The 84,363-nt window shown below is 72.7% G+C and carries 86 protein-coding genes, 5 tRNA genes and 1 riboswitch (1 of these 92 running past the window's edge); of the genes, 36 read left to right on the forward strand and 55 right to left on the reverse strand.

The window, feature by feature from the left end:
* Positions 1–482, forward strand: the 3' end of a protein-coding gene (locus ACIBEA_RS33590; RefSeq protein WP_399266978.1) for an IucA/IucC family protein. Its footprint begins 1,300 nt before the window's first position; 482 of the gene's 1,782 nt are visible here — the last part of the coding sequence; the start codon falls outside the window, past its left edge; it ends in the stop codon at positions 480–482.
* A 117-nt stretch (positions 483–599) separates the two neighbouring features.
* Here the strand turns inward: ACIBEA_RS33590 and ACIBEA_RS33595 are convergent, their stop codons facing one another.
* Entirely contained in the window at positions 600–2,195 is a 1,596-nt protein-coding gene (locus ACIBEA_RS33595) for a beta-N-acetylhexosaminidase (RefSeq protein WP_399266979.1), read from the reverse strand.
* 42 nt (positions 2,196–2,237) lie between these two features.
* Between ACIBEA_RS33595 and ACIBEA_RS33600 the strand changes: the two genes are divergently transcribed.
* The 3 genes from ACIBEA_RS33600 to glmS all read left to right on the forward strand — a co-directional run bounded on the left by ACIBEA_RS33600 (position 2,238) and on the right by glmS (position 5,435).
* Positions 2,238–3,167, forward strand: coding sequence for a DUF4429 domain-containing protein (locus tag ACIBEA_RS33600; RefSeq protein ID WP_399266980.1), 930 nt, complete (start codon positions 2,238–2,240; stop codon positions 3,165–3,167).
* A gap of 107 nt (positions 3,168–3,274) precedes the next feature.
* A complete protein-coding gene (locus ACIBEA_RS33605; RefSeq protein WP_354382483.1) occupies positions 3,275–3,550 on the forward strand; it encodes a hypothetical protein in 276 nt (91 codons plus the stop codon).
* A 67-nt stretch (positions 3,551–3,617) separates the two neighbouring features.
* A complete protein-coding gene (gene glmS, locus ACIBEA_RS33610; RefSeq protein WP_399266981.1) occupies positions 3,618–5,435 on the forward strand; it encodes a glutamine--fructose-6-phosphate transaminase (isomerizing) in 1,818 nt (605 codons plus the stop codon).
* Between the two features lie 73 nt (positions 5,436–5,508).
* Here glmS and ACIBEA_RS33615 read toward each other — a convergent pair whose 3' ends face one another.
* Positions 5,509–6,075: a GPR1/FUN34/YaaH family transporter gene (locus ACIBEA_RS33615; protein ID WP_385772682.1), complete on the reverse strand. Its 567-nt coding sequence runs from the start codon at positions 6,073–6,075 to the stop codon at positions 5,509–5,511.
* 168 nt (positions 6,076–6,243) lie between these two features.
* The gene (locus ACIBEA_RS33620) at positions 6,244–6,774 is read right to left on the reverse strand and encodes a universal stress protein (protein ID WP_399266982.1); all 531 of its coding nucleotides are present in this window, start codon (positions 6,772–6,774) and stop codon (positions 6,244–6,246) included.
* Positions 6,775–7,189: 415 nt separating this feature from the next.
* On the opposite strand from ACIBEA_RS33620, the gene ACIBEA_RS33625 reads away from it, so the two are divergent.
* From ACIBEA_RS33625 to ACIBEA_RS33640, 4 genes are all read left to right on the forward strand, one after another.
* Entirely contained in the window at positions 7,190–7,510 is a 321-nt protein-coding gene (locus tag ACIBEA_RS33625; protein ID WP_354382487.1) for a hypothetical protein, read from the forward strand.
* 376 nt (positions 7,511–7,886) lie between these two features.
* Positions 7,887–9,059, forward strand: coding sequence for a helix-turn-helix domain-containing protein (locus ACIBEA_RS33630; RefSeq protein ID WP_354382488.1), 1,173 nt, complete (start codon positions 7,887–7,889; stop codon positions 9,057–9,059).
* A gap of 155 nt (positions 9,060–9,214) precedes the next feature.
* Positions 9,215–9,817: an oligoribonuclease gene (gene orn / locus ACIBEA_RS33635; RefSeq protein ID WP_385772676.1), complete on the forward strand. Its 603-nt coding sequence runs from the start codon at positions 9,215–9,217 to the stop codon at positions 9,815–9,817.
* Positions 9,818–9,922: 105 nt separating this feature from the next.
* Positions 9,923–9,995 (forward strand) — tRNA-His (locus ACIBEA_RS33640).
* Here the strand turns inward: ACIBEA_RS33640 and ACIBEA_RS33645 are convergent.
* The gene (locus tag ACIBEA_RS33645) at positions 9,987–10,874 is read right to left on the reverse strand and encodes an NAD(P)H-binding protein (protein WP_399266983.1); all 888 of its coding nucleotides are present in this window, start codon (positions 10,872–10,874) and stop codon (positions 9,987–9,989) included. The genes ACIBEA_RS33640 and ACIBEA_RS33645 overlap by 9 nt on opposite strands.
* A 141-nt stretch (positions 10,875–11,015) precedes the next feature.
* Between ACIBEA_RS33645 and ACIBEA_RS33650 the strand changes: the two genes are divergently transcribed.
* The gene (locus ACIBEA_RS33650) at positions 11,016–11,546 is read left to right on the forward strand and encodes a MarR family winged helix-turn-helix transcriptional regulator (RefSeq protein ID WP_399266984.1); all 531 of its coding nucleotides are present in this window, start codon (positions 11,016–11,018) and stop codon (positions 11,544–11,546) included.
* Positions 11,547–11,555: 9 nt separating this feature from the next.
* On the opposite strand, the gene ACIBEA_RS33655 is transcribed toward ACIBEA_RS33650, so the two are convergent.
* The 6 genes from ACIBEA_RS33655 to ACIBEA_RS33680 all read right to left on the reverse strand — a co-directional run bounded on the left by ACIBEA_RS33655 (position 11,556) and on the right by ACIBEA_RS33680 (position 15,823).
* A complete protein-coding gene (locus ACIBEA_RS33655) occupies positions 11,556–11,858 on the reverse strand; it encodes a hypothetical protein (protein ID WP_399266985.1) in 303 nt (100 codons plus the stop codon).
* A 66-nt stretch (positions 11,859–11,924) separates the two neighbouring features.
* A complete protein-coding gene (locus ACIBEA_RS33660) occupies positions 11,925–12,638 on the reverse strand; it encodes an NADPH-dependent F420 reductase (protein ID WP_399266986.1) in 714 nt (237 codons plus the stop codon).
* A gap of 97 nt (positions 12,639–12,735) precedes the next feature.
* Entirely contained in the window at positions 12,736–13,371 is a 636-nt protein-coding gene (locus ACIBEA_RS33665) for a disulfide bond formation protein B (protein ID WP_399266987.1), read from the reverse strand.
* An 11-nt stretch (positions 13,372–13,382) separates the two neighbouring features.
* Complete coding sequence (locus ACIBEA_RS33670; RefSeq protein WP_399266988.1) at positions 13,383–13,547, reverse strand: DUF5993 family protein; 165 nt, start codon at positions 13,545–13,547, stop codon at positions 13,383–13,385.
* Between the two features lie 124 nt (positions 13,548–13,671).
* Positions 13,672–15,072 carry a sensor histidine kinase gene (locus tag ACIBEA_RS33675; protein WP_399266989.1) on the reverse strand — a complete coding sequence of 467 codons (1,401 nt, stop codon included), beginning with the start codon at positions 15,070–15,072 and terminating at the stop codon, positions 13,672–13,674.
* 61 nt (positions 15,073–15,133) lie between these two features.
* On the reverse strand, positions 15,134–15,823 hold the full coding sequence (locus ACIBEA_RS33680; RefSeq protein WP_385772660.1) for a response regulator transcription factor: 690 nt from the start codon (positions 15,821–15,823) through the stop codon (positions 15,134–15,136).
* A gap of 79 nt (positions 15,824–15,902) precedes the next feature.
* Between ACIBEA_RS33680 and ACIBEA_RS33685 the strand changes: the two genes are divergently transcribed.
* Positions 15,903–16,439, forward strand: a complete 537-nt coding sequence (locus ACIBEA_RS33685; protein ID WP_399266990.1) for a hypothetical protein — start codon at positions 15,903–15,905, stop codon at positions 16,437–16,439.
* 13 nt (positions 16,440–16,452) lie between these two features.
* Here ACIBEA_RS33685 and ACIBEA_RS33690 read toward each other — a convergent pair whose 3' ends face one another.
* Together ACIBEA_RS33690 and ACIBEA_RS33695 are read right to left on the reverse strand one after the other, a co-directional pair.
* A complete protein-coding gene (locus ACIBEA_RS33690; RefSeq protein WP_399266991.1) occupies positions 16,453–17,361 on the reverse strand; it encodes a spermidine synthase in 909 nt (302 codons plus the stop codon).
* Positions 17,362–17,408: 47 nt separating this feature from the next.
* On the reverse strand, positions 17,409–17,831 hold the full coding sequence (locus ACIBEA_RS33695; protein ID WP_399266992.1) for a hypothetical protein: 423 nt from the start codon (positions 17,829–17,831) through the stop codon (positions 17,409–17,411).
* Positions 17,832–18,089: 258 nt separating this feature from the next.
* Here ACIBEA_RS33695 and ACIBEA_RS33700 point away from each other — a divergent pair, with 258 nt between their 5' ends.
* Positions 18,090–19,433: a tetratricopeptide repeat protein gene (locus tag ACIBEA_RS33700; protein ID WP_399266993.1), complete on the forward strand. Its 1,344-nt coding sequence runs from the start codon at positions 18,090–18,092 to the stop codon at positions 19,431–19,433.
* A 30-nt stretch (positions 19,434–19,463) separates the two neighbouring features.
* Here ACIBEA_RS33700 and ACIBEA_RS33705 read toward each other — a convergent pair whose 3' ends face one another.
* The gene (locus ACIBEA_RS33705) at positions 19,464–20,060 is read right to left on the reverse strand and encodes a histidine phosphatase family protein (protein WP_399266994.1); all 597 of its coding nucleotides are present in this window, start codon (positions 20,058–20,060) and stop codon (positions 19,464–19,466) included.
* Positions 20,061–20,214: 154 nt separating this feature from the next.
* Here ACIBEA_RS33705 and ACIBEA_RS33710 point away from each other — a divergent pair, with 154 nt between their 5' ends.
* From ACIBEA_RS33710 to ACIBEA_RS33740, 7 genes are all read left to right on the forward strand, one after another.
* Positions 20,215–21,135, forward strand: a complete 921-nt coding sequence (locus ACIBEA_RS33710; protein ID WP_399266995.1) for a phosphatase PAP2 family protein — start codon at positions 20,215–20,217, stop codon at positions 21,133–21,135.
* A complete protein-coding gene (locus ACIBEA_RS33715) occupies positions 21,074–22,240 on the forward strand; it encodes a hypothetical protein (protein ID WP_399266996.1) in 1,167 nt (388 codons plus the stop codon). Before ACIBEA_RS33710 ends, ACIBEA_RS33715 begins: the two co-directional genes overlap by 62 nt.
* A complete protein-coding gene (locus ACIBEA_RS33720; protein ID WP_399266997.1) occupies positions 22,228–23,817 on the forward strand; it encodes a hypothetical protein in 1,590 nt (529 codons plus the stop codon). Before ACIBEA_RS33715 ends, ACIBEA_RS33720 begins: the two co-directional genes overlap by 13 nt.
* Entirely contained in the window at positions 23,814–25,169 is a 1,356-nt protein-coding gene (locus ACIBEA_RS33725; RefSeq protein WP_399266998.1) for an AAA domain-containing protein, read from the forward strand. The genes ACIBEA_RS33720 and ACIBEA_RS33725 overlap by 4 nt, the downstream gene beginning before the upstream one ends.
* A 133-nt stretch (positions 25,170–25,302) precedes the next feature.
* A complete protein-coding gene (locus ACIBEA_RS33730) occupies positions 25,303–25,647 on the forward strand; it encodes a hypothetical protein (RefSeq protein WP_399266999.1) in 345 nt (114 codons plus the stop codon).
* A 121-nt stretch (positions 25,648–25,768) separates the two neighbouring features.
* Complete coding sequence (locus tag ACIBEA_RS33735) at positions 25,769–26,419, forward strand: bifunctional DNA primase/polymerase (protein ID WP_399267000.1); 651 nt, start codon at positions 25,769–25,771, stop codon at positions 26,417–26,419.
* Positions 26,410–26,483, forward strand: a tRNA-Lys gene (locus ACIBEA_RS33740). Before ACIBEA_RS33735 ends, ACIBEA_RS33740 begins: the two co-directional genes overlap by 10 nt.
* A gap of 58 nt (positions 26,484–26,541) precedes the next feature.
* Here ACIBEA_RS33740 and ACIBEA_RS33745 read toward each other — a convergent pair.
* Entirely contained in the window at positions 26,542–27,807 is a 1,266-nt protein-coding gene (locus ACIBEA_RS33745; protein WP_399267001.1) for a M6 family metalloprotease domain-containing protein, read from the reverse strand.
* A gap of 326 nt (positions 27,808–28,133) precedes the next feature.
* On the opposite strand from ACIBEA_RS33745, the gene ACIBEA_RS33750 reads away from it, so the two are divergent.
* Positions 28,134–30,038, forward strand: a complete 1,905-nt coding sequence (locus ACIBEA_RS33750; RefSeq protein WP_399267002.1) for a putative bifunctional diguanylate cyclase/phosphodiesterase — start codon at positions 28,134–28,136, stop codon at positions 30,036–30,038.
* Positions 30,039–30,149: 111 nt separating this feature from the next.
* Here ACIBEA_RS33750 and ACIBEA_RS33755 read toward each other — a convergent pair whose 3' ends face one another.
* Positions 30,150–31,862 carry a glycosyl hydrolase family 18 protein gene (locus ACIBEA_RS33755; RefSeq protein WP_399267003.1) on the reverse strand — a complete coding sequence of 571 codons (1,713 nt, stop codon included), beginning with the start codon at positions 31,860–31,862 and terminating at the stop codon, positions 30,150–30,152.
* Positions 31,863–32,125: 263 nt separating this feature from the next.
* Positions 32,126–33,232 (reverse strand): LLM class flavin-dependent oxidoreductase, encoded by a 1,107-nt coding sequence (locus ACIBEA_RS33760; RefSeq protein WP_399267004.1) that lies wholly within the window; start codon positions 33,230–33,232, stop codon positions 32,126–32,128.
* Positions 33,233–33,519: 287 nt separating this feature from the next.
* On the opposite strand from ACIBEA_RS33760, the gene ACIBEA_RS33765 reads away from it, so the two are divergent.
* A complete protein-coding gene (locus ACIBEA_RS33765; protein ID WP_399267005.1) occupies positions 33,520–34,278 on the forward strand; it encodes an IclR family transcriptional regulator in 759 nt (252 codons plus the stop codon).
* A gap of 111 nt (positions 34,279–34,389) precedes the next feature.
* Here the strand turns inward: ACIBEA_RS33765 and ACIBEA_RS33770 are convergent.
* The 5 genes from ACIBEA_RS33770 to ACIBEA_RS33790 all read right to left on the reverse strand — a co-directional run bounded on the left by ACIBEA_RS33770 (position 34,390) and on the right by ACIBEA_RS33790 (position 40,533).
* Positions 34,390–34,463: transfer RNA gene (locus ACIBEA_RS33770), tRNA-Lys, on the reverse strand.
* 66 nt (positions 34,464–34,529) lie between these two features.
* Positions 34,530–36,239 carry an AMP-binding protein gene (locus ACIBEA_RS33775; protein WP_399267006.1) on the reverse strand — a complete coding sequence of 570 codons (1,710 nt, stop codon included), beginning with the start codon at positions 36,237–36,239 and terminating at the stop codon, positions 34,530–34,532.
* Positions 36,240–36,265: 26 nt separating this feature from the next.
* Positions 36,266–36,859: a lytic polysaccharide monooxygenase gene (locus ACIBEA_RS33780; RefSeq protein WP_399267051.1), complete on the reverse strand. Its 594-nt coding sequence runs from the start codon at positions 36,857–36,859 to the stop codon at positions 36,266–36,268.
* Between the two features lie 240 nt (positions 36,860–37,099).
* Entirely contained in the window at positions 37,100–39,187 is a 2,088-nt protein-coding gene (locus tag ACIBEA_RS33785) for an SPFH domain-containing protein (protein WP_399267007.1), read from the reverse strand.
* A gap of 11 nt (positions 39,188–39,198) precedes the next feature.
* The gene (locus ACIBEA_RS33790) at positions 39,199–40,533 is read right to left on the reverse strand and encodes a peptidoglycan-binding protein (RefSeq protein ID WP_399267052.1); all 1,335 of its coding nucleotides are present in this window, start codon (positions 40,531–40,533) and stop codon (positions 39,199–39,201) included.
* Positions 40,534–40,746: 213 nt separating this feature from the next.
* On the opposite strand from ACIBEA_RS33790, the gene ACIBEA_RS33795 reads away from it, so the two are divergent.
* Positions 40,747–40,820 (forward strand) — tRNA-Lys (locus ACIBEA_RS33795).
* A gap of 180 nt (positions 40,821–41,000) precedes the next feature.
* On the opposite strand, the gene ACIBEA_RS33800 is transcribed toward ACIBEA_RS33795, so the two are convergent.
* From ACIBEA_RS33800 to ACIBEA_RS33860, 13 genes are all read right to left on the reverse strand, one after another.
* Positions 41,001–41,738, reverse strand: coding sequence for a class F sortase (locus ACIBEA_RS33800; RefSeq protein WP_399267008.1), 738 nt, complete (start codon positions 41,736–41,738; stop codon positions 41,001–41,003).
* 10 nt (positions 41,739–41,748) lie between these two features.
* A complete protein-coding gene (locus ACIBEA_RS33805) occupies positions 41,749–42,354 on the reverse strand; it encodes a hypothetical protein (protein ID WP_399267009.1) in 606 nt (201 codons plus the stop codon).
* Between the two features lie 110 nt (positions 42,355–42,464).
* Positions 42,465–43,244 (reverse strand): HAD-IIA family hydrolase, encoded by a 780-nt coding sequence (locus ACIBEA_RS33810; protein ID WP_385772631.1) that lies wholly within the window; start codon positions 43,242–43,244, stop codon positions 42,465–42,467.
* A 157-nt stretch (positions 43,245–43,401) separates the two neighbouring features.
* The gene (locus tag ACIBEA_RS33815) at positions 43,402–44,931 is read right to left on the reverse strand and encodes an alkaline phosphatase family protein (RefSeq protein ID WP_399267010.1); all 1,530 of its coding nucleotides are present in this window, start codon (positions 44,929–44,931) and stop codon (positions 43,402–43,404) included.
* A 149-nt stretch (positions 44,932–45,080) separates the two neighbouring features.
* Positions 45,081–46,151 carry a 2-aminoethylphosphonate ABC transporter substrate-binding protein gene (locus ACIBEA_RS33820; RefSeq protein WP_399267053.1) on the reverse strand — a complete coding sequence of 357 codons (1,071 nt, stop codon included), beginning with the start codon at positions 46,149–46,151 and terminating at the stop codon, positions 45,081–45,083.
* Between the two features lie 50 nt (positions 46,152–46,201).
* Complete coding sequence (locus ACIBEA_RS33825) at positions 46,202–46,999, reverse strand: ABC transporter permease (protein WP_399267011.1); 798 nt, start codon at positions 46,997–46,999, stop codon at positions 46,202–46,204.
* Positions 46,986–47,960 carry a 2-aminoethylphosphonate ABC transporter permease subunit gene (locus ACIBEA_RS33830; protein WP_399267012.1) on the reverse strand — a complete coding sequence of 325 codons (975 nt, stop codon included), beginning with the start codon at positions 47,958–47,960 and terminating at the stop codon, positions 46,986–46,988. Before ACIBEA_RS33830 ends, ACIBEA_RS33825 begins: the two co-directional genes overlap by 14 nt.
* Entirely contained in the window at positions 47,953–49,002 is a 1,050-nt protein-coding gene (locus ACIBEA_RS33835) for an ABC transporter ATP-binding protein (protein ID WP_399267013.1), read from the reverse strand. The genes ACIBEA_RS33830 and ACIBEA_RS33835 overlap by 8 nt, the downstream gene beginning before the upstream one ends.
* Positions 48,999–49,670 carry a phosphonatase-like hydrolase gene (locus tag ACIBEA_RS33840; RefSeq protein WP_399267054.1) on the reverse strand — a complete coding sequence of 224 codons (672 nt, stop codon included), beginning with the start codon at positions 49,668–49,670 and terminating at the stop codon, positions 48,999–49,001. Before ACIBEA_RS33840 ends, ACIBEA_RS33835 begins: the two co-directional genes overlap by 4 nt.
* Before the next feature lie 98 nt (positions 49,671–49,768).
* On the reverse strand, positions 49,769–50,890 hold the full coding sequence (locus ACIBEA_RS33845; RefSeq protein WP_399267014.1) for a TIGR03364 family FAD-dependent oxidoreductase: 1,122 nt from the start codon (positions 50,888–50,890) through the stop codon (positions 49,769–49,771).
* Between the two features lie 148 nt (positions 50,891–51,038).
* On the reverse strand, positions 51,039–51,797 hold the full coding sequence (locus ACIBEA_RS33850; protein ID WP_399267015.1) for a GntR family transcriptional regulator: 759 nt from the start codon (positions 51,795–51,797) through the stop codon (positions 51,039–51,041).
* Between the two features lie 42 nt (positions 51,798–51,839).
* Positions 51,840–52,658 (reverse strand): hypothetical protein, encoded by an 819-nt coding sequence (locus ACIBEA_RS33855; RefSeq protein ID WP_399267016.1) that lies wholly within the window; start codon positions 52,656–52,658, stop codon positions 51,840–51,842.
* Between the two features lie 143 nt (positions 52,659–52,801).
* Positions 52,802–53,983, reverse strand: coding sequence for an ROK family protein (locus ACIBEA_RS33860; RefSeq protein WP_399267017.1), 1,182 nt, complete (start codon positions 53,981–53,983; stop codon positions 52,802–52,804).
* Between the two features lie 56 nt (positions 53,984–54,039).
* Between ACIBEA_RS33860 and ACIBEA_RS33865 the strand changes: the two genes are divergently transcribed.
* Together ACIBEA_RS33865 and ACIBEA_RS33870 are read left to right on the forward strand one after the other, a co-directional pair.
* Positions 54,040–55,188, forward strand: coding sequence for a Gfo/Idh/MocA family oxidoreductase (locus ACIBEA_RS33865; RefSeq protein WP_399267018.1), 1,149 nt, complete (start codon positions 54,040–54,042; stop codon positions 55,186–55,188).
* 82 nt (positions 55,189–55,270) lie between these two features.
* Positions 55,271–56,329, forward strand: a complete 1,059-nt coding sequence (locus ACIBEA_RS33870) for an ALF repeat-containing protein (protein WP_399267019.1) — start codon at positions 55,271–55,273, stop codon at positions 56,327–56,329.
* 150 nt (positions 56,330–56,479) lie between these two features.
* Here ACIBEA_RS33870 and ACIBEA_RS33875 read toward each other — a convergent pair whose 3' ends face one another.
* The 6 genes from ACIBEA_RS33875 to ACIBEA_RS33900 form a co-directional block, all read right to left on the reverse strand.
* On the reverse strand, positions 56,480–57,337 hold the full coding sequence (locus tag ACIBEA_RS33875) for a fumarylacetoacetate hydrolase family protein (protein WP_399267020.1): 858 nt from the start codon (positions 57,335–57,337) through the stop codon (positions 56,480–56,482).
* A 122-nt stretch (positions 57,338–57,459) separates the two neighbouring features.
* On the reverse strand, positions 57,460–58,119 hold the full coding sequence (locus tag ACIBEA_RS33880; protein WP_399267055.1) for a YidC/Oxa1 family membrane protein insertase: 660 nt from the start codon (positions 58,117–58,119) through the stop codon (positions 57,460–57,462).
* 132 nt (positions 58,120–58,251) lie between these two features.
* Positions 58,252–58,563 carry a DUF6412 domain-containing protein gene (locus ACIBEA_RS33885; RefSeq protein ID WP_399267021.1) on the reverse strand — a complete coding sequence of 104 codons (312 nt, stop codon included), beginning with the start codon at positions 58,561–58,563 and terminating at the stop codon, positions 58,252–58,254.
* Between the two features lie 53 nt (positions 58,564–58,616).
* The gene (locus ACIBEA_RS33890) at positions 58,617–60,104 is read right to left on the reverse strand and encodes a sodium:solute symporter (RefSeq protein WP_399267056.1); all 1,488 of its coding nucleotides are present in this window, start codon (positions 60,102–60,104) and stop codon (positions 58,617–58,619) included.
* 38 nt (positions 60,105–60,142) lie between these two features.
* Positions 60,143–60,343 carry a DUF3311 domain-containing protein gene (locus ACIBEA_RS33895; RefSeq protein ID WP_399267022.1) on the reverse strand — a complete coding sequence of 67 codons (201 nt, stop codon included), beginning with the start codon at positions 60,341–60,343 and terminating at the stop codon, positions 60,143–60,145.
* 50 nt (positions 60,344–60,393) lie between these two features.
* Complete coding sequence (locus ACIBEA_RS33900; protein WP_399267023.1) at positions 60,394–61,257, reverse strand: class E sortase; 864 nt, start codon at positions 61,255–61,257, stop codon at positions 60,394–60,396.
* Between the two features lie 47 nt (positions 61,258–61,304).
* Here ACIBEA_RS33900 and ACIBEA_RS33905 point away from each other — a divergent pair, with 47 nt between their 5' ends.
* Entirely contained in the window at positions 61,305–62,309 is a 1,005-nt protein-coding gene (locus tag ACIBEA_RS33905; protein ID WP_399267024.1) for a tetratricopeptide repeat protein, read from the forward strand.
* A gap of 18 nt (positions 62,310–62,327) precedes the next feature.
* On the opposite strand, the gene ACIBEA_RS33910 is transcribed toward ACIBEA_RS33905, so the two are convergent.
* Positions 62,328–63,359 carry a hypothetical protein gene (locus ACIBEA_RS33910; protein WP_399267025.1) on the reverse strand — a complete coding sequence of 344 codons (1,032 nt, stop codon included), beginning with the start codon at positions 63,357–63,359 and terminating at the stop codon, positions 62,328–62,330.
* Positions 63,360–63,449: 90 nt separating this feature from the next.
* Complete coding sequence (locus tag ACIBEA_RS33915) at positions 63,450–64,007, reverse strand: GNAT family N-acetyltransferase (protein WP_399267026.1); 558 nt, start codon at positions 64,005–64,007, stop codon at positions 63,450–63,452.
* Between the two features lie 207 nt (positions 64,008–64,214).
* Here ACIBEA_RS33915 and ACIBEA_RS33920 point away from each other — a divergent pair, with 207 nt between their 5' ends.
* Both ACIBEA_RS33920 and ACIBEA_RS33925 read left to right on the forward strand, forming a co-directional pair.
* On the forward strand, positions 64,215–64,379 hold the full coding sequence (locus ACIBEA_RS33920) for a hypothetical protein (RefSeq protein WP_354382538.1): 165 nt from the start codon (positions 64,215–64,217) through the stop codon (positions 64,377–64,379).
* Positions 64,380–64,435: 56 nt separating this feature from the next.
* Positions 64,436–64,735 carry a hypothetical protein gene (locus ACIBEA_RS33925; RefSeq protein WP_399267027.1) on the forward strand — a complete coding sequence of 100 codons (300 nt, stop codon included), beginning with the start codon at positions 64,436–64,438 and terminating at the stop codon, positions 64,733–64,735.
* A gap of 94 nt (positions 64,736–64,829) precedes the next feature.
* Here ACIBEA_RS33925 and ACIBEA_RS33930 read toward each other — a convergent pair whose 3' ends face one another.
* The 5 genes from ACIBEA_RS33930 to ACIBEA_RS33950 all read right to left on the reverse strand — a co-directional run bounded on the left by ACIBEA_RS33930 (position 64,830) and on the right by ACIBEA_RS33950 (position 69,777).
* Positions 64,830–66,209, reverse strand: coding sequence for a DUF445 domain-containing protein (locus ACIBEA_RS33930; protein ID WP_399267028.1), 1,380 nt, complete (start codon positions 66,207–66,209; stop codon positions 64,830–64,832).
* A gap of 111 nt (positions 66,210–66,320) precedes the next feature.
* Positions 66,321–67,004, reverse strand: a complete 684-nt coding sequence (locus tag ACIBEA_RS33935) for a DUF1707 domain-containing protein (RefSeq protein WP_399267029.1) — start codon at positions 67,002–67,004, stop codon at positions 66,321–66,323.
* A gap of 76 nt (positions 67,005–67,080) precedes the next feature.
* Complete coding sequence (locus ACIBEA_RS33940; protein WP_399267030.1) at positions 67,081–68,046, reverse strand: ATP-binding cassette domain-containing protein; 966 nt, start codon at positions 68,044–68,046, stop codon at positions 67,081–67,083.
* A gap of 50 nt (positions 68,047–68,096) precedes the next feature.
* On the reverse strand, positions 68,097–68,861 hold the full coding sequence (locus tag ACIBEA_RS33945) for an ABC transporter permease (RefSeq protein WP_399267057.1): 765 nt from the start codon (positions 68,859–68,861) through the stop codon (positions 68,097–68,099).
* Between the two features lie 82 nt (positions 68,862–68,943).
* Entirely contained in the window at positions 68,944–69,777 is an 834-nt protein-coding gene (locus ACIBEA_RS33950; protein ID WP_399267031.1) for an ABC transporter permease, read from the reverse strand.
* Positions 69,778–69,933: 156 nt separating this feature from the next.
* Here ACIBEA_RS33950 and ACIBEA_RS33955 point away from each other — a divergent pair, with 156 nt between their 5' ends.
* Positions 69,934–72,606: a transglycosylase domain-containing protein gene (locus ACIBEA_RS33955; RefSeq protein ID WP_399267032.1), complete on the forward strand. Its 2,673-nt coding sequence runs from the start codon at positions 69,934–69,936 to the stop codon at positions 72,604–72,606.
* Here ACIBEA_RS33955 and ACIBEA_RS33960 read toward each other — a convergent pair.
* The 3 genes from ACIBEA_RS33960 to ACIBEA_RS33970 form a co-directional block, all read right to left on the reverse strand.
* Positions 72,600–72,920 (reverse strand): multidrug efflux SMR transporter, encoded by a 321-nt coding sequence (locus ACIBEA_RS33960; RefSeq protein ID WP_328298869.1) that lies wholly within the window; start codon positions 72,918–72,920, stop codon positions 72,600–72,602. The genes ACIBEA_RS33955 and ACIBEA_RS33960 overlap by 7 nt on opposite strands.
* Before the next feature lie 31 nt (positions 72,921–72,951).
* Positions 72,952–73,022: riboswitch (guanidine-III (ykkC-III) riboswitch) on the reverse strand.
* A gap of 62 nt (positions 73,023–73,084) precedes the next feature.
* Positions 73,085–73,429, reverse strand: a complete 345-nt coding sequence (locus ACIBEA_RS33965) for a co-chaperone GroES (RefSeq protein WP_354382545.1) — start codon at positions 73,427–73,429, stop codon at positions 73,085–73,087.
* Positions 73,430–73,451: 22 nt separating this feature from the next.
* On the reverse strand, positions 73,452–73,772 hold the full coding sequence (locus ACIBEA_RS33970) for a DUF3618 domain-containing protein (RefSeq protein WP_399267033.1): 321 nt from the start codon (positions 73,770–73,772) through the stop codon (positions 73,452–73,454).
* Between the two features lie 112 nt (positions 73,773–73,884).
* Here ACIBEA_RS33970 and bcp point away from each other — a divergent pair, with 112 nt between their 5' ends.
* From bcp to ACIBEA_RS33990, 4 genes are all read left to right on the forward strand, one after another.
* Positions 73,885–74,352: a thioredoxin-dependent thiol peroxidase gene (bcp, locus tag ACIBEA_RS33975; protein ID WP_399267034.1), complete on the forward strand. Its 468-nt coding sequence runs from the start codon at positions 73,885–73,887 to the stop codon at positions 74,350–74,352.
* A gap of 149 nt (positions 74,353–74,501) precedes the next feature.
* Positions 74,502–75,152, forward strand: a complete 651-nt coding sequence (locus ACIBEA_RS33980; protein WP_399267035.1) for an HNH endonuclease — start codon at positions 74,502–74,504, stop codon at positions 75,150–75,152.
* Positions 75,153–75,679: 527 nt separating this feature from the next.
* The gene (locus tag ACIBEA_RS33985; protein ID WP_399267036.1) at positions 75,680–75,814 is read left to right on the forward strand and encodes an HNH endonuclease; all 135 of its coding nucleotides are present in this window, start codon (positions 75,680–75,682) and stop codon (positions 75,812–75,814) included.
* Between the two features lie 47 nt (positions 75,815–75,861).
* Positions 75,862–75,936 (forward strand) — tRNA-Leu (locus ACIBEA_RS33990).
* Positions 75,937–75,986: 50 nt separating this feature from the next.
* On the opposite strand, the gene rdgB is transcribed toward ACIBEA_RS33990, so the two are convergent.
* The 4 genes from rdgB to ACIBEA_RS34010 form a co-directional block, all read right to left on the reverse strand.
* Entirely contained in the window at positions 75,987–76,619 is a 633-nt protein-coding gene (gene rdgB, locus ACIBEA_RS33995) for an RdgB/HAM1 family non-canonical purine NTP pyrophosphatase (protein WP_399267037.1), read from the reverse strand.
* Positions 76,620–76,661: 42 nt separating this feature from the next.
* Positions 76,662–77,048 carry a hypothetical protein gene (locus tag ACIBEA_RS34000; RefSeq protein WP_399267038.1) on the reverse strand — a complete coding sequence of 129 codons (387 nt, stop codon included), beginning with the start codon at positions 77,046–77,048 and terminating at the stop codon, positions 76,662–76,664.
* Positions 77,049–77,172: 124 nt separating this feature from the next.
* On the reverse strand, positions 77,173–77,898 hold the full coding sequence (gene rph, locus ACIBEA_RS34005) for a ribonuclease PH (protein ID WP_399267039.1): 726 nt from the start codon (positions 77,896–77,898) through the stop codon (positions 77,173–77,175).
* Between the two features lie 130 nt (positions 77,899–78,028).
* Positions 78,029–78,307 carry a glucose PTS transporter subunit EIIB gene (locus tag ACIBEA_RS34010; RefSeq protein WP_399267040.1) on the reverse strand — a complete coding sequence of 93 codons (279 nt, stop codon included), beginning with the start codon at positions 78,305–78,307 and terminating at the stop codon, positions 78,029–78,031.
* A gap of 207 nt (positions 78,308–78,514) precedes the next feature.
* Here ACIBEA_RS34010 and ACIBEA_RS34015 point away from each other — a divergent pair, with 207 nt between their 5' ends.
* From ACIBEA_RS34015 to ACIBEA_RS34025, 3 genes are all read left to right on the forward strand, one after another.
* The gene (locus ACIBEA_RS34015; RefSeq protein WP_399267041.1) at positions 78,515–79,813 is read left to right on the forward strand and encodes a PTS transporter subunit EIIC; all 1,299 of its coding nucleotides are present in this window, start codon (positions 78,515–78,517) and stop codon (positions 79,811–79,813) included.
* A gap of 288 nt (positions 79,814–80,101) precedes the next feature.
* Positions 80,102–81,349 carry a PTS transporter subunit EIIC gene (locus ACIBEA_RS34020; protein WP_399267042.1) on the forward strand — a complete coding sequence of 416 codons (1,248 nt, stop codon included), beginning with the start codon at positions 80,102–80,104 and terminating at the stop codon, positions 81,347–81,349.
* Positions 81,350–81,467: 118 nt separating this feature from the next.
* Complete coding sequence (locus tag ACIBEA_RS34025) at positions 81,468–82,367, forward strand: hypothetical protein (RefSeq protein ID WP_399267043.1); 900 nt, start codon at positions 81,468–81,470, stop codon at positions 82,365–82,367.
* Positions 82,368–82,378: 11 nt separating this feature from the next.
* Here the strand turns inward: ACIBEA_RS34025 and ACIBEA_RS34030 are convergent, their stop codons facing one another.
* Positions 82,379–83,131, reverse strand: a complete 753-nt coding sequence (locus ACIBEA_RS34030) for an MBL fold metallo-hydrolase (protein WP_399267044.1) — start codon at positions 83,129–83,131, stop codon at positions 82,379–82,381.
* A 238-nt stretch (positions 83,132–83,369) separates the two neighbouring features.
* Here ACIBEA_RS34030 and ACIBEA_RS34035 point away from each other — a divergent pair, with 238 nt between their 5' ends.
* A complete protein-coding gene (locus ACIBEA_RS34035; protein WP_399267045.1) occupies positions 83,370–83,801 on the forward strand; it encodes a hypothetical protein in 432 nt (143 codons plus the stop codon).
* Positions 83,798–84,184: a DUF488 domain-containing protein gene (locus ACIBEA_RS34040; protein WP_399267046.1), complete on the forward strand. Its 387-nt coding sequence runs from the start codon at positions 83,798–83,800 to the stop codon at positions 84,182–84,184. The genes ACIBEA_RS34035 and ACIBEA_RS34040 overlap by 4 nt, the downstream gene beginning before the upstream one ends.
* The last annotated feature ends 179 nt before the right edge of the window (positions 84,185–84,363 follow it).

Consider the following 84,363-nt stretch of genomic DNA (forward strand, 5'->3'; position numbering starts at 1 on the left):
CGTACATGCCGCACGGCGAGAACACCATCCTCGTCATCGAGGGCGGCGTGGTGAAGCGGGCGATCTTCAAGGACATCGCCGAGGAGATCGTGGTCATGGACCCGGACGCGGTGCTGCCGCCCGCGGTCGAGCGGGTCCGGGCGGACATCCCGGAGGACATGAAGCTCCTGTCGATCTTCACGGACGTCTTCGACTGCTTCTTCCGCTTCCTGGGCTCGATCCTGGACGCGGAGGGTATCTGCGAGGAGTCCACCTTCTGGCGGGCGGTCGCCGACTGCGGGCACGACTACCAGGAGTCGATGCCGCAGCTCGCGGAGCGCTTCGAGCGCTACGACCTCTTCGCCGAGGAGTTCCAGCTGTCCTGCCTGAACCGGCTCCAGCTGCGCAACAACAAGCAGATGGTCGACCTCGCCGACCCGGCCGCCGCGCTCCAGCTGATCGGCACCCTCAAGAACCCCGTCGCGCCCTTCGCGCGGCGGTGACCGCGGGCCGGGCGCGCTGTCCGATACGGTCCCTCGCACAGCGCGCCCGGCTCGTCCGGCCCCCGGCCCCGGCCCCCGGCCCCCGGTGCCGAACCCGTCCCCGCCCGGTCCCAGGGGTCAGGACCAGGGGACGTCCGGGGCCCGGTAGAAGGTCACGCCCTGCTCGTCGAGGCGCGGCCCCTGCTCGGCCAGCCGCTGCCGGTACGCCGTCCAGTCGTGCGCGCCCTTGGGCGCCCAGCCCAGCTCCGCGAGGCCCAGCACCCGCGGGAAGGCCATGAACTCCAGGTCGGCGCGGGTCGCGATGGTCTCGGTCCACAGCGGGGCCTCCACCCCCAGCACCGCGGACTCCGGCACTCCGGCCGCGCCCAGGTAGCTGCCCGGGTCCCAGTCGTAGGCCTTCTTCACCGGCACGAAGCCGGCCCAGGTCAGCCCCGGCCTCGTGGTGAGGTCGTACTTCATGTCGAGGTACAGCCGGTCCGCCGGGGACAGGATCAGCGGGTGCCCGCTCTTCGCGGCGTCCGCCACCCTCCCTTTCTCCGCGGCCGAGGTGGTCGCGGTCCCCCAGTACTGGAGCACCGTGCCGTCCGCCGGGCGGGCCGCCGACAGCTGGTGCCAGGCCACGGCCGTCTTCCCGTACTTCGCCACCGTCTTCTGCGCCTGGTCCATGAAGGTCGCGTAGTCCGCCGCGCTGGTGCTGTGCGCCTCGTCGCCGCCGATGTGCAGGTACGGACCGGGGGTCAGCTCCGCGAGCTCGCCGAGCACCTCGTCGATGAACCGGTACGTCACCTCCTTCTTCTGCTCGGTCATGCACAGGGAGCTGAAGCCGACCCTGATCCCCGTGTAGCGCTTGGGGGCCTTGCCGTCGCAGTTCAGCTCCGCGTAGGAGGCCAGGGCCGCGTTCGTGTGCCCGGGCATGTCGATCTCGGGCACCACCTCGACGTGCCGCTCGGCCGCGTACGTCACCAGGGAGCGGTACTCCTCCTTGCTCCAGTACCCGCCGGGCCCGGTGCCGACCTCGGTGCCGCCCCCGTACTCCGCCAGGCGCGGCCAGGAGTCGAGGGCGATCCGCCAGCCCTGGTCGTCGCTCAGGTGCACGTGCAGCTTGTTGACCTTGTACTGGGCGAGCTGGTCGACGTACCGCTTGGCCTGGCCGACGGGGAAGAAGTGGCGGGCGACGTCGAGCATCGCGCCGCGGTAGGCGAAACGCGGCCGGTCGGTGATCGTGCCGCCCTGGACGATCCCGCCGCCCGCCGCCGGCACGAGCTGGCGCAGGGTCTGCACCGCGTAGAAGAGCCCGGCGGGGGTGCGTGCGGTGAGGACCACGGCGTGCTCGTCCGAGGTGAGCTTGTACCCCTCGTCCCCCAGGTCCGCGGCGTCCTCGTCGATCCGCAGCAGGATCCCGTTCGCCTGGTCGCCGTCCACCACCATCAGCGAGTACCCGCTGCTGGCGCGCAGTTGCTCGGCGAGCCGCTCGGCGGCCTCGCGGGTTTCCGTGGAGGAGGCCGAGCCGGCGCGGATCACCGTGCCCGGCTCCAGCCGGTAGCCGGTCCCCGGGGCGGCGGCCCTGGCCTGCTCGGGGGCCGGGAGCAGTCGTTGGAAGGCGGGGAGCACGGGCGCCGGGGCCCCCGGTTTCCCGTCGTCCCCGTGGGCGGCGGTGCAGGAGACCGCCGCCATGAGGACCAGCAGGGCGGCGAAGGTGCGCGGGACTCTCATGAGGCCAGGTATAGGCGTCCCGTGCGGTGCGAGAATCCCTGGATGGCGGAAATCATCCAGAAGGACGGCAATTGGACCTTCGACGGGGAAGCGGTCCGCATCGTTCCGGGCCGCGACAAGGGGGTGGGGCTGCTCCGGCAGACCCTCGGTGAGGTGGTCGTCCCGCTGCGCGCGCTGGCGGGGATCTCCTACGAACCGGGTCGAAAGACGGGGCGGTTGCGGCTGCGCCTGCGGGACGGGGCCGATCCGCTGCTCCAGGTCACGGGCGGACGGCTGCCGGAGGGCTCCGATCCGTACGTGCTGACGGTGGAGGCGAACCGCAGCGGCGTCGCGGAGTACTTCGTGGACGAGGTGCGCAACTCCCTGCTGCTGGAGCAGGTGGATCCGGGGCCGGTGGACGCGTACCTGCTGGCCGGGCCCGCGGTGCCGATCACGGTCGGCGCGGGGGACGGGACCGTCTCCTTCGACGGGGACCGGGTGTCGTTGGAGTGGAACTGGAAGACGGAGCAGGCCAAGAGTTCCTTCGGCGCGCGGGACTTCCGGGTGGGCGCGCTGGGGTCGGTGGAGTGGTTCCCGGCGACGGGGCTGGAGAACGGCTGGCTCCGCTTCGGCCTGACGGGGGCGCCGTCCGCGCCCGCCGCGAAGTACGACCCGTACGCGGTCGAGCTGTTCGGCTTCAAGAAGGACCCGCTGATGGCACTGGTCGCGGCAGCCGTGCTGGTGCGGATGCCGCACCCGGCGGCGCCGCGGGACGCCGTACCGGCCGGCGCGCGGCCGAAGGAGCTGTCCGGAGTCGGACCCACCGACTCCGGCTCCGGTGCGGGCCCGGCTCCGGCTCCGGCTCCGGCTCCGGCCGAGGACCACGACGTGCTGCTGCGGCGGCTGCGCGAGCTGGCCGAGCTGCACCAGGCGGGGGTGCTCACCGCGGAGGAGTTCGCGGCGACGAAGCAGGCCGTTTTGCGTCGTTTCTGACCGATCACGACCGGATTATTTGCTTCCGCTGGTCCATACCAGCAGGATCCTGCCCGATTTCGGGCAGGATCTTTGCATTCCCGGAGATCACCGGCCAGTATCTACGGGTGTCCGACCGCCGCACGTCGCATGACGACCTCGTCGACCACCTGGTGCGCAGCACCGCGCTCCAGCGCGGAGAAGCCGCCCGGGTGGTGCTCGACGTCCTCGCGTACTTCGACGAGACGACCGAGGAATTCGTCCGGCGCCGCCACCGCGAGCTGCAGTCCGGCGGCGCGGTGAACGCGGACATCTTCGAGCGCATCGCGGGCGAACTGCCGCACCGCGCCGTGGCGCCGCCGGAGCTCTCGCTGCGGCAGCTGCGCCGCATCGTCTACGGCTGAACCGGCCGGGCGGCCACCGGGCCGCCGCCGGGCACGAACACCGAACTTCAGGAGGGGCAAGAACCGTATGTGCGGAATTGTGGGTTACATCGGCAAGCGTGACGTGGCACCGCTGCTGCTGGAGGGGCTGGCACGCCTGGAGTACCGCGGTTACGACTCGGCCGGCATGGTCGTCAACACCCCGAAGTCCCCCGCGCTGAAGATGGTCAAGGCCAAGGGCCGGGTCCGCGACCTGGAAGCGAAGGTCCCCAAGCGCTTCACCGGCACCACCGGCATCGCGCACACCCGCTGGGCCACCCACGGCGCCCCGAGCGACCACAACTCCCACCCGCACCTGGACCCCGAGAACAAGGTCGCCGTCGTCCACAACGGCATCGTCGACAACGCCTCGGAGCTGCGCGCCAAGCTGGAGGCCGACGGGGTCGTCTTCGCCTCCGAGACCGACACCGAGGTGATCGTCCACCTGATCGCCCGCGCCCAGGCGAACACCCTGGAGGAGAAGGTCCGCGAGGCGCTCAAGGTCATCGAGGGCACCTACGGCATCGCCGTGATGCACTCCGACTTCGCCGACCGCATCGTCGTCGCCCGCAACGGCTCGCCGGTCATCCTCGGCATCGGCGAGAAGGAGATGCTCGTCGCCTCCGACGTCGCCGCGCTGATCGCCCACACCCGCCAGGTCGTCACCCTCAACGACGGCGAGATGGCGACCCTCAAGGCCGACGACTTCCGCACCTACACGACGAGCGGTACGACGACGACCGCCACGCCCGAGACCGTGGAGTGGGAGGCCGCCTCCTACGACATGGGCGGCCACGACACCTACATGCACAAGGAGATCACCGAGCAGGTCGACGCGGTCGACCGCGTGCTGCGCGGCCGGATCGACGACCGGTTCAACACCGTCCACCTGGGCGGCCTGAACCTGGACCCGCGCGAGGCGCGCGGCATCCGCCGGGTCAAGATCCTGGGCTGCGGCACCTCGTACCACGCGGGCCTCATCGGCGCGGGCCTCATCGAGAGCCTGGCCCGGATCCCCGCGGACGCCGAGCCCGCGTCCGAATTCCGCTACCGCAACCCGGTCGTGGACCCCGACACCCTCTACATCGCGGTGTCGCAGTCGGGTGAGACGTACGACGTGCTCGCGGCGGTGCAGGAGCTCAAGCGCAAGGGCGCCCGCGTCCTCGGCGTGGTCAACGTGGTCGGCTCGGCCATCGCCCGCGAGGCCGACGGCGGCGTGTACGTGCACGCCGGCCCGGAGGTCTGCGTCGTCTCCACCAAGTGCTTCACCAACACGGTGGTCGCCTTCGCGCTGCTCGCCGTGCACCTCGGCCGCATCCGCGACCTGTCCGTCACCGACGGCAAGCGGATCATCGAGGGCCTGCGCAAGCTGCCCGCGCAGATCCAGGAGATCCTCGACGGCGAGGAGGACATCAAGCAGCTGGCCGCCGAGTACGCCGAGGCCAAGTCGATGATGTTCATCGGCCGGGTCCGCGGTTACCCGGTCGCGCTGGAGGCCTCGCTCAAGCTCAAGGAGATCTCCTACATCCACGCCGAGGCCTACCCGGCCTCCGAGCTCAAGCACGGCCCGCTCGCCCTGATCGAGCCCGCGATGCCCACCGTCGCGATCGTGCCGGACGACGACCTGCTGGAGAAGAACCGCGCGGCCCTGGAGGAGATCAAGGCCCGCAGCGGCCGGATCCTCGCGGTGGCCCACCGCGCGCAGGAGAAGGCCGACCACACCATCGTGGTGCCGAAGAACGAGGACGAGCTGGACCCGATCCTGATGGGGATCCCGCTCCAGCTGCTGGCCTACCACACGGCCCTGTCCCTGGGCCGGGACATCGACAAGCCGCGCAACCTGGCCAAGTCGGTCACCGTCGAGTAGTCGACCCCGCCACCGAGGGTGGCGGGCAGCGAACTGCCCCCCGTGCGCACGGCGCACGGGGGGCAGTCGTGGTTCAGCTCGCGGCGACGGCTCCGCCGGAGCGCCGGCCGAGCGCCATCGGCCACTTGGCGAGGGCCGCCGTGGCTCCGTACCAGCCCAACAGTCCGGAGACCGCCGCGACCCAGCCCGCCGCCTTGGCCAGCGAGCCGCTGTCCGCGAAGGCCGATATCGCCAGCAGCACCAGCGAGAGGAACAGCAGGGCGTACATGCCCTGGCCGAACAGTCCGCCCGAGGCACCGACCGTGAGGGTCAGCGCGAGCAGGGCGAACAGCACCAGAAACGTTCCGCCTGCGTCGGCCGACACCTTGTCGCCCGCGCCACTGGCCCAGGTGAACCAGAAGACGCCGAGCCCGGCGAAGGCAGTGCCGTTGAAGCCGTTGCCGCCCCGGTACTCGAGGATCCCGAGGACGAACAGGGCGAGGCCGCCGAGGTACGTGGCGAGCGAGACGGAATCGGCCGCCGACACTCCGTCGATGATGCCGGTGTGGCCGATTCCGAACGCGAGAAGGGTCAGACCCAGGGCCAGGTGCCCCAGGGTCGAGGTCGTGGCAGTGCTTCCCGCAGAGACATCATTGTCCACGGCGGGCTCCCTTCGATCTGCAGTTTTATGCTGTGTCCCAGCGACTTTTATGTACCCTTCACAACCGCTCAATCCACCACGCGACGGGTCACGGCTGGGTCACGGAGCGAACACAACCGGTCACGCGATGATCGGCGGAGCGATCCGCGTGACGCGTCACGGGACGGCTCACGGAATGACGACGACCGGCCGCTGGGCGCGCTTCGCGAGGCGTCCGGCCACCGAGCCGAAGATGCGTCCGACGAAGCCCTGCGTGGAGCCGACCACGATGGCGTCGGCCGAGTACTCGCGGCCGACCTCCTCCAGCTCGTGGCAGATGTCCCCACCGCGCTCCACCAGGATCCACGGGATCTCGGTCAGGTAGTCGGCACAGGCGAGTTCCAGCCCGAGCACCTCGGTGCGGTGGTCCGGGACGTCCACGAAGACCGGTGGCTCACAGCCCGCCCACACGGTGGTGGGCAGCCGATTGGCCACATGGACGATGATCAGGCCGGAGCCGGAGCGGCGGGCCATCCCGATCGCATAGGCGAGCGCGCGCTCGCTGGACGTCGAGCCGTCGAATCCCACCACGACCCCGTGCCGGAAGGCCGGGTCGCAGGCGAGACGTGTCTGTTCCACCGCGCGCAGGTCGCTCGACACGGAGTCGGCGACGGGCTTGCGCTTGCGGTCCGCGGGTTCGGAGAATTCGTGACCGGCCATGGGCGTCTCGGCGAAAGGTCCTCGGGATCAGGGTCGCGCGGAATCGGCGACTCAGGGTGACGGGGGTCTGTCCGGGAAACCATCTTCCCAAGCCCTTACCCCCCAGGGTACGGCGACACTCCTGCCGTGCACAGGGCTTGCCGCCCCTTGCCGCCCTTGGAGAGCGTCGAAGGGAGCATGCCGGAGCGAGGGCTCCTTGGCAATGGCCGCTGCCCCCTACAGGCAGTGACGAGCCACCCGTGCGCGCAGTGACCGAGCCGCGCCGCCCGGCGTTGGACAAGGGTCCGACCGTCCAGGAAGAGCCCGCAGGGAGTACGCCGTGCCCGGTCATCCGGTCCACCCCGTCCAGCCAGCTCCGCCGACACAGTCCGCCCCGCCCCTCCCGCATTCCCGCCACGCGGCCGTTCACTCGTCCGTGCACCCGGCTCGCCGGCCCGGCGACGACCCCGCGGGTGACGTGGTGCGCTGGGCCGCCTTCAGCTGCCTGCTCGTCCCCGTGGTCCTCGTCGTCTACGGGACCTCCTTCGACGGCGCCGCCGTCGCGACCCTGGGGCTGGTGACGGTCACCGCGGTGTGCCGGGTGATGCTGCGCCACTCGGAGAAGACCCAACGGGCCGCGGCCCGGGTTCCGGTAGCGCTCCCTCCGGGGGCCGTACCCCGCGGCCGGCACTCCCGCCCCGGGGCCGGAACACACCGCGGATGCCATGGTTCCGGCGGGATCTCCACCCACGAATGACTTATTCGCACACTCGCGCCCGCATGTTTTCAGCCAACTTCGCTTCCGGACTCGACCTTTGCCGGAAGCCCCGGCCAATCCCCCTACCACCAGGGACGACAGAGTCGCGGGAGCGCCCAGACCCTACGTGTACTGGCCAGCAGCGGACGGCGCACTTCCCACCCGCCTGGCGGAGTGGAAGGGTTCCTGATCGAATGCTTTTCGCCAAGTTGCCAAGTCGACATAGCGCTGCGTGGTGAACTTGTCACGCCGACACCACGGGACGCAGTAGATTCGATCATGTATTTACGGCGGGGGATCCACGTGCAAGGCCGAGGGGAAACGTGCAGGTGCGACCAGACCAAGGAGTCGCGACACCCAAGGGGGGCTTAGCGCCATGAGCCAGGATTCCACCGCCGTCGTCGCGGACGCCGGCCGGAAGCTCGCAGGGCGCCGCCGCAGGGAAATTGTTGCGGTGCTGCTCTTCAGCGGCGGTCCGATCTTCGAGAGTTCCATTCCACTCTCCGTGTTCGGCATTGACCGGCAGGACGCGGGAGTTCCACGCTATCGACTGCTCGTGTGCGCCGGGGAGGACGGTCCGCTGCGGACCACCGGCGGGCTCGAACTGACCGCGCCGTACGGGTTGGAGGCGATCGCCCGGGCAGGCACGGTCGTCGTCCCGGCCTGGCGCTCCATCACTTCGCCGCCACCGCCGGAGGCGCTCGACGCACTGCGTCAGGCGCACGAGGAGGGGGCCCGGATCGTCGGGCTGTGCACGGGAGCCTTCGTGCTCGCCGCTGCCGGTCTGCTCGACGGCCGACCCGCGACGACGCACTGGATGTACGCGCCGACGCTGGCCAAGCGGTACCCGTCCGTCCATGTCGATCCGCGCGAACTCTTCGTGGACGACGGCGACGTGCTGACGTCCGCGGGCACCGCGGCCGGAATCGACCTGTGCCTCCACATCGTGCGCACGGACCACGGCAGTGAGGCGGCCGGGGCACTGGCCCGCCGACTCGTCGTGCCGCCGCGCCGCACCGGGGGCCAGGAGCGCTATCTCGACCGGTCGCTGCCGGAGGAGATCGGCGCCGATCCGCTCGCCGAGGTCGTCGCCTGGGCACTGGAACACCTCCACGAGCAGTTCGACGTGGAGACGCTGGCGGCGCGCGCCTACATGAGCAGGCGCACCTTCGACCGGCGGTTCCGTTCGCTGACCGGCAGCGCGCCGCTGCAGTGGCTGATCACCCAGCGGGTGCTCCAGGCACAGCGGCTGCTGGAGACCTCCGACTATTCGGTCGACGAGGTCGCCGGGCGCTGCGGCTTCCGCTCGCCGGTCGCGCTGCGCGGGCACTTCCGGCGGCAGCTGGGGTCCTCCCCCGCCGCCTACCGCTCGGCCTACCGGGCGCGCCGGCCGCAGGTCGACGTGCCGCAGGTGTCGCAGCTCTCGGACGGGCCGGTTCCGCACCAGCGCACGCCGCAGCCCCAGCGGGCCGCGGCCGCCCTGGCGGCCACCGGACCGTCGGTGACCGAGCTGTACTCCCCCGGCCGGGTCCTGCGCGAGCACGCGTAGTCCCCGCCCGGGCGTACACCGCCGAACGGCAGGTCCCTCCGACCCTTGATCAGGGCCGGGGGGACCTGCGCGTTCCGGCGGGGGCGCACACCGGCGCGCACCCGCGCCCCCCCGGGAGGCCCGTAGAGGGGGAAGCTCCGCATAAGGTGGGACGCATGAACGATCGCATGGTGTGGATCGACTGCGAGATGACCGGGCTCTCGTTGGCGGACGACGCACTTATCGAGGTGGCCGCACTGGTCACCGACTCGGAGCTCAATGTGCTCGGCGAAGGCGTGGACATCGTGATCCGCCCGCCGGACGCCGCCCTGGAGACCATGCCCGACGTGGTGCGCGAGATGCACACCTCGTCCGGCCTGCTCGACGAACTGGCGGCCGGGACCACCCTGGCGGACGCCGAGGCCCAGGTCCTGGCCTACGTACGGGAGCACGTCAAGGAGCCGGGCAAGGCCCCGCTGTGCGGGAACTCGGTTGGCACCGACCGCGGCTTCCTGCTGCGCGACATGGCCACGCTGGAGGCCTACATGCACTACCGGATCGTGGACGTGTCCTCGATCAAGGAGCTGGCGCGTCGCTGGTACCCGCGGGCCTACTTCAACAGCCCGCCCAAGAGCGGCAACCACCGGGCGCTCGCGGACATCAAGGAGTCCATCGCCGAGCTGCGCTACTACCGCGAAGCGGTCTTCGTCCCGCAGCCCGGACCGGACTCGGACACCGCGCGCACCATCGCCGCGAAGCACGTCGTGCCCGCCGAATAGCGGCCCAGCGGGCGGGTGCCCACGGGCCGGCGAAAAGGTGGGAGCGAGCACCCTCTCGGACCCTGTACCCTTTTAATCGGCCGGTCGGGATTCCCGCCGGGCATGGTGGGTGTAGCTCAGTTGGTAGAGCACCTGGTTGTGGTCCAGGTGGCCGCGGGTTCAAGTCCCGTCACTCACCCTGTTGAAGGGCCCCGGTACGCGCGAGCGGACCGGGGCCCTTCGCGTTGGCGCGACCGCCGAACTCCTCCCGGTGGTCCTCGACCCAGTCGGTGAAGGAACGGGCCGGGTGTCCGGTGAGGAGCTCCACGGAGCCGGATATCTGCGCGGGGACCCCGACCCCGGCGGCCCAGTGGGCCAGGAGCGCGTCGGCGTACGGCCCGGGGAGGTACGCGGCGACCGAGTCCTTCCACGCCTGCGGGGTGACCTCCTCGTGGGCCACGGGCCGCCCCAGCACCTCGGCGAGCACCTCCAGCTGGTCCAGGAAGGTCAGCGACCGCGGCCCCGTCAGGATGTGGGCGCGGCCACCGAGCCCCGGGTCGGCGAGGACGGCGAAGGCGGCCTCGGCGAGGTCCGCCTCATGGACGGGATCGCTGTGCGAGCCGGGGTGGGGCAGCAGCACCGCCGCCCCGGAGCGGATGGACCGGGCCCAGCTGCGGGTATTGCTCGCGAAGGAGCCGGGGCGGAGCAGCGTGGTGCGCAGCGGCGCGGCCAGCAGGGCCTGCTCCACGGCGAGGTGGGACGCGGCCAGGGCGTTCTCGCGGGCACCGGGATCCAGGACGCTGGAGGAGGACAGCAGCACGACGTGCTCCACTCCGGCGCGGACGGCTTCCTCGACGAAGGCGTCGACCTGCTCGGCGGCGGCGTACAGGAACACCGAGCGGACGCCTTCGAGGGCGGCCGGGAAGGTCCCGGGGTCGGTCAGATCGCAGTGCACGGCACCCGGGGCCGCACCCGTGGGCTCGCGGGAGGCGAGCCGGAACGCGACGCCGCGCTCGGTGAGGAGGCCGGCGAGACCTCGGGCGACGGCTCCGCGACCTCCGGTGATGAGGACGGTCATTTCAGTGGGTCCTTCCTTGCGGGTTGATCCGCCGGGTGATGCGCGTTCGGCGGTGCGCCCCGTTACGATGAACACGTGGCACAGATTCTGTGCGACACATCCTCTGCGTCACACAGTTAAATTTGGAGCACGGAGATGCCGATGTCAACCGATTCACTTCCTTCGGGTGATTCCCCGGCCTGGAGCCGCGCCGAGCTGCTCGCGCGCGTCGTCACCGAGAGCCAGCGGCACTACGCCGACTACTCCCTCTTCAGCCAGGCCATGGCCGACCACGTCGGCCTGCACCCCACCGACCTGCAGTGCATCGCGCTCCTCGACATCGAGCCCGGCCCCGTCAGCACCGGCGACATCGCCCGCCTCACCGGCCTGACCTCGGGCTCGGCCACCCGCCTCGTGGACCGCATGGTCAAGGCGGGCATCGTCGAGCGGCAGGCCGATCCGCACGACCGCCGCCGCTCCCTCGTCGCCCTCGCCCCCGAGGCCCGCGCACGCATCGGCGCGGCCTGGGAGACCCCGGGCCGCGCCTTCGGCGAGGTACTGGCGAGCTATTCGGACGCGGAGCTCCACGTCATCGCGGACTACCTGCACCGCGCCGCCGAGGTCGGCCGCGCCCAGGCCCACCGCCTCGCCTCGGGCGCGGCCGACGCACCGACCGACGCACCGACCGACTGAGGGCGACCGTCAGCCACTCGTCGCCTTCAGCGCTTCCAACCCCTTCGCCAGGTCGTCGCGGTTCATCACGGGAGAGATCTCGACCTCCGCGTTGAACTGCATGAAGAGGTCCTCGCCCACGGGCGGCAGCTGCGAGCTGTCCTGCATGTCGAAGACGAGCCAACAGGTCCGCACCCCCTCCGACAGCCCGAAGTAGGCGGCCTCCGGCTTCAGGGTGTCCATCATCCTGCCCACCGCCGCGGGCAGGGCGCCGCTCTTGATGCCCTCGTTGGCGGCGGTGGTGTCGAAATGGGCGCGGAGCATGACTCTCATGCGTGACTCCTTCCGTCACGCCCACACTCGGCGCGCCCACCCGCCTCGGCAACACATCCGCACCCGTCAGTGGCCCTCGCCACCGCCGCCCGCGGCGCCCGCGCCCTGGATGTGGAAGTTGAATTCGGCGTGCCCCAGGGAGCCCATCAGCCGCAGCCAGATCGGCAGCAGCATCTCGGTGCCCCGCGCGGTCTCGATCCCGCCGAGGTCGAGGACGGCGTCCTGCGGCCAGCCGAAGGAGTACAGCAGCTCCCGCACCTCCTTCTTCGCCTCCGCGTCGTCCCCGGAGACGAAGACGTGGTGTTCACCGGCGACCCGGCCCGGGTCGACCATCACCGCGCACTGCATGGTGTTGAGGGTCTTGACCACGCGCAGCCCCGGGTGGGCGCGCTGGATCTGCTCGCCGAGGCTGTCGCTGTCGACCGGGTCCAGGCCGGGCGGGAACCCGCGGGAGAAGTCGAGCGGGTTGGCGATGTCGATCAGCACCTTCCCCTCCAGGTCGGCGGGGTCCACCGTGGCCAGTGCCAGCAGGCTGGCCCGGCCGCCGGTCGCGTTGACGAGCAGGTCGGCCCCTTCCGCGGCCCGCGCGAAGGAGGCCAGCCCCACCTCGGGGTGGGCCGCCTGCCAGTCGGCGTAGGACGGGGCCGCGGGGTCGTCGCTCGCGTGGGCGAGCGTGGCGGCCGGGTCCCGGGTGCCGATCACCACGTCGTGGCCGACGGAGACGAGCTTCCCCGCGAGCGTCCGGCCGACGACCCCGGTACCGAGGACTGCGTAGCGCATTTCGGACTTCCCTTCGTGGAAGGCGAGTTGAGGTCTCAACGACCCTGAAGGTAAGGGCTGACCGGGCCGCGGCACCAACAGAATGCGGCCCCGTCCGTCAGTCGAGGATCCCGATGTCGTAGAGCAGCCGGTACTTCGTCGGGTCGTCGGGGAGGAACCAGTGGAACCCCTCCTCGAAGAAGACGGCCACCACGTTCACCGCGATCACCGCGCCGAGGAACCACAGCGCGAACAGCCCCACCGTCCGGTACGGCCCGTCCTCCGGCACCGCCCGGTCCGCCGTCGCGTGCGCGAAGGCGAGGACGATGCCGATCGCGACCACCGAGGCCTGGAAGAGCACCCACGCCCAGACGTACAGGTGCAGGCCGAGGACCTCGCTCCCGAACCCCTTGTCCCCCGGCAGGATGTGCAGCATCGTCTGCCGCCAGGAGGCGAAGGAGCCGGCGATCACCGCGACCAGGGCCAGCCCCCAGCCCATCATGTAGTCCCGCCCGGTCACCGCCCCCGTGCCGATGCCCGTCCGGATGATGTACGCGGCCCCCATCGCGGCCAGCAGCATGAACATCCGCTGCACGATGCAGAGCGGGCACGGGTACTCCCAGAGCCCGAACTGGAAGAAGAGGCCCCCGCAGACGACCCCCGTCCAGCCGATGGCGAAAACGCAGGCGAACCAGTACTGGACCCGTCCCAGCAGCCCGCCCTCCAGCGGGGCCTCGGGCATGATGCTGCGCATCGCGGCCACGGTCAGTAGCTCAGGGTCAGGGCGAGGCTGCTGGTGATGTGGTGCGCCATCAGCAGGATCACGGCGAGCAGCATGACCCACCAGGCCGCGAGCACGATCGTCCGGGACGAGTCCCGGCACATCGCGATCATCGTGGCGAGGAGGCCGCCGAAGATTAGGGTGTCCATGCGCCGGACCGTACCGATCGCACGCCGCGCCCTTCACGAGGCGCGCCCCCGCCCGCCTGCGGTTACGTCACTTGCGCCGCCTCCGTGACCACCCCCCGGCCCGGCGGCGTCGGCGGCCCCGACCTCACCTGCTCCGCTTGCGCCGACCGCCCCGGCGGCCGCGCGCCCCGGCCGACCCGCCGCGGGTCCGCCCGTCCAGCGCGATCCACACCCGCACCTCGGTCCCCCCGAGCACCGAGCGCCCCAGCCGGACGTCCCCGCCGGTCGATTCCGCGACCCGGCGCACGATGTCCAGGCCCAGGCCCGTGGACCCGTCCCGGCCCCCGTCGTTCCCGCGCCGCAGTGCCGCGTCCGGGTCGGCGATCCCCGGCCCCGCGTCCGAGACCAGCACGATCACCGCGTCCGTCGCGTCGTGCACGTCCACCGCGAAGGGGGTGCCCTCGGGGGTGTGCCGGAAGACGTTGCCGAGCATCGCGTCCAGCGCGGCCGTCAGTTCCGGCCGGGCCACGGGGATCCGCACCACCCGGTCCACGCCCGCCAGCCGCACCTCGCGGCCCTCGTCCTCGGCCAGCGCCGACCAGAAGTCCATCCGCTCCCGGATCACCTCCGAGGCGTCGCACCCGCCGCCCGAGAAACCCTGCGCGGCGGTCGGCCGCTGCTCGCGCGCGGTCCGGATGATGGTGTCCACCTCACGCTCCAGCTGTTCGACGGCGGCCCGGGTCTGCTCGGCCGCCGGACCGTCCCCGAGCGAGGCCGCGTTGAGCCGCAGCACCGTCAGCGGCGTGCGCAGCCGGTGCGAGAGGTCGGCGGCCAGCTCCCGCTCGCTGGCGAGGAGTTCCACGACCTGGTCCGCCATGGAGTTGAACGCGACGGCGGCCGAGCGGAGTTCCTTCGGTCCGTCCTCGGGCACCCGCGCGCCCAGCTTCCCCTCGCCGAGCCGGTGCGCGGCGTCCGCGAGGCGTTCGGCCGGGCGCACCAGGCGCGCGCCGAGCCGGTCCGCGACCGCCACCGAGCCCACGATCAGGGCGAGTCCGACGCCCGCGAGGACCAGCCAGGCCGTGGTGACCCCGTTGCTGACCTCGCTCTCGGGCACGTAGATCTCGATCACCGCGATGTCGCCGGAGGAGAGGGCGGTCGGCTGGAGCAGCGCCGAACCGCCGCCCGCCACCGACGTCGTCATCCCGCGCCCGTAGCCACGGGTCTCGGCGACCGCCTGCGCTCCCGCCCAGCCCGCGCCGCTCTCCCCGGGTCCGCCGAGGTCCACCGCGGCGGCGCCGGCGACGGCCGGGACGTGCACGGCCATCCGGCGGGCCGCGCCCATCTGCGTGGACTCGACGGCCTTGCGCAGCTGGAGCGGGTCGGTGGTGATGGAGAGGGTGGGGCCGATGGTGGCGGCCTGCCGTTCGGCGTTGGAGAAGGCCCGGTCGCTGGCCATCTCCCGGACGACCAGCCCGAGCGGGACGGCGAAGGCCGCGACGACCATGGTGGTGACCGCGAGACACACCTTGACGAGCGCCCACCTCATCGCGGGCCGCCCGCACGGTCGGGGCTCACACCGTCGGCGGGGCTCACACCGTCGGCGGGGCTCACAGGGGCGGCTCCAGCTTGACGCCCACACCCCTCAGCGTGTGCAGGTAGCGCGGGCTGGCCGCCGTCTCGCCGAGCTTGCGGCGCAGCCAGGACAGGTGGACGTCGATGGTCTGGTCGTCGCCGTAGGACTGCTGCCAGACCTCGGCCAGCAGCTCCCGCCGGGCCACGACCACCCCGGGCCGCCCGGCGAGGAAGGTCAGCAGGTCGAACTCGCGCCGGGTCAGGTCCAGTACGGCCCCGTCCAGCTCGGCCTGGCGGCGCAGCGGGTCGATGGCCAGCCCGCCCACCCGCAGCACCCGCGAGGGCGGTTCGGCGCCGGTGGCGGCGCGCGAGCGGCGCAGGACGGCGGCCATCCGGGCAGAGAGGTGCTCGACGGAGAAGGGCTTGATGAGGTAGTCGTCGGCCCCGTCGTTGAGCAGCCGGACGATCTCCGCCTCGTCGTCGCGCGCGGTCGCGATGATCACCGGTACGTCGGTGATCCCGCGCAGCATCTTCAGCGCCTCCGAACCGTCCAGGTCGGGCAGCCCGAGGTCCAGGATCACCACGTCGAAGCGGTGGTGCGCGACCTCGCGCAGGGCCTCCAGGGCGGTGCCGACGCTCCGCACGGTGTGGGAGGCCTCGGTCAGGTGCCGGATGAGGGCGGAACGTACGAACTGGTCGTCCTCGACCACGAGCACACTTGCCATGAGCGGCACCGTACGCCATTCGAGGGACCCCCGGAGCCCGCGGGCCGCCACTCGATCGGGTGGTGCAGTATGGCCCCTGATGCATCGAGGACTTGTCCACGCACTGGCCTGGACGCTGGCGACCGGAGCAGCGGTGACGCTCTCGTGGTGGGGCGTGCACACCGTCATGTCCGGTACGGCCTACGATCCTCCGCGCGCCGTGCCGCTGACCGCGCTGCCGCGCTCCTCCTCGACCGGGGACGCCCGTACGCCCGCCCCCGCGTCCGCCGCCCCGTCCTCCCCCGCTCCGTCGCCGAGCGCGTCCGCGTCCACCGCGGCCCCGTCACCCAGCGCCCGGACGTCCTCGCCGCCGCCGCGGGAGCAGCCGTACGGCCGGCCCGCGGGCGAGGACGGCGGGAGCGTGCGCAGCTACGCGGTCACGGGCGGCCGGGTCGTCTTCGACCTCGGTGGCACCGCGGGCCAGTTGGTCTCCGCGACCCCGGACGCGGGGTGGCGGATGCAGGTGTGGAAGCAGTCGGAGTGGATCCGGGTGAACTTCACCCGGGACAACCGGGCGGTGTCCGTCTTCTGCACCTGGAACGGGCACCCGCCGCTGGTCGAGGTCGTCGACGGCTGAGGGGGGATCGCGCTCAGCGGAAGACGGACGGCGGCGGCACCGGCGAGGCCACCGCGGCCGCGTCGGCCACCGGCGCGGCTCCGCCCGCGAAGGCGGCCAGTTCGCGTCCGTGCTCGACCCGCCCCGGATGCGGGTCGCTCGCGACCCGCCGGGTGAATTCGGCCACCGGGAGCTCCCGGTCGGCGGCCACGAGCACCGCGTTGCCGAAGCGCTTGCCCCGCCAGACCACCGGGTCCGCGGCCATCGCCAGCTGCCCGAACCGGGAGGCGGCGGTGGCGATCTGCCCCCGCAGGTGCGCGAGCGGCGGACCGTCCGCGAGGTTGGCGACGTACCACCCCGTGGGGTTCAGCACCCGGCGCACGTCGTCCAGGAACTCGGTGCTGGTCAGGTGCGCGGGGGTGCGCGCGCCGCTGAACACGTCGGCGATCACCAGGTCCGCCCAGCCGTCCGGGACCTTGCCCAACCCGGCCCGCGCGTCGGTGGTCCGGACCCGGACCCGCGCCTGTGGGTCCAGCGGGAGGTGGGCCCGTACGAAGGCCACCAGGCCCGCGTCGATCTCCACGACCTGCTGGGTGGAGCGGGGGCGGGTGGCCGCGGTGTAGCGGGCCAGGGTGAAGGCTCCGCCGCCCAGGTGCAGCACGTTGAGGGGCTGGCGGGCGGGCGCGACCAGGTCGATGAGGTGCCCGATCCGGCGCTGGTAGGAGAAGTCCAGGTACCGCGGGTCGTCCAGGTCCACGTGGGACTGCGGGGCGCCGTCGATCAGCAGGGTCCAGGCGTTGGCGCGTTCGCGGTCCGGTGCCAGCTCCGCCGTGCCGCCGTCGACCGGTCCGACGAGGGGCCCGGCGGCCGCCGCGCGTCCGCCTCCGCTCGCACTGCCGCTCCCGCTGCCGCCCCGTTCGCCGCGCTGCCTACCCTTTGCCATGCCGCCATTATGGCGTCGTCCCAGCTCACGAGCCCGTCACCGCTGCCTCAGCGACAGTTGTCCGCGGCCTCGATCAGCCGGGCCGCCTCGCCGAGGGCGGCGCGCAGCACCTCCGGATCGGTGACCGGACCGGTGCTGTCCGGGGGCAGCAGCCAGCCGGTGCCGCCCGCCGTGGGGGACTCCCCGAAGAGTCGGATCCCGCGCCCGTTGGTCTGCGTACAGGCGCTGCCCGGCATGTCCCAGCCGTCGGCGGTGCCGGGCGGCACCAGGAACCCGAGGGTGTCGCCGGAGTCGTCGTGCAGGACCGGGCCCACTCCGCTGTCCCGGGCGGCGGCGCGGCGGATGATGTCCACCGCCTCCAGCCCCTGTCGTGCGGGCACGGTCACCAGGTCCGGGGCCGGGGCTCCCGCCAGGGTTCCGGTCGGGGCCGTGCCCGGCCCGGTCGCGGTGTTCGTGCCACTGGTCTCCATGCCGCCCTCCAACAAGGGAACCCCTCCTCGATGCGCGTGCCGGCCGGGAGTCTCCTCCCGGTCCGCATGGTTCAACGCACGGAGTCGTCAACGGGTGCGGCGACAGGACGCCGCAAAGGATGGCAGTTCATGGCGGATCGCGGGTGAGATATCCGTTTTGTAGGCAAACACCGTGTGGGTCGACCCTCCCTGGCGGTACGTTCGTGCGCGCCGGGCCCCAGATCGCCGGCAGCGTTCCTCGCCAGAGAGGCCACGTCCATGGCGGCGTCCCCCCACTCACCCAACTCGTCGTTCCGGCGCCTCCGGGGACAGCGTTCCCCCGCTGAGTTCGCGAGCATGGTGCGCAGGGCGGCGAAAGAGATCGGAGAAACGGTTTCCTGCGACGCCCGCTACATCGGTCGGGTCGAGTCGGGGGAGATCCGCTGTCCCAACTACGCCTACGAGCGCGTGTTCCTGCACATGTTCCCCGGGCGGACGCTCGCCGATCTCGGCTTCTCCCCCCGCGAGGCGGTACGCGGCCGGTCCGCGCACAGGATCCCCTCACCCCGGATCCCCTCACCACCCCTGTCCCTGTTCCCAGGCTTCACGCATTCCTCCAAGGAGAGCGACGTGCTGCGTCGCGCATTCATGGCGGGTGGCTCCGCGACCGTCGCGGTGGCCGCGACGCTCAACCTCACCCTCCTCGGCGACAACCGCCGGGTCCCCGCGCGGGCCGGCGAGTCCGAGGCCGCGGCGGTCGAGGACGCCGTACGCCAGATCCGCCTGCTGGACGACCGGCACGGCGCGGACGCCCTCTACCGCAAGGCCGCCGAACCGCTGCGCACCGCCTACGCGCTGCTGGACGCCGGCGCCACCCGCCAGTCCACCGAGGACCGGCTGCACGCGGGCGCCGGCGAGCTGGCCATCTCGGTGGGCTGGCTGGCCCACGACTCGGGCCGCTTCGAGGACGCCCGTTCGCACTACGCGGAGGCCCTCGCCACCGCCCGGGTCTCCGGCGACGCGGCCCTGGAAGCACACGCCTTCAGCAATGCCGCGTTCCTCGCCGGGGACTGCGGGCGGCCCCGCGAATCCGTCCGGGCGGCCCAGGCCGGCGCCCGGGCGGCCCGCAGCCTCGGCTCCGCCCGGCTGCTGTCCCTGCTGGCCCTGCGCGAGGCGGGCGGCTGGGCCGGGATGGCGGACCGCAGGTCCTGCGAGGACGCGCTGACCCGAGCCCACACCCACTTCTCGCGCGGGCCGGCCGCGGCCGACCCCGAGTGGATGTCGTTCTTCGGCGAGGCGGAGCTGGAGTTCCTGGAGGCCCGCTGTTGGGCGGCGCTGGGCGAGTACTCCCGCGCCGCCCGGCACGCGCGGCGGGCCGCCGACCTCCAGGACCCGCACTTCGCCCGCAACGTCGCCCTCTACACCTCCGAGCTGGCCGACGACCTGGCCCGCGCGGGCGCCCCGGACGAGGCGGCCTGGGCGGGCCACCGGGTCCTGGACCTGCTGGCCGAGGTGCAGTCGACCCGGGTCGAGTCGATGCTGTCCGGGACGGCCCGCGCGCTGGTCCCGCACCAGCGCTCACCGCGCGTCGGCGCCTTCCTGACCCGGCACGCCTCGACCTGACCGCGGGGGCCGACCCCGGCGGTCACAGCACTACGTGTCCAGGTGCCCGGTGTCGTTCCAGCGCTCCAGCGCCGGTGCTCCGTAGGCCCAGCCGAGGACGGACAGCGAGGTCGGGTCCAGTTTGATCCGGGCGCCGAAGGAGATGTCCAGGCCGAGCCAGCGGGCGGCGAGGGCGCGCAGGATGTGGCCGTGGGCGAAGATCAGCACGTCGCGTTCGGACGAGCGGGCCCAGGTGACCACCTCGTCCGCCCGCGCGGAGACGTCGGCGATCGTCTCGCCGCCGCGCGCCCCGTCGCGCCAGATGAGCCAACCGGGCTGGACCGCGTGGATCTCGGCCGGGGTCATGCCCTCGTAGTCGCCGTAGTCCCACTCCATGAGGGTGTCCCAGGGCGTCGCCTGGAGCCCGAAGCCCGCCAGGTCGCAGCTCTCGCTCGCGCGGATCAGCGGGCTGGTGCGGACCTCGATCCCCGGCAGGCCCGCCCAGGGGTCGCGGACCAGGCGCTCGCCGAGCAGCTTCGCGCCCCGCTTCCCCTCTTCCAGCAGCGGGACGTCCGTACGTCCCGTGTGCTTGCCGGACAAGGACCAGGCGGTCTGTCCGTGACGGGCCAGCAGGATGCGGGGGGCCATGTTGTTTTCTCCCGGTCCGTGAGGTTTCACCGGCGTTGTCAGCTTCGCCAGCGTTGTCGCGCGTATGCCGTGGATCATATGGTCTGTCTTCAGGCCATCATCCATCACACGAACGCCAGGCAACCTCCCGGCGCTCATCCGCGTCTTACACCGTATGACTAATTGGCGACGGCCCACTCGATGGTGGGCCGAACTGCTGCTCCTGGGCCTCGTGTACGGCGCCTATTCGGGCGGCCGGCTCCTGGCCCGGGGCGACGTGCAGCTCGCCGTCGACCACGGCCTCGCGATCCTGCGTTTCGAGCGCGCCCTGTCCATCGACTTCGAGAGCCCCCTCAACCGGCTCTTCAGCACCCACGCGTGGCTCGGCATACCCGCCGACTTCGTCTACGCCTCGCTGCACTACCTGGTCACCCCGGCCGTACTCATCTGGGTCTACCACCGGCGCCCCGAGCGCTACCGCACGGCCCGGACCTGGCTGGTCTCCTCCACCCTGCTCGGGCTCGTCGGCTTCGCCCTGGTGCCCACCTGCCCGCCGCGGCTGCTCCACCTCGCCCACGGGTTCACCGACACCATGGCCCAGTACAGCGCGTACGGCTGGTGGGGCGCCGAGGCCAGCGCGCCGCGCGGGCTCGGCTCCTTCACCAACCAGTACGCGGCGATGCCGAGCCTGCACGTCGGCTGGGCGCTGTGGTGCGGGGTGCTGCTGTGGCGCTACGGGCGCCACCCGCTGCTGCGGGTGCTGGGCGCGGCGTACCCGCTGCTGACCACCCTCGTCGTGATGGGCACCGCCAACCACTACTTCCTCGACGCCGCCGCCGGAGCGGGCGTCATGGGCATCGGGTTCCTGATCGCGCTGGGCGTGGAGCGGCTCGCCGGACGCCGGTCCGCTGCCATCGCCGCCACTCCCGCCGCTCCTGCCACTCCCGCCGTACCGGGCGCGGCCACCACTGCGCCGGGAGCCGGTTTCCGCCGTAAGTCCACGATTGTCAGTGGCGGATGGGAGACTTCCGCGGGTGAGCTCCTTCCCGCCCAGCGGCCCCCCGCAGCCGACGACGCTCCGGCAACGGCTCGCTGATCTGCGCGGCCCCGCCGTGCCGCCACGCCCGCTCGACGCCCGGGCGCTGGCGGCCCTCGCCGCCAACCCCGGCTGCGGCAGACGGGCGCTGTTGGACGGTGCCGGGGTGGACAAGACCGCGCTGGCCTCGGCGCTCGGCTCGCCGGCCGCCTTCGGGCAGTCGCAGTTCGCGATGATCCGCGGCAACTCCTTCGAGGCCAAGGTCAAGGGCGACGGCGGCGCCGAGCTGCTGCGCCTGGTGCACGCGCACCTGGGCGCCGGGGCCGAAGCGCCGACCCGGGGCGCCCTCGTCCCCGACCTGACCGCGGCCGGCCCCGAGGGCCGCGCCGCGCGGACCGCGCTGGCGCTGCGCGAGGCGACGGCGGCGGCCGCCTGGACCCTGCTCGACCATCCGATGCTCGCGCTGGAGGTCGCCGGCTCCCCGGCCTACCTGGAGCCCGACGCCGTCGTGGTGCATCCCGACGGACGCTGGACCGTCGTCGAGATCAAATCCTTCCCGATGATCGACGGGACGGCGGACGCGGCGAAGGCCGGCGCCGCGGCCCGCCAGTCCGCGGTCTACGTGCTGGCCCTGGAGCGGATCGCCGCCGTGCTGACGGGCGCCACCGTCGCGCACGCGGCCCTGCTGGTCTGCCCCAAGGACTTCTCCAACCTGCCCACCGCGGCGGTCCTCGACATCCGCAAGCAGCGCTCGGTGACGGCGCGCCAGCTGGCCCGGCTCACCCGGATCGAGGAGCTGGCCGCGGAGCTGCCCGAGGGGCTGAGTTTCGACCCGGCCCGGCCCGCCGACGAGCTGACCGAGGCGGTCGAGGCGGTCGACGCCGCCTACGCCCCCGAGTGCCTGGCCTCCTGCGAGCTGGCCTTCCACTGCCGGGAGCGGTCCCGCGCGGCCGATGCGGCGGGCGCGCTCGGCCGGTCCGTCCGGGGCGAGCTGGGCGCGCTGACCACGGTCGGCGCGGCGCTGGCGGCCGCCGCCGGAGCGGGCGCGCCCGGCGATCCGACCGCCGAGGCGCTGTACCGGGCGGCCCGGCTGCGCGCCGAGGCCCTGGAATTCTCCGCCGTCCGCTCGGACCCGCTTCCGGAGGCCGTCGCATGCCCCTGCTGAGCACACTGGCCCGGCTCCAGGCCGTCCGCGCGGGGCGCGCGCAGCCCCTGGCCACCGTCCGGCACCGGCACCTGGGCGCCCGCCCGCTGGTGTTCGTCCCGCTGACCACGGCGGGCGAGGCGGGGGCCCCGCTGGGCGCGCTGGTGGGCACCGACCGGGAGCAGCCGCGGCTGCTCGTCGTGACGCAGCCGCGCGACCGGGACCTGCGCTGGCGGTTCCTCGCCGCGCTGGCGGACGAGGTGGTGCCGTACCTCGACGCGTACGCGGACGAGGTCGAGGCGGCCGAGCGGACCGAGACGGACCCGACGACCGGCAAGAAGGTCAAGGTGGCCGCCGAGCTGTGCGCGGACGCGCCGCAGCTGATCGTGCCGAGCCGGGCGGGCGTCGAGTACGTCCGGCTGCTGGGGCGCTCGATGCGGTTCCGGCGGACGGCCGAGGAGGATCCGGACGCCCCCTACCCCGCACCGCCGCTGGTGCCGCTGCTCGGCCGCTGGTTCACCCATCTCGCGGAGCGCTCCCGGGTGCCGGGCTCCTCGATGCTGCTGTCCGCGACGGAGCTGCTGGCCCGGCACTGGGCGAGCGGTCAGAGCAATCTGGAGGACCAGCACCTGGGCGCGGTGCTGGCCTGGCTGGACCCGCCGGCGGGGGAATCGGGCGCGGCGGCCGCGCTGCGCGCGGAGCTGGGCCGGGACCGGCACGGGCAGCTGCTCGTCCCCCCGGCGGGGCCCGCCACCGACCCGGCCTTCGACAACCGGCTGCTGGCCCCCGCCATGAGCCGCTTCGACGCGGCCCGCGGCGCCGATCCGCGCGTCGAGGAGACGGTGGAGCGGGCCGGCCGCGAGGTGCACCGGCTGGTCGAGTCGCAGCTGCGACCGACCTGGGACGCGGTGTGGCGGTCCCTGGACCTGCTGCACGGGCTGCCCGAGGGCGCGTACGTCGAACAGCGCTGGACCCGTGACCGCTGGTCCTTCACCGGCCACCGGGACCGGGTCCGGGCGGGCGAGCCTCCGCAGCCCCGCCGTGACGACGCGGTGACGGCGGCGCAGAAGTTGGCCACCCGCGAGACCGAGCAGGTCCGGGTGGAAGCCCAGGAGGCGCTGGACGACCCGCTGGTGATGGCGGGGCGGCGGCTCGCGGGCGAGGCCTTCGCCGGCGAGGTCACCGAGGTGGTCATGGAGTGGACGCAGTCCAAGCGGCCCAGTCCCCGCCCGCTGGTGACGGTGGCGACGGAGGACCGGCCGCAGCTGCCCGAGGACGGCGGCCGGGCGAAGGTGTACCGCGCGCTGGACGGGCGCCCGCAGTCGGCCGAGTTCGTGGGCTACGCCGGGCCCAAGGAGGACGGGCTGCTGGTGCTGCGGCTGCTGGACAAGATGGGCCGCGGCAAGGAGCCGGACCCCGGCTCGGTGCCGGGCAAGGGCGACCGGGTGTGCTGGACGCTCTTCGAGCACGACGCGCGGGGCGGGCCGAAGCTGCCCGACCCGGAGAACACGCCGTGGACGCACGGCGGACCGCCCGGCTCCGCGGGCTCCGCCACGGCGCCGCAGCCCGACGCCGTGACCGACGAGGACATCCTGTGACCACGATCCTGTCCGCGCCCGCGTCGGATGCCGACCCGGGCGCCGCCGCCGCGCGGGCCACCGAGGCGATCCTGCACGACACCCTGCACGGCGCCGAGCGGGGCGTGGTCGTCGATTCCCCGCCCGGGGCCGGGAAGTCCACCCTGGTGGTGCGGGCGGCCCGGGAGCTCGCCACGGCGGGGCGCCGGATGATGATCGTGGCGCAGACCAACGCGCAGGTGGACGACCTGGTGCTGCGGCTCGCCGAGAAGGACCCGCGGCTGCGGGTGGGGCGGCTGCACAGCAGTGACGGCGACGCCTACGACAAGGCGCTGCTGGACCTGGAGTCGGTGACGCTCTCGGCGAAGGCGGGCGACCTGGCCGAGCTACCGGTCGTCATCTCGACGGCGGCGAAGTGGGCCCACACCCAGAACGTGGAGCCGTGGGAGCACGCGATCGTGGACGAGGCGTACCAGATGCGCTCCGACGCACTGCTGGCCGTGGCCGGCCTGTTCGAACGGGCGCTGTTCGTGGGCGATCCGGGCCAGCTCGACCCCTTCAGCGTGGTCGGCGCCGAGCAGTGGGCGGGCCTGTCCTACGACCCGTCCGCCTCGGCGGTCTCCACCCTCCTCGCGCACAACCCGCAGCTGCCGCAGCACCGACTGCCGGTGTCCTGGCGGCTCCCGGCGTCGGCCGCGCCGCTGGTCTCCCGCGCGTTCTACCCGTACGCCCGCTTCCGCAGCGGTACGGACCACGGGGAGCGGCGGCTCTCGTACGGCGTGCCCTCGGACGGGTCGGGTCCGGACCGGGTCCTCGACGAGGCCGCCGAGTCCGGGTGGGGTCTGCTGGAGCTGCCGGCCCGACACACCCCGCGCACCGACCCGGAGGCGGTGGGGGCGCTGGCCCTGGTGGTCCGGCGGGCGCTGGACCGGGGCGCGGTGACCACGGACGAGCGCGGCCCGGGTCCGGCGCCGCTGACCGCGGACCGGATCGCGGTCGGCACGGCCCACCGCGACCAGGCCGCGGCGATCCGCGCGGCCCTGGCCGGGTTGGGGGTCACCGGGGTGACGGTGGACACCGCGAACCGGCTCCAGGGCCGCGAGTACGACCTCACGGTGGTCCTGCACCCGCTGTCGGGCCGCCCGGACGCGACGGCCTTCCACCTGGAGACGGGCCGGCTGTGCGTCCTGGCCTCCCGCCACCGGCACGCCTGCGTGGTGGTGGCCCGCGCGGGCATAGCGCGCCTCCTGGACGACCACCCCTCGACGGAGCCGGTCCAGCTGGGCGTGACCATGAAGTTCCCGGACGGGTGGGAGGCCAACCACTCGGTCCTGGCGCACCTCTCGGAGCACCGGGTCGCCTGGAAGCCGTAGCCACGGCGCACGACACGCGGGAGAGGTCGTACATGCGTTCCAGCGTCGCGGGGCCCCTTGGGGCGGGCTTGCGCGGCGCTGGACAATGGACGGTGGCCCGGAAGGAATTCGTCCACGAAGCAGGAGGACACGCATGGCAGAGCCCGAGCGCACCGAGCGGAGGCTGCGGCCCGCCCCGCTGCTCTTCGAGCCCTCGGACGCGGCCACGGATCCGGAGCACTTCTTCGATCTCGAATCCATCGACGACCCGCGCGAGCTGCTGGCCCGCGCCACCGAACTCGCGCTCGCCTTCCGGGCGGCGCAGGACCGGGCGGTCGAGTTCCAGGCCATGGCGGCCGCCCAGCTGGCGGACCCGCGCCGGTTCGACCGGCTCTCGCCGGCGGCCATCGGCGAGTCCGCGCAGTGGTCCGAGGACTACGCCGAGAAGATGATCGACTTCGGCGAGGGCCTGCTGCGGGGCGGTACGGAGAGCCGCTGACGCAGCGTCCGCACACCTGTTCCGGCATATGCGCAGCGCAAGATACCCCAGCACGCCCCGCACTGTCCGGGTTTCCCGTAACTCCGCGGAACCGGGGCGCTACGGCCGGTAGACCTGCCGCATGACCACGATGACGACGGCTACCGGCTGCCCCGCCCTCCACGGACCCGCGACCCACGTCACCCCGCAGGGCGCCGCGTGGCTCGCCTCCGCCTCGCCCTACCCGCGCAGCACCCTCGCGCTGTGGCAGGACCGACCCACGGCCCCCGCGGTGCTGCCGTGCGGCACCGCCTTCGACGTCGTCAACGTCCCCGCGGTCTTCGGGCGCCGGATGCTGGACCTGCTGTGGGCCGAGGGGCCGGGCTGCGGGCCGGTGGCCGTGCACCGCGGCCGGATGCTGCTGTTCGCGGCCCCCGGCACGGCCCAGCGGCTGCCCGCGCTGCTCGACTGGGAGGAGTGGGGCGAGGCCCATGGCGCGGCCCCGGGGCGGCCGCCCGCACCGCTCTGCCACGGCCGGGGCGACGCCGTGACCGTACCGGCGCTGACCGCCGCGCCCGGGGCCGCGCCGGGCCACTCGCGCTGGGTGGTGGCGCCGGACGCCCGGCTGCCGTGGCTGCCGGGGCCGGAGGCCCTGCTGTGGGCCTGCGTCCGGGCCGCCCGCACCGCCGGCGGCACCGCCACCGCCACCGCGGGCGCACCGGACCTGCGGATATCGATTTTTCCTTCCGCCGGTCCGGATGCTAATGTCTACGACGTCAGCACGCGCCGCTAGCTCAGTTGGTTAGAGCAGCTGACTCTTAATCAGCGGGTCCGGGGTTCGAGTCCCTGGCGGCGCACAGACGGAAGAAGGCCCCCACGCGAGTGGGGGCCTTCTTCGTGTTCCACCGTCCCGTACTAGCTGGTGATCTTCACCGTGTACGCGCCGGACTGGGTGCGGTCGGCCACCTCGATGGTGATCCGCTCCCCCGGCACCGTGAAGGTCTCCCCGACCTCCAGCGGCGCGTCCGCGAGCGGCGGGTAGACCGAGCGCCCCCAGCAGGCGTCGGTGTCCGGGTGGCCGTCCAGCACCTCGATCGGACCGCCGCCGGAGGCGGGCTCGTTGCGCACCCGGTAGACCAGGACGCCCTCGGTACAGGTGGTCCCGTCGTTGCCCGCGGAGCCCCGGGCCTCGATGGCGATCGCGCTGCCGGGGCCCGTACGGACCACCGCGAGCCGGGTGCCGACCGATCCGCCCCGCTGCGGGGCCTGGCCCAGCGGCTGGAGGGTGTGCAGCGAGGTGCCGCCGCGCACGCAGTCGACCTGACCGGGGCCTAGCCAGCCCAGCTTCCACTTGTGCCAGGCGAACAGGTCCGGGGCCATCCCGAACTGGCTGCCCATCACGTCCCAGTCCCCGACGTAGGTGTCCCAGTCCCCCTTGCCGTCGGTCGGCCGGTGGTAGAGGTCGGGCAGGTCGAAGACGTGCCCGGTCTCGTGCGCCAGGACGTTGCGGTCCGGGGGGTGCTTCTCGAAGACGGTGACGATCCGCCGCAGGTCGGTGCCGTCGGCGCGCAGCGGCCGGTCGAAGTTGACGACCTTGGTGGCGTCGGAGTCCACCCCGGGCGCGTCCGGGTCGGCGACGAAGTACACGATGTCGTACTTGCTGAAGTCGACCGCCGGGTCGGCGGTGGCGACCGCGTCGCGCAGGTACGCCGCACGGGACTCGGGGGCCCAGTCGCGCTGTATCCCGTAGGCGGTGGAGGGCTTGGGCATCCGCATCCACTGCCGCTGGGGGTGCGGGACGAGCCGGAAGCGGCCGTAGGAGGCCCGCTCGAAGAAGTCGCTGGTGGCCGGGAAGTAGTCACCGGTCAGCTGCTCGGGGGTGGTGAGCGGCCGGGAGTCCGGGAAGGACAGGAAGACCATCAGGGCGTTGAGGGAACGTTCCGGCTTGGGATAGGCGCCGTTCCAGGTGTCCAGGCCCAGCGAGTGGTGCGCCTGCGTGCGGGTCAGCTCGCACGGCCCGGACCCGGGATCGGCCACCGCCGGACCCGCCACGAGCGAGATCGCGGCGATGGCCGCGAGGGAGGTGAGGGCGGCCGCGGCACTGCGCACGCGGTAGCGCTCCACTCCCCCGGGTGTCTGCTGCAGCGGCACATCGACCTCCGGTGGTGGATTTCGTAACATCCCACCCACCTTGCGGCGATTGTCTTACTAATGTCCTGTTCCGGTGCCCCACACGAGTGAGCGATCCGGCATCCCGGTGACCCCGACGCTTTACGCGCATATCCAGCTGTGCCTACAGAACGTCACGAGCGATCAGCCGAGGTCAGGCGCGGACTCCGCGCGCTCACAGCTGTGCAGAAACGATCGAGCGACGAAGGCCCGACACACCGTCAGCACGCCGACCCGGCGGGCCCCGCACGGCGCCGCCGCTGGATAGGGCCTCCCGGCAACCTCTATGATCGGCACACTTTCCTGCGCGGAGACCACGAGCACTGCGGGAGCCAACGGTGAGCGGAACCTCAGAAGGAACCGGTTCGGCGGCCGACAGCATCCGCCAGACCGCTACGGAGCGTCACGCGGCCGTACCGGCCGCGTCGACCGCGCCCTCGGGCACCTCCGGCCTGGCCGCGGCGGGACGGACCGCGGTGCGCGGGTCCGAACCACGCGAGTCCGAACCGCGCGAGTCCGAACTGCGCGACTACCGGGCCGCGTTCAACGCGGCCCACCTCGCGATGGCCGTCGTCGACCGGGACGGCTTCGTCGTCAGCGCCAACGCGGCCCTCGCCGGGCTGCTGGGCACCGAGCCGCACGCCCTCGACGGGCAGAACGCGGCCGACCTGGTGGACCTGGCCGCCGAGGGCCGCACCTGGCAGGCCTACCGCGAGGTGCTGCGCGGCCGGCGGGCCCGGCTGCGCTGCACCCGCCGGCTCAAACACCCCGACGGGCACTCCCTGTGGACCGAGATCACGCTGGGGCCGGTGCCCGGGACCGGCGACGTCCTGCTCTCGGTCGCCGACATCAGCGACCGGCGCGACCTGCAGGCCCGGCTGCGGCACCTGCAGATGCACGACCCGGTCACCCGGCTGCCCAACCGGGCGCTCTTCTTCGAACGGTTGTCGGCCGCCCTGGAGACCCCGTCCTACGAGCGGGGCGGGACCGGCCGGATCGGCTTGTGCTACCTCGACCTCGACGGGTTCAAGGCGGTCAACGACACCCTGGGCCACCGGGTGGGCGACCGACTGCTGACCGCGGTCGCGGCCCGGCTCACCCACTGCGCGGACCAGTCCGGCTACGGGCGCACGGGCGGCCACCTGGTCGCGCGGCTCGGCGGCGACGAGTTCGCGCTGCTCGTGGAGGACTCCACCGGCACCGAACAGCTCGCGGACCTGGCCCGGTCCGCGCTGGCGGCCGTACAGGAGCCCTTCGACCTGGCCGGGCAGCGGCTGTCGGTCTCCGCGTCCATCGGCGTGGTGGAGCGGGTGACGGCCGGCACCTCGGCGACGGCCCTCATGCAGGCGGCCGACACGACGCTCTACTGGGCGAAGGAGGACGGCAAGGCCCGCTGGACGCTCTTCGACCCCGAGCGCAACGCCCACCGGATGACCCGCCAGGCCCTGTCGTCGACGCTGCGGCCGGCCGTGGAGCGGGACGAGTTCGTGCTGGAGTACCAGCCGCTGGTGGACCTGGAGAGCGGGGTGGTGCGGGGGGTGGAGGCCCTGGTGCGCTGGAACCACCCGCAGTTCGGGACGCTCACGCCGAATCGGTTCATCGGGATCGCCGAAGAGGACGGCTCCATCGTCCAGTTGGGGCAGTGGGTGCTGCGGACCGCCTGCCGCCAGGCGCGTCGCTGGCAGATCGAACACCCCAGTGACGCACCGGTCTTCGTCTCCGTGAACGTCGCGGTGCGCCAGGTGTGGGACTCGGACCTGGTCGGCGACGTCGCGGAGATCCTGGCGGAGACCGGGCTCGCGCCGCAGCTGCTCCAGCTGGAGCTGACCGAGTCGGCGGTGATGGGCTCGGCGGGCCGGCCGCTCCAGGCCCTGCAGGCGCTCAGCGACATGGGTGTGCGGATCGCCATCGACGACTTCGGCACGGGCTACTCGAACCTGGCCTACCTGTCCCGGCTGCCGGTCTCGGTGCTGAAGCTGGACGGCTCCTTCGTGCGCGGCTTCCGCTACGAGGAGGGGGCCCACCCGAACCCGGCCGACGAGACCATCGTCGAGGCCCTGGTGCAGCTCGCGCACCGGCTGGGTCTGACGGTGACCGCCGAGTGCGTGGAGACCGCCGGCCAGGCGGCCCGGCTGCGCCGGGTGGGCTGCGACACCGGCCAGGGCTGGCTGTACTCCCGCGCGGTGGCCCCGGAGCGGATCGCCGAGATGATCAGCGCCCGCCCGCAGGACCTCGCCCGCTGAACCGCCGGGCGGACCGCTTGGCGAACCGTTTGGCGAACCGCCCGGCGAACACCGCCGCCCCCGACCCTGGCGGGGTCGGGGGCGGCGCTCGCTCGGCGCGGGGTGGGGGGATCAGCAGGCGCCGAGGTCCTTCCAGACACCCCAGGCACCGGTGGTGCCGGGCACCTCGTTCTGCGTCCACCACTGGGCCTGCCACTTGTGGCCGCCGTAGGAGACCTGCTGGCCGCCGGTGTAGATGGTGCCGCCGACGTAGGCCGCGACCGCTCCGCAACCCGCGGGCGGGGTGGTGGGAGGCGTGGTCGGCGGGGTGGTCGGGGGCGTGGTCGGCGGGGTCGTGGGAGGCGTCGTCGGCGGGGTGGTCGGCGGCTGGGTGGTGCCACCGAGGGCGTCCGAGATCTGGTTCAGCAGGGTGGTCTTGTCGTCCAGGCCGAGCAGGGAATACATCATCGCGCCGGCCAGGCCGCGCTGCTTGCCGTAGTCGACCCGGGCCTGGATGGACTTCTGGTTCAGGCCGGTGAAGAACTCGCCGTCCTTGTAGAACCAGGACGCCTTGGCCTGGTCGTCCCAGAAGGTGGTGGCCGGGTTGTCGACGATCCCGCCCAGCTCCTTGTAGTTGGCGATGCCCGCCTGCTGGCTGGTGGGCCGGGCGGCCGAGGGGCCGGTAGCGGTCTGGGCGAGGCCGTTGGTGGTGCCGGCCGGGACGCCCTTCCAACCGCGGTAGTAGAACTCGTAGCCCAGGGTCAGCTTGTTGGCGGGGAAGCCGCCCGCGATGCCGTAGGCCGCGTTGCCGTCGATCCAGGAGTCGATGGCGTTCTTGATGCCGTACTTCTGGGTGCCCGGCGCGATCGGGTCGGTCGGGTCGGCGGCCGAGTTCAGCAGCGGGGACTGGTGGTAGGTCGGCCCGTCGCCGTCCCAGGCGCCGTGCATGTCGTAGGTCATGATGTTCGCGTAGTCGAGGTACGCGCCGATCTTGTCCGTCTCGATGTACTTGATCTTGTCCTGGCCCGCCGGGAGGGCCGAGGTCAGCAGGTACTTCTTGCCGCCGTTGGCGGTGCCGTAGGCATCGAGCTGCTCACGGAACTCCTTCAGCAGGAGCGTGTAGTTGGCCTTGTCCTCGGGGCCGGTGTGGTTGCCCAGGTGACCGCCGGTGGAACCGGGGTACTCCCAGTCGATGTCGATGCCGTCGAAGATCCCGGCCGCGCTGCCGGCGCCGCCGTAACCGCCTTCGACCGGCAGGTTGCCCTTGATGTACTGGTCGATGCAGGAGGAGACGAACTTCTTCCGGCTGGCGTCGGTGAGCGCCGCGTCGTGGAAGTACTTGGAGTAGGTCCAGCCGCCGATCGATATGTTGATCTTGAGGTGCGGGTACTTCGCCTTCAACTGCTTGAACTGGTTCATCACGCCGACGATCGGCTGGTCCCACTTGTCGGCGGCGCCGCTGACGCTGTCGGCCGCGCTGAAGGACTTCTGGTAGTCGGCGTAGGAGTCCCCGGCGCCGTCACCGGCGTTGGGGTTGTTGTCGTCGCCCGCCGCCTTGTTCGCCTCGAAACACGTGAGGTTGGTGGGGTGGATGTTCCCGAACGAGTAGTTCAGGACGTCCAGCTTGCCGGCGATCCCCCGAGTGTCGAGCTGCTTCGGGTAGAAGGCGTTCCCGTACACGCTCCACTGGTCGTAGTAGGCGATCTTGACGCCACCACCGGCCGCCGCGGCGGTCGTCGAGGAGTCCGCGGCCTGCGCGGTGCCGAGGCCGGCGAAGGTGGCGAGCACCCCGGCGGCGAGGGCGGCCGTGGTGGCCGCCGCTACGAGGGGTTTACGGATGTGCATGGGGGGCCTCCGGAGGCGGGGGGAGGTTCGGGGGGAGGTCGCAACGCTGTGGGTGAGAGAAGTGATAGCGATCACTTCAACTCCGCGTCAATGGTTTGGACCAAACAAGGACTAGACCACTCGGGCGGCAAATGCCCTTGTCAGAGACCTGACCGCCCAACAGAAACCGCCCGTCACCCCGGTGACGAGCGGTTTAAGGCCCCCTTGGGCCACCTTCCTGCAAGGTTTTGGCAACAAACCAACCAAACCCCGATCGAGCGCACTCAGGCAGGTCCGGCGCCCTCCCCGGGCATGCCGTACGCATCTGCGACGAGCCCGTACGAACGCAACCGGGCCGCCCCGCTGTGCCCGGTCGCGGTCAGCATCAGCTCGTCCGCACCCGTCCGCTTCACCAGGGCGTCCAGCCCCTCGCGCACCGCGTCCGGGGTGCCGTACACGACGTTCGCGAGCCAGCTGTCGACGAACTCCCGCTCCAGGGAGCCGAAGTCGTACGCCGCCGCCTCCTCGGGCGTGGGCACCAGGCCGGGCCGGCCGCTGCGCAGCCGCAGCATCGACAGGGCGCCCGTGAGCACCTGCGCCCGGGCGGCCTCCTCGGTGTCGGCGGCCAGCGCCGACACCCCGATCAGCGCGTACGGCTCGGCCAGCACCGCCGAGGGCCTGAAGCTCTGCCGGTACAGGTCCAGCGCGGGGATCGTGCCCGCCGCGGAGAAGTGGTGGGCGTAGGCGAAGGGCAGCCCGAGCTGCCCGGCGAGGGCCGCGCTGAAGCCGGAGGAGCCCAGCAGCCAGAGCGGCGGCCGCGCGGTCGGACCCTGCACCGGCCCGGGCACGGCGTGCACCCGGGCGTAGGGGTGCCCGTCGGGGAAGTCGTCGTCGAGGAAGCGGGTCAGCTCCGCGAGCTGGCGCGGGAAGTCCTCGGCCCCCTCGTCGAGCCGGCCGCCGCCGCGCAGCGCCGTCGCGGTGCGCCCGTCGGTGCCGGGCGCACGGCCGAGGCCCAGGTCGATCCGCCCCGGCGCGAGCGCCTCCAGGGTGCCGAACTGCTCGGCGATCGCGAGCGGAGCGTGGTTGGGCAGCATGACCCCGCCGGAGCCGAGCCGGATGCGGGAGGTATGGGCGGCCAGGTGCGCCAGGATCACCGCCGGGGAGGAGCTGGCGACCCCGGGCATGGAGTGGTGTTCGGCCACCCAGTGGCGGTGGTAGCCGCGCGCTTCGGCCAGCCGGGCGATGTCCACGCTGGTCCGCAGCGAGGCGTGCGCGCTGCTGCCCGCGCCGACGGTGACCAGATCCAGTACGGACAGCGGTACCGGCGCCGAGCCGTGGACGCTCCCGTGGATCGCGTCCGCCGCGCCCACCGCGTCCCCCGTGTCAGCCATCTTCGCTCCTCTGTCGTCCCTCGGCGGCCTCGTCCGGCCACGCGTCGTGTTCGCGCCACGGCCGTGATCGGTCCGTGCCGCGGCCGTACGAAGGGATCGAACAGCGCCCGCGCCCGGGGCATTCCCGGCACACCGGGACAGGGTGGTTGACCTTGGCATATGCCACCGGAGTAGCCACTGACGGAAGGGCATGATTGAGCCATCAAGTTCTTCAACAGGCGCCCCGTGCGGGCTTCTTCGTGGCTATCGTGTGAGAGCAAGCGGTAACAACCTGCTAGGGGGAAACCGTGGCGCTGAAGCCCGAGCCGACCGCGCCGTTCCACTCGGTGCAGTACGCACTGCGCGTACTCGAAACCATCGCACGGCACTCCGGCGGTGTGACGGACGTACAGATCGCCCGTGAGACGGGGCTGCCCGCGGCCCACCTCACCCCCATGCTCCTCATGCTGCGCCGCGAGGGGTACGTGCTCCAGGTGTCCGACGGCGCCTACGCGATAGGCGACTCGCTCGTCCTGCTCGGCTCCGGCGTCGACCGGCAGCAGGCCCTGCAGGACAAGCTCCAGGAGACCCTGGACCGGCTGCGCGACTCGGTGGGGGCGGCGGTCTACATCAGCCGGTACGTGGACGGCGAGGTCAGGATCACGCAGTTCGCGGACAGCCCCCGCACCCCCAAGGTGCACGAGTGGGTCGACTTCCGCTCCGCCGCGCACGCGAGCGCGGTCGGCAAGTGCCTGCTGACGCAGCTGGACCAGAACGGCCGCCGCGACCACCTGTCGCGCCACAAGATCGCCCGGCTGACGTCGAAGACGATCACGAACGAGCAGATCCTCTTCTCGAAGCTGGACAGCCAGCCGGCCACGGTGCCGATGCTCGACCTGCAGGAATACGCGGTGGGCACGGTGTGCGCGGCGGTTCCGATCACCGCCGGATCGGCCGTGGGCTGCCTGGCGCTGTCGATGCCGGTGGAACACGCGCACCGACTGCGGGCCGCGGCCGAGGCGCTGAACCGCAAGGCCGCGCCGCTGCTGCTGTCGCTCACCCTGTAGGGCTGGGCCGGGCACCCGCAGGAGCGGGGAGCGGGGCCGGGGCCGGGGCCGACGGGGCCGAAAAACACTTCGGGCGGTTCCCGGTGAACCGGAAACCGCCCGAAGTAAAGGTGCGCCGCCAGGGACTCGAACCCCGGACCCGCTGATTAAGAGTCAGCTGCTCTAACCAACTGAGCTAGCGGCGCCTGACAAAGAAAATATTACCTGGTCCCCGGGGGTGCTCGCGACCACCATTTCTCCGACCGCCCCGGTCAGCGGTCCAGCAGTTCCGCGCGGGCCTGGGCCGCGTAGGACGCCAGGAGCGCGGACACGTCCGCCGCCGCCAGCGGCCGGTAGCCCGCCTCCCCGGCCGGACGCCACCAGACCGGGTCCGGCCCGGGGGCACCTCCCAGCGATAGCTGGGGGAAGAAGCCGGCCCGGCGCAGGCCCACCCGGTGCACCTTGTTCGTCGCGGTCACGGGCATGGCCGCCACCACCCGCACGTAGCGCGGCGCCATCTTCGTCCCCAGGTCCGGCTGCGCGGCGAGGAAGGTCTCGAAGGCTCCCGGATCGAAGACGGCCCCCGGCCGCAGCGCGAGGGCGGCCATCACCTGGTCCCCGGCCACCTCGTCCGGCACCGCGTAGACCGCGACGGCCGCCGCGTCCTCCCACCGGGCCAGGATGTTCTCGATCATCGCGGCGGCCAGGTTCTCGCTGTCGACCCGCAGCCGGTCGTCCGTGCGCCCGGCGAAGTAGAGGAAGCCGGCCCGGTCGCGGAAGAAGAGGTCTCCGGTCCAGTACCAGCCGTCCCGGGTGCGGGCCGCCTCCGCGTCGGGATTGCGCCAGTACCCCTCGAAGAGGCTGCGGCCCCGGTTGACCAGCTCTCCTATGGCCTCGGCGCCGTTCGTCAGGCGGCCCCCGGCGTCGAGGTCCGCGGGCGGGCACTCGGTGCCCGTCGCCGGGTCGATCACCGCCAGGTCGTCCCCCGCGCCGGCCCGGCCCAGGGCGCCCGCGGGGGTGTCCGGGGTGCGCTGCACGGAGGCGCCGCCCTCCGTGGCGCCGTAGCCCTCGACGAGGCGGACCCCGAACCGCTCGGCGAAGCGGGCCGCGTCCACCGCCCCGGCCTCGGTGCCGAAGCCGAGGCGCAGCGGATTGTCCCGGTCGTCGGGGCGCGGCTCGGTGGCCAGGAGGTACTGGACGGCCCGCCCGACGTAGGTGAAGTACGTCGCCCCGTACGCCCGTACGTCGTCCAGGAACGCGGAGGCCGAGAAGCGGCGGCGCAGCGCCACCGAGGCGCCCCCGGCCAGCGCCGGGAGCCAGTCGGCGATGACGGCGTTGCCGTGGAACATCGGCATGCAGATGTAGTGGACGTCGTCGGGCGTGACCGAGAACTGCCGCACCAGCGCCGCACCGGCGGCGGCGAGCCGCCCCTGGGTGCAGATCGCCGCCTTGGGGGCGCCGGTGGACCCGGAGGTGAAGTAGAGGAGCAGTCGGTCGCCGGGCTCCGGGCCGGCGGGCCGGAGCACGGCGTCCCCCGGCCCGGCGCCGGCGTAGGGGGCGAGCAGGGCGGCGTACTCCCCGTCGTCGTCGGTCACCAGGATCCGCACGCCGGGCAGGTCGAGGCCGTCGAGCAACGGCAGGTGGGCCCGTTCGGTGACCAGGATCCGGCAGTCGGTGTGCAGGACGTCGCGGGCCAGCTCGGGGCCGCGCCGCGTGGGGTTGATCCCGGCGACGGCGGCCCCGGCCAGGGCCGCCGCGCCGAGCCAGAACGGGAACTCGGGGGTGTTGTCGAGCAGCACCCCCACGTGCGGCGGCTCCCCCGGAGGGAGCAGGTCGACGAGCAGCGCCGCGCGCGCGGCGCTCTCGGCGGCGCTCCGATGGTGGCTGAGGACGGCGTCGCCGTACCTCAGCCCGGGCCGGTGATCGCCCCACTGGCGCGCCACGAGCTCCGCGACGGTCCCTGGTGTCGTCGTCCTCCGCATGCCGCCGGAGGGTAGCTGACGCTGCGTCAGAACTGAACGTCGGAGCAGGAGTAGAAGGCGTTGGGCGTGTCGTTGACCGTCCACACCGCCAGGATCATGTGCCGGCCCGTCTTGCCGCTGGGCAGCGTGCCGTGGTGGATGGTGGTCATGGCGGGTCGGGCGCCGTTGTAGGCGACCGTGAGGAAGGGCTGCGGGTCGAGCGAGGCCCTGGTGAGCGGCTTGGTCGGGTCCCATCCGTTCTTGGTGACGTAGTAGCGGAAGTCGGTGGTGGAGTGGTTCGCCGTGAACTGCCACCGGAAGTCGTAGGGCGCGCCGCTGGTGATCTTCGTCGTCGGCCAGGCACCGCCGCGCGGGTCGTCGAGCTGCGCGAACTCGGTGTGGTTGCCGGAACATATCCGGCCGTCGGCGGGACCGGCCGCCGGGAAGCCCTTGAGGCCCTCGACGCTCTGCGGTTCCCACTGGATGGGTCCGCAGTCTGCGACGGTCTTGTTGGCGCAGAGCTTCTGGCGGCTGATGGGCGTGTCGGTGTACCCGTGACTGCTCGCGGTGGGGGCGCTGAGGACGGATACGCCGACGATCATGCCGAGGCCGATCGCGGCGGAGCCGATCCGTCTGGGCATGGGGATGGACATGCGGGACTTACGCATGATGCTCCTAGAACGTGGGGGGAGTTCGGTGAGCGTGCGCACGCGGGGGACTGCGGTACCGGAATTCAGGTCTAGACCAAGTTCCAGATTATTGACGGGAGTTGGCCATGTCCAGACCAATCGGCGAACGGGCGTCCCGCAATGTGGGCGGACGCGCGCGAGGGGCGGCCGGTGGCTCCGGCCGCCCCTCGCCCGTCCACCCGGCCCTGCGGGCTACTCGGGGCGGCCCGTGTAGAAGGCCACGGTGAGGTCCTTGACGAGCGCCTTGCGCTCGTAGTCGTCCAGCTCGACGAGCCCGCGCGAGGTCAGCCGGTTGACGGTGTCGTCCACCGCGTCCACCACCGACGTCAGCACGCTGTCCCGGTGCTGCGCGTCGAGCGCGGCGATCCGGCGCCGGCGCATCGCCGCGGCGACCTCCGGGGCGTACTCGATCCGGGTCGGCTGGGCCGAGTACACCTCGATGCCCACCGCCTCCGTCTCGTCCGCCAGCATCCGGGTCAGCGCGTCCCCGACCGCCTCCGCGTCGCGCAGGGTCGGGGCGTCCTCGTGGAAGGCGTCGGCCGGCAGTTGCGAGAGCACCCGGGCCATGGCGGACTCGACCTGCTCGGCGAGGTAGTCGATGTGGTCCTCGACGGCCAGCGTGGCGCGGGCGGTGTCCTTGATCTGCCAGACCACCTGCACGACGACCTGGAGGGCCAGACCGCCCGAGTCCACGGCGGGCAGCGGGTCGCTGCGCCAGTGCCGCAGCCGTACGTCGACCCGGCGGCGCAGCAGCAGCGGGCTGGCCCACAACAGGCCGGTCCGGCGGACCGTGCCGCGGTAGCGGCCGAAGAGGGTCAGCACCAGCGCGTGCCCGGTACGACCGCGCCCCAGCCCGCCGAGGGCGAACAGGGCGACGATCCCGAGGAAGGCCAACGGGGGCCACTGGTAGGCGCGCAGCCCTTGGTACGCCCGGGGCGTCACGCCGAAGCCCGCCACCAGCGCGGCGGGCAGCGCCCCGGCCCGCCAGAGCACGGCCGCGCACCCCGCGAGGGCGAGGCCGCCGACGAGCAGGCCGACCGAGCCGGGCAGGACCGGGCCGCGGCGCTCGCGCAGCCGTTCGTCACCGCGCGGGACCCGGCGGCCGGGGGCGGCGGGGGCCGCCGGGCGCGGCCGCGGGCCGGCCGAGGGGCGCAGCACCCCGGTCGCCCCGTCCCGGAAGGGCAGACCGGCCGGTACCTCGGTGGCCGCGGAGCCCGGGACCGGGAGGCTCACCCGGGGCAGGTCCTGGGTGTCCTCCTCCATCCCCCGGGCCACGGCCTGCGCGACCACGTGCGCGACCCCGGGCCCGGGCACCCCGCGCCCACCTCCGGGCGTGGGAGCGGGCGGCCACACACCGCCGCCGTGCGGGCGGGCCGCACCGGGGGCGGGGGCGGTTCCGGGCGCGGGGCCGCTCTCGGGGGCTCCGGCGGTCCCCGGCGCGGGGCCGGTCCCGGGCCCGGGGGCCGGTTCCGCTCCGGGTCCGGGAACGGCGCCCGACGCGCGGGCGGGGGCGGCGTCGGCCGCGGGGGTACGGAGGGTGGGGAGGGTGGGGAGGGCGTGGTCCGCTTCCGGGGCGGGGGGTGCGTCCGCCGCGGGGGTGGGGAACGCGGCGATGTCCAGCCCGTGCGCGGGGGCCGCGGCGACGGCGGTGGCGGAGCCGCATCCCGACCCGGAGCCATGGCCCGCACCGGCTCCGGCCATGGCCGGCTCCGGGGCCGGGTCGGCCTCGACCGCCGCCGCCGGCACCTCCGCTTCCGTTCCGGTTTCGCCGCGCGCGGCGGGGACCTCGTGCCGGGTCGGGTCCCCGGCGGCCACGACCGCCTCGAGCCACGTCCACCCGGTGTCACCGGCGTCCGCGTCCTCGGCCGCGTCCTCCGGCGCGTGCGCCTCCTCGGCCGTGGGCTCGGGCCCGACCGCCTCCCACAGGGGCCGGTCCTCCTCCGGGTCCGGTCCGAGCTCGGGGCCCTGCTCCTGCGCCTGCGGGTGCGGCCGCGCCGCGTACCCGTACGGCTTCGCCGCCGGCTCCGGACGCGGCTCGTCCGCGAAGGAGTGGGCCTCGGCGCGGGGCGCGTCCGGGACCGCCGGCGGGCCGGCGAGGGTGTGCAGGCCCGCCCGGGGCGCCACCGGGGGCATCGTCCAGCGCCCCTGGGACCGGGTCGCTTCCGTACGCGGGGCCGGAGCCGGAGCCCGCTCCTGGGCCCGGACGGTCAGGGGTGCGGGCGGCGGCACCGGGGGGATCCGCATGGTGCCCGTCGTGGACGTCGTACGCGTGGGGTACATGGTTTCCTCCGTCATGCGAACAGCCGGCGCCAGGTTTCCGGGCCCGGGTAGCCGTCGGCCGAGGCGCCGCGCCAGCCCTGCGCGCGCTGGAACGCCTCGACGGCACGGCGGTCGGCCTCGCCCCACCGGGGACCCGGACCGGTCGAGTAGTACTTGCCGAAGCCCTTCTTCATCAGTTGCCGCCCCAGCGTCGTGACCGCCGGCCCGAACGCCCCGGGGCGCAGCGCCGCGGCCCCCGGGTACGTCGGCACCTGTAGCGACGGCGGGCCCGCCGCCCCGGTCGTCGTGGGCGGGATGTCCTTGCCCTTCTTCTGGACCAGGAGCTTCCAGGTCTGCGGACCGGGCAGGCCGTCCGCTTCCTCGCCCGTCCAGCCCTGGGCCCGCTGGAAGGCTTCGGTGGCCAGTCGGTCGGAGTCGGTCCACTGCGGGCCGGCCCCCTGCGGGTAGAACCGTGCGCCGCCGCGCTCGCCGAGCATCCGGCCGAGCTGGGTGACGTACGCGTTGTTCGCGCCCGGCCCGAACTTCTCCGCCCCCGGATAGGGCGCGTCGACCGTCGGCTTGGGGACGGGCAGCGTCACGGGCGTCGCCGGGGGCACCGGCGTCACCGCGGGCGCCCCCGTGAGCCCGTTGTAGCGGTAGGGCAGGTACTTGGTCGCGTTGTTCCAGTACCCGTAGGGGGTCGCCAGCTTCCGGGTGTAGGGGCGCGTCTGCTCGTAGGCGATGTAGTGCGTGCGGCTCTCGTCCACCCAGCCGCCGAAGAGGGTGACGTGCGAGCCCTGGTTGGGGTCGGCCGGGTTGTGGAAGAGCAGCATGTCCCCCGGCAGGAGCTCGTCCTTGGTGATCCGGGTGGCGAACTTGTCGAGGCTCCCGGTCCATTCGTTGGTGCCGAGGTTCCAGACCATGGAGACGTAGCCGGAGCAGTCCTGGCGGTAGCCGTCGGTCCAGTAGAGGGACATGCTGTACGGGACCTGCGCGTCCAGCCACAGCTTCGCCCGGTTGATGATCGTCGCGCGGTCGATCTGCCGCCGCACCGTCGGTGCGTGCGGCGGGGCCGCCGGGGCGGGGCCGTGCAGCGGGGCCCGCGGGCCCTGCGGGCTGCCGGGCGCGAGCGGACCCGGCACCGGTTCGGGGTTGGCGACCGCCACCGCGGCGCCACCCCCACCGCCGAGCACCACGCCCGCGGCCGTGGCCAGCACCAGCGCGCGCCGGGCTCCGCGCGCGGCCGGGTGCCCGCCGTCCCGGAGCGGTATGGCCCGTGCGCGGGCCAGGGAGCGGCGGCGCTGTGCGCAGCCCGGGCACGCGCAGTCGCGCTCGGGGTCGTACTCCGTGAAGAGCGGCATCGGCATCGGTGTCGGAGGCTGCGTCGTCATGCGGTTCCGTCCACTCCCCTGTTTCGTCCACTGGGCGGCCGGGGGCGTATCTGGCGGGGCATCAGGTACGGCGCGGCCAGAACACATCGTGCACGATAAACACCCTAAACATGGGCTAATCGGACAAGGCGGGCGTGTGTTGTCACGAGCACCGTCCCGTGTGGGGTAAAGTTCTCTTTGTCAGAACAAGCGCCGCTAGCTCAGTTGGTTAGAGCAGCTGACTCTTAATCAGCGGGTCCGGGGTTCGAGTCCCTGGCGGCGCACAGACACGAAGAAGCCCCTCGCTCACGCGGGGGGCTTCTTCGCTGTGTCCTGCGGCCCTACAGTGGCGGGCGGACCTCCCGCATCGGTCCCCCGGCTTCCTCCCGCAGCCCGGGCGGGCCCACGCGGTCGAGGACGGGCCCGGCCGCGGCCCGGGCGACGGACACGCGGCCGGGCCCGTGTCAGCCGCCCGCCGCGGTGGGCGAGGGCGAGCCGGCCGGTGATCCGGCCGCGGGCGATCCGGCCGGATCGGACTGCTCGGCCGTCTTCATCGTGGCCGTCAGGTACGCCGACACGACCACGTTCGCCGTGTACGTCTTCGCCGCCTTGTCATAGGAGCCCCCGCAGGTCACCAGCCGCAGTTCGGCCCGGCCCGGCACCTTCGGCCCGTAGGCCTTGTGCGCGTCGAAGGCGGCCCGCTCGTAGACCTGGATGTCGTCGATGGTGAACTCGGCGGTCATCCCGTCCGTACGCAGCACCCGCACCTTGCCGCCCGCCTGCGCCGAGCTGAGCCCGTAGAAGACGGCGGGCTTGGACTCGGTGTCCACGTGACCGACCAGCAGCGCGGCGCCCGCGGCGCCCGGCTGGACCCCGCCCGACCACCAGCCCACCGTGCCCGACTTGTCGTACGGCGGCGGTTCGATCGCCCCCTCGGCGTCCAGGCCCCGGACCATCACCGGGGCCTGGATGCCTATGGAGGGCACGTCCACGCGCTGCGGCGGACCGGCCGCGGCCGGCGCGGGGAGCGGGGCGTGCGCGGCGGGCAGGCCGGGGGCGGCCATCAGGCCGGGCTGGGCGTACGGGCCCCCGGGCACCCCGGTGATCTCGCGGCCCCACAGCCACAGCCCCAGCACCAGCACGGTCCAGGCGGCGGCGGTCAGCAGCCGGCCGCTGCCCGACGCCTTCGGCTCCGCGCTCACCGCGGCGGCCTCACTGCCCGCTGCGGCGGCGGCGCAGGGCCAGCGCGCGGCCCGCGACGGCGAGGGTCGCCGCGGCGGCCAGCACCGCGCCGATCACCGTGTGCGGCAGGCCGGGGCCGCCCGTCCCGTGGTCCTTCTTGGCGGTGGTGGCGTTCGCGGGGGGCGCGGCGGCCAGCTCGGCCGCCATCCCGCCGCCGCCCGCGTGGACCGGCCAGATCGGGGTGGAGTGGTGCGAGGGCCGGTGTTCGACTTCCAGGGAGCCGCTGACCCTGCCGTCCCGGTCGCACTGGACGCGGATCTCGTGCCGGCCGGACCAGGCGTCGGAGCGGATGTGGGCGTCGCCCCACAACTCCCGCTCGCCGCCGCCGTGACCCCGGCCGAGGCGGACCTCGGAGACGAAGGCCGAGGACGTGGCGGACGCCGAGTCGCTGTCACAGCCGCGGACGCGCAGCTTGACCTGCGCCCCCGGGTGGGCCGGGTCGGGATTGGCCGAGACGCTGCCGCGGTCGTCCCCGTTGGCGAGGGCGATGGGCGCTGCCACGGTGGTCACGGCGGAGAGTGCCGTCAGGGCGACGGCCACCCCGGCGACACGGAGAGCGATCAGATCACTGCGCATGGTGAACCTCCTCAACAAGGAGGTTCACGTGCGGCGCGCCGCTCCGCATCCGGAGCGGCGCGCGCTTGGCCCGTACGTGTCAGAGGTACGACGGTCGGGCGAAGGGGGGTTTAGATGAGGTCGACCAGGTCCGCGATCGAGGGGACGGTCTTGGTGGGGCGGTACGGGAACTGCTCGGTGTCCGCTTCGGAGGTCAGGCCGGTCAGCACGAGGAAGGTCTGCATGCCCGCTTCGAGGCCGGCGAGGACGTCGGTGTCCATCCGGTCGCCGATCATCGCGCTGGTCTCGGAGTGCGCGCCGATGGCGTTGAGGCCGGTGCGCATCATCAGCGGGTTCGGCTTGCCGGCGAAGTACGGCTTCTTGCCGGTGGCCTTGGTGATCAGCGCGGCGACGGCGCCCGTGGCGGGCAGCGGGCCCTCGGCGGAGGGGCCGGTCTCGTCCGGGTTGGTGCAGATGAAGCGGGCGCCCGCGTTGATCAGGCGGACGGCCTTGGTCATGGCCTCGAAGCTGTAGGTGCGGGTCTCGCCGAGCACCACGTAGTCGGGCTCGTGGTCGGTCAGGATGTAGCCGATGTCGTGCAGGGCGGTGGTGAGTCCGGCCTCGCCGATGACGTACGCCGTGCCGCCGGGGCGCTGGTCGTCGAGGAACTTCGCGGTGGCCAGCGCCGAGGTCCAGATGTTCTCGACGGGGACGTCGAGGCCCATCCGCTGGAGGCGGGCCTGGAGGTCGCGCGGGGTGTAGATGGAGTTGTTGGTCAGGACCAGGAAGGGCTTGCCCGACTCGCGCAGCCGCTTGATGAAGGCATCGGCGCCCGGGATCGGAATGCCCTCGTGAATGAGGACCCCGTCCATGTCGGTGAGCCAGGATTCGATCGGCTTGCGCTCTGCCACTGGACTGTTCTCCGCTCTCGGTGGCCTCTGTTCCGGCCGGGCCCGCTGACCGCTGCTCGTGGTCTCTACCACCCTACGCGGGCCGGGCCGCGGGCGCGTGAGGCGTCCACGACCCGGCCACCTGGGGCAACGGCGGCTCCGGAGGGCCGGCCGAGGCTCAGCCGAGGGTCACGTTGTCGACGGTCCAGTACCAGTTGTTGGTGCCGCTGTAGCGGAAGCGGACCTGGACGTCGGTGGCGCCCGCCGGGACCTGGAGGGTGATGGCCTCGCCCTTGGCGACGGCGTCGGCGGTGTAGTTCTTGACGACCGAGGGGGCGGCGCCGTTGTAGGACACGAGGACCTGGGCGCTCTGGCCGGCCTCGTGGCGGTAGTGCGTCTGGAAGGCGAGCGTCCTCGTCGTGCCGCCGGTCACCGGCCACTTGGGGGTGACGAGGGTGGAGTCGAAGGTGCCGGTGTGGCTCTTGTCGTCCCACTCGTCGGAGTCGGCGACGGCGAAGACGTCACGGGAGCGGACGTTCAGCTCGCGCCACTGGTCGCGCTGGGACTGGCTCCAGAACTCGTCGGTGGCGAAGGCCCATCCGGCCCACTCGGTGACACCGCCCGTGCCCATCTTGGAGTTGTCGACGCTCCAGCCCGCGGGCGGGGTGTGCGTGAAGCCCTTCACCCCCGCCGGGATGCCCGTTTCGTCGACCCGGGCCTGGAGTGCGGGGCGCAGGGTGTCGAAGGGGTCGCTGTCCGGGGTGTCCAGCGGTACGCCGTCCAATCCGGCGGTGGGGACGCCGACCTGCTGGAGCGCGGTGGCCGCGACGTCGACGAGGCGTACGTCGCCACGGACCGAACCGGCGGCGATGCCGGCCCCCTTGGCGATGACGAAGGTGCCGCGCTCCTGGATGCTGGAGCCGCCGTGGCCGCCGGCGTCGGTGTGCCCGTGGTCGGTGGTGACCAGGACCTTCCAGTTCTCCTGGGCGTACGTCGGGCGGGCCGCGACGGCGGTGAGGAGCTGGCCGACGAGCTTGTCCACGCGGCCGATGGTGTTCAGGTACTCCTGGCTGGCGGCGCCGGAGCTGTGGCCGGCGTGGTCGATCTCGCCGAAGTAGACGAAGGCGGCGTCCGGGTTCTGGTCGCGCAGTTCGGCCGAGGCCGCGGCGGCGATCTTCGGGTCCTCGCTGCCGTAGCCGTCGCGGTCGCCCTTGAGGGAGAGGCGCTTGTCCACCGTGGGCGAGAAGATCGGGCCGTTCTGATCGGTGGAGGTGATGGGCTCCCAGTCGGCCGCCGCGTAGGTGTGGAGCGCCGGCTTGGCGTTCTCGATGCGGGTGAGGAAGTCCGGGTACGCCGTGTAGTTCTTGCCGGTGAAGGAGTTGTCCTTCACGCCGTGCTTGTCGGGCCAGACGCCCGTGGCGATCGTGGACCAACCGGGACCGGAGGAGGTCGCGGCCATCGGGTTCGCGTACAGGGTGCTGCGCGCGGTGAGGCCCTGTGCCATCAGGCCGTTGAGGTTCGGGGCGTCGGCGACCTTGACGCGGTCGAGGACGGTGCCGTCGATCCCGATGACCAGGACCTTGTTGACGGCGGCGACCGGGGCGGCGGCCGGGGCGGGGGCGGCCGGCGCGGTCTGGGCGGCGGCGGCGATCAGGGCCGCGGCGGTGGCCGCCACGGCGAGGGCGCGTCCGGGCAGGACAGGGGACACGTACTCCTCCAGGGAGTAAGCGAAGGGGAGGGACCGGGGGTTGGTGCGTGTTCCTGCGCGGGTCCGGTCCATCACACTGGACCAGACCCGTTATGCAAACGTCACTCTTCAGGGAGCGGGTGACGGGCGGGTGACCGACCGGCTTCCGGTCAGCTGCCAGTGGCCGACTTCCACGCGTCCACGTACGCGGACAGGTTCTTGTCGATGTCGGCCCAGTCCGGCTCGAAGACCTCGACCCCGGTCATGACCTTGGTCAGTTCGACCGCGTTGGCGTCGGTGGGCTTGACGTCGGCGCGGGCCGGGAAGCCGCCGCCGACCTCGCTGACCAGCTTCTGGGCGTCCTCGGTGAGCAAGTAATCGAGGAGCTTCTTGCCGTTCTCGGTGTGCGGGGCCTTGGCCATCAGGCCCGCCGCGTAGGGCAGTGCGAAGGTGGTGGGCTTGCCGCCGTCCTTGGCCGGGAACCAGATGCCCAGGTTCGGCATGGACTTGGACTGGGCGAAGTTCATCTGGACGTCGCCGTTGGCGACGAGGATCTCGCCCTTGTCGGTCTTCGGCGCGAGCTTGCTGGTGGAGGAGGACGGGCCGACGTTGTTGGCCTGGAGCTTCTTCAGGTACTCCAGCGCCGGCTCCTTGCCGCCGAAGTCGTGCATCGACTTGATGAGCACGGCCGTGCCGTCGCCCGCGACGCCGGGGGTGGAGTACTGGAGCTTGCCCTTGTACTTGCCGTCGAGCAGCTGCTCCCAGGTCGTGGGGGCCTCGGGCAGCTCCTTCTTGTTGTAGACGAAGCCGAAGTAGTTGTTGACGACCGAGGTCCACTTGCCGTCGGCGGCCTTGTTCGCGCCGTTGACCCGTTCCGAACCCTGGGGCTTGTACGACTGGAGCAGCCCCTTGCCGTCGGCCTGCTGGATGAAGGGCGGCAACGTGATCAGGACGTCGGCCTGCGTGTTGGACTTCTCGCGGACGGCGCGCTGCACCATCTCGCCGGAGCCGCCCTCGACGTACTTCACGGTGATGCCGGTCTTCTTGGTGAAGTCGGCGAAGACCTTGTCGTACCAGCCGTCGCCCTTCTCCCCCTTGAGCCCGTCGGCGCTGTAGACGGTGACGACCTTCTCGCCGCTCCCGGAGTCGGCGGCGGAGGAGCCGCCGCAGGCGGTGAGGGTGGCGCCGACGGCCAGGCAGCCGGTCAGGGCGACGAGCGGGCGCAGCAGGCTGTGGGGCATGCGGGACACGCGGGACATGGGGTTCCTTCGGGGTTCGGGAGGGATACCGCTCAGCGGTAGGAGGCTCTGGTGCGGACGCGGCCGACGGCCAGCAGCACCAGCAGGGTGGCGGCCATCAGCACCACGGCGACGGCGGAACCGCCGAAGAGCGAGCCGCGGTCGGTGGCGGTGAAGATCCGGACGGGCAGGGGCACCCAGTCCGGCGGGTAGAGCATCATCGTGGCGCTCAACTCGCCCATGGACAGGGCGAAGCAGAGTCCGGCGGCCGCGGTGAGCGAGGGCAGCAACAGGGGCAGCCTCACCCGCCACAGCACGTACGAGGGTCGGGCGCCGAGGCTGGCCGCCGCCTGCTCGTAGGCCGGGTCCAGACGTACGATCGCGGCCGAGACCGACTGGTGGGCGAACGCCGTGACAAGGAGGGTGTGCGCCAGGATGACGATGCCGCTCGTGCCGTTGAGCAGGACCGGCGGGCGACTGAAGGCCACGAGCACGGCGAGGCCCACGACCACGGACGGCACGGCGACCGGCAGGACGAACAGGGCGTCCAGCACCCGCTTCCCGCGCTTCTTCAGCCCGGCGGCGGCCAGCGCCGCCCAGGTGCCGACGGTGAGCGCGAGCAGGCTGGCGACCAGGGCGGTGACCAGGCTGGTGGTGAGCGCCTGGAGGGATTCCCCGCGGACCGCGGCCGCGTAGTTCCCGGTGGTCGGGCCGGAGGGGAAGGCCCCGGACCAGTGGGTGGCGAAGGAGGCCGCCACCACCACGAGCAGGGGCAGGGCGAAGAGCGGCAGGAAGAGGACGGCGAATCCGGCCCAGGCGGCCCAGCGGCCGGACTTGCTATGCACCAGCACGCTTGCTCACCACCCGGTAGAGGCCGTAGAGGCCGACGGAGATCGCGATGTTGACGACGGCGACCACGCAGGCGGCCGGGTAGTCGGATTCGAGGATGGCCTTGCCGTAGATCAGCATCGGCAGCGTGGTGACGCCCTTGGCCCCGGTGAACAGCACGATCCCGAATTCGTTGAGGCACATGACCAGCACCAGGCTGCCGCCCGCCCCGAGCGCGGGCAGGGCCTCGGGGAGGATCACCCGCCGGACGATCCGGCCGGGCCTCGCGCCGAGCGAGGAGGCCACCTCCACCTGTGCGGTGTCCAGTTGGGAGAAGGCGGCGAGCAGCGGACGCATCACGAAGGGCGTGAAGTAGGTGATCTCCGCGAGGAGGACGCCCCAGGGGGTGGTGAGGAAGTGGAAGGGCCCCTCCGCCGCGCCGGTGACGTCCGTCCAGACCCCGTTGGCCACGCCCACGCTGCCGTAGAGGAAGAGCAGCGCGAGGGTGATGAGGAAGGAGGGGAAGGAGAGGAAGACGTCGACGAAGCGGGCGACGGCCTTCGCACCGGGGAAGGGCACGAAGGCGATGACCAGGGCGAGCGCGAAGCCGAGGACCAGGCAGCCGACGGTGGCACCGACGGCCAGCCAGACGGTGGTGCCGAGGGCCTCGCGGAAGGCGGTGGAGGCGAAGACCTTCCCGTAGGCGTCGAAGGCACCGCCGCCCGTGTCGGGGGTGAAGGACTGCTGGACGACCAGCGCGAGGGGGTAGAGGAAGACCAGGGCGAGCACGACCACGGGCGGCAGGGCCCACACCCAGCGGGGCGGGGTCCGCGCGCCGGCTCCGGCCGGCCGCGCCCGGCGGCCCGCGGCGGGCACCGACGCCGACTCCGACTCCGACTCCGACAGCGACGGAGGTGCGGGGGCGGGGGGTGCGGGTGCGGGGGCGGGCGCGGGCGCGGGGGCGGGCGCGGGGGCCTCAGCCATCGGAGACTCCCGCCGAGAGCAGGACCGCGTCGCGGGGTTCGAAGTGCAGGGTGACGTGGTCGCCGAGGGCCGGGGTCTCGCGCAGCTCCGGCAGGTCCGCCTTGATCCGGTGCCCGTCCACGTCGACGTACAGCCGGTGCGTCGAGCCCCGCCACTGCACCTCGGTGATCCTGCCGCTCAGGGCGTTGGGCCCGTCGCCCAGGGCCAGCAGGTGCGGGCGCACGCACAGGGTGGCGCTCGCGCCGGGGGCCGCCCGGCCCGGGTCGAGCTCCAGGGTCCGCCCGGCGAAGAGCGCACCGCCGTCGGCGACGGTCACCGGGAGGAGGTTGGCGTTGCCGACGAAGGCGGCGGTGAACTCGGTGCGCGGGGCGCGGTACAGCTCCTGCGGGGTGCCGCAGTCCTGGAGCCGCGCCCGGTCCATGACCGCGATCCGGTCGGCGAGGGTGAGCGCCTCGACCTGGTCGTGGGTGACGTACAGGATGGACACGTCGGGCAGTTCGCGGTGCAGCCGGGCCAGTTCGGCGAGCATCCCGGAGCGCAGCTGCGCGTCGAGCGCCGAGAGCGGCTCGTCGAGCAGCAGCACCCCGGGGCGGATCGCCAGCGCGCGGGCGATGGCCACGCGCTGCTGCTGGCCGCCGGACAGCTCGCGCGGGTAGCGCTTGGCGTAGGCCGCCATGCCCGTCATCTCCAGGGCCTCGGTGACCCGCCCCGGGATCTGCGCCTTGGGTGCCTTCTGCGCCTTGAGGCCGAAGGCGACGTTGTCCTCGACCCGCATGTGCGGGAAGAGCGCGTACTGCTGGACGACCATGCCGATCCCGCGCCGGTGCGGCGGGAGCGCCGTGACGTCCCGGTCCCCGATGAACACCCGGCCCGAGCGGGGACGTACGAAACCCGCGACCGCCCGCAGCGCCGTGGTCTTGCCCGAACCGGAGGGGCCGAGCAGCGCCATGACCTCGCCGGGCTCGACGCTCAGGTCGAGCGAGTCCAGGACGGTGGTGCCCGCGTAGGCGACCGAGACCGCGTCGAAGCGGATGCCGCTCACGCGGCGGGCTCCGGGTCGAAGGGGCCGAGCAGGGCGGGGAGTTCGGCGATGGATCCGAGGACGTGGGTCGCGCCGTGCGCGGTGAGGGCCGCGCGGTCGTGCGCCCCGGTCAGCACGCCGGCCACGATCCCGGCACCCGCCCGGCACCCGCTGAGCATGTCGTAGGCCGTGTCGCCGACGACGACCGCCTCGCGCACGTCGGCCACCGCGCCCGTGCGCAGGAAGGCGGCCAGCACCATGTCCGGGTACGGGCGCCCGCGCCCGCCCGCGTCGGCCGGGCACAGGGTGAGGTCGGCGAGGTCCTGCCAGCCGAGGGCGGCGAGGATCGCGTCCTGGGTGACGCGGGCGAAGCCGGTGGTCAGGACGACGGTGCGACCTTGGCCGCGGAGGGTGTCGATGGCCTCGCGGGCACCGGGGAGCGGGGCGACGAGGCCGCCGTCGACCAGGGCGCCGTAGGCCGCCTCGAAGGCGACGTTGGCGCGCTGGGCGAGCTCCTCCGAGCCGAAGAGGTGGCGGAAGACGGAGATCTTCGACTCGCCCATGGTGTCGCGGACGTACTGGAGCTTCTCGGCGTGGTCGGCGGAGCCGGGCTCGACGCCGAGCTGCTCGGCGGCGCGCTCGAAGGCCCGCTCGACGAGGCCCCCGTCGGCGACGGTGGTGCCGGCCATGTCGAGGACGACGAGGCCGTGGCGGAAGGTGGTCGCGTTGGTGTTGATGGTGGTGATGGTGGTGGTGTTGGTGGTGTTGTTGTTGTCAGCCATGTCGGTTACCAGCCCAGTTCGTTCGCGGTGGTCTCGGCTATGGCGGGCGAGCAGGTCATGCCCCGGCCGCCGGGTCCGGTCACCAGCCACACGCCGTCCCGCACCTGCTCGCGGTGGACGACCCGGGTGGTGTCGGTGCACTGCGCGTACACGCCCGCCCAGCGGTGCCGGATCTTCGGGAGCGGGCGGCCCAGGAAGGACTCGACGACCCCGGTGAGGTGGTCGTAGGGCTCTTCGAGGGTGTCGAACGCGAAGGGGTGCTCGTACTCGTGGGTGTCGCCGATGGTGAGGCCGCCGTCGCACCGCTGGACCATCAACAGCTGCATCTTGTGCGCGGCGGCCACGGGCGCCTGCGCCTGCTCGGCGTTGAGCTCGTCGAGGGCCTCGCTCCGGTACGCCGGGTAGTAGCGGAAGCTGTCGGCGTCGGCGACCGAGGTGGTCAGCGGCTCGCCGAGCGGCTCGGTCTGCATCATCTGGAGCCGGACCCGGCGCACGGGCAGGTCCGGGGCCAACTCGCGGACCAGGCCGGAGAGCCAGGCTCCGGTGGCCAGGACGACGACGTCGCCGCGGTGGACGTCACCGTGGTCGTCGCGGACGGCGCCGGGGCCGGTGACCTCGCGGACCTCGCGTCCGGGGAGGAAGGTGTAGCGGCCGGAGGCCCGCAGCGCCGCGCGCAGGTGGAGCTGCGCGGTGCGCGGCTCGACGGCCGCGTCCCGCTCACACCACAGGGCCGCCTCGAAGGCGCCGCGCAGGGCCGGGTTGATCGCACGCGCTTCGGCCGCACCGAGGAGCGCGTATCCGCGGGCGGCGGCGTCCGCGCGGGCCACGGCCGCCTCGGCGACCGCGTGTTCACGGGCGTTGCGGACGGGGGTGAGGGATCCGATGGCGCGGAAGCCCAGGCCGGGGACCCGCTCCCCGATCCGCTCCCAGAGCTCGCGGGCCCGCAGCGCCGTGTCCAGCTCCGCACCGCCGGCCCGCCCGCTGACCCAGATCTGGCCGAAATTGCGCAGTGAGGCACCCCGCGCCTCGGCCTCGCGCTCGATCTGGACGACCTCGTGGCCGCGTTCGACTGCTTGCCAGGCGTGCATGGTGCCGACCACGCCGCCTCCGATGACTATGACTCTCACCCGGCCCACGGTGTCCGGGACCCATGGACCGGGAGGATCCATCAGGCGACCGATCGGTGAACAGCCCTCGACGCTTGGACCAGACCCGTTACCGTTCCGTGATAAGCAAGCATCCCTTTGGTCCGGTTATCGGGTTGCTCGTCCTCGACTATTCGGGGCGCAGGTGCGTCGTGAAGCTGAACCGGTCGCCACGGTAGAGCGAACGCACCCGCTCCAGGGGCCGCCCGTCCTGATCGCGCGAGAACCGGTGGATCAGCAGCATCGGCAGCGCGGGCGGCGTCCCGATGAGCAGCGCCTCGCGCGGGGTGGCCAGGACCGTCTCCAACTTCTCGTCGGCGTCACCGAAGGCGATGCCGAGCCGCTCCCGGAGATATCCGTAGAAAGAGGAATCCGGCTTGAATTCGCCGTCCAGTCGGGGCGCACGGGCCACCCGGACGTACGTGCTCTCCAGCCCCACCCGCTCGTCGTCGGCCAGCAGCACCCGCTCCAGGTGCCAGACGGGCTCGCCGGCCTCCGCGCCGATGCCGGGCGCGAGGTCGGGCGGGCAGGGGAACTGCTCCAGGCCGATGAGGTTGCGGCCCGGGCGGCGCCCTTGGCGGCGGACCCCCTCGGTGTAACTGGCCAGGGACAGCGGCTGCTCCAGCTTCGGCCCGGCGACGACCGTGCCGCGCCCGGACCGGCGCAGCCTGCCTTCGAGGAGCAGCTCGCGCAGGGCCTGGCGGACGGTCTCGCGGGACACCTCGTAGCGCTCGGCGAGGTCCCGTTCGGTGGGCAACGTCCCGCCCTCGCCGAGCTCCTCGACGAGCTCGGCGAGGCGGGCCTTGACGGCGTAGTACTTGGGAATGCGCCCGTGCTCGGGAATGCCGGATCGGACCGGCGAGCCGGGGCGGTGCTGGGTCGGTTCCACTCTGGGACTGTACGGGGGTGGTACGGGGGCGGGGCGCGGGGCCTACGGCCCGGTCGTCGGCTCCCTGCGCAGGCGCCGGGCTGCCAGCAGGAGGCCCCCGCCCGCCGCGAGGGCGCCGAGGGCGCCCCGTGCGGCCAGGTCCTGGGCGCGGGCGGTGGTGTCGGGGGTGCCGGTCTCGGCAAGGGCGTCGACCCCGGACCACGTTCCGGGTTCCGCCTCGGCCCCGGCCTCCGCCTCGACCGGCTGCTGCGGGCCCTCGACCGAGAACCGGTAGCCGCCGGTGTCGCCGACCCAGTCGCCGTCGTCGCCCTTGCGCTGGACCAGGGCCGCGTCGGCGACCACCTCGCCGGCGGGTGCCGTGGCGGCGAAGGCCAGCTGCACCTTGACGGTGGCCGAGCCGCCGGGACCGACGGTGAAGCCGGGGAAGGCCTCCCCGCCGTCGAACACGGCGATGACCTCGTCCCGGTCGGTGCTCTCCAGGCTGACGGGGAAGGTGGCGCCCCGCGCCTCGAACTCCATCCGCAGGTGGGCGGGGCGCAGGGTGTGCGCCTTGTCGGTGAAGACGACCACGGGATGGATGGCGGTGCACTCGGTGGCGGTGGTGTTGGTCAGGTCCAGGTACCAGGTCTGCGGTCCGGCGCCGATGCGGTAGACGCTCGGTCCGCCGCGGATCCGGGCCCCGATGGGGAAGGCCGCGTTCTTGCCGTCCCCGCAGCTGGCCTTGGCGCGCGAGGGCAGTGCGGGTGCGGGGCGGGCGCCACCGCCGCCGGGGGGCGCGGGTGCGGCGACCGCGGGAAGCGCGACCGGTCCCGATACGACGACGAGGACCGCGGAGAGGGCAAGGGCTTTGCGCAGTCGCATGGTGGGCCTTCGCTGGCTCGCCGGACGATGATCTGACGAAGCGACAATCACCCCGCCTTGGCCGCACCCTGCCACGCCCCTCCCACCCCCCTGCTGTCGCCGCGCCCCGGTCGAACCGGTTTACGCCCGATTGGCGCAGGGGGTCAAGCGCCGCCGAAGAGGGGGGCCAGGACCAGTTCCGCCGCGCCCTCCGCCACTCCGCCCGGGGCCCGCTCCACCCGCACGGGACCGCCGCCGAGGGCGCGGGCCGCCAGTACCGTACGGACCCCCTCGACGAACACCTCCGGCGCGGCCGCCACCACGCGCCCGCCCAACAGCACCCGGTCCACGTCCAGCAGCGCCACCAGATTCGCCGCCGCCTCCCCCAGCACCCGCGCGGCCCGGTCGAGGTCGCCCCGCGCCACCGCCTCCAGGCACAGCACCTCGGCGCAGCCGCGCGCCCCGCACCGGCACGGCGGCCCGTCCAGCAGCAGCACCTGGTGCCCGAACTCCCCCGCGCCCGAGCGGCTCCCCCGGTACACCTCGCCCCCGAGGCGCAGCCCCGCGCCCAGTCCGGTGCCCACGTGCAGGTACACGGAGCTGCCGGACCCCGGATCGGTGCCGGTTCCGGCCGCGCCCGCGTTGGTGTCCTTGTCCAGCACCACCGGCACCCCCAGGCGCTCGGCCAGCGCCGCCCGCAGCGGATAGCCCTCCCAGCCCGGGAAGCCGGTCACCCGACCCAGCACCCCGGTCCGGTGGTCCAACGGCCCGGGTGCGGCCACGCCCACACCCAACGGCGCGCCCGCACCCGACGGCCCGCCCGCGCCCGACGGCCCGCCCGCGCCCGACGGCCCGTCCGCGCCCGCGCCCGACGGCCCGTCCGTGGCCGACCCGCCGGCGCAGGCCCGTACGACCGCCTCCGCCACCGCCGCCACCACCGCATCGGGCTCGGCCCCGAAGTCCAGGGGCCGGCGCGACTCGGCCACCACCCGCCCCAGCAGGTCCACGCGCACCACGCGCAGCTCGTCGCGGTCCAGGTGGGCGCCCACGGCGTACCGGGCCTCAGGGACCAGGCGCAGCAGGGTGCGCGGCTTGCCGCCGGTGGACGCGCCGCGTCCCGCCTCCGCGACCAGGCCCTCCGCCGCCAGCCGGGCCGTGATCTTGCTGACGGCCTGCGGGGTCAGTCCCGTACGGGCGGCCAGCTCGCCGCGGCCCGGCCCGGCCTCGCCGCGCAGCCCCGCCGCGCGCAACAGGCCCAGGACCAGCGCGGCATTGTGCCCGCGCAGCCCGGCCAGATTCGCTCCGCCGACCGCGTCGTCCCCACCACCACCGTTGCCTCTGATCACCCGCCCATTGTCCACCCTCCTTGCACTTAGGCAACAGTGTTGCCAAAGTGGACTCCATGGCTACCACCTCCCCCACCTCCCCCACATCTCCCTCCGGCCCCGCCACCCCCGCCGGCGCCCCGCTCCGCGTCGGCCTGATCGGCTACGGACTCGCCGGCTCCGTCTTCCACGCCCCGCTCGTGACCGCGACCGAGGGGCTCGTCCTCGACACGGTCGTCACCTCCGACCCCGACCGCCGGGCCCAGGTGCAAGCGGAATTCCCGGACGCACATGTCGTACCGTCGCCGGACGCGCTGTTCGAGCGGGCCGCGGAGCTGGACCTCGTGGTGATCGCCTCCCCCAACAGGACCCACGTCCCGCTCGCGACCACCGCCCTGGAGGCGGGCCTGGCCGTGGTGGTCGACAAGCCGCTCGCCGCCACCGCCGCGGAGGCCCGTGAACTCGCCGCGCTGGCCGACCGGACCGGGACCTTCCTGTCCGTCTTCCAGAACCGCCGCTGGGACAACGACTTCCTCACCGTGCGCCGCCTGATCGAGGAGGGCGAGCTCGGCGAGGTCCAGCGCTTCGAGTCCCGCTTCGAGCGCTGGCGCCCCCAGCTCAAGGGCGGCTGGCGCGAGTCCGGCGCCCCGGAGGAGATCGGCGGCCTGCTGTACGACCTGGGCAGCCACGTGGTGGACCAGGCCCTGGTGCTGTTCGGCCCGGCCGTCCGCGTCTACGCGGAGACGGACGTGCGCAGGCCCGGAGCCCGGGCGGACGACGACACCTTCATCGCGCTGACCCACGCGAACGGCGTCCGCTCCCACCTCTACGTCAGCGCGACCACGGCCCAGCTCGGCCCGCGCATGCGGGTGCTCGGTTCCTCCGCGGGCTACGTCAAGTACGGCCTGGACCCGCAGGAGGGCGCCCTGCGCGAGGGCAAGCGCCCGGGCGTGGACCTGCCGTGGGGCGAGGAGCCCGAGCACTGCCGGGGCCGGATCGGCTCCGGCGAGTCCCCGCTGACGGGTGGCGGGCGGCCCGTGCCGACGGAGCCGGGCGACTACCCGGCCTACTACGCGGCGGTGGCCGCCGCACTGCGCGACGGCGGCCCGGCTCCGGTCACCGCGCACGAGGCCGCGGACTGCCTGGACGTCCTGGAGGCGGCCCGCCGCTCGTCCGAGGAGGGCCGTGCGGTGAACGTCTCAGCGCACGGGGCGACTTCCGCCTGAAAATCGATCAAGCGATCGGACCGGGCCCCTTAAGCTGTGAGAATCCTATGATCATCACAGTTGCGAAGAGTGGGTACTACCAGTGAAGTTGTCCCGGATCGCCACGGCCGTCACCGTGGCCGCGATGGCTCCTGCCGTCCTGTTCGCCTCTCCGGCCTTCGCCGCCGACGCCGGAGCGGCGGGGACGACCTCCGCGTCGGCCGCCTCGACCGTGTCGACGCCCACGGACACCAAGCCCGTCGACGGCAAGCCCACCGACGGCAAGCCCGCGGACACCAAGCCCGTCGACGGCAAGGACCAGGCCGCGGCCGACCGCGCCGCGATCGAGAAGATCCTGGCCGACCCGAAGAGCGGGCCCGGCGTGCGCGGGGCCGCGGCCAAGGCCCTCAAGGGCACGGACGCGGACCTGCGGCACTTCCTGACGGTCGAGCTGGCCAGGCAGCAGCTCGACGACGACCGGATGCGGGTCTCGCAGCTCATCCACGCCGGTGGCAAGGCCGTGCAGCGTGAGGGCAAGAAGGCCCTGAAGGTCGACACCCAGGCGGCGCTGACCGCGTTCCTGGAGTCCGGGCAGCACGCGGCCCGGCTGGAGGACGACCGCGTCGAGCTGCTGACGGCGCTCCAGGGCGCCGGTCCGGGCCTGACCGAAGGCATCCAGAAGATCCTGTCGAACGGCACCGCGGCCCAGATCCGCGCATTCGTCACGACCACGCAGCACCAGCTGCGCGACGACGACAACACCGTCCTGATCTCGGCGATGCTCGGCAAGAACCCGGGTCCCGAGCTCAAGAAGGCCGCGCAGGCCGCCCTCAAGGGCAGCGCGAAGGACCGTGCCGAATTCCTGAAGACCGGGCAGTTCACCGCCCGCGAGAAGGACGGGAACGGCAAGGGCGAGGACCAGGCCGACGGCAAGGACAAGCCGCGTCCCAAGGGCGATGACGAGGCCGGCAAGGTCGTCGTCACCCCGAACAACGGGTCCGGCGGCAACACCGCGGCCCCGGCCGGTGGCAAGGGCCCGCTCGCGTCCACCGGCAGCGGCGCCGAGACCCCGTGGATCGTCGGCGGCAGCGCCCTCGCCCTCGCGGCGGGCGCGGGCCTGGTGCTGACGGCACGTCGACGCGGCGCGTCGACCCGCGGCTGACGCTCCACTTCGCGTCCCGGTACGCGTCCCGGTACGCGTCCCCGGTACGAGAGGGGGCGGGCCCGCCGACCACGGCGGCCCCGCCCCCTCTCCCGCGTCCGGAGCCGAGGCGCTTCAAGCACCTCGGGCGCCTCAAGCACCTCGGGCGCTTCAGGCGCTCTTGAACTCCTGGCGCTGGCGGCCGAGCTTGTCGATCTCCAGCTCCACGACGTCACCGGCCCGCAGGAACGGCTTCGGCTCCGGCTGCCCCATGGCCACGCCGGCCGGGGTGCCGGTGACGATGACGTCGCCCGGGTGGAGGGTCATGAACTGGCTCAGGTACCGCACGACCTCGCCGACCGGGAAGATCTGGTCGGAGGTGTTGCCGTCCTGCTTGAGCTCGCCGTTGACCCACAGCTTCACGTCCAGGACCTGCGGGTCCGGGATCTCGTCGGCGGTGACCAACCAGGGGCCGAGCGGGGTGAAGGTCTCGCAGTTCTTGCCCTTGTCCCAGGTGCCGCCGCGCTCGATCTGGAACTCGCGCTCCGACACGTCGTTCACGAGCAGGTAGCCGCCGACGTGCGCGAGGCCCTCCGCGGCCGAGCCGAGGTAGCGGGCCGTGCTCCCGATGACGACGCCCAGCTCCGCTTCCCAGTCGGTCTTCACGCTGCCGCGCGGGATCAACACGGTGTCGTCGGGGCCGACGACCGTGTCCGGGGCCTTGAGGAAGAGGATCGGCTCCGCGGGGGTGTCGGCGCCGACCTCCGCCGCGTGGCCGTGGTAGTTCAGCCCGATGCCCACGATCTTGCCGACCCGGCCGACGGGCGCGCCGACGCGCAGGCCCTCGGCGCCCAGCACCGGAAGGTCGCCGGACTCCGCCGCTTCCCGGACGCGGGACAGTACGGAATCGTCGGCGAGCAGCGCCCCGTCCACGTCCGTGATCAGGTCGGACAGGTCCCGCAGGGTCCCGTCCTGGTCGAGCAGCGCGGGGCGTTCAGCACCCACCGGTCCGACGCGCAGCAGCTTCATGGGCATTCTCCCGTGGTCGTGGGTGGTCGGCCCGTGGGCTCGCCCCGGGCCGGCCGATGGGTTGCGGCCATCGGAGGATTGGTCGATCCTCCAAGATGTCCACCCAATCCGCAAGACCCTGTTCACAGACTGGAACGCGCACCTCCGAGCGCGATCCGCCCCGCGCGGTCCTTGCGGTGCTGGAGCCAGACCCGCTCCGCCACCGTCCACGCGGTCGTGGCCACCAGGTACAGGCCCGCGGCCAGCGGCACCACGGCCGCGGTGATCAGCGTGCCGAAGGAGAGCAGCGGCAGCACGCCGGACATCTTGCGCAGCATCTCCCGCTGCTCCGCGGGCACCGTGTCGGGCAGCTCGGGGCCGTTGCCCGAGCGCGCGGCCCGCCGCCCCCGTACGGCGCTCCACGCGGCGACGGCCGCGATGGCGGCGAACAGGCCCAGGAACACCAGCCCCGGCCCCCCGAAGGGGCCGCCCTCCCCCAGCGCGTCGGCCCACCGGGCGCCGAGCGGGGCGGCGAAGAGCCGCTCGCCCAGCAGCCCGCTGTCCACGGACGTGAACGCCCGGTACATGAAGAAGAACACCGGCAGCTGCACGAGGACGGGCAGGCAGCCGGCCCGCGGGGTCGCGCCCCGGAAGGCCGCCCGGCTCAGCGGGTGCAGGGCGAGCCGCACCAGCACGGTGAACAGGACGATCGCGGCAGCGGTCGCGGCCGGGGCCGCCACCGGCTCCAGCAGCTGGGCGAGGGCGACGACGGGCTGCGCGACGCCCTGGGTGAGGGCATGGATGAGCGGGGTGAGAACGGACACGGGGTCCCTCCGGAAGGTCTCGTCGGACGTCGAAAGATGCTTCAGGTGCATTTCGGCGTGACGAGCCGTGCGGGGGCGCCGCGGGGGTCGCGATGGACCCGGGGAACGCCCCTACGCGGCCGTCAGGACGGACCGCCCGGGCGCCCTGGGCCGCGAGCGGCCGGAGGCGTCGGGATCGCGCTGCGGCAGGAAGGCCGTGCGCTGCTCGCGATCACGGATCGCGGTGCGTATGCGGGTGCGGGGTACGGGTGGGGTGCACCGGGCGAGCAGCGCCGCGCAACCCGTCACCGCGGCGCCGACGGCGGCCGTGGCCGCGAAGGCGACGGCGGCGCCCAGCCCGCCCTCCCCGAGGGAGTAACCCAGGAGCAGCGTGAGGAGACCGGTGAGCAGGACGACGCTCAACAACCCACGGACACGCGCCATACGACCCACCCCCTTCGCCTCGCCCCGACGTCTTGACCCACTACCCGACCAGCCTAACCTCCCCCGCCGACAAGCGGGTCGGCGGCCAACACCTCCGCGTCCGGCCGCCCGTCCCGCTCCCGCTCCCGCGGCCCGAGCCACGCCACCGCCAGGGCGACCGCCAGGTTCAGCGCGAGCGCGACCATCCCCGCGTTCACCCCCCACACCGGGTCGTGGCCCGTGAAGACGAGCACGCAGACGGCCACTACCCCCACCACCAGCCCGCTCACCGCCGCGGCCAAGGTCAGCCGCCGCCACACCAGCCCCAGCAGCAGCATCGGCACCAACTGCGCCATCCCCTCGTAGGAGATGAGCGAGAGCCGCACCAGGGTGTTCGGCGCGGTGTACGTCATCACCAGGGCCAGCGCCCCGGCGACCACCACGACCACCTGCGAGGCCGGCTTCTGCCGCTCCGCCGCACTCCAGCGCGGCACCAGCGACAACACGCTGCGCCCCCACATCGTCCCGATCACCAGCATGAACACCGCCATCGGCACGATCGACGACAGCGCCGCCGCGACACCGATCACCCCCACCGCCCACGCGGGCAACGAGTCGACGACCAGCTCGAACAGCGCGAGGTTGGAGCCCGCACCGGTCAGCCCCGGCACCACGAACAGCGCGGCCATCCCCAGCAGCATCGGGACGAAGAGCAGCACGTTGTAGGCGGGCAACAGGATCGCGTTGCGCCGGAGCGCGTCGGCGTCACGCGCCCCCAGGTAGCCGGCCACGGTCGTCGGGAAGATCACCACGGTCAGCGCGTTGAGCACGGAGGTGGACACGAACCACCCCGTCCCGAGCCCGCTCCCGCCCCCACTGCCCCCGTGCCCGGGGAGGGTCAGCCAATCGGGCCGCTCCGCGACCAGCCGGTCGAACAGCTCCCCGTACCCGCCGAAGTAGTGCACCGGCACGTACACCGCGAGGAAGCCCAGCGTCGCGATCACCAGCACGTCCTTGAGCACCGACACCCACGCGCTCCCGCGCAGCCCGCTGACCACCACGAAGCCGGTGGTGACGGCGAACGCCACGAAGTAGGCCCACTCCAGCGGGACCGCCCCGTAGGTCACCGTGGAGACCACCACCCCCATCCCGGTGATCTGGAGCTGGATGTACGGCAGCAGGAACACCGTCGCCAGCACCGCGACCGCCGCGCCGAGCCACGGGCGGCCGTACCGGTGCGCGACCATGTCCGAGATCCCGACCAGGGCGTGCCGGCGCGCGTAGTCCCACAGCAGGGGCCCGACGACGTACCCGACCGCGTACCCGCACGACATGTAGGCGACGACGTACATCACGGGCGCGCCGTAGTTGTAGCCCCAGCCCGCCGCGCCCAGGTAGCTGAAGCTGGTGTAGCCCTCGCCCGCCATCAGCACCCAGATGAAGACGGTGCCCAGCGACCGGCCGCCCACCGACCACTCGGCGAGCCCGCCGCCCCCGCCCCCGCCCCCGGCTCCCCCGCGGCCGCGCACCGCGTACAGGCCGAGCGCGACGGTCCCCACCATGAACACGGCGAAGACGGAGGTGGCCACCGCCGCCGCGCTCACCGGTGGTCACCCCGCCAGGCCAGCCAGACGGCGAGCGGGGTGACCAGCGTCGCCCCCACGCACCACACGAGCAGGAAGGGCACCCGCCCGAAGAGGAGCGGCTCCACCCGGTTGACCAGGGGGAGCGCCCCGAGGAAGAGCACGAAGGGCGTGGCGAGCCACACCAGCTGAGGACGTTTCACTCGTTTCGGACGCACCGCCCCACGGTAGGCGCACCGTCCCGCGGCGGCGGGCCCCGCCGCCGCGGTCAGCCCTTCAACTTCCCCCACACCACGAGCCGGTACTTCGAGGTGTACTCGGGCGTGCAGGTCGTCAGGGTGATGTACGCGCCCGGCTCGCCGTACCCGTAGTCGGGCTTCACCACGCTCCGCGGCACCGGCGCGATCACCCCTGAGTCCCGCTCGGTCGTCTCCGGGAGCACCTTGTCCACGACGTACGTGTACCGCCTGCCCTGCGTCTCGACCTGGATCTCGTCCCCGGCCCGCAGGCGGTCGACGTACCGGAAGGGCTCCCCGTGCGTGTTGCGGTGCCCCGCGAGCGCGAAGTTCCCCCGCGCCCCCGGCTGCGCGGTCTCCGGGTAGTGCCCGACGTACCCCTTGTCGAGCACCGCGGCCTTGGACACCCCCTGCGCGACGGGCACGACCAGCCCCAGCCGCGGGATCCGCAGCACGGCGTACGCCTGCGACGCGGCCGGAGCCGCCGCGGAACCCGTCCGCCCCGCCTGCCCCGCGGCGGGCGGGCGCACGGGGCGGGCGGTCGGGGTGTCGGGGCCGGCGGTCGGCGCGGCGGACCCCGCGTCCGCCCCCGCCCCCGCCCCCGGATCCACGTCCGCCCCGGCGAGATCGTCCCCGGCGTCGCCTCCAGCAGAACCGGAACCGATCGGACCGGACCCCTCCCAGGACCGCTCCAGGGCCCGCACCTGGTCCCGCGCCGCCGCCACGACCTCCCGGTTCGTCCACCACACCTGGTGCACCACCAGCAACAACACCACCAGGCCCACCGTGGTGGTCAGTTCGGCACAGGTCCACAGCACCCGCGCGATCCCCACGCGCCGTGCCCGCCGACCGCTGCCCTGCACCACCACAGGTATGTGATCCCGCACGGGCCGCACCTTAAGACCTGCCCCGCCAACTGACCAGCGGCAGTACGGTGTGAACCATGCGCCCCGACACGCCTGCCGAGCACATCGCCGAAGCCGAGCGCCTCATCCGCACGGCGAACCGCTACCCCGAGGACCAGGAGCCGCTGCTCCTGCAAGCCGCGGCCCACCTCGAACTGGCCGACGTACGCGAACGGGCGAGCGCGCTCTACGACCAACTGCTGTCCGGCACACCGGTCAACACCCACCTGATCAAGGCCCTCCAGGCCGCGAACCTGTGGGAGTACGGGCACGAGGCCGAGGCCCGCGCCCTGATCTCCGGCATCCGCACGGCCGCCCCCGACGACCCCGCGCCGTGGGAGGTCATCGCCGAGACCCTGGAGGCCCACGACGAACTGGACGCCTCCCACGACTGCTTCACCCAGGCCGCCCAGCTGCTCATCACGGACGAAGAACCCCTCACCACCTCCACCACGGCCCTCCTCACCGGCCGCCACCGCGTCCGCCGGCTCCTGGGGCTGGCCCACGACGACTGGGACATGGTCGCCGACACCCGCCACACCGGCCCGATCCCGCTCGACGAGCTCCACGACCCCAAGCGCATCTGGGCCCTGGGCTCCGACGACCCGGCCGAGCTGCGCGCCGAGATCGCCCGCCTGCGCGCCGAGCTCGGCGACCGCCGCGCCGCGCTCTCCCGGCCCTTCCCGGTGGCCCTGCTGCACTGGCCGCTCCAGGAGCTGACCGAGCTCCTCGCGTCCTACCCGACCCTGGCCAGCGAGTACCCCTCGCACGCCGCTCACCTGACGGACATCGAGACCTCCCTGCGCGCCCTGGCCGCTTCGGGCACCACGAACCTCGGCATCGTCACGGCGAGCGTCCCCTCCTTCGAGGCGTTCGCCGCCTCCGAGAGGACCTCCCCGGCCTCCCCCAGCCTCCTGGCCGAGTACGCCACCACCCTCGCCGCCCGCGGCAAGGCCACCCCCTGGCCCCCGTCCCCCACCACCCCCTGCTGGTGCGCCTCGACCAAGCCGTACGCCACCTGCCACGGCGGCCCGCTGCTCTGACGCCCGTGCCCGTCCGGTTCAGCCGAAGGGCAGCCGCAGCTGCTCGTGGCCGCGTGCCGTGGCCGCGGGCGGGGCGGGGCGGTGGGCGGCGAGCCCGAGGAGGGCGCGCAGGGCCGCGACCACCTCGGCGGGGGCGTCGCGGACCATCGACGGGGTGGCGCTGACCACGAGGACGCCGTGCGCCTCCAGACGGAGCCGGCGCCGCAGCGTCGCGTGCCAGGAGTCCCGGGCGTAGTGGTACTCCGCCGAGTCGATCTCCAGGGCCACGACCTCGTCCGGCCAGTACGCGTCCGGGCTCGCCAGGAAGGTCCCGTCCGGGGTGTACAGCCGGGCGTTCCACAGCGGGGCCGGTAGGTCCGTGGCCGTCAGGGCGTCGCGGGCCCGGGCCTCGGCGATGGAGCGGACCCCGGCCACCAGCTCGGCGGCGGCGCCCCGCACCGCGGGTCGGGCCAGGGCGCGCGCGGCGCGGAGTTCGCCGTGCAGGTCCTGCGGGTGGCACCAGCCGGCCTGGACCACGTTCGCCAGGACCGAGCGGACCAGGTCGGGGTCCTCGGCCCGGGCCGCGAAGTCGGCGGCGGCGCGCAGCGGGCGGGCGCTCGGGATCCCGGACACCGTGATCGTGGCCGGCCAGCGCGCGGTGGTCAGCGGCCGGACCCCGGGGACGGGAGCGACCGTGCGCGGGGCCCGGACCATGACGTCCAGCGGGGTCGGCGGGGCATCGCGTACGCCGATCAGCGCCAGGGCGGCTCCGCCGGTGAGCGCCGCCGCACCGCCGCCGAGGGGATCGCCGCCGGCGGGCCCGGCGGCGTACAGGACGGCGGAGAGGGCGCGTTGGCGCTCGTCCGGCGGCCCGGTCTGCAGGAGGTAGACGCGGGGCAGCAGCCGCTGCCAGGGGCCGCCGGGTCGGGTCCGGCCGGCGACCGTGGCGGACGGCACCCGGGCGGCCCTGAGCTGGTGGGCGGTCACGAGGTTCAGCTGACGGCGCGCCAGCGGGGCAATGGCCCGGGAGGGGGCGGGAGCGGTGGCGCGGGCGGTGGAGTGCGTGATCATGCCCGCGATATGCCCGCCGGTCGCGCGGGCACGCCTGGGGCGCGGCTCGGGGATCGGGGTGGGGATCGGAGGCGGGCCCGCCCCCCGGCCTCAGGCCGCCGCTGAGGCCGTCGCCGCTTCCGGGTGGTCGGGCGAGAGGAAGACGATCACCGCGTTCTCCGTGCCGGGCAGCGGGGTGACCTCGTGCCAGCCGAGGCGGCGGTAGGTCGCGACGGTGTCGGTGGCGGCGCGGGCGGTGAGCAGCCAGGCGCGCCCCTCCGGGGCGTCGGCGGTGATCTCCGCGAGCAGGGCCCGGCCCGTGCCCTGGCCGCGGGCGTGGCGGCGTACGGCGAGTTCGTCCACTTCGAGGGCGTCGACCAGCAGCCGGCGGACGCGGGCGCGGCCGAGCTGGGCGCTGACCTGCGCGTAGCCGCGGTCGGCGGGGAAGGGGGCGCGGGTCAGCCAGGCGGTGGCGAAGCCGTCGATGCCGTCCGCGGTCTGGGCGAAGGCGGTGCGGAAGCCGCGGCGGCGGGTGTCGGACTGGAGGCGGGACGCGAACTGGCGAATGGTTTCTTCACCTTCGTTCCACGGCGGTCCCGAGAAGACGTCGGCGTAGGTGTCGACCAGTTCGTCCGTCAGGTCGAGGACGGCCGGTCCGTAGCAGATCACGGTTGTCCGCTCCTGGGGTGGGTTGGGGGGTTTCTCTCCTGCGGAGAGCGAATCTACGCCCCCGCGGTTGCCTGGTGTGGCGCATGCCTCGATCGGGAGGTTCCCGGCAGATCCACCGTGTCGCCGTGACACGGGCCGGTGTTGGGCGTTGTCACGGTGGCGCGGCCCGTCCGGAGACCGTGACCGACGGTGGCTATAGGGGTGTGGGTGGACGGATTCCTGCGTGGACTCGGCGCGTGTGCGCTGGCGTTCTTCCTGGTGCTGGGCGTGGTCGCCATGCTGCCGCCCGGCGTCCCGCACGGCGTCGTGGGCGGGGCCGTGCTGTTGCTCGGCGCCGTGGGTGCCCGCCGCTTCGCGCGGCGGTCGCGTTAGCCTCGTCGGAAGGATCGTTCGAAGCGTAGGACGTCCGTACGGCGGAGGGAATGGACATGGCACAGGTACCGACCTCGGTGGTGGCCGCGGCAGGGCTGGTCGGCGGCTACGCCGTCGCGCGGTGGACGCGCAAGCGGCCCCTGGGCGGCGTCGTGCTCGGCGCGGCCGGACTCGCGGCCGGGCGTGAATGGCACCGGCGCGCGGGCGCCCCGGCCGCGGCCGGACTCGGCGCGCTGTACGTCGCCGGCTTCGCCGGATCGCACCCGCTGGCCAAGAAGATCGGCGCCTGGCCCGCGGTCCTCACCGTGGCCGCCGTCGTGGCCGCCGCGTCCTGGACCGTGGCCGACCGCGACTGAACCCCGACGGTCCCCCCGGCACACCAGCCGCCGGCCCGAGCACCCCGGGGCGGCAGCCCCGGGGCAGCCCACGGCCGGCAGGCCCCCGGTTCCGCTATGCCCCCAGCGCTCGGCTGACCGTGTAGATCAGCAGGCCCGCCAGGGCTCCCACCACCGTGCCGTTGATCCGGATGAACTGCAGGTCGCGGCCGATGTGGGCCTCGATCTTGCGCGAGGTGTGCTCCGCGTCCCAGCCCGCCACCGTGTCCGTGATCAGCGAGGTGATCTCCGTCCGGTAGGTCGTCACGACGTACACCACCGCGCCCTCGATCCACCCCTCCACCTTCGCCTGCAAGCGGCCGTCCGTGGCCAGCCGCGAGCCGAGCGAGATCAAGGACGCCCGCACGCGCAGGCGCAGTTCGCTCTGCTCGTCCTGCGCCGCCGACAGGATCATCGTGCGCACTGCGGACCAGGCCGACGCGATGATGTCCTGGACCTCCCCACGCGCCAGGACCTCGGACTTGAGCCGCTCCACCCGGGCGCGGGTGTCCGTGTCCGACTGGAGGTCGACCGCGAAGTCGCTCAGGAACCGGTCCACCGCACCCCGCGCCGGGTGCTCCGGCATGTCGCGCATCTCCGTGACGAACCGCAGCAGTTCCTTGTAGACCCGGTCGCCGATCTTCCGGTCCACGAACCGCGGGGTCCAGCCCGGCGCCCCGCCCTGGACCGCGTCCATCACCGACTCGCCGTGCGTGACCAGCCAGTCGTGCGCCTTGACGCACACCAGGTCCACCGCCCGCCGGTGCCCGCCGTCCGCGACGATCCGCTCCAGGGTCTTGCCGAGGCCCGGCGCGATCTCGGCGTTCTCCGCCCGCCGCGTGATGGCCTCCCCGACGACCGCCTGCACATCGGAGTCGCGCAGCACCGTCAGCGCACCGCGCAGCGCGGTCGCCAGCTCGTCGGTGACCCGGTCGGCGTGCGCGGGCTCGGCCAGCCAGGCACCGAGCCGGCCGCCGATGCCGAGCGCGTGCAGCCGCGTACGGACGACGTCGGAGGAGAGGAAGTTCTCGCCGACGAACTCCCCGAGGGAGACGCCGAGCTGGTCCTTCTTCGTGGGGATGATCGCGGTGTGCGGAATGGGCAGGCCGAGCGGGCGCCGGAAGAGCGCGGTGACCGCGAACCAGTCCGCGAGCGCGCCCACCATGCCCGCCTCGGCCGCGGCCGCGACGTAGCCCGCCCAGCCGCCCGCGCCACCCGCGTGCTGGGCCCACTTGGCCAGTACGTAGACCAGCGCGACCAGGATCAACAGACCGGTCGCCGTCGTCTTCATCCGGCGGACGCCGCGCTGCCGCTCCTCGTCCGCCGCGTTGAAGACGAACTGACCGGATGCCGCTACGGGCGGCCGGGGCGCCGTCGGCGGCGCTCCGGTGCTCGTCCCTGTGTCGTTCACGGGTTCCTGCCTTCCCCCGGGGGCGCCGGTTTGTCTGCATAGCATCCGACTCCCGGGGCGGCCGCGGAGTTCCCGCCACGACCCGGTGTGTCCCCGCGCTCACGGGCCGCGGCCCTGTCCGGACCCGCGCCCGCGCACGCCCCCGCACGCCCCCCGCTACAGCTCCTTGCGCTTCGAGCGACGCAGCCCCGGGACCTTGCGGGCCTTCTGCTTCACGTCCACCCCGCCCCAGAACGCCAGCCCGTTCACGATCACCCGCGGCGCACCGGGCTCCGGCGCGACGTCCATCTCCCGGTGGTCGAAGGCGCCCATCACCCCGATGCCGTTCACCTCGACCTGCACGCCCGGCGGTACGACGATCTCGATCCCGCCCATGATCGCGACACAGGTGATCATCACCTCGCGCTCCTCGAACCGGGCCTCGCGCAGATCGATCTCGCCCCCGCCCCAGAACGCCACCGCCGAGAAGTGCCGGGGCACCGTCCACGCGCCCTTGCGCTGGAAGGCGGACATGATCGCCACGCCCCAGGACGACGTGCCCCGGCCGCCGATCCGCGCGGGCCAGGACTCCCCCGAGGAGGCGCCCGACCGCGGCGCGGGCGCCTTGCTGAAGGACACCGGCCCATCGGAAACCTGCCCCGGCGCCGGAAGGTCGCTGGTCAGGGGCTCCAGCTCGCCGTACGTGCGCGATGCGTAGGTCGCTTCCAGCCGCTCCTCGAACTCGTCCATGCCGAGCCGACCCTCGGCGACGGCGTCGCGCAGGAGCTCCACCACCCGCTCCCGGTCGGCATCGGACGCCCGCAGTTCCGGCAACGGCTTCTCCGGCCGCTCGTCACTCATACGGCACAGCCTATGCAGACGCCCGCCCGAACCGTAGTGGTCACGGGCCCCCGCTCCCCCGCTCCCCCTCGATCCCCTACTCCCGCCCCGCGTACATCCGCGCGATCACGTCCTCGATGTCCGGCTCCCGCACCGACAGGTCCACCAGCGGATACTCCGCCGCCACCGCCGCCACCAGCGGGGCCGCCGAGGCCTCCGCCGGGAAGGCCAGCCACTGCCGCGGCCCCTCCACCTTCACCACGCGCGCACCCGCCACCGCGATCGGCGGCAGGTCCCGCTCCAGGTCGACCACCAGCGTCCGTTCACCGCGCCCCGCGGGCCCCGCCGCGTGCAGTCCGTCGAGCGGGCCGTCGTACATCAACCGCCCGTGGTCGATCACCATCACCCGCTCGCACAACTGCTCGATGTCCTGGAGGTCGTGGGTGGTCAGCAGCACTGTGGTGCCCGACTCCCCGTTCAGCTCCCGCAGGAACCCACGCACCTTGGCCTTGCTCACCACATCGAGCCCGATCGTCGGCTCGTCCAGGTACAGCACGTCCGGATCGTGCAGCAGCGCCGCCGCGATGTCCCCGCGCATCCGCTGCCCCAGCGACAACTGGCGCACCGGTACGTCGAGCAGCTCACCGAGGTCCAACTGCTCCACGCAGCGCTCCAGATTGCGGCGGAAGCGGTCGGGCGGGATCCGGTACATTCTGCGCACCAGCCCGTAGGAGTCCTTCAGCGGCAGGTCCCACCACAGCGTGGTGCGCTGCCCGAACACCACCCCGATCCGGTGCGCCAACCGCGTGCGCTCGCGCGCCGGATCGATGCCCGCGACCCGCAACCGGCCACCGGTGGGCGTCAGGATGCCGGTCAGCATCTTGATCGTGGTGGACTTCCCGGCCCCGTTGGGCCCGATGTAGCCGACCATCTCGCCCCGCGCGACCCCGAAGCTGATCCCGTCCACGGCCTTGACCTGCCGCTTCTCCCGACGCAGCAGGCCGGTCCGGCGCCGCACGTCGAAGACCTTGCGTACGTCCACCAGCTCGATCAGCGGTTCCACCACTGCACTCCTCGCTCTCTCGTCCGCACCGACACCCACGTCCACGCCCCTCAGCTCCCGGTGCTCCGGTAGGACCGCAGCCCCGCCCGCCACGCCAGCGACGCCGGTACGAGAACCAGCCCCGCCACCAGCGGGCTCACGAACGCCAGCCACCCCGGCAGCCCCAGCGGATCGGGCCGCCCCAACACGTACAGGGCCGGCAGCCAGTTCACGAAGGCCAGCGGCACCACGAAGGTCACCCCGCGCAGCAGCTCCTTGCCGAAGACCGTCGGCGGGTACTGGAGCATCGTGTTGCCGCCGTAGGTGAAGGAGTTCTGCACCTCGGCCGCGTCACCGGCGACGAACTGGAACGCCGCCCCCGCCACCATCACCGCCCCGAAGATCGCGGCCCCCGCCAGCACCATCACCGGCAGCAGCAGCACCCGGCCCGGCGTCCAGTCCACGTCCAGCGCCGACACCGCCCAGCCCAGCACCCCCAGCCCCTGCACCACCCGGCCGAGCCGCCGCAGCGCGAACCGGTCCGCCGCGACCTGCGCCAACACCGGCACCGGGCGCACCAGCATCGTGTCGAGCGAGCCGTCGCGGATCCGGACCCCGATCCGGTCCGTATTGCCGAGCAGCAGGTCGGCGAGGCCCAGGGACGCCGAGCTGGACCCGTACAACAGGGCGATCTCCGGCAGCGTGAACCCGCCGAGGACGTGGACGTGTCGGAACATGATGTAGATCGCGACGAAGTCCAGCAGGCTCCCGGCCGCGTTGCCGAAGAGGGCGATGAGGAAGGAGCTCCGGTAGGTCATGGTCGCGCGGATCCACATCGCCACGATCAGGCCGTAACCGCGGACCCCGGCGCCCGCCTGTCGCCAGAACCCGAGCCGCTCCCCCAGCACGTGCACCGACTCAGCCACCCTGGACCACCACCTTGCGCGTCGCCGCCGACTGCACCAGCCGGCCCGTTCCCAGCAGCGCGCACGCCCACACGGCCTGGAAGCCGAGTGCCCGCGCCGTGCCCGCGACCCCCGCGTGCTTGCCCATCAGCACGTCCAGCGGCACCTGGAGCATCGCGCTCCAGGGCAGCATCCGGACCACCTCTCCGAACCCGCCGGGGAAGACGGTCAGCGGCAGCAACATCCCGGAGAAGAAGATCGAGACGAGGGTCGCCATCATGTTGATCCCCGACCCGTCCAACAGCCAGAAGGCACACAGCCCCAGCAGGTAGCGCAGCGCGAAGCTCACCACCAGCCCGAGCAGTACGGACACCAGGAAGAGCAGCCAGCGCCCCGGCGCCGTGGGCAGCGCGAGCCGGAAGGCGAGCGCCCCCGCGAGCAGCGGGACCACCCCGCGCCCCAGCAACTGGAAGGCGGCCCGCCCCATGTCGGCGGCCAACCACCACATCTGGAGGTCCGCGGGGCGGTAGAGGTCGACGGCGATGTCACCCGTTCGGATGCGCTCCTGCATCTCCTCCTGGAAGCCGCCGCCGATGAGCGCGCCCGCGGCGAGCAGCGACTGACTGACCCAGACGAAGGTCAGGGCCTGCGCCTGGTCGTAGCCGCCGAGGCCCGGTCGTTCGTCCCACAGCGCGATGTAGGTGTACGCCACGATGAAGCCGAAGACGGTGTTGGTGAACACGCCCGCGGCGGTCGCCGTTCCGTAGGTGGCGTAGCGGCGGAAGCCGCCCGCCGCGATCGCCGCATAGAGGTGCGCGGTCCGGTGCACCGATTCCTCCGTTTGCACGTTGTTCCTACGACGGCCAAAGCGCGCGAGCTTAGTGCGGTGGGGCGATCCACGCGAGGGATTTACCCCCGTCCGGCGCGGAATCATTGGCCATCGGGTAGACACCATTAGGTACAGACACGGATATTTCGTATGGCGCCGAGGAGCCCTGGAGACATGAGCGACCAGTCACCACCGCCGGGCTGGACCCCTCGGGACCCGGACACCCCCGCCGAACCACCGGCCGAGCCGGACGCCGTACCCAGCCCCACGCCCGAGCCGGAGCCCGAGCCGGAGCCCGAGACCGCCGCCGAACCGGCCGCCACCGAGCCCGAGGCCGAGGCCGCGCCCACGCCCGCTGCCGCCGAGCCCGCTGCCGTCGACCCCGCGCCCGCGCCCGAGGCCAACCCCGAGCCGGCACCCGTACCCGCACCCGAGGCCACCGCCGAGCCTGCACCCGATCCCGCGCCGAAGCCCGCCCCCGCCGCGGAAGCCACAGCGGCAGCGGCAGCGGCATCCGCGGCCCCCACCCCGCCCAAGGGCTCGCGGCCGCCCAAAGGCCCCCGGCCGCCCAAACGCAAGCGGACCGGCTGGCGCCGCGCCCTCCCCACCTGGCGGATGCTGCTCGGCGCGTTCCTGCTGCTGCTCCTCCTGATCAGCGGCGTCCTGATCGCGGGATACCTCCTGGTGAAGATCCCGCCCGCCAACGCCGCGGCCACCGCCCAGTCCAACGTGTACCTGTACTCCGACGGCTCCCCGCTCGCCCGCGACGGCGAGGTCAACCGCGTCAACGTCTCGCTCTCCGAGATCCCCCGGAGCGTCCAGGAGGCCGTACTCGCCGCCGAGGACCGGGACTTCTACTCCGAACGGGCGGTCGACCCCAAGGCGATGCTGCGCGCCGCCTGGAACACGGCGACCGGCAAGGGCACCCAGTCCGGCTCCACCATCACCCAGCAGTACGTCAAGAACTACTACCTGGGCCAGGAACAGACGGTGGAGCGCAAGGCCAAGGAGTTCTTCATCGCGATCAAGCTCGGCCGGGAGAAGTCCAAGGACTACATCCTGGAGGGCTACCTGAACACCAGCTACTTCGGCCGCAACGCCTACGGCATCCAGGCCGCCGCCCAGGCCTACTACGGCAAGGACGTCAGCAAGCTGACCACCGCCGAGGGCGCCTACCTGGCCACCCTGCTCAACTCCCCCAGCGCCTTCGACGTCGTCGCCCACCCCCAGGGCCGCCCCCGCGCGCTCGCCCGCTGGAACTACGTGCTCGACGGCATGGTGAAGAAGGGCTGGATGCCCGAGGCCGAACGGGCCGCCACCACCTTCCCCGAGCCCGGCAAGGTCCGTCCGGCCGCCGGCCTCTCGGGCCAGCGCGGCTACCTGGTCGAGGCGATCAAGGAGTACATCGTCGACCGCAAGATCCTCGACGACAAGACCTTCTCCGAAGGCGGCTACCGCATCACCACCACCATCGACAAGCGCCGCCAGAACGCCTTCGTCGACGCCGTGCAGAAGCAAATGCTGAGCAAGCTCGACCCGGAAGCCCGCAAAGCGGACCGGGTCGTCCGCGCGGGCGGCGCCTCCATCGACCCGGCCAGCGGCAAGGTCGTCGCGCTCTACGGCGGCATCGACTACACCAAGCAGTACGTCAACAACGCCACCCGGCACGACTTCCAAGTGGCCTCCACCTTCAAGCCGTTCGTCTTCACCTCCGCCGTCGAGAACGACTCGCGCACCCAGGACGGCCGCACCATCACCCCGAACACCGTCTACAGCGGGGCCAACAAGCGCCCGGTGGTCGGCAGTCGGATCCCCTTCGCCCCCACCAACGAGGACGACGCCACCTTCGGGAACATCACCGTCCGCACCGCCACCGACCTCTCCGTCAACACCGTGTACGCGCAGATGGCCGTCGACGTCGGCACCGACAAGGTCAAGAAAACGGCCGTCGACCTCGGCATCCCCGAGAGCACCCCCAACTTCGAGACGGGCCCGGCCATCGCGCTCGGCACCGTGCAGGCCAGCGTCCTCGACATGACCCAGGCGTACGCGACCCTCGCCGACCACGGCCGCCACACCCCGTACACCTTCGTCGAGAAGATCTCCAAGGGCGACGACACGGTCCCCCTCCCGGACCGCTCCGGGCGCCAGGCCGTCACCCGCGAAGCCGCCGACACCACCACGTCGATGCTGGTCAGCGTGGTCGACAACGGAACGGGCACGGCCGCCCTCGCCGCCGGACACCCCGCGGCGGGCAAGACCGGCACCGCCGAGCAGGACCGGGCCGCCTGGTTCGCCGCGTACACCCCGGACCTGGTCACGGTCGTCTCGATCATGGGCCAGGACCCGGACAAGGGCACCACCGAGCCCCTCTACGGCGCCCTGGGCGAGCCGCGCATCAGCGGCGGCGGCTACCCGGCCCGGATCTGGGCGGCGTACACGAAGGCGGCGCTCGCCGGCAGCGACCCGCAGGACTTCGACCTGGACCTCCAGCCCGGTGGCGGCCTGCCGCCCCCGCCGCCGCCGGTCACGCCGGACAACCCGTTCACCCGCCCCCCGGCCACCGACAACGGCGGCACCACCGGAACCCCCGGCACGGGAGGCACCACCGGAACCCCCAGTAACGGCGGCACCACGGGCACCCCGAGCAATGGAGGCACCACCACCACCGGCACCCCGAGCAACGGCGGCACCACCTCCGGGAACCGCGGCGGCACCACCCAGGGAGACCAGGGCGGCACCACCGCGGGCGACCAGGGCGGCACCACGGCGGCCACCCAGGGCGGTACGACGACCCAGGGCGACCGCGGCGGCACAACAGTGGGCCCGGACCTGTTCGGTCAGTGACCGGAGGTCGCCTTGAGCCCCACGACGGCGACCAGCAGCAGACAGATGAAGAAGATCCGGGCGGCGGTCACGGGCTCACCGAGGACCGCCATTCCCAGCACCGCCGCCCCGGCCGCGCCGATGCCGACCCACACGCCGTACGCCGTACCGATCGGCAGCGTCTTCGCGGCATAGGACAGCAACACCATGCTCGCGACGATCCCGGCACCGGTGAACACACTGGGCCACAACCGGGTGAAACCCTCGGTGAACTTCATGCCGATCGACCAGCCGACTTCGAGCAGACCGGCGAGCAGAAGCAGGATCCATGCCATGACGGGCACCTCCGGACGAGAACGGACATCAGGTGCGTCGTCTTGTCGGACCCGGTACGGCGCGTCTCGTCGGGAATCCCCTCCACCGTAGCAAAGGCCCCGGGAGGAGCAGCCGAAGGGCCGGTGACCTCGGTCACCGGCCCTTCCACATGCTCTTGACGGACTCAGAGATAGAGACCGGTCGAATCCTCGGCGCCTTCCAGCCGCTCAGCGGCCACGGCGTGCAGGTCCCGCTCGCGCATCAGGATGTAGGTCGCCCCGCGCACCTCGACCTCGGCCCGGTCCTCCGGGTCGTACAGCACCCGGTCACCCGGCTCCACGCTGCGCACGTTCTGCCCGACCGCCACCACGGCGGCCCAGGCGAGCCGCTTGCCCACCGCGGCCGTCGCCGGGATCAGGATCCCGCCACCCGAGCGACGCTCGCCCTCGGGCGTGTCGGACCGTACGAGCACGCGGTCGTGCAGCATGCGGATGGGCAGCTTGTCGTCGTGGGTGCTGTTCTCGCTCACGCCCCGAACCTACCCGTCCGCGTCAGGCGCGCTTGCGGCGGGCGCCCAGCGCCAGCAACCCGACGAGGGCCACGGCGACCAGCGCGACGGGCACGATCCGCTCGATGCGCGGAGCCCCGCCCTCGTCGCGCAGCCCGCCCTTCACATCGGTGACGAGCCGGTTGACGGCGACGAAGGCGCGGCCCGCGGTGTGGTCCACGGCTCCGGCGACCTTGGCCTTGGCGTCCCCGACAATCGTCTTCGGGTGCATGCGCACGCCGATCTCGTCGAGCGTCTCGGCGAGCTGCTCGCGCCTGCGGACGATGTCCGCCTCGATCTGCTCGGGGGTCCTGGCTTCCGGCACCGCGCTGCCTCCGTCGTCGTGGTCCTGGTCGTAAGGGGCGTAGTCCGCCGTGAACAGTCTGTCAGCTTAGTCTCGTCCCGTACCGATCCCCTCCCGAGGAGACTGCTGAGACATGAGCGAGCGACTGCAGCCCGGCGACACCGCACCCGCCTTCACCCTGCCCGACGCGGACGGCAACGAGGTCTCGCTCGCCGACCACAAGGGCCGCAAGGTCATCGTCTACTTCTACCCGGCGGCCCTCACCCCGGGCTGCACGAAGCAGGCCTGCGACTTCACCGACAACCTCGCCCTGCTGGCCACGGCGGGCTACGACGTCATCGGCGTCTCCCCCGACAAGTCGGAGAAGCTGGCGAAGTTCCGCGAGAAGGAGCACCTGAAGGTCACCCTGGTCGGCGACCCCGAGAAGGAGGTCCTGACGGCGTACGGCGCCTACGGCGAGAAGAAGCTGTACGGCAAGACCGTCACCGGCGTCATCCGCTCCACCGTGGTCGTGGACGAGGAGGGCAAGGTCGAGCACGCCTTCTACAACGTCAAGGCCACCGGCCACGTAGCCAAGATCATCAAGGACCTGGGCATCTGACCCGCCCGTCCTCCACAGAGCGGCCCGCACCCTTTGCCGGGGTGCGGGCCGCTCTGCTCATCGGACGAAATCCCCCGTAACCGTCCGACTATCGGCCCGTTACTCCGTACGAGGGCCGCACGCGCGGCCGGAACCGGAGGGACGTGGACATGCCGATCAGTCCGTACACGAGGGAACGCCTGACGGAGGCCGCGAAGGGGGCGCGGACGCTGTCCGAGGCGCTCTTGGCCCTGGGGCTGGAACCCAAGAACCCGTCGCGCAGGCGATACCTGCACGACCGTATGCGCAAGCTGGGCGTGGACACGTCGCACTTCCGGCCCGAGGGCACGAAATGGACCCGGGAGATCCTCACGGAGGCCGTCGCGGCCTCGACCACCATGTGCGAGGTCTTGCGGCGACTCGGCCTCGACGTGGTGGGCGGCCACCACACGCACATCAGTCGCAGGGTGAAGGCGTTCGGAATAGACACCTCGCACTTCACGCCGCCGCCACGAACCGCGAACATGCGGCACAACGGTCGACGGCGGTCGGCCGAGGAGATCCTCCGCGAGGACCGGTCGGTGTCCGCCACCAGAACCGCGAACACCCGACTACGACGCGCCCTGCTGGAGATCGGGCGTCAGGAGCGCTGCACCATGTGCGGCATCGAGGCACGTTGGCTGGGTGAGCCCCTGAGCCTGGAGGTCGACCACATCGACGGCGACTGGCGCAACAACCGCGCGGACAACCTGCGCTTCCTCTGCCCCAACTGCCACTCCACCACGGACACTTACCGGGGCCGCGGCAAGGGGCGCCGATGAGTTCTGGCAGCGGCTACACCCGGGCACTCCTGACAGAAGCCGCGACACAGTGTCGGGACATCGACGAGGTGATAGCCCGCTATGGAATCGAGCCACACCCCAAGCGGCTGAAGCAGTACCTCATCCGCCGTTTCGCCACGTACGGGATCGACATCGCCCACTTCAAGCGGCGCCCGTACCACCGGCGCGGGAAACCCGATGAGGCTTCGTTGCGGGACGCGGTCGCCTCGACCGAGTCGTGGTCCGGGACACTCCGGCATCTCGGGCTCCCTTTCCACACTCGACGGTTGGCGACCCTCCAAACGTGGGCCCGAGAAGCCGGACTGGACACTTCCCATTTCCTTGGCAAGGCTCATCAGCGAGGGAAGCCAGGAACGGTTGCCGCCCGGCCCGCTTCAGAGATACTCGTCCGCCACGATGGGGAGCGGCGCACCACAACTAGACTTCTGCGCCGCGCGCTGCGTGAGGTTGGTGTGCCCAACGAATGCGCCCGCTGTGGGACACCTCCCGAGTGGGGAGGGCTGCCCATGACGCTGGAGGTCGACCACATCAACGGGAACTGGGGCGACGACCGCCGAGACAACCTGCGGCTGCTCTGCCCCAACTGTCATGCGATCACCAGCACCTGGTGCCGGGGAGGTGCCCAACAGTCGTTGCGCTGAAGATCCCCTCACATCAACATCACGACGCCCAGTAAGGTGTGCACAACGGGCCCGTATCCCAGCTGGCGAGAGGATGCCGGTTTAGATCCGGTATGTCGTGGGTTCGAGTCCCACCGGGCCCACAGCTACGGTCGGTGACATCCTCGATGCCACCGACCGCTCTCGTTGGCCCTCAGCCCAGGAGTTCGCGGACGACCGGGGCCAGGGCGCGGAAGGCCTGGCCGCGGTGGGAGATGGCGTTCTTCTCCGCCGCCGTCAGTTCGGCGCAGGTGCGGGACTCGCCCAGCGGCTGGAGGATCGGGTCGTAGCCGAAGCCGCCGGTGCCGGCGGGGGTGTGGCGCAGGGTGCCCAGGAGGCGGCCCTCGACGACGCGTTCGGTTCCGTCCGGGAGGGCGAGGGCGGCGGCGCAGGCGAAGTGGGCCGCGCGGTGTTCGTCGCCGATGTCGCCGAGCTGGGCCAGCAGGAGGTCCAGGTTGGCCTGGTCGTCGCCGTGGGTGCCGGCCCAGCGGGCCGAGAAGATGCCGGGGGCGCCGTTCAGTACGTCCACGCAGAGCCCGGAGTCGTCGGCGACGGCCGGGAGCCCGGTGGCCTGGGCCAGGGCGTGGGCCTTGAGCAGCGCGTTCTCGGCGAAGGTGACGCCGGTTTCCTTGACGTCGGGGATCTGCGGGTACGCGTCCGCGCCGACCAGCTCGTGCGGCAGGCCGGCGTCGGACAGGATGGCCCGCAGTTCGGTGACCTTGCCCGCGTTGCGGGTGGCCAGGATCAGGCGGGGGCGGGCCGGGGGCGTGGTGGGCGTGGAGGTCATGTCCTCATTATCCCGTCGGCCCGGTTCCGGTCAGGAGGCGCCCTAGCCGGGGGTGCAGACCTTCGAGATCTCCTTGGCGGCGTCGGCGACCGGGGTGATGTCCGGGGCCTTGTTGCCGCTCTCGATGGAGGTGCGGACGTTCTGGACGGCCTTGGTCATGGAGTCGACCGCCTTGCCGAGGTCGGCGTTGCCGGTCTGGTCGCCGACCTTCTTCAGGTTCTGCTCGATCTGGTTGAGCGCGTTCTGGGCGTCCTGGGGGCTGTTGCCCGCCTGGGAGACGGCCTGCTGGAGGTCGTTCGCGCCGTCCGTGATGGCCACCGCCGTGTTCGCGCAGTCCATCGCCGTGGAGATCGCGTCGCAGGAGGTCAGGGCGGGCACGGCGAGCGCGGCCGCCAGCAGGACGGCGGACAGGCGACGGTACTGGGACATGCGGGCTCCCCCGGGTGGCCGGATACGTGGACGGGCGCACGGCTTTGACACCGTGCGCCCGTACCCGTCATGACGCGGGACCGCGCCCCGCGGTTGCTGCGGCTCGGTTGCCACAGCCCGGCCGTTACAGCTCCAGGGCGCCGCGCTGGATGGCCTCCAGGTCGGCGCAGCCGCCCGCGGCGAGGTCGAGCAGGGCGTTGAGTTCCTTGCGGTCGAAGGGCTGGCCCTCGGCGGTGCCCTGGACCTCGACGAAGCGGCCGTCGCCGGTGCAGACGACGTTCATGTCGGTCTCGGCGCGGACGTCTTCCTCGTAGCAGAGGTCGAGCAGCGGCTCGCCGTCGACGATGCCGACGCTGACGGCGGCGACGGTGCCGGTGAGCGGCTTGCGGCCGGCCTTGATCAGCTTCTTCTGCTGGCCCCAGGCGATGGCGTCGGCGAGGGCGACGTAGGCGCCGGTGATGGCCGCGGTGCGGGTGCCGCCGTCGGCCTGGAGGACGTCGCAGTCCAGGACGATGGTGTTCTCGCCGAGGGCCTTGTAGTCGATGACGGCGCGCAGCGAGCGGCCGATGAGGCGGGAGATCTCGTGGGTGCGGCCGCCGATCTTGCCGCGTACGGACTCGCGGTCGCCGCGGGTGTTGGTGGAGCGGGGCAGCATCGAATACTCGGAGGTGACCCAGCCTTCGCCGCTGCCCTTGCGCCAGCGCGGGACGCCTTCGCTGAAGGAGGCGGTGCAGAAGACCTTGGTGTCGCCGTAGGAGATGAGGACGGAGCCCTCGGCGTGCTTGCTCCATCCGCGTTCGATGGTGACCGGGCGGAGCTGTTCGGGCGTACGGCCGTCGATGCGAGACATGGCTCCGAGCCTAGCCGGTGCGCGCCCGCCCCACGGCGCTGTGCGAAAGACCCCGCCCGGTGCGCCCGGACGGGGTCTTTCGCGTACGGCCGCCGGGGCGGTCGGGGTGTGCGAGCCGGGTGGGCTCAGCTCACATCATGTCTTCGATGTCGGCGGCGATCGGGTCGGCGTCGGTGCCGATGACGACCTGGATCGCGGTGCCCATCTTGACGACGCCGTGGGCGCCGGCGGCCTTCAGTGCGGCCTCGTCGACCTTGCTCGGGTCGATGACCTCGGTGCGCAGGCGCGTGATGCAGCCCTCGACCTCTTCGATGTTCTCGATACCGCCGAGCCCGGCGACGATCTTCTCAGCCTTGGTGGCCATCTGTTTCTCCCTGAGTTCTACGAAGAACGAGTCTCGGCGGTGCATACTCCGCGTGAGCGTCCGCTCTGTCACGGTAGCCCACGGTTGGCACGGTTGGCCCATTTACATGGGCACATGTCCGGTATGTGCCGAATCATAACGATCAGCATCAGCCTGGACGCGACCGCGCCGGAAGTGGTCTACACCAGTGTGCCGCAAGTGTCGCAACTGCCAAAAACGGGCCGCTCCGACGGCCGGCCAGGGAGGACGCCGATGAGCGCGAGCAGCGCCGCAGCAGTGCCACAACAGAAGTGGTGGAACGGCATTTTCCAGGGGCTCCAGAAGATGGGCCGCAGCCTCCAGCTGCCGATCGCCGTCCTCCCCGCGGCCGGCATCCTCAACCGGCTCGGCCAGGACGACGTCTTCGGCAAGGACGGTTTCGGCTGGACGGACGTGGCGAAGGTGATGGGGAGCGCGGGCGGCGCGCTGCTCAACGCCGACATCGGCCTGCCGCTCCTCTTCTGCATCGGCGTGGCCATCGGCATGGCCAAGAAGGCCGACGGATCGACCGCCCTCGCCGCGGTCGTCGGCTTCCTCGTCTACCGGGGCGTCCTGCACGCCTTCCCCAAGTCGTGCCCGGAGGGCACCAAGGACATCGGGGGCGGCTGCCTGGGGCAGGGCGATTCCTTCGCGGAGTACACCTTCCAGAACCCGGGGGTCTTCGGCGGCATCGTCATGGGCCTGCTGGCGGCCTGGTTCTGGCAGCGCTACCACCGGGTGAAGCTGGTCGACTGGCTGGGCTTCTTCAACGGCCGCCGACTGGTCCCGATCATCATGGCCTTCATCGCGATCGTGTTCGCCGTGATCTGCCTGTGGATCTGGCCGCCGATCGGTGACGCGCTGGAGAGCTTCTCGGACTGGCTGGTGGGTCTGGGCTCGTGGGGCGCCGGGATCTTCGGCATCGCGAACCGCGCGCTGCTGGTGATCGGCCTGCACCAGTTCCTGAACGTGCCGGTGTGGTTCCAGTTCGGCAGCTTCACCAAGCCGGACGGTCAGGTCGTGCACGGTGACATCGCCATGTTCCTGGCGGGCGACAAGGACGCGGGGCTGTTCCTCTCCGGCTTCTTCCCCATCATGATGTTCGCGCTGCCCGCGGCGGCGCTGGCGATCACGCACTGCGCCAAGCCGGCCCGGCGCAAGCAGGTGGGCGGTCTGATGCTGTCGGTGGGACTCACGTCCTTCATCACCGGCATCACGGAGCCGCTGGAGTACTCGTTCCTGTTCATCGCGCCGCTGCTGTACGCGATCCACGCGGTGCTGACGGGCGTGTCGATGGCGGTCACCTGGGCGCTGGGGGTGCACGACGGCTTCACCTTCTCGGCGGGTCTGATCGACTACCTCCTCAACTGGAACCTCGCCACGAAGCCGTGGATGATCATCCCGATCGGGCTGTGCTTCGCGGTGGTCTACTACGCCCTCTTCCGCTTCGCGATCACCAAGTTCAACCTCCCGACACCGGGGCGCGAGTCCGACGAGGAGATCGCCGAGATGGAGCGGGAGAACGTCAAGTAGCCGCTGGTCGGGGCACGGCGCGGCGCACAAACGGGACGAGCGGCCTTCCGTCCCGGGCATCAAGGCCTTCGGACCCTTCGGGTCCGGGGGCCTTTGTCGTTCATGTCCATTTGTGTCCACCACCACGGAAGAGAGGGTTCCTTATGCAGACCTCACCGTGCTACAACTGGTCTACACCACTTAGTGGTGTAGACCACGCGGGCCCAACGGGCCCCGGTCCCCCCTTTCTGAGACGTCGCCTCCCCCTTCCACATCCCCGGGCGGCGCCTTGCCCAATGGAGGAAGTTGATGAGTACGGCAACCGCCGCTCCCACGAAGAAGTGGGGCTCCGGCCTGATGCAGGGCATGCAGAAGGTGGGTCGCAGCCTCCAGCTGCCCGTCGCCGTTCTGCCGGCCGCCGCGATCCTGCTGCGCCTCGGCCAGGACGACGTCTTCGGCAAGGACGGCCTCCAGTGGGGCAAGGTCGCCACGGTCTTCGCGAAGGCCGGTGACGGTGTCTTCGCGAACCTGGCCCTGCTGTTCTGTGTCGGTGTCGCCATCGGTTACGCGAAGAAGGCAGACGGTTCGACCGCCCTCGCCGCGCTCGTCGGCTTCCTCGTCTACAAGAACGTACTGACCGCGTTCCCGATCGACGGTTCGATCACCGCGGCGCTGCCGGCCGGCAAGCCGCAGGACCCGGGCGTGCTCGGCGGCATCATCGTCGGTCTCGTGACCGCGATCATCTGGGAGAAGTACCACCGCACCAAGCTGGTGGACTGGCTCGGCTTCTTCAACGGCCGCCGTCTCGTCCCGATCCTCATGGCCTTCATCGGCACCGCCTTCGGCGTCTTCTTCGGTCTCGCCTGGGGCCCGGTCGGCGACGCGCTGGCCAGCTTCGGTGACTGGCTGATCGGCCTCGGTTCGGTCGGCGCCGGCATCTACGGCGTGTTCAACCGCGGTCTGATCCCGGTCGGCATGCACCAGTTCCTGAACACGTTCTTCCAGCAGCAGGTCGGCTCCTTCACCAAGCCCGACGGCTCCATCGTCACCGGTGAGATCCCGCGCTTCTTCGCCGGTGACCCGACCGCCGGTCAGTTCATGTCGGGCTTCTTCCCGATCATGATGTTCGGCCTCCCGGCCGCCGCGCTCGCCATCGCCCACTGCGCCAAGCCCAGCCGCCGCAAGGTCGTCATGGGCATGATGGTCTCCCTCGCGCTGACCTCCTTCATCACGGGCGTCACCGAGCCGATCGAGTTCACCTTCCTCTTCCTCGCCCCGCTCCTGTACGCCGTCCACGCGGTGCTGACCGGTCTCTCCATGGCCGTCACCTGGGGCCTGGGCGTCCACGACGGATTCGGCTTCTCGGCCGGCCTGATCGACTACCTGCTGAACTGGAAGCTCGCCACGAACCCGTGGATGATCATCCCGATCGGCCTGTGCTTCGGCGCCGTCTACTACGTCGTCTTCCGCTTCGCCATCACGAAGTTCAACCTTCCGACGCCGGGCCGCGAGTCCGACGAGGAGATCGCCGAGATGGAGAAGGCCGAGGCGAAGTAAGCCTCGGCCGCACCCCGCCCCCCGGGGCGTCCGGCGCGCACATCAAGGTCCGAAGCCCCTGTCTTTCCCTCCGGAAGACAGGGGCTTCGGCCGTTGTGCGTTGCCTAGCCTGGTAACCATGACAGAACAGCGCATTCTCGACCTTGACCGCGAACAGCTCGCCGCCCTGCGCGGGCGGGCACTGACCCGGGCCGTGGCCGCCGCCGAGGGGCGGACCATGGTCGCCGAGGTCTTCGGCGAACGCGCGGCGCTGTCCCCGCACCCGGACGGCCGCGGGGTGCACAACGCCGAGTTGGTCGCCGCCTTCGGCGCGGACGTCGTCGTGCTGAACCTCATCGAGCGCGCCTGGGACGGGGAGCGGCTGCGGCTGCCGGGGCTGGGCGAGTTCGCGTCGTTCACGGAACTGGCCCAGGTGATCGGCCGGCCGATCGGCGTGAACCTGGAGCCCGGTGACGTACCGGAGATCCGCCGGGCGAAGCCGGAGTACGCAAAGCGGCTGATCGACATGGGGGCGGCGATGCTGTGCATCACCGCGAACCCGGGTACGGGCGGCTCGTACGACGCGATGGCCCGGGTGACCGAGGAGCTGCGCCTCGGGTTGGGCGACGACGCGGCCCTGTGGTCGGGCAAGATGCACCACGCCGGGCACCCGGAGCGGGTGACCACGGCCCGGCTGACCGCGCTGGTGGACGCGGGCGCCGACGGGGTCGTCATGCCGCTGCCCGGCACGCTGCCCGGGGTGACGCGGGAGCTGGCGGCCGAGGCGGTGGCGGCGGTGCAGGACGCGGGCGCGATCGTGATGGGCGCCATCGGGACGAGCCAGGAGGGCAGCCACGCGAACGTGGTCCCGCAGCTCGCCCTGAACGCGAAGGAGGCGGGCTTCGACGCCCACCACTTCGGCGACTCCTACCTCCCGGGGATGTGCGACCCCGAGGTCATGTACGCGTACTCGGTGGCCATCCGCGGCCGGCGCCACACCTGGAACCGGATGGCGCTGTCGGGCCGCCGCTCCCGGTAGGCGGGGCGGCGTCAGACCTCGTAGACCTCGCCCGCCCGGGCGAGGTCCACGCGGCCCCCGTACACGGCGCGGGCGTCGGCGAGGTTGCGCTCGGCGTCGGTCCACGGCGGGATGTGGGTCAGGACGAGCCGCCCGACCCGGCCGTCGCGGGCGAACTCCCCGGCCTCGCGGCCGTTGAGGTGGAGGTCGGGGATGTCCTCCTTGCCGTGCGTGAACGAGGCCTCGCAGAGCAGCAGGTCCACGTCCTCGGCGAGCAGGCCCAGCTCGGCGCAGACCCCGGTGTCGCCGGAGTACGTCAGCGAGCGCCCGCCGTGTTCGAGCCGGATGCCGTAGGACTCGATGGGGTGGGACACGCGCTCGGTGCGGACCTGGAAGGGGCCGATCTCGAAGGTGCCGGGCTTGAGGGTGCGGAAGTCGAAGACCTCGCTCATGGAGCGTTCGTCCGGGACGTCCTCGTAGGCCGTGGTCAGGCGCTTCTCGGTGCCTTCGGGGCCGTAGACGGGGATGGTCCCGCAGCGGCCGCCCTCGTGGCGGTAGTAGCGCGCGACGAAGTAGCCGCACATGTCGATGCAGTGGTCCGCGTGCAGGTGGCTGAGGAAGACGGCGTCGAGGTCGTACAGACCGCAGTGTCGCTGCAGCTCACCGAGGGCGCCGTTGCCCATGTCGAGGAGCAGCCGGAAGCCGTCGGCCTCGACGAGGTAGCTCGAGCAGGCCGATTCCGCTGAGGGGAAAGAGCCGGAGCAGCCGACGACGGTGAGCTTCATGGAGACGGGAACCTCCGTGGACGGTCCGTGGACGTTACACGGATACGGGGAGGGCGACGGGGGCGTGCGTGGAGTCGAGCGTAAAGCGCGAATCGTCCCGTCGCTCCTCCGCGGCGGGCCGTTGTGGGGCAACTCACCTGCGGTGTCACCCGGTGGAGCGACGGTCCGTACACGGGTTGCCGCGCACGGGCCGTGCGCGGCACGTGCGGGCGGGTGGGGGCGCGGTTACGGTCGATGCATGGACACGTCCTGGTGGCCCGGGGTGGCGGCGGTGGTCGCCGTGGCCCTCGTGCTGCTGGTGGCGGGACGGCGGAAGGCGGCGGTGCGGCCGGGGCGGGCCGCGGCGGCCGGGCACGGCCCGGGGCCGGCGCCGCAGCCGGTGGCGCGCGAGTTGTGGTGCCTGGCGGACGGCCGCTCCTACCTGGTCCTGGCGGTACGGGGGGCGCGTGCGCGGGTCGCACCGGTGACCGGGAAGTACCGGGACGCCCGGCCGGGAGTGATCGCGCTGCCGCCGGGGGTGCTCGGGGCGGCGCACGGCCGAGCCGCGTTCGTGGAGGCGGACCGGGCGCGGGAGGTCTCGGTGTGGGAGCTGCGCCGGCGGGTCGGTTCCGTGGATCCCGCGGTGTGGGACCAGGTGAAGGGGCTCGGACTCGGAGGTGAGGACCGGTGACTCGGTCGCGATCGGGGTCGACGGGGACCCCGGGGGTGCGGCTGCGGCGCGTCTACGATCCCCCGGACCCGGCGTCGGACGGCGTCCGCGTGCTGGTGGACCGGCTGTGGCCGCGCGGGCTGGCGAAGGCGGTGGCCGCGGTGGACGAGTGGCCCAAGGAGCTCACCCCGTCGGCGGAGCTGCGCACGTGGTTCCACGGCGGGGGCGGGGACTTCGAGGAGTTCCGCGAGCGGTACGAGGCGGAGCTGGCCGGGGCCGGGGCGGTGGCCGCGCTGGAGCGGTTGCGGGCCTTGGCGGGGGCCGGGCCCCTGACCCTGCTGACCGCGGTCAAGGACCCGGCGTCCAGCCACGCCGCGGTCCTGGCCGCCCTCCTGTCCCCCTGACCCGGGGGCCGCCCGGGCACAACCAGCCCGCCCGGCGTTTGAGGGCCCGCCGCAGGCCCGTACAGCCTCCGGCGGGGGGGGGGCGGCGCGGGCGGGGGGGGGCGGGGCGGGGGCCGGGGGGGGGGGGCCGGCCGGCGGGGGGGCGGGGGGGGTAAGGAGCCAGTAATACAGCGAAAGAA

The organism is Streptomyces sp. NPDC051555 (assembly GCF_044454405.1).
GTDB lineage: Bacteria > Actinomycetota > Actinomycetes > Streptomycetales > Streptomycetaceae > Streptomyces.

Coding starts and splice junctions, on each gene's coding strand:
- ACIBEA_RS34025 (WP_399267043.1), top strand. CDS start 81,468: ATGACAGAACAGCGCATTCTCGACCTTGACCGCGAACAGCTCGCCGCC.
- ACIBEA_RS33885 (WP_399267021.1), bottom strand. CDS start 58,563: ATGGCGCGTGTCCGTGGGTTGTTGAGCGTCGTCCTGCTCACCGGTCTC.
- orn (WP_385772676.1), top strand. CDS start 9,215: ATGAACGATCGCATGGTGTGGATCGACTGCGAGATGACCGGGCTCTCG.
- ACIBEA_RS33840 (WP_399267054.1), bottom strand. CDS start 49,670: ATGGCCGGCACCACCGTCGCCGACGGGGGCCTCGTCGAGCGGGCCTTC.
- ACIBEA_RS33660 (WP_399266986.1), bottom strand. CDS start 12,638: ATGCGCTACGCAGTCCTCGGTACCGGGGTCGTCGGCCGGACGCTCGCG.
- ACIBEA_RS33755 (WP_399267003.1), bottom strand. CDS start 31,862: ATGCACATCCGTAAACCCCTCGTAGCGGCGGCCACCACGGCCGCCCTC.
- ACIBEA_RS33700 (WP_399266993.1), top strand. CDS start 18,090: ATGGCGGCGTCCCCCCACTCACCCAACTCGTCGTTCCGGCGCCTCCGG.
- ACIBEA_RS33705 (WP_399266994.1), bottom strand. CDS start 20,060: ATGGCCCCCCGCATCCTGCTGGCCCGTCACGGACAGACCGCCTGGTCC.
- ACIBEA_RS34000 (WP_399267038.1), bottom strand. CDS start 77,048: ATGTCCCAGTACCGTCGCCTGTCCGCCGTCCTGCTGGCGGCCGCGCTC.
- ACIBEA_RS33855 (WP_399267016.1), bottom strand. CDS start 52,658: ATGCGACTGCGCAAAGCCCTTGCCCTCTCCGCGGTCCTCGTCGTCGTA.
- ACIBEA_RS33780 (WP_399267051.1), bottom strand. CDS start 36,859: ATGCCCAGACGGATCGGCTCCGCCGCGATCGGCCTCGGCATGATCGTC.
- ACIBEA_RS33775 (WP_399267006.1), bottom strand. CDS start 36,239: ATGCGGAGGACGACGACACCAGGGACCGTCGCGGAGCTCGTGGCGCGC.
- ACIBEA_RS33935 (WP_399267029.1), bottom strand. CDS start 67,004: ATGAGTGACGAGCGGCCGGAGAAGCCGTTGCCGGAACTGCGGGCGTCC.
- ACIBEA_RS33805 (WP_399267009.1), bottom strand. CDS start 42,354: ATGCGCAGTGATCTGATCGCTCTCCGTGTCGCCGGGGTGGCCGTCGCC.
- ACIBEA_RS33930 (WP_399267028.1), bottom strand. CDS start 66,209: ATGCTATGCAGACAAACCGGCGCCCCCGGGGGAAGGCAGGAACCCGTG.
- ACIBEA_RS33785 (WP_399267007.1), bottom strand. CDS start 39,187: ATGTACCCCACGCGTACGACGTCCACGACGGGCACCATGCGGATCCCC.
- ACIBEA_RS33890 (WP_399267056.1), bottom strand. CDS start 60,104: ATGGTGGGGACCGTCGCGCTCGGCCTGTACGCGGTGCGCGGCCGCGGG.
- ACIBEA_RS33685 (WP_399266990.1), top strand. CDS start 15,903: ATGCATCGAGGACTTGTCCACGCACTGGCCTGGACGCTGGCGACCGGA.
- bcp (WP_399267034.1), top strand. CDS start 73,885: ATGAGCGAGCGACTGCAGCCCGGCGACACCGCACCCGCCTTCACCCTG.
- rdgB (WP_399267037.1), bottom strand. CDS start 76,619: ATGACCTCCACGCCCACCACGCCCCCGGCCCGCCCCCGCCTGATCCTG.
- ACIBEA_RS33695 (WP_399266992.1), bottom strand. CDS start 17,831: ATGGAGACCAGTGGCACGAACACCGCGACCGGGCCGGGCACGGCCCCG.
- ACIBEA_RS33730 (WP_399266999.1), top strand. CDS start 25,303: ATGGCAGAGCCCGAGCGCACCGAGCGGAGGCTGCGGCCCGCCCCGCTG.
- ACIBEA_RS33600 (WP_399266980.1), top strand. CDS start 2,238: ATGGCGGAAATCATCCAGAAGGACGGCAATTGGACCTTCGACGGGGAA.
- ACIBEA_RS33905 (WP_399267024.1), top strand. CDS start 61,305: ATGCGCCCCGACACGCCTGCCGAGCACATCGCCGAAGCCGAGCGCCTC.
- ACIBEA_RS33820 (WP_399267053.1), bottom strand. CDS start 46,151: ATGCCCCACAGCCTGCTGCGCCCGCTCGTCGCCCTGACCGGCTGCCTG.
- glmS (WP_399266981.1), top strand. CDS start 3,618: ATGTGCGGAATTGTGGGTTACATCGGCAAGCGTGACGTGGCACCGCTG.
- ACIBEA_RS33650 (WP_399266984.1), top strand. CDS start 11,016: ATGTCAACCGATTCACTTCCTTCGGGTGATTCCCCGGCCTGGAGCCGC.
- ACIBEA_RS33910 (WP_399267025.1), bottom strand. CDS start 63,359: ATGATCACGCACTCCACCGCCCGCGCCACCGCTCCCGCCCCCTCCCGG.
- ACIBEA_RS33960 (WP_328298869.1), bottom strand. CDS start 72,920: ATGGCATGGATCCTGCTTCTGCTCGCCGGTCTGCTCGAAGTCGGCTGG.
- ACIBEA_RS33945 (WP_399267057.1), bottom strand. CDS start 68,861: ATGTGGATCCGCGCGACCATGACCTACCGGAGCTCCTTCCTCATCGCC.
- ACIBEA_RS33645 (WP_399266983.1), bottom strand. CDS start 10,874: ATGACCGTCCTCATCACCGGAGGTCGCGGAGCCGTCGCCCGAGGTCTC.
- rph (WP_399267039.1), bottom strand. CDS start 77,898: ATGTCTCGCATCGACGGCCGTACGCCCGAACAGCTCCGCCCGGTCACC.
- ACIBEA_RS34010 (WP_399267040.1), bottom strand. CDS start 78,307: ATGCACCGCCGAGACTCGTTCTTCGTAGAACTCAGGGAGAAACAGATG.
- ACIBEA_RS33925 (WP_399267027.1), top strand. CDS start 64,436: ATGGCACAGGTACCGACCTCGGTGGTGGCCGCGGCAGGGCTGGTCGGC.
- ACIBEA_RS33980 (WP_399267035.1), top strand. CDS start 74,502: ATGCCGATCAGTCCGTACACGAGGGAACGCCTGACGGAGGCCGCGAAG.
- ACIBEA_RS33865 (WP_399267018.1), top strand. CDS start 54,040: ATGGCTACCACCTCCCCCACCTCCCCCACATCTCCCTCCGGCCCCGCC.
- ACIBEA_RS34030 (WP_399267044.1), bottom strand. CDS start 83,131: ATGAAGCTCACCGTCGTCGGCTGCTCCGGCTCTTTCCCCTCAGCGGAA.
- ACIBEA_RS33760 (WP_399267004.1), bottom strand. CDS start 33,232: ATGGCTGACACGGGGGACGCGGTGGGCGCGGCGGACGCGATCCACGGG.
- ACIBEA_RS33745 (WP_399267001.1), bottom strand. CDS start 27,807: ATGTTACGAAATCCACCACCGGAGGTCGATGTGCCGCTGCAGCAGACA.
- ACIBEA_RS34015 (WP_399267041.1), top strand. CDS start 78,515: ATGAGCGCGAGCAGCGCCGCAGCAGTGCCACAACAGAAGTGGTGGAAC.
- ACIBEA_RS33630 (WP_354382488.1), top strand. CDS start 7,887: ATGAGCCAGGATTCCACCGCCGTCGTCGCGGACGCCGGCCGGAAGCTC.
- ACIBEA_RS33830 (WP_399267012.1), bottom strand. CDS start 47,960: ATGGCTGAGGCCCCCGCGCCCGCCCCCGCGCCCGCGCCCGCCCCCGCA.
- ACIBEA_RS33955 (WP_399267032.1), top strand. CDS start 69,934: ATGAGCGACCAGTCACCACCGCCGGGCTGGACCCCTCGGGACCCGGAC.
- ACIBEA_RS34020 (WP_399267042.1), top strand. CDS start 80,102: ATGAGTACGGCAACCGCCGCTCCCACGAAGAAGTGGGGCTCCGGCCTG.
- ACIBEA_RS33620 (WP_399266982.1), bottom strand. CDS start 6,774: ATGGCCGGTCACGAATTCTCCGAACCCGCGGACCGCAAGCGCAAGCCC.
- ACIBEA_RS33675 (WP_399266989.1), bottom strand. CDS start 15,072: ATGAGGTGGGCGCTCGTCAAGGTGTGTCTCGCGGTCACCACCATGGTC.
- ACIBEA_RS33710 (WP_399266995.1), top strand. CDS start 20,215: ATGACTAATTGGCGACGGCCCACTCGATGGTGGGCCGAACTGCTGCTC.
- ACIBEA_RS33735 (WP_399267000.1), top strand. CDS start 25,769: ATGACCACGATGACGACGGCTACCGGCTGCCCCGCCCTCCACGGACCC.
- ACIBEA_RS33985 (WP_399267036.1), top strand. CDS start 75,680: ATGACGCTGGAGGTCGACCACATCAACGGGAACTGGGGCGACGACCGC.
- ACIBEA_RS33720 (WP_399266997.1), top strand. CDS start 22,228: ATGCCCCTGCTGAGCACACTGGCCCGGCTCCAGGCCGTCCGCGCGGGG.
- ACIBEA_RS33665 (WP_399266987.1), bottom strand. CDS start 13,371: ATGCGCAGCATCATGCCCGAGGCCCCGCTGGAGGGCGGGCTGCTGGGA.
- ACIBEA_RS33875 (WP_399267020.1), bottom strand. CDS start 57,337: ATGAAGCTGCTGCGCGTCGGACCGGTGGGTGCTGAACGCCCCGCGCTG.
- ACIBEA_RS33595 (WP_399266979.1), bottom strand. CDS start 2,195: ATGAGAGTCCCGCGCACCTTCGCCGCCCTGCTGGTCCTCATGGCGGCG.
- ACIBEA_RS34035 (WP_399267045.1), top strand. CDS start 83,370: ATGGACACGTCCTGGTGGCCCGGGGTGGCGGCGGTGGTCGCCGTGGCC.
- ACIBEA_RS33790 (WP_399267052.1), bottom strand. CDS start 40,533: ATGCCGATGCCGCTCTTCACGGAGTACGACCCCGAGCGCGACTGCGCG.
- ACIBEA_RS33670 (WP_399266988.1), bottom strand. CDS start 13,547: ATGGACACCCTAATCTTCGGCGGCCTCCTCGCCACGATGATCGCGATG.
- ACIBEA_RS33690 (WP_399266991.1), bottom strand. CDS start 17,361: ATGGCAAAGGGTAGGCAGCGCGGCGAACGGGGCGGCAGCGGGAGCGGC.
- ACIBEA_RS33655 (WP_399266985.1), bottom strand. CDS start 11,858: ATGAGAGTCATGCTCCGCGCCCATTTCGACACCACCGCCGCCAACGAG.
- ACIBEA_RS33680 (WP_385772660.1), bottom strand. CDS start 15,823: ATGGCAAGTGTGCTCGTGGTCGAGGACGACCAGTTCGTACGTTCCGCC.